We start from the raw sequence: 107,367 nt of genomic DNA on the forward strand, positions 1-107,367 counted from the left end.
TTCGGCAGCCACGGCGCGGGCACGCCCGCTGAACCACCGCGCTGCCAGGTCGCGAGCACCGCCCACAACAGCCCGGCGCCGACAACCAGCAGCGGCACCCCCGTGAAGCCGGTGGCGGTGGGTCCGCCCTGCAGCGGCGTGACCGGCACCTGCCGCACGAGCACCACGGCCGCCACCCCGAGCCCGGCGAGCGCGAGACCGCCGGCGACCTGTTTCGTCGGCCGCACGACGAGCGCGACCAACGTCGCCGCCAGCACCGCGACCCCGAGGGGCCACCCACCCGGCCCACCCGGCGTGAGTCCGGCCAGATCGGCACCCGACGCGGGCGCGGCCGGGCCACTCAGGCCGTGAAGGAGCAGCTCGGGGTGCTTGATCAGCACCGTCGGCCACGGCAGGAGCAGCACGAGCGGCAGGATCACCACGATCACGACCGAGGCCGCGCGCCGGGCGAGGCCTGTCGGGGCCGGCAGCACCACGAAGCCGAGCAGCAGGCCCACGAGCGCGAGGGCGTGGGCGAGCGGCGAGAACGCGCCGAGCACCGCGACGCCGAACGCCGAGAGCGCCGACACGTGCAGCCAGCGCGTGCCCGGGCGGGTGAGCAGCCGTGCGATGCCCGCGACGACGAGCGGCAGCACGACGTGGACCACCACCACGTCGAGGCGCCCCTGCGCGACCGACGCGGTGGCAGCGGGTAGCAGCGCGTACGTCGCCGCGACCACCGCGCGCACCCAGCGGCGCACAGGCAGCTTGCGCGTGGCCGCGTACGCGCTGAGGGCGGCCAGCGGGATGTCGCCGATGAGCAGGATCGCGACGAGCGCGGCCGGGCCGCCCAGCGGCGCGAAGATCGCGCCGAGGGTGCCGAGCACGGGCAGCGTCGCGGAGGCGGGCGCACCCGTGCCGCCCGCGATCGCGTGCCACGGCGCGAGGTAGGTGGACCAGACCTCGCCGAGACTCCCGACCGGCAGCAGGCCACCGCCGGAGAGGTCCAGGCCGAGGCGGCCGCGGTTGACCACGAACGCCAGCGCGGTGAGCAGCACGAGCAGCACCACGGGCGGGGCGAAGATCGTCGCGGCCAGCACGCGGCGGCGGTTCACCTCCACGAACACGAGCCCGGGTTCGCGCGCCGGCGCCGGACGCGGGGCGGGCGAGGGCTTCGGGCCTTCGTCGGTGATTTCCTCCGCCGTCCGCGCGTCTTCCTCCACTGGAGGTTGTTTCGTCGGACCGGCCTGCTCCGTCGGCACGGCGACGGCCACGACCGTGCCCGGCCGGCGCAGCCCCGAGCCGCGGGAACTCAAGCCCCGCAACGCTCCCGCGGGCAGCGCTTCCGGTCCGACGGGCCGGCGGTCGGCGGTGCCGAGGGCTTCCGGCGCGATCCAGGCGGGCTCCTCGGTGACCCCTTCGGGGACCGTGCCGAGCGCGACGTCGCTCTCCACGCCCCGGCGCACGAGCCCGACGACCCCGGCGCGCACGGCGTTGCGCAGCCGCGTGCCCCGGCCGACGAACAGCCCGCGCACGGTGCCGGGGCGGGGTGACTCCCGGCGTTTCGCCCGCGCCGCACGGAGTTTTCCGCGGCCGCGCGTGAGGTAGCCGAGCGCCGACAGTTCCGCGCCGGCTTCGGCCGGACGCCGCAGGACGAAGAAGACGAGCGCGCGCAGCAGCAGGAGCACCGGCAGCCGCACGAGCCCGAACCAGAACGAGAACGCCGAACAGTTCACCAGGAACACGCGCAGCCCGTGCGACCGGTTCACCGCCGCGAGCGAACGGCCGGCGGCGTCGGGGGTGCGGTGGCCGTTCGACAGCGCCCGCGCGTGACGGACGCGCGCCGCGGGCACCGAGAGCACCAGCGCGCCGGCCGCGTTGGCGCGCCAGCCGAAGTCGAGATCCTCGCGCAGCAAGGAGAAGTCCTCGTCGAAGCCCCCGAGGGTGTCCCAGAGTTCGCGCTGCACCAGCGATCCCGCGCTCGGCGCCGCGAGCACCTCACCCGGCTCGGCACCGGGCGCGGCCATCTGCTGGCGGTGCCCGGACGCGTCCGTGGACAGCCCCGCCTCCACGATCAGCCGCGGCTCGGCCCAGTCCAGCCCCAGCGCCCCGAGCACCTTCGCCGAGGGCGCCGCTTCGGCGGCCTTCAGCAGCTGCTCGAGGCAGTCGGGTTCCGGCGCGCAGTCGTCGTGCAGCAGCCACAGCCACGCACCCGGGTCGCCCCACCGCTCCACCGCGTGCGCCACCGCCGCCGCGATCGCCGCAGCGAACCCAGTTTCACTCGAAAGAGTGATGACGCCGGAGAGCACCGGCTGCGAATCGGGCCCTGCCGCGACACCTCCGGGCTCGGCCGCCTCGGCGAGCAGCTTCGCGGTGAGGTCCGTGGACCCCGTGTCGACCGCCAGCACGTGCCGGGGCCGCACTGTGCTGCGCCGCAAGGAAGAAAGCGCGAGCGGCAGCCACTCTTCGCCGTCGTGACAGACCACAATGGCCAGAACGGGCAACGTCCGCACAGCGGACGCAGCGACGGTGCGGGTCAACAACCACTCCAGGTCAGGCTGCGGGCGGGTGCGGCCACCCTACGGCTTCACCCGCACCCGCGGCGCCGGACCCACACGGGCCGCACCGCCGGTCACCGCTTCGCGCGAATCACTTCGCGCGAATCACACTGACGTCCTCGCCACACCACCGGATCCACGTCCACGCACTGGGATCCGCCCACCCACCGACCACATGGGACACGCCCGCACGACGGCACAACAACCGCCACACACACCCGGTCACGCCGTGACCGCCACAGAACCTTCGAGGGAAATACCGCAACCGCGCCTGGGACTGACTCGCTCTGCACCCCTGTACCCAACCCGCCCCAACCCCAAACCAGCCGCGCCCGCGTCTTGCGCACGCCGGCCACCAGCCACGAAAAACCCAGCCCTCACACCGGAAAGCGCCTGGTCGACACGGCACAACCACGCAGCCCCGACCCAGCGGCAACTACGGCAAGAGACCCGGTAGTGCCCCGGACACAACGCCTGAGGTTTCACCGGCAGCAGACATCAGCGCAGCGAGATGGGCCGCGCTTCCCGCAGGCCCACCTCCCCCATCACTGCACAGTCGCGCTCGAAAAAGGTGACCACGACTTGGGGGTCCGGGGCGTGCCCCGGACGGGTCTCGGGGTTGCACCCCCAGAAGCACCGGGATCAGCGAGTTGGCCCACTCTTCCAGCGAGCCCACCTCACCCGACATTTCACCGTCGCGACCTGAAAAGGTGACCACGACTGGGGGTCCGGGGGCTCGCCCCCGGGCGGGGTCTGGGGGTTGCACCCCCAGAAGACACCGGGATCAGCGAGATGGTCCGCGTTCTCGGCGGACACACCTCACCCATCGCGGATCCCCCTACACAGCTCGTTTCTTGAGCTTCCGCCGTTCGCGTTCCGACAGACCGCCCCAGATACCGAAGCGTTCGTCGTGCGCCAGGGCGTACTCGAGGCACTCGTCCTTGACCTCGCAGCCCAGGCAGATCCGCTTGGCTTCGCGGGTCGAGCCGCCTTTCTCGGGGAAGAACGCCTCTGGGTCGGTCTGCGCGCACAGGGCGCGCTCCTGCCAGTCTTGTTCCTCCTCGGTGGCATCGAAGAGGTCGGTCAGATCCCCCAGCTCCTGCTCAGGGTTCTCGCCCCAACCCACGACGTGCCCCCACTCCCTCTTTTCAGGCATCGAGTCTGTCCTCGAGCCTTCTGCTTCCAACCGCACGTCCGCCTCCTCGCTCCTACGCACTCCCCAGGCTGGCGGTGGTGAAACGACATCCGCTGTCCCCTCTCGACAGCGAATGACATCACTGTGATTACACCCGTGTAGTGCGGTCAGGTCAAGCGGAGTAGCGAGTTCGGGGGATACCTCGGGCCCATCGCGCAAGGGGACACGCCGAACACTTCACACCGGGCATACGGAAGACTGGTGGGGTGCAGAGATCAGCAGTGCGGCCCAGCCCGGTCTTCATCGGCATCCTCGCGGTCGCGGTCGTCGGCGGAATCCTGGCTGCGTACGGTGATTCCCTCGGACTCAACGGTAACCGGGACCCGCTCTACGTCACCGGTGTCGTACTCCTCGTCGCGGGTGGCTGGATCGCTTCGCTGACCTTGCACGAGTTCGGGCACGCCTTCGTCGCGTACCGCGGCGGCGACGCCGGGGTCGCCCAGAAGGGCTACCTCACCCTCGACGTGCGGCGCTACACCGACCCCGTCCTGTCGATCGTGCTGCCGCTGATCTTCCTCATCATCGGCGGCATCCCGCTGCCCGGTGGCGCGGTGTGGATCAACCGCGGCGCGCTGCGCAACCGCGCGACGTCGTCGTGGGTGTCGCTCGCCGGCCCGCTGTCGAACCTCGGGGTGGGCGCCGCGCTGTGCCTCGTGGCGGCGCTGATCCCGATGTCGCCCGGCCTCTTCTACGGCCTGTCCTACCTCGCGCTGTTGCAGGTGATGACGTTCCTGATCAACATCCTGCCCATCCCCGGCCTCGACGGCTGGGGCGCGATCGAGCCGTACCTCTCGCCGCAGGCGCGGGCGTTCGGCGCGCGGGTGCGACCGTGGGCGCCGCTGGTGCTGTTCGCTCTGTTCTTCGCGTTCCGCCCGCTGTCCGACGCACTCTGGTACGTCGCCGGCCTGATCTTCGACGCGTTCGGCGGCAGTGGTCTCGCCGCGGCCATCGGCCAGCAGGCCTTCCTCTTCTGGCGGTGACCCGAACCCGGGCTCAGGAGAACGAAGCCCAGTGCGAGTGGGTCATCAGCCACTCGTGCGCCCGCTTCCACGCCCGCTTGAGTCCCGAGCGCTCACCGAGGTAGTCGCCCGCCGCGCCCACCACCGGCACCATCCCGAGTGCCCGGTGGTAGAAGCGGCCGCGCGGGCGCTTCTCGAGTTCCTCCGTGATGCCCCACAGCGAACGCCCGAGCCGCCAGAGCGTCCCGGCGGCGGCTCTCACCGTCACCTTGCCGTGGGCGCGTTCGGATTCCGTGAGTTCTTCGGTGAGCCGCGCGGCCTCACTGTCCTCTGCGGACTCGTCCGCGGGCTTGCCGGCGGCGAGCGCCGCGTCGATCTCGCGCTCGAAGAGCACCGCCGCGATCAGCCGCACCCGGCTGCCGACGTCGGTCACGCCGTACTCCCCCGCGATCGCGCACAGCAGCAACCCCTGCGAAGCGGCGCCGAGCGTGTCCTGCACCGGCAGCCGGTCGGCGAGCGCGCCGCCGAGGCCGGGGATCGAGGTGAGCACCGACGTGAGCCGGCCGACGCGGTTGACCCACCAGCCGCAGCGCTCGTCGATGTCCATGCGGGCCCACGCGGCGGTGCCGGGCACCTTCACCGACGTGAGCGCGCCGAGCACCTTTTCCTTGAAGCCGTCGTCGGCTAACTCGTCGTCGCCGGCTTTGCGGGCGCGGCCCCGCAGCCCGAACGGGTCCGACTCGCGCAGTGCGTCGAGCATCGGCGCGCAGGCGCGGACGAACGGGCGCAGCACCGCCACCACGTGCCGGTCCGAAATGGCCTCAGCCACGGAGCTTTCCCTTCGCCGCCGCCGCGCGGCCCAGCCCGCCGCCGAGCACGAGCGCGCCGGGCAGCGCGCTCGCGCCGAGCAGCAGGAGCGCCCGCCAGTCCTGCACGAGCACGAGGTCGCCGCCCGGCCCGGTGAGCCCGATGGCGAACACCACGACCACCCACACCGCGAGCGGCACCCAGGACAGCCCCGGCCGCACGAGTTTCCCGGCCGTGAGCACCAGCCACGGCGTGGTGACCGCGCCGACGAGCGCCGTCAGCGGCAGCGGCACCTCCCCGAGGGTGCCGACGCGCAACGGCAGGAAGAAGACCTCGAGCAACGCCAGCAGCAGGGCGTCGAGGCTGAGCAGGCCCAGGATCAGGCGCTGTTCGGCACTCAGCGGGGCCGGCACGTCACAGCCCGCCGAACAGGTCGGTGTCCGCGCCGGCCGCGTCGCCGTGGGCGAGCACGAAGTACTCGGCGGGCGGGATCGGCTGCGCGATGTCGTTGGTGAGGGCGAAGTGCACGACCTCGCCGTCCGCGCTGTGCGCCACGGTCAGCTGAGTCTCGTGGGCACGCAGGGCCGCGACCTTCGCGTCGAGGTGGGCCGAGGTGTCGAGCACGGTGGTGACCTTCTCATCCGGGGTGCCGGGAAGCTCGTCGTCCTGGGGTACCCGGAAGGGTGAGCCGCCACTCGCCCGCAGTCGCGCGAGCCCCGCGTCGACCGCGGCCCGGGAGTGCACCACGTGGAAGACGCGCTCGACCGAGGCCGCGCGCGGGGCCGCGGCCATGGTGATGTCGTGGGCGCGGATGTGGTCGGGGTGACCGTAGCCGCCGAAGGAGTCGTAGGTGACCACGACCTGGGGCGCCAGCTCGTCGAGCAGTGCGGCCAGCTGCGCCGCCTGCTCATCGGGGCTGCCGCCGGCGAACGCGCGCGGGTGGTTCGCGGCCGCAGTGCCCGCCATGCCCGAATCGCGCCACCGGCCCATACCGCCGAGGTAGGAGTGCCGGGTCACGCCGAGCGCGGCGCACGCGGCCGCGAGCTCGCCCGAGCGGTACCCGCCGAGCTGGTCCGCGGCACCGGACGCCAGCAGCGCGAGCCGCGGCGGCACGATCTCGCCTTCCTCGCCGAGAGTGCACGTGACCACCGAAACCTCGGCGCCCTCGGCGGCGTAGCGGGCGATCGTGCCGCCGGTGGTGATGGTCTCGTCGTCGGGGTGCGCGTGGACGAGCAGGAGCTTTCGGATCACGGCACCAGGTTAATGAACTCCGTCCCCGGCTCCGGGACCCCGGCGTTCTCGTTCCCGGAACGTTCCGCGGCAGGGGTTCCGCCCTCCGCGCCCCGGCGTCCCGGAATGGACTGGACACCCGCTCCGGCCCGCAGTCCGGTAAACGATCGCGGGCGTTCACGAGATCAGGTTAATTCCTTGTCACTTCCGGTTTGTCACGGCTGTATGACTAGTCCATTCGCGGGGTCCACAAAGATGATGACGTCGGTTATTGTCCCCCGAGCCGAATGACCCACCACCCGTGGACGTCCCCGATCGGGGGCAGCGATGATCGAGATTTAGTTACCATGAGTAGTCGATCAACCGCAGAACCCGAGGTGGACATAGGCAAGACGAGATTGCTGTTCCATCACGATCTCACTGAGAGTGTCCGGATCGATAGTTTTGACGCCTGTCCACTGCCTAGGTTGCACGACTACGGTGAGCTAGCTCGATTACATCGAAGCTTGCGGTCAGGAAGAGGTCGCCTCGCAAACCCGCGACGGCGTCGAGCAAGGAGAATGAATGTTAGTGACGACTAGGTCGCGCGCCGCGAAGCTCGGTGCGTTCGTCGCGGGCGCGGCCCTTCTGCTCTCCGCTTGCGGGGGCGGCGGTGGCGGCAACAGCGCGGTGCAGACCGGGCAGGCCTTCGCCGGCTGCGACAAGGACCCGAACACCTGCAACTCGGTTGCCGCGGATCAGCTGCAGCAGGGCGGCGACGTCACGTACGCCATCGAGAAGAACATCCCCAACTGGAACGTGACCTCGGCCGAGGGCAACGTGTTCGAGACGGGCATGGTCACCAAGGGCATCCTGCCCTACACCTTCTACGCGACGCCGGACCTCAAGCCGGTCCTGAACAAGGACTTCGTGGAGTCGGCGGACATCACCAGCACCAACCCGCAGGTGGTCGTCTACAAGATCAACCCGAAGGCGTCCTGGGACGACGGCACCCCGGTGTCGGCCGACGACTTCATCTACAACTGGAAGGTCCAGAACGGCAAGGACTGCCCCGACTGCCAGGCCGCCACGACCTCGGGCTACGACCAGATCCAGTCGGTCGTCGGCTCGGACAACGGCAAGACGGTCACCGCGACCTTCTCCAAGCCGTTCACCGACTGGCGCCAGCTGTGGAGCTCCTCGGGCGCGATGTACCCCGCGCACCTGGCCGCCCAGCACGGTGACACCAAGACCCCGGCCGGCCTCGCCTCGTCGTACAAGTGGTTCGGCGACACCGTGCCGACCTGGACCGCCGGTCCGTTCAAGATCTCGAAGTTCGTGAACAACCAGTCGGTCACCGAGGTCCCGAACGACAAGTACTGGGGCGCCAAGCCGCACCTGTCGAGCGTGATCTTCCGCATCATCACCGACGCCACCCAGGAGCCGACGGCCCTGCAGAACAACGAGGTCCAGGTCATCTACCCGCAGCCGCAGGTCGACCTCGTGAACCAGGTCAAGAACATGCCGAACATCTCCTCCTACATCGGCCTCGGCCTGACCTGGGAGCACTTCGACTTCAACCTGAAGTCGCCGGGCCTCGACAACAAGGCGCTGCGCCAGGCGCTGTTCACGGCGATCAACCGCAAGGACATGATCGCGAAGACGGTCGGCCAGTTCACGAACAAGGTCGAGCCGCTGAACAACCACAACTTCATGCCGCAGCAGCAGGGCTTCAAGGACGTCGTGTCGTCGACCGGTCAGGGCACCGGTGACATCGACAAGGCGAAGAAGATCCTCACGGACGCCGGTTACAAGCTCAACGGCACGCAGCTGCAGGACCCGTCGGGCAAGAACGTCGGCCCGTACCGCATCCGCTACACCGTCGGCAACCAGATCCGCCAGGACGAGTGCGAGCTGTTCGCGGCGGCTGCCAAGCAGCTGGGCATCACCGTGAACGTGTCGCCGACCGACGACCTCGGTGACACCACCACCAAGGGCGACTACGACATCATCGTGTTCGCCTGGGTGTCCTCGCCGTTCCCGTTCGCGGGCGCCGTCCAGAACTGGGTCACCGGTCAGGGCAGCAACTACGGCAAGTACTCCAACCCGCAGGTCGACAGCCTGATCGCCCAGGCCAACACCGAGACCGACCAGGCCAAGGCCACGGACCTGCTGAACCAGGCCGACCAGATCATGTCCGACGACGCGTACGTGCTTCCGCTGTACCAGAAGCCGACCTTCATCGCTTCGTCCGACAAGATCGGGAACATCCGCAACAACTCCACGCTCGACGCCCCGGTCTACAACATGGCGGAGTGGGGCCTCCGCAAGTGATCACCACCCGGTAGATTCCGCGGGTAGATTCACGCAGGACAACCGGTGAGGGGCCGGCACATCGCCGGCCCCTCACCGCATGTCCGAACCGTCAAGTCCGCTTCATCCCGAACTCCAGATTTGCCTCTCTCGTCGCCCCGGCCCTGCCACCACAAGCGGCGGGTTCGCGGCAGAACCACCAGAGCAGGAAGACCTCCATGCTTGCCTTCGCACTGCGCCGGCTCTTCGTCTCGGTGCCGATCCTCATCGTGTCGACGTTCCTCGTCTTCGTGATGGTGTCGCTCTCGGCCAACCCGTTGAGCTACCTGATCCAGAGAAACCCGCCCCCGCCCCCGCAGACGATCGAGCTCGAGCGGATCCGCCTGCACCTCGACCAGCCGATCCTCGAGCGGTACTGGCACTGGATCACCGGGGTCCTCAGCGGTGACTTCGGCCCGTCGGTGCAGTCGAACCTGAACATCGGCCACGAGGTCTTCGTCCGCTTCGGCGTGACCCTGCGCCTGATCGTGCTGGCCATGATCGTGGCCCTGATCCTCGCTGTGGTCATCGGCGTGATCAGCGCGGCCCGCCAGTACTCGAAGTTCGACTACACCGCGACCTTCTTCGGCTTCCTGTTCCTGTCGATGCCGTCGTTCTGGTTCGCCATCGTGCTCAAGCAGATCGGCATCGGGATCAACACCTCCGTCGGCGACCAGGTCTTCTACACGATCGGCTCCTCGTCGGTGATCACACCCGACGGGTTCGGGGCACAGCTCGGCGACGTCGTCGGCCACCTGATCCTGCCGACCATCTCGCTCGCGCTCACGAGCTACGCGGCCTGGAGCCGCTTCCAGCGCGCGTCGATGCTCGAGGTCCTCAACAGCGACTACGTGCGGCTCGCCCGGGCCAAGGGCCTGCCGCGCTGGACCGTGACCCGCCGGCACGCGCTGCGCAACGCGCTCATTCCGCTCACGACCGTGACCGCGCTGGACATCGGCGCGATCCTCGGCGGTGCCGTGGTGACCGAGACCGTGTTCCAATGGCAGGGCGCAGGCACGTTCCTGCTGAACGCGATCCGGCAGAGCGACGTCTACGCCGTGGAGGCGTGGCTGCTCATCGCCGCCACGTTCATCATCCTGCTCAACCTCATCGCCGACCTGCTCTACGGCCTGCTCGACCCGAGGATCCGCTATGCGTGACGAATCGACGACCGAAGAACTGCCGACCGGGGCGGACTCCCGCCTCGACGTCGCGACGAAGCCCGACACCGCTCCCGAGCGCGAGTTCACGGTCAAGGAACGCAGCCAGGCACAGCTGGTCTTCAAGCGCTTCCTGCAGCACCGCCTGGCGATGATCAGCCTGATCGTGTTCATCCTGATCATCCTGTTCGCCTACGTCGGCCCGTTGGTCTGGAAGTTCACGCCGGCCGACATCACCCAGGACAACTCCGCGCCGCCGTCGGGCACGCACCCGTTCGGCACCGACGCGGTCGGTCACGACACGCTGGCCCAGGTGATGCGCGGGACCCAGATCTCGCTGCAGATCTCCGTGCTCATCGCGATCTTCGCGACGATCGTGGGCACCATCTGGGGCTCGATCGCCGGGTACTACCGCGGCTGGATCGACACGGTCCTGATGCGCATCTCCGACCTCGTGCTCACGCTGCCACTGCTCGCCGTCGCCGCCGTGCTGGCCCACCAGGTGGGTGGCACGTGGTGGCTGATCGCGGTGGTCATCGCCGGCCTGTACTGGGCCTACGTGTCCCGCGTCGCGCGCGGTGTCGTGCTCTCCTTGCGCGAGAAGGAGTTCGTGGAAGCCTCGAAGGCGCTCGGCGCGAGTGACGCGCGGATCATCTTCCGGCACCTGGTGCCCAACGCGCTCGGCGCGATCATCGTGAACCTGACGATCCTGGTGTCGATCGGCATCCTGCTCGAGACCGCGCTGTCGTTCATCGGGTTCGGCGTGCAGCCGCCCGACACGTCGCTGGGCCTGCTCGTGAGCAACGCGCAGACCGCGGTCGACACCCGCCCGTGGCTGTTCTACTTCCCGGGCGTGTTCATCATCCTGATCGCGCTGACGATCAACTTCATCGGGGACGGCCTGCGCGACGCGTTCGACCCCCAGCAGACGAAGGTGCGCGCATGACCGAGTACGACACCCGTGGTGGCGGCGACCCCGTCCTCGTGGTGGAGGACCTGAAGGTCCAGTTCCCAACCGACGACGGCGTGGTCAACGCCGTGCGCGGCGTGAGTTACCAACTGCAGCGCGGCGAGGTGCTCGGGATCGTCGGCGAGTCCGGCTCCGGCAAGTCCGTGACGTCGATGGCCGTGATGGGTCTCCTGCCGCGCACCGCCAAGATCTCCGGCTCGATCCGCTTCGGCGGGGTCGAGCTGCTGAAGGCCGGCGAGAAAGAGCTCAACAAGGTCCGCGGCAAGGGCATCGCGATGGTCTTCCAGGACCCGATGACCTCGCTGAACCCGGTGTACACCGTGGGCGACCAGATCGCCGAGGCGATCACCGCCCACCACGACGTGCGCAAGGACGTGGCCAGGAAGCAGGCGATCGACCTGCTCGACCTGGTGCGCATCCCGAACCCGAAGCAGCGCGCGGACGAGTACCCGCACCAGCTCTCCGGCGGTATGCGCCAGCGCGTGGTGATCGCGATCGCCATGGCGAACAACCCGGACGTGATCATCGCCGACGAGCCGACCACGGCCCTCGACGTGACCGTGCAGGCCCAGATCCTCGAAGCGCTGCAGGCGGCGCAGAAGGAAACGGGCGCGGCGATGGTGCTCATCACCCACGACCTCGGCGTGATCGCCGGCCAGGCCGACCGCGTGCACGTGATGTACGCCGGCAAGGTGGTGGAGTCCGGCACCGTCGACGAGATCTTCTACACGCCGCGGATGCCGTACACGCTGGGTCTGCTGGGCAGCCTGCCCCGCCTCGACGTGAAGACCGAACGCCTCACGCCGATCACCGGCTCGCCGCCCGCGACCACGAACATGCCGCCGGGCTGCCCGTTCAGCCCGCGGTGCCCGATCGCGCAGGACATCTGCAACGAGACCGAGCCGCCGCTGGTGCCCGGCCCCGGCATGCAGTTCGCCGCCTGCCACTTCACCGAGCAGGTGATCGGCCGTGACCCGGCCGAGCTGTTCAGCGCCACTTCGGCCGACACGGCTGCCGTCCCGGTCACCGTCGACGCCGCGACCGACACGGAGACGATCTGATGAGCGAGAACCGGACGCCCGTCCTCTCCGCGCAGAACCTGGTCAAGCACTTCCCCATCCGCGGCGGCGGCGTCATCCGCCGCACCACGGGGGCGGTCCAGGCCGTGTCGGGTGTGTCGTTCGACATCTACCCGCACGAGACGCTCGCGCTCGTCGGCGAGTCGGGCTGCGGCAAGTCGACCACGGCCCGCATCGCGCTGGCCCTGCAGCCGCTCACCGACGGCACGGTCACCTACGAAGGCCGCGACCTGGCCAAGATGTCGAAGCGCGAGCTGCAGCGCCTGCGCCGCGACATGCAGATCGTGTTCCAGGACCCGTACGCCTCGGTGGACCCGCGGCTGCCGGTGAACGAGATCATCGCCGAGCCCCTGCGCATCCACGGCCTCTACGACAACGGCGGCCGCCAGCAGGTCCGTGACCTGATGAAGACCGTGGGCCTGCGCCCGGAGCACGGCAACCGCTTCCCGCACGAGTTCTCCGGCGGTCAGCGCCAGCGCATCGGCATCGCCCGCGCGCTCGCGCTCAAGCCGAAGGTGCTGGTGCTCGACGAACCGGTGTCGGCGCTCGATGTGTCGATCCAGGCCGGTGTGCTCAACCTGCTGAAGGACCTGCAGGCGGAGCTCGGGCTGTCGTACCTGTTCGTGTCGCACGACCTTTCGGTGGTGCGCCACGTGTCCGACCGCATCGCGGTGATGTACCTCGGCAAGATCGTGGAGACCGCACCTTCCGAGGACCTCTTCAACAACCCGACGCACCCGTACACGCAGGCCCTCATCTCGGCCATCCCGGTGCCGGACCCGCGCAAGGAACGCACCCGCCAGCGCATCGTCATCACCGGCGACGTGCCCAGCCCGGCGAACCCGCCCTCGGGCTGCCGCTTCCGCACCCGCTGCCCGAAGTTCGCGAACGAACTCGACGACGCGGGCCGCAAGAAGTGCTCGACGGAAGAACCGCTGCTGGTCGACCACGGCCAGGGTCACCCGACGGCGTGCCACTTCGCCGAGAGCCTGCAGCTGATCTGAGTTCCACTCGACGACGAACGCCCCGGTGCCTTGGTTCGCACCGGGGCGTTTTTCGCTGGTGGCAAAGGAGACTCCCGCGTGATCACCGATCCGACACTCCTGCGCATCGGCGAGGCGGTGCTGCTCGGACAGGGCGGCGACCGGGCCGCCGCGCGCCGCTCGTTTCCGAAATCTGGGCCGAAATCGGTGGCGTGCAAGGAGATCCGCTGCACCGGTGCACACTCGCCCACGCCATGGCCGATGTGCAGGACGACGTACACGAAGAACTGCTCTGGGACGAGCGCGCCCTGGCGGCCGCTCAGTACCTGACCGACACCCGCATGGCGGAGGCCGGACTGACGCTGACGGTGGCCGGGTTGTCGCCCTCCCTGCACCTCAACCTGGCCGAGTGCCATCGCAAGCTGGGCGATCTCAGCCGCGCGCGCCACCACCTCCACGAGGCGGAGGCGACGATCGACGCTCTGGGCGACGACGAGTACGGAGAGCTGATCCGGCAGGGCCTGCGGCAGATCGCCGATCACCTGCGCTGATCCACCGGGCGCGAGGCCCTCAGCTCGTGCCGCGCGTCCAGTTCACCGCCGAGCCGAACGGGCCCAGCATCGGCGGCCCCGGCGTCAGCCCGGAGATTCCCTTGCCCACCGCCAGGGTCTCGGCTTCCTGGAACAACGGGATCACCACGTTGTTCGACCACAGCTCGGGTTCCAGGGTCTTCAGCGCGTCGGCCAGGGTGGTGGAGCCGGTGAGGGCCGAGTCGATCGAGGCTTGGAGGCTTTCGTCGCACAGGCCGGCGGAGTTGGCGGGTACCACGGGCTTCGTCTTGTCCGGGGTGGCCTGGTCGGGGGCGCAGCCAAAGGTGGACGCGAGCACCGTGGCCGGGTCGCCGCCGACCGGTTGGGGGACCACGGCGATGTCGACGCCGACGTTGCCCCCTGCGTCGGGCTGCTGCTGGCCGTCGAGCACGGGCATGGCGAGCAGCGACGCGAACAGGTCGCGTGGCTCGGGCTTGATGGTGTTGACCTGCACGCCGCCCGCGATGAGCTCGTCGGAGAGTTCCTTCGCGATCGACGCGTAGGGCTCTTCCTCCCCCGGCGAGGCGACGACCAACGACAACGTCTTGGTGCCCTTGCGCCAGACGCCGGCTTCCTTCGTGTAGCCGGCGGCCTTGAAGTAACCCTCGGCCTTCGTGAGGTCGGGCGCGGCGGGCGGACCGGCCGGGATCGTGGCCGCGTAGCCGGCGCCGGTGGGCGGGATGACCTGGGCGTCGGCCTTCAGCGCGGCCGCCGGACCGCCCATGGCGCCCGCCGCGATGAGCTTGCCGCGGTCCAGCAGGGCCGCCACGCCCTGGCGGACCTGGCGGTCGGAGAGCGCCGCGCTGACGGGCCGCAGCAGCACGGTGGCCACCGTGGGCCGGGGCAGGGTCGTGAGCTTCACGGCGGAGCCGAGCTCGTTGAGCAGCTGCAGGCCGTTGGCGTCGGTGCGGGTGATCGAGAACTGGTCGTTGCCGCTGCGCAGCGCGGCGGCGATGCCCGATGGGTCGGAGCGGCGCAGGACCAGGTTGTCGACGGCCGCGGGCTTGTCCCAGTAGCGGTCGTTGCGCTGCAACGTCACCTCGCCGCGGGCGGTGTCGATGGTCTTGATCGCGAACGGTCCCCCGACGGCCGGGAAGTTCGTGGCCAGCGCGGCCTGCCAGCCGCCCGGCAGGTCCTTGAGCAGGTGCTGCGGGAGCAGGTTGTCGAACAACGTCTGCCACGCCGGGTACGGCTTGCTGAAGGTGACCTCGACGCCCTTACCGCCGTCGCGCGACTCGATGTCGCTGATGAGCCGGTAGCCGGCGGGCTCGATCACGCCGGGCTGGGTCTTCATGGCGTCGGCGAGGTAGGTGAAGTCCTCGGTGGCGATCGGCGCGCCGTCGGACCACGAGGCCTCGGGGCGGATCTCGTACTTCACCGTGAACGGCACCTGCGACACGACCTCGGCCGAGGTCATGAGCGTCTTGTCGAGCGTGCGCTTGCCGTCGTCGGACTGGCGGAACACCGAGGGCAGCAGCAGCTGCGACAGCGCCGAGGTGACGGTGGACGAGTCGGCGAGCGTGTGCGGGTTGTAGCCGCCCACCACGTCGTCGATGCCCACCACGATCTGCGACGGCGCGGGCTGCGTGGTCGAGGTCGCCGGCGGCACCGACGTGACCACCGGGGGCGGCGGCGTGTTCGAGCACGCGGCGAGGAGCGCCCCCGCGAGCGCCAGCACCGGCGCCGCCTTGCGTCCCATCCGCACGCGTACCCTCCCGATTTCCCCACGGTCCGAGCCGACATGCTGCCACGCCGGAGCCCGCTCGGCACCGAGATTCCCACATCCGGCCGGACCGGCCGACACCGGAGTGGATACCGCCAACCGGAGGACGTCCGGGAACGCCGTCCGGTTCCCGCCGGTGAAGAACAGCGAAGGGCGCCGCTCCCCGATGAGGGGGACGGCGCCCTTCGAAGCGAAAGCGTCAGCCGTTCTCGCGGCTCTTGGCGCGCGAACGCTCCTTCGCCCGGGTGTTGATGTCCAGCGTGACCTTGCGCACCCGCACGACCTCCGGCGCGACCTCCACGCACTCGTCGACCGAGCAGAACTCCAGCGCCTCTTCCAGGCCCATCTTGCGCGGGCGGGCCAGCGTCTCCATCACGTCGGCGGAGGACTGACGCATGTTCGTCAGCTTCTTCTCCTTGGTGATGTTGATGTCGAGGTCCTCGAAGCGCGGGTTCTCGCCCACGACCATGCCCTCGTAAACCTCGGCGCCCGGCTCCACGAAGAAGGTGCCGCGGTCGGCCAGCTGGATCATCGCGTACGCGGTGACCGGGCCGGTCCGGTCGGCGACCAACGAGCCGCTGTGGCGGGTGCGGATCTCGCCCGCCCACGGGAAGTAGCCCTCGAACACGTGGTTCGCGATGCCGGTGCCGCGGGTCTCGGTGAGGAAGTCGGTGCGGAAGCTGATCAGGCCGCGCGACGGGAGCACGTACTCGAGCTTGATGCGCCCGGTGCCGTTGCCGCTCATGTCTTCCATGCGGCCCTTGCGCGCCGCGAGCAGCTGCGTGATCGCGCCGAGGTGCTCCTCGGGCGAGTCGATGTACAGGCGCTCGAACGGCTCGTGCAGCTTGCCGTCGATCGTGCGCAGCACCACCTGCGGCTTGCCGACGGTGAGCTCGAAGCCCTCGCGCCGCATCTGCTCGACGAGGATGGCCAGCGCCAGCTCGCCGCGGCCCTGGACCTCCCAGGTGTCGGGGCGCTCGGTCGGCAGCACGCGGATCGAGACGTTGCCGATCAGCTCCTGGTCGAGGCGGGCCTTCACCAGGCGCGCGGTGACCTTGTCGCCGCCGTTGCGGCCGGCCAGCGGCGAGGTGTTCACGCCGATGGTCATCGAGATCGCGGGCTCGTCGACGGTGATCCGGGGCAGCGCCACCGGGTTGTCCGAGTCGGCCAGCGTGTCGCCGATCGTGATGTCCGGGATACCCGCGATGGCGACCAGCTCGCCCGCGCTGGCCTCGAGAGCCGGCACGCGGGTGAGGGCCTCGGTCACGAGCAGCTCGGAGATGCGCACGTTCTGCGTGGTGCCGTCTTCGCGCATCCAGGCCACGGTCTGGCCCTTGCGCAGCTTGCCGGCGTGGATGCGGATCAGCGCGATGCGGCCGAGGAAGTTGGACGCGTCGAGGTTGGTGACCAGGGCCTGCAGCGGCGCGTCGAGGTCCGCGGCGGGCGGCGGCACGTGGCGCAGCAGGGTGTCGAACAGCGGGTCGAGGTTCTCGCTCTCGGGGATCTCGCCGTCGGCGGGCTGCTCCAGGCTCGCCTTGCCGGCGCGCGCGGAGGCGTAGACCACGGGCAGGTCGAGGATCGCGTCGTGGTCGGCGTCCTCGATGTCGCTGGCCAGCTCCAGGAGCAGGTCGTGGGTCTCCTCGACGACCTCGGAGATGCGGGCGTCCGGGCGGTCGGTCTTGTTCACGACCAGGATCACCGGCAGGCCGGCCTCGAGGGTCTTGCGCAGCACGAAGCGGGTCTGCGGGAGCGGGCCCTCGCTCGCGTCCACGAGCAGCACGACGCCGTCGACCATCGACAGGCCGCGCTCGACCTCACCGCCGAAGTCGGCGTGGCCCGGGGTGTCGATCACGTTGATCGTGACCTGGCCCTCGGGCGTCTGGCGGTGGATGGAGGTGTTCTTCGCGAGGATGGTGATGCCCTTTTCCCGCTCGAGTTCACCGGAGTCCATCACGCGGTCGACGATCTCGGCTCGCTCGGCGAAGGCACCGGACTGCCGGAGCATGGCGTCGACCAGGGTGGTCTTCCCGTGGTCGACGTGTGCGACGATGGCGACGTTGCGCAGGTCGGGCCGCGTCTTGCCGGACGCACGGCCGGGTTCGACTGCGGTGGCGCTGGCTGCGGGCACGCGAAGACTCCTGAACTTCAAAGGCGGGTGGGTGGCCGCGTCGCGGGCGGATCGATGGCCTCCACCAGAACGGCTTCGCCACCTCAACCGGCATCGTGACCGGCTTTGGCCACACGCGGACTTCATCAGGGTACCTGTAGCCGAAGTGTGAGGACCGCCACGCCCCACAATCGGTTAGGCTCACCTAACCTGAAGCATCGAGAATTGCCGTCGAGGACGTGGGAGCCCAACGTGGGCAAAAAGGACAAGAAGCAGCCGGACGACCCCCGCGCGGTCGTGCGCAAGCTGATGAAGGCCGGCAAGGTCAAGAAGAAGTGCTGCCGGTCGTCCTCGCGGTGCAAGAAGTGCCCCGTGCTCGCCTTGAAGAAGGCGAAAACGGACCTCTCCGCCGCGGCCTGAACCTGGAGCTCGACCCTCGGCCGGCGGCCACAGTTCCGCCAGGTTTCACCGGCCGTTTCCGGCCGGTGGCCCCGGTTTCCGCCCCGAACGCGGTCAGTGCGGCACGGCCTCGTTGACCAGCCGCAGCTCGGGCGCCGTCTTCGTCGGCGAGAACTCGATCACCTCGTACTGGGCGAGGTGCTGAGTCGCGAACGGGTCGGTCGCGAGGATGGCGTCGAGCTTCCCGCGGGCCATCGGCCGCGTGATGATCACACCGCCCGTGCGCGGCTTCTGGCGGCCGGAGGCGAGGAAGTGCCCGCGGTCGTACTGGGTCGCCAGCCACTCGGCGTGGTCGGGCAGCGCGAGGTCGATCTCCTCGATGGGCGCGGTGTAGGTGAGCAAGACGACAAACATGGTTCGACGGTAAACCGTGTTCTGCCCCACGGCACCCGCAAGTGTTCTAAGGTGTGCTCCATGTTCGCGCACAGCTCCCAGTGGTGGCCGCCCTCCGGCGGCCCCGAAGCTCTGCGCTGAAACCAGCGAAGGCCGCCCCGGTGGGCGGCCTTCTCGCTTGTCAGGCGGGTCTCCTCCCGGGGCACACACCCAGGAGAGGAACCCCCGTGGTCCAGTTATCCGGCATCACCCCGTCCGGCCACGTGCAGCTCGGCAACCACCTCGGCGCACTGCGGCGCTGGGCGGCCGAGGGGCAGCCCGACGACCTGTACTTCGTGTCCGACCTGCACGCCATGACCACGGCCCACAACCCCGCGAAGCTGCGCGCGCTGGCCACCGAGCAGCTCGCCGTGCTCGTGGCCACGGGCATCGCGCCGGAGCGGGTGTTCGTGCAGTCGGACATCGCGAAGGAGCTGGGCGCGCTGACGTGGGTGCTCGAGTCCACGTGCACCTACGGCGAGGCCGCCCGGATGATCCAGTTCAAGGAGAAGTCCAAGGGCCAGGCCGGGGTGCGGCTGAGCCTGCTCACCTACCCGGTGCTGATGGCGGCCGACATCCTGCTGCAGGGCGCGTCGAGGGTGCCCGTGGGCGAGGACCAGCGCCAGCACGTGGAGCTCACGCGGGTGCTCGCGCGGCGCTTCAACACCACCTACGGCGAGGTCTTCACCGTGCCGGAGGCGACACTGCCGCCCGCCGGCGCACGGGTGAAGGACCTGGCCGACCCGACGCGCAAGATGTCGAAGTCCGCTCACGACGCCGTCGGGGTGATCTTCGTGCTCGACGATCCGGACCAGGTGCGCCGCAAGATCCGCCGCGCGCGCACCGACGGCGGGTCCGTGCCCGCGTACGCCCCGGAAAGCCGGCCGGGCATCGCGAACCTGCTGGACATCCTCGCCGCCTGCACCGGCGGCGACCCGGCACAGCTGGCCGACGCGTACCCGTCCTACGGCGTGCTCAAGGACGCCGTCGCCGACGCCGTGATCGAGGAGCTGCGGCCGGTGCGGGAACGCACGCTGGCGCTGCTCGCCGACACCGCCGAGCTCGAACGCGTCCGCAAGGCCGGGGCCATCCGGGCCGCCGAGCGGGGCGAGCACCGGCTGACCTCGGCGCTGCGCCTCATCGGCGCCGGCTGAAGATCTCACGACGGCGGGTTTTCCTTGCCACGGCAGGGAAAACCCGCTCGTCAGCCGAGGAGCAGCGCCCGCAGCGCCGGGATGAGCCCACGGTCCGCCGGCAGCCAGTCGACTTCGTCGAGCTCGTCGGGCCCCACCCAGCGCAGCGCCGTGTGCTCGACCGCGCGTGGTTCGTCGCCCGGGGAGATGAGCGCGGCGGAGTACACGCGCAGCACCTTCCCGCCCGGCAGCGGCACCTCTTCGCCGACGCGACCGCCCACCGTGACGGCCACGTCGAGCTCTTCCTGACACTCGCGAGCCAGCGCGTACGAGTCGCTCTCGCCCTCTTCGACGCGTCCGCCCGGCAGTTCCCATTGTCCCGCGTGGTGCGGCGGCCACGCCCGCTGCTGCGTGAGCAACTTCCCGTCGCGCACCAGCGCCGCCCCGACGATGACCCCGTCCATCGGCCCAGTCTCCCGCACGGCGTTCACCCGCGCGCCGCGGCCCGATCCGCGCGCCACCTGACCTCGAAGCGCGCACCACCGTCCGGCGATTCCCCCACCCGCACGCGCCCGCCACGGCGGCGTACGGCCTCGGCAACCATCGCCAGGCCGAGGCCCGTTCCGCCCGATGAGCGCGCGCGGTCGTCGGCCACGCGGTAGAAGCGGTCGAACACCTTGGCCCGGTGCTCGGGCGCGATGCCGGGCCCGTCGTCGTCCACCACCACGCGCACGTCGGACCGCGAGGCGAGCACGGACACCACGATCTGGCCGGCGGCGTAGCGGCAGGCGTTGCGCAGGAGGTTGTCGAGCACCAGCTCGACCTCCGAGTGCGTCGCCATGGCCCAGGCCTGCGCGACGGCGGCGCTCACCCGCGTTTCGGGCGCACCGGCCGGCAGCCGGTGCACGGCCGCGCGGACCTGGCTGACCAGGTCGACCGGTTCGGTGGGCGGCACCTCGCCGGCGTCGGAGCGGGCCAGTGACAGCAGGCCGTCGAGCAGGGTCGAGAGGCGTTCGGCCTCGGCGAGGATGTCGGTGAGCGTCTCCTGCGCCAGCTCCGGGTTCGGGTTCGTCACGGCGACCTCGGCCTGCACGCGGATCGACGCGACGGGCGAGCGCAGCTCGTGGGCCGCGTCGCCGGTGAAGCGGCGAAGCCGGCTGCTCACCTCTTCCTGGCGGGCCAGCAGCGCGTTGAACTCCTCGGCGAGCGCGCGCAGTTCGTCGTTCGACGTCGGCAGCGGCAGCCGCGAGCCCGGCGGCAGCGAGCGCACCAGGCCGCGCATGCGCGCCACCGGCCGCAGCGCGAAGCGCACCACCAGCCAGGTCGCGAGGCCCGCCACGACCGCGCCGACCAGCGCGGTGAGCACCAGCCACAACCCGCCGGAGTGGACCGCCGCGGCGAACCCCACGAGACCGGCGCCTGCGACCACGAGCCGTTGACTGCCGTCCGGCGCGCTCACGACCTGGCCCCGCCACCGGTCGCCGTCGGTCTGCACGGCCACGCCCGCCTTGAGCTCCCCGATCGCGTCGGCGCTCAACGGCGGCCGCGGCAGACCGTCGACGGGTCCGCCGGAGATGTCGAGCACCCGCACGGAAACCGGGTCGGCCCCGGCCGGCGGCCGGCCCGTGGCGACCGACGCGGACGCGGGTCCGAGCGCGGCCGTGAGCTCGTGGTCCACCGAGTCGACGAGCAGCGGTTCGAGCCGGCGGGCGGCCAGTGTGGCGAGGCCGAGCAGGCAGACCAGCGTGATCGTGGTGGCCAGCACCGTGATGCGGACCTGCAGCGACCGGCCTCGCCACCACGACGGTGAGCCGATCACAACACCTCGTCCAGCTGTGTGTCGGACGCGAGGTAGCCGTGGCCGCGCACGGTCCGCAGCAGGGCGCCGGCGCCGACCGCGTCGAGCTTGCGCCGCACGTAACCCACGTAGACCTCCACGAGATTGCGCGTCACGGCCTGCTCCTCACCCCACACCGCGCGCAGCAGCTCGTCCTTCGTGACGACCGTGCCGGCGCGTCCCACGAGCACCTCCAGCAGCCCGAACTCGCGCGGCGACAACGGCACCTCGGCGCCGTCCCAGCGCACCTGCCGCAGCGCGCGGTCCACTTCGAGCGCGCCGAGCCGCAGCGTGCCGCGGGACGCCTCGGGCCCGGCGCGGCGCAGCACCGCGCGCACCTGCGCCACCAGCACGACGAAGGAGAACGGCTTCACGACGTACCCGTCGGCACCGAGGTCGAGGCCGTCGGCCTGGTCGATCTCACCGTCCTTGGCGGACACGAGCAGGACCGGCGTCGTCACGTTCTCCGCGCGCAGCTGTTGCAGCACGCGGTAACCCGAGAGGCCGGGCAGCATGATGTCGAGCAGCACCACGTCGAACGCGCCGGTGCGCGCGAGCCGCAGCCCGGACGGTCCGTCGGCCGCCGTGACCACGTCCATGTCCTCCGCGCGCAGGCCGCGTTGCAGCGCCTTGAGCACGCCCGGCTCGTCGTCGACCACCAGCACCCGAGGTTTCACGAGTCTCATCATGGCCGGTTTGCGCAGGTCGTGCGCGAGCTCTCAGCGCGATCTCAGCGGCGGGGGCCGAACATTCAGGGGTATCTCAGCGTCGAGGGGGAAACGTCGGCGCCGGGAGCCGAGCACACTGGGGCTCGGGAACACAGGGAGAGACGACATGGATCCGAAGAAGAAGGCCATCACCGCGGCCGTCGTCGGTACCGCGCTCGGCGTCGGGGGGCTCGTGGTGGTCGCGATGCCGGCTTCGGCCGGCGACGCGCCGAAGCTGCCGGCGATCAGCGCCGAGGACCTCGTGCAGTCGGTGATGACGGCCGACCCCGGCCCGTTCGACGGCACCGTCAGCGTGAGCAACGACCTCGGCCTGCCCGCGATGGGCGCCGTGGGTGGCGCGGTTCCGGGGATGAGCGCGCTGAACATCGACTCGGCGCACGTGTTCAGCGACGGCACCGGCAAGGCCAAGATCTCGCTGACCAACGGCGCCTCGCAGGAGACGATCGTCCGCGACGGCACCGCCGTGTGGGACTACCACTCCGGCAACAACTCCGTGACGAAGACGACCATCCCGGCCGACGTCGCCACGAAGCACGCCCCGGACGCCGGCGAGATGACCGACCCGGCCACGGCGACGAAGGAGCTGCTCGCGAAGGTGCGCGAGAACAGCACGGTGTCGGTTGACGGCACCGCCAACGTCGCCGACCGTCCCGCGTACGAGCTGGTCTTCACCCCGAAGCCGACCGAACGCACGCTGCTGCGCGAAATCCGCGTGGCCGTGGACTCGCAGACCCGCATGCCGCTGCGGCTTTCGGTGCTGAGCAACGGAACCACGGCGCCGGCGCTGCAGGTGGCGTTCGAGGACGTGAAGTTCGCGCCGCAGCCGGCCGACTTGTTCACCTTCACGCCGCCGCAGGGCGCCAAGGTCACGGAGAAGACTGCGAAGGTCGAAGACGAGACCAAGGCCAAGGCCAAGGCGGACGAGGCCAAGCAGGACGTGAAGCTCGTCGGTGACGGCTGGGACACCGTCATCACGGGCAAGGTGCCGGCCGACGCGCTGGCGGGCAAGAAGCCGGCGGGTGCTCCGGGCGCTTCCGAGGGTCGCGGTGCCGACCCGCAGCAGCTGCTGAGCCGCTTCGCCAAGCGCGTGAACGGCACCTGGGGCAGCGGCTACCTGGTCACCACCAAGGTCGGCGGCGCGGTGCTGACCGACGACGGGCGGTTCGCCGCCGGTGCGGTGCCGGAGCAGGTGCTCTACGAGGCGCTGGGTCAGAAGTGACCGACACGACCAGTGCGGTCGAGGCCGGGGCGGGCATCTCCCAGGAGGTGTCCGCCCCGGCGGTCCCGCTCGCCGCGCGCACGCGCGGGCTGCGCAAGGTCTACCGCGGCACGGTCGCGGTGGACCACGTCGACCTCGACGTGCCCGAGGGCGCGGTGCTCGGCATGCTCGGGCCCAACGGTTCCGGCAAGACGACCACGATCCGCATGCTGCTCGGGCTGGTGCGGCCCACCGAGGGTGAGGTCGAGCTGCTCGGGCGGCCGATGCCGGAAGGCGCGGCGCACGCGTTGCCCGACGTCGGCGCGCTCGTGGAAGGGCCGGGCTTCCACCCGTTCCTCTCCGGGCGGGACAACCTGCTGCGGTTCGCCGCCGCCGAGCCGCGGCTGGCGGCGGGGGCGATTCCGGCGGCCGTGGACGGGGCGCTCGAACGCGTGGGGCTGACGGTGGCCGCGCGCCGCCGGTACAAGGGTTACTCGCTCGGCATGAAGCAGCGCATGGGCCTGGCCGCGGCGCTGCTCGTCCCGCGCCGGATGGTGATCCTCGACGAGCCGACCAACGGCCTCGACCCCGCCGGCACGCGGGAGATCCGCCGGATCATCGCCGATCTGCACGCCGACGGCTGCACCGTGGTCGTTTCCTCGCACCTGCTCGCCGAGGTGGAGGCGACCTGCACGCACGTCGCCGTGCTGCAGTCGGGCACGGTCGTGGCGCAGGGTGAGCTGGCCGAGCTGCTGGAGTCGGGCAACGCGGCGCTGCTCGTGCGCACGCCCGACGCGGAACAAGCCGTGGAAGTGCTGCGGGAGAACCGGATCGGTGCCCGGCTGACGCCCGACGGCGTGCGCGCGGACCTCACGGCCACGCCCGCACCGCGGGTGCTGCAAGTGCTCGTGGGCGCGGGCGTCGAGGTGCACGAGGCCACCCGCGCGCGGACCGGCCTGGAGGACCTGTTCGCCCGGCTCACCGAAGGGGCCAACGGCTCCGAGACTCAGGGGGACGCATGACCACCGCCGACGTACTCACTCCCGCGGAGGCGGCATGACCACCGCCGACGTACTCACTCCCGCGGAGGCGGCATGACCACCGCCGACGTACTCACTCCCGCGGAGGCGGCATGACTACTGCGATGCTCGCGGCTCCCGTGAGCCGCACGGGCCACGACACGGTGCCGCTGCCGCGGCTCGTCGCGGCCGAGCTGCGCTGGATTTTCCGGCGCCCGCGCACGCTGGCCGTGCTCGCGCTGCTGGCGGTGATCCCGATCGTGATCGGCATCGGCCTCACGTTGGTGGACGAAAGCGGCCCCGACGGCGGGCCGGCCGACGGCGACGCGGCGCTGCTCGCGGGCGCGGTGAACAACGCGTTCGTGCTGCCGGTCGCCGCGCTCACGATGACGCTGGCGTTGCTGCTGCCGCTGGCCTCGGCCATGGCGGGCGCCGACGCGATCGCCGGCGAAGCCGCCCACGGCACGTTGCGGGGCTGGCTCGTCGCCCCCGTCAGCCGCGGCCGGCTGCTGGTGGTGAAGGCGTTCGGCGTTGCCACCGTGTGTGTGGTCGCCGTGCTGGCGATGTGCTTCACCGGTGTGGTGACGGGGCTGATCATCAACGGCACCGGCTCGATGTTCACGCTGTCGGGCACCACGCTTTCCCTCGGCGCGGCGCTGGGCCGGATCCTGCTGCTGGCCGGGTGGATCGTGCTGCAGCTGTGGGCCGTCGGCGCGATCGCGCTGGCCGTGTCGAGCTTCACCGAACACCCGATGCTCGTGGTGTCGTCGGTGCTGGCGGGCGACATCCTGTTCACGATCCTGGGGTTCCTGACCTCGCTCGACTGGCTGCACCCGTTCCTGCTCACGCGCAACTGGAGCATGGCGCCGGCGGAGATCCTGCAAGACCCGATCGACGGCTCGATGCTCACCGAAGGCGCCCTGCGCGCCGCCTGCTACATCGTGGTCGGCCTGTCCATCGCCTACGGACGGCTCGCCACGCGCGACGGCTGACGGGGGTTCAGCCGACGAAGGCGATCCCGTCCGGGTCGAGTGCGAGCCGGACGGGATCGCCGGCGCGCAGGTCCGCCGCCACGGGGGCGACGGCGTCCACTGTGGATTCCTCGAGCCGCACCACCAGCCTGAGGTGCTCGCGGCGGTGCACGGCCGCCGCGACTTCGCCTTTCACACCGGTTTCGGCCACCCGCAACGCATGCGGACGCAGGCCGAGCCGCACTGGACCGTCGGGGGTCTCGGCGAGCACGACCTCGCCGAGGTCCGTGCGCATGACCCCGCCGGCCGCCATGCCTTCGACGAACGACGTGACGCCGAGGAACTTCGCGACGTCGTCGTCGGCCGGGTGCCGCCACACCGACCGCACGGCGCCCTCCTGGCGGATCTCACCGGCGTCGAGCACGGCCACGCGGTCGGCGAGCGTGAACGCCTCTTCCTGGTCGTGGGTGACCAGCAGCGCGGTGATCTTGCTGCGCCGCAACAGGTCCGCGAGGTCGATGGCCAGCTGTTCCCGCAGCCCCGCGTCGAGGCCGGACAGCGGTTCGTCGAGCAGCAGCAGCCGCGGTTCGGGCGCGAGCGCTCGGGCCAGAGCCACGCGCTGGGCCTGCCCGCCCGAGAGCTCGGTCACGCGCCGGCGTTCGAAACCCTTGAGCCCCACCAGTTCCAGCAGCTGCTCGACGCGGGCAGCGTGCTGTGCTTTGGGGATCCCGTGCATCCGCAGGCCAAAGGCGATGTTCGCGGCGACGTCGCGGTGCGGGAAGAGCTGGCCGTCCTGGAAAACCAGCCCGAAGCCGCGCCGGTGCACGGGGACGTCGGCGAGGTCCGTGCCGTCCCAGCACACTTCGCCCGACGTCATCGGTTCCAGGCCGGTGATGGCGCGCAGCAGCGTCGACTTGCCGGAGCCGGACGGGCCGAGCAGGGCGAGCACCTCGCCGTCGGCGATGTCGAGGCGGGCTTCGCGCACCGCGGCGAACGAGCCGTAGTGCACCGTGAGGTCGCGGACGGTCAGCGCCATGTCAGAACTCCCCCACCGAGCCGTGCCCGCGAACCGAGCCGAACCGGTCGATCAGCGCGACGGCCGCGACCGTCACGATCATGAGCAGCGCGCACGCGGCGTACGCCATCTGGTTGTTGAGCTCGCCGGGACGCGAGATGAGCGTCGCGACGGCCACCGGCAGCGTCGGCGCGTCGGGGCGGGCGAGGAAGCTCGTGGCGCCGAACTCGCCGAGCGCCACCACGAACCCGAACCCGGCGGCCGCGACGAGTGAACGCGCGGTGAGCGGCAGGTCGATCTCGCGCCACACCCGGGCCGGGCTCGCGCCGAGCGTCGAGGCGGCCTGGCGCAGGCGCACGTCGACCGCGCGCAGCACCGGCAGGATCATGCGCACGACAAGCGGGATGATCACCAGCGCCTGGGCGAGCGGCACGAGCAGCGGCGACGTGCGCAGGTCGCCGGGCAGCGCGTCGAGCGTCACGAGGTACCCGAAGCCGACCGTGACGGCGGAGACGCCGAGCGGCAGCATGAGCGCGGCGTCCATCGTCTCGCCCATGCCGCGCGCGAGGCGGCCGGGCGCACGTCTGAGCGCGACGAGCACCACGCTGGCGAGCACGCCGACGGCCATCGCGAGCAGCGTGGCGTCGGTGGCGGCGGCCAGGGAGTTCTTCGCGGCGAGCCAGCCGGAGATCTGCAGGGCGTCGTTCTGCCCGGTGGAGTTGAGTGCGCGGAACCCGGCGAGGCTCCAACCGTCCGGAGTGGACACCGATTCGACCAGCAGCGCGACGATCGGCGTCATCAGCAGGGCGATCACGACGGCCGCCGCGCCGACCGTCCACCACTCACCTTTTCGCGGTCGCCGGGGCGTGGCCTGCTTGAGCTTCACGGCGTTCTCGCGTCGTTTCCGGGCGATGGCCCCCACCGCGAGGGCGGCCAGCACGGCGGCGAACTGGATGAGCGAGAGCGCGGCCGCGCCGGAGAGGTCGAGCAGGTCGACCGTACGCAGGTAGATCTCGGTCTCGAGCGTGCGGTAGCGGCCGCCGCCGAGGATGAGCACCACGCCGAAACTGGTGGCGCAGAAGAGGAACACGACCGCCGCGGCCGACGCGACGGCCGGGCCGAGCGCGGGCAGCGTCACCGTGCGGAACGCGCGCCACGGCGAGGCCCCCAGCGCCCGCGCGGCCTCCGTCGCCCGCGGGTCGAGGTGGCTCCACAGCCCCGCGACCGTGCGGGCGACCACGGCCACATTGAAAAACGCGTTGGCCAGCACCAGCGGCAGCACCCCGCCGTCGGGCCACAGCGCCCGGAACGCGAGCCCGACGACCACCGTCGGCAGCACGAACGGCACCAGCACCAGCGTGCGCGCGAGACCGACGCCCGGCAGCTTCACGCGCGCGAGCACGTACGCCACCGGCAGCCCCGCGACCAGGGCGACGACCGTCGCCGCGGCGGCGCTGACCAGCGTGAACGCGGCGAGCTGCCACGTCTGCGCTTCGGCCAGCACCGTGTCCACGCCGCCGGCCGAGAAGCCGCGGCCGAGGATCGCGACGACCGGCCAGGCGAAGAACACGACCAGGAACGCGACGGGCAGCAGGCCGAGCAGCGCCAGGCCGGCCGTCCTGAGCGTTCGGGCCGGCGCTACGCGCCCATGAGCGAGCGCCATTCACCGATCCACTTCTCACGACCGGCCTGGATCTGGTCGGCGGGCAGCGCTGCGGGGTTCTGCGGCAGCGGTGCGGCCGAGGCCCAGCCGGCGGGCAGGTCGACGCCCTCGCGGGCCGGGTAGACGTACATGTTGGCCGCGACCGTCGACTGGAACTGCTGCGACAGCAGGAAGTCGACCACCTTCTGCGCCTGGGGCACCTGCTTGGAGCCGGCGAGCACACCGGCGTACTCGATCTGGCGGAAACACGTGTCGAGCAGCGCCTTCGTGCGCGGTTTGCCGTCGTCCCCGATCTCGGCGGCGGGCGAGGACGCGTAGGACACCACGATCGGGCGTGGGCCCTTGCCCGAGGAGCCGGAGAAGTCCTTCGTGTAGGCCTCTTCCCAGCCGCTGTCGACCTTGACGCCGTTGGCCTTCAGCTTCGTCCAGTAGTCGTGCCAGCCGGACTCGCCGTACTTCGCGACGGTGCCCAGCAGGAACGCCAGCCCGGGCGACGCGGTGGCCGCGCTCTCGGCGACGGTGAGGTCCTTGTACTTCGGGTCGGCCAGGTCGTCGTACGACTTGGGCTCGGGCAGGTTGTGCGTGGCGAAGTAGCCGGTGTCGATGTTCACGCACACGTCGCCGACGTCGACCGCACTCAGGCGGTGCTGCGGGTCGACGGAGTACCGCTGCGGCCCGCGATCCGCTTCGGGGCTCGTGTAGGCCTGGAAGACGCCTTCGTTGAGCGCCCGCGAGGCGAACGTGTTGTCGACGCCGAACGCGACGTCGCCGATCGGGTTGGCCTTGGTGAGCACCAGCTTGTTGGTGAGCTCCCCCGCGTCACCGGACTTGAGGATCTTGAGCTTGATCCCGGACTGCCGCTGAAACGCGTCGAGCACGTCCTGCGGCGCGGCGAACGAGTCGTGCGTGACGAGCGTGACGGTCGGGGTCTGCGGGGCTTCGCCGCCCTCGCCGCTCGAGAGCGAGCACGCACTCGCCAGCACGGCGACCGTGGCCAGGCCCAGCACGGTGCGTGCGGTCCGCGGAATCATCTGCCCTCCCTTGCGCCGCGTGCGGGGAGAGCAGCCCTCCCTGCGCCGGCATGATCCGGATTCAGGTGCGAACGGTCGCGGGCTTTCGCCGCCCGCCTCTCAGCCCGGCGTACCGGACTCCCGTGGCAACCGTGCAGCGTAGCCCAAACGGGTTCACCATTGGTCACATGCCGCAACTCCTCAACGACTCCGAGATCTCCTCCGCCCTGACCACCGTGCCTTCGTGGCGCCACGTCGGCGACACGATCACCCGATCGATCGAGCTCGTGTCCTTCCCGGACGCCGTGGCGTTCGTCGTCCGCGTCGGCTACCTCGCCGAGGCCGCCGACCACCACCCGGACATAGACATCCGCTGGCGCACGGTGTCGCTCACGCTGTCCACCCACTCCGCCGGCGGCCTGACCACGAAGGACTTCGACCTGGCTGCGTCGATCGACGCCACACTGTGACCTGATCGACTCCCGGCGCACCAACCCGTGGGTGACGCGTCCCCTCTTCGTACGCTTCTCCGAGGAGGTTTCGTGACCCAGGCCATCGTCGTCGGCACCAGTGCGTTCACCCTGATGGTGGCCTCCGCGGGTGGCGTCCTCTGGCGCACTTTCCGCGGGCGACGTGATCTCGACCACAAGCAGTAACGCGCCCCTTGATCAGCGCGCTATCCCAGCGGAATCGTCGGCCCACACCCCCGCTAGGACACGCGATGAACAACTCGCCCACTGCTCTTTCCGCCACCCAGCGCGCCTGGATCACCATGTTCGTCACTGCGTTCACGCTGGCTGCGCTGGTGGTGCTCGGCCTGCTGGGCTGAGGCGTTCTTTCACCCGTCGAAACAGCGGAGGGCCTGGTGCCGACGTGTCGGCATGAAGCGTTTCGCCGTCGGGTGCTTGGCAGTGGTGGGGACGCTCACCGTCGACCGAGCGGGCTACGACTTGGTCAACTCGTCCGAGAAGAGCTTCAAGCTAGCCGCTCTCATGCTCACGGCCGCACTGCGCGGGAGGGACGTGGAGCCCGACCGCAAGGTCAACGAGCCGCCATCTCTTCCATACGCTGGAACGCCAGCTCGGCGATCCTCAGCAGACGCGCGTAGTACGGGCGCCCCGCTTCAGGGAACTCGGACATCGAATCCTGCAGTCTCGCCTCGCACTCCGCGAGCCAGTTCCACTGGCGATCCGCCAGCAACTCCCCGCGAGACACCCTCTGCGACAACAGGTAGATGTCGGCATCGATCATCACGGCGCACACCGAGCCGTAGTCCTCGCCGCGGACGCCGTCGGGAGCAGGGAACGGTGTGGCGATGTGCTCGGCGAGGGCGGTTTCCTGCTCACGGTCCACCAAACCAGTCTGGAGTTTCCGCGCCGGAAGAGGTTCAGACGTTGAACCTGAACTCCACCACGTCACCGTCCGCCATCAGATAATCCTTGCCCTCCATCCGCACCTTCCCCGCCGCCCGTGCGGCCGCCATCGAGCCCGCCTCCATCAAGTCGGAGTAGGACACGATCTCCGCCTTGATGAAGCCGCGCTCGAAGTCCGTGTGGATGACGCCCGCGGCCTGCGGGGCGGTGGCGCCCTGGGGGATGGTCCACGCGCGGGATTCCTTCGGACCCGCGGTGAGGTAGGTCTGCAGGCCGAGCGTGTGGAAGCCGGCGCGGGCCAGGGCGTTGAGGCCCGGCTCGGCCTGGCCCACGGACTCCAGCAGCTCGCGGACGGACTCCTCGTCGTCGAGTTCCAGGAGCTCGGCTTCGACCTTCGCGTCGAGGAAGACGGCGTCGGCGGGGGCGACGAGTTTCTCCAGTTCCTCGCGGCGCGCGGGGTCGGTCAGCACGGGCTCGTCGGCGTTGAAGACGTACAGGAACGGCTTCGTGGTGAGCAGGCTCAGCTCGCGCAGCGCCTCGAAGTCCACTTCCTTCTGCGCCTGGAACAGGGTGCGGCCGGCGTCGAGGATTTCCTTGGCGCGCTGCGCGTTCTCCAGCGCCGGGCGCGCCTCCTTCTTGGTGCGCGCCTCCTTCTCGAGGCGGGGCAGGGCCTTGTCGAGCGTCTGCAGGTCGGCGAGGATCAGCTCGGTGTTGATGGTCTCGATGTCGCTCGACGGGTCGATGCGGCCGTCGACGTGGACCACGTCGGGGTCGTCGAACACGCGGATGACCTGGCAGATCGCGTTGGCCTCGCGGATGTTCGCCAGGAACTTGTTGCCCAGCCCGGCACCCTCGGACGCGCCCTTCACGATGCCCGCGATGTCCACAAAGGACACAACTGCCGGCACGATCTTCTCGGAGCTGTAGAGCTCCGCCAGCTTGCCGAGCCGCTCGTCCGGCAGCGGGACGACGCCGACGTTGGGCTCGATCGTCGCGAACGGGTAGTTCGCGGCGAGCACGTCGTTGCGGGTCAGCGCGTTGAACAGGGTGGACTTGCCGACGTTGGGCAGGCCGACGATACCGAGGGTCAGACTCACGACCGTTGAGTCTACGTGCCCGCCGAACACCCCGGCCGACCCGGTAACGCCGTGTCGGATTCCCGCCAGCCAAGTCGCTGGCCTGCTGGCACGATCGACGTCATGGCCACCACGACCGCCCCCCTCTGGCGCGACACCGAGCGCTGCTACCGCGCCGTCACCGCCCGCGACCAGCGGTTCGACGGTCAGTTCATCATGGCCGTGCGCACCACCGGCATCTACTGCCGCCCGTCGTGCCCGGCGATCACGCCGAAAGCCGAGAACGTGCGGTTCTTCCCCACCTCGGCCGCCGCCCAGGCCGGCGGGTTCCGCGCGTGCCGGCGCTGCCTGCCCGACGCCGTGCCGGGCTCACCCGACTGGAACGTGCGCGCCGACCTGGCCGCGCGCGCCATGCGCCTGATCTCCGACGGTCTCGTCGAGCGCGAAGGCGTGCCCGGCCTGGCACGGCGGCTCGGCTACTCGGAACGCCAGCTCGGCCGCGTCCTCACCGCCGAGCTCGGCGCCGGCCCCCTCGCCCTCGCCCGCGCCCACCGCGCGCACTCCGCGCGGCTGCTCATCGAGCTGTCGGCGCTGCCGCTCACCGACGTCGCGTTCGCCGCCGGATTCTCCAGCATCCGGCAGTTCAACGAGACCATCCGCGAGGTCTTCGCGACGACGCCTTCGCAGCTTCGCGCCGCTTCCCTGCGCCGCGGACGGCGCACCGAACCCACCGGCTCGACGCGGCTGAGCCTGCGCCTGCCGTTCCGCGCGCCGTTCGACGCGCAGAGCGTGCTGCGCTACCACGCGGCACGCGCGCTGCCGGGCGTCGAGACGGTCGAGGAAACCGCCGAAGGCATCACCGGTTACGGCCGCACGCTGCGGCTTTCCCACGGCCCCGGCCTGGTCTGGCTCAGCCCGCGGGCCGACCACGTGCGCTGCGACCTGGCCCTGACGGACCTGCGCGATCTCGGCAGCGCCGTCTCGCGGGTCCGGCGGCTGCTCGACCTCGACGCCGATCCCGAGGCCGTCGCCCGGGTACTCGGCGCGGACCCGGCCCTCGCGCCGCTGGTCACGAAGGTGCCCGGCGTGCGGGTGCCCGGCGCGGTCGACGGGCCCGAGCTGGTCCTGCGCGCCGCACTCGGCCCCGACGCGGCTCGCGTTGCCGCACTCGGCCCGCGCGTGGCCGCCGGCGAGCCACCCATGGACTCACTGACGACGCTGTTCCCCACCCCCGAGACCGTGGCGGCGTCGGACGTGAAACCGCAGGTCAAGGCCGTCGCAACGGCGCTGGCCGACGGCAGTCTCGACCCCCACGTCGGCCGCGACCCCGCCGAGCTGCGAGCGGAGCTGCTGCCCTTCGGCATCGACGCCGACGACGTGCTGACGCGCGTGCTCGGCGCGCCTGACGTCCTGCTCACCACTGACCCCGCCGTGCGCCGCGCCGCCGCCGCGCTCGGCCTCGACCTGGCCGAAGCCGCCCCCGGCTGGCGGCCGTGGGGCTCCTACGCCACCCGTTACCTGCAGATCTTCGACCCCGAGGAGAACCTCTCGTGAGCACCGCATTCTGGTCCACTCTGGACACCGAGATCGGCCCCTTCACCGCCCTGGTGGCGACCGACGGCGCCGTGCTCGCCTCCGGCTGGACCGGCGACGTCGCCGAGCTGACGCCGCTCATCTCCCCGTCACTGGCCCCGCAGACGCTCACGCAGCGCCCCGAGCTGGGCCCCGTGACCACGGCCGTGCGCCGCTACCACGCGGGCGACCTGGACGCCGTCGACGACATCGAGGTGCGCCAGCGCTCCGGCGCCTTCCGCCAGCACGCGTGGGACATGCTGCGCAAGGTCCCGCCGGGCCACCCGGTGAGCTACGCCGAATACGCGACGCTGTCGGGCAACCCCACCGCCGTGCGCGCCGCCGCGTCGGCCTGCGCCCGCAACGCCGCCGCCCTGTTCGTGCCCTGCCACCGCATCGTCCGCACGGGCGGCGCAGTCGGCAACTTCCGCTGGGGCACGGCCGCGAAGCGCTGGCTGCTCAACCACGAAGCCTCCTGACCTGAGTGGGTCGGGGGTGGCCAGGCGGTCTCCCCGGGCACGGGCGCCGCGCCAGCGCGGAACCCGCCTGACCAGTGGCTTCGCTGCGCGGAGCACGGCGGCGGCCACCCGGACGATGAGCTGACGAGCGCACACCGGCCGCATCGCCGGCGCTCGATCGGCAATGTTCCCCACGCCGTACGCAGCTCGATCCGCCAGCCGTTGCGGGACTTGCCCACCCGCAGACGCGTCGGAATTCGCTGCCGCAGCTCGTCGACGTGCGACACGCCGAGCAACCCACGCCCGGGGCCTGCCGACGTCGCCGCGCGAGCGCACCGGCCGCGTCCGCCGATCACCCGTCGCGCAGCTCAGCCGTCCTCACCGGCTGCACCGCAGGCGCGCCGGCCGCCACGTTCCCTACGCCGTACGCAGCTCGATCCGCGAACCAGTTCGGGACTTGCGCACCCGCAGACGTGTCGGGATCCGCTGGCGCAGCTCTTCGACGTGCGACACCAGGCCGACGACCCGGCCACCCGCGCGCAGCTCGTCGAGGATGTTCATCACCACGTCGAGGGTTTCGGCATCGAGGGTGCCGAAACCCTCGTCGACGAACAGCGTGTCGAGGAGCGCGCCGCCGGTTTCGGAGGCGACGACGTCGGCCAGGCCGAGCGCCAGGGAGAGCGACGCGAGGAACGATTCGCCGCCGGACAGGGTTTTCGCGGGCCGGATGGCGCCGGAGTAGTCGTCGAGCACGTCGAGTCCGAGGCCGCCGCGGGTGCCGCGCGCGCCGGCCGCGTCGGAGTGCACGAAGGAGTAGCGGCCCTGGCTCATGGTGCGCAGCCGGGCGGTGGCCGCGAGCGCGACCTCTTCCAGCCGCGCCGCGAGCACGTACGACCGCAGCGACATCTTGCGCGCGTTCTGCCCCCGGCCATTGACCACTTCGGACAGTGCGCGCAGCTCGTCGTACTCCTTGCGGACGGGCTCGAACTCGGCGAGCGCCTTGCCCATCCGCGCGGCCAGCTTCTTCAGCTCGGTGTGCTGCGCCGCAACGGATTTCAGTGCCGCGAACGCCGTGTCCGCCCGCTCGCGCGCGGCCTTCGCCGTCTCGACCATCGGCGCGACCTCGACGACGTCGTCGGGCGAGATCCCGAACAACTCGGGCTGCGCCAGCAGCTCGCGCGCCCCCGCGGCCGTCGCCTCGGCTTCGGCGAGTCCCTGCTCGAGTTTCGTCACCTGCTCGTCGGAGCGGACGGCGCCGCGCATTTCCTCCAGCGTGGCAAAACCCTTGGCGTGCAGGGAGATCTCGACCAGCGCGTGTTGCTCGGCCAGCCGCGCCTCGGCGCCGGTGACGACCGTGCGCGCCTCTGCGACGGCATCGAGCGCGCCCGCCAGCGTGAGCAGGTGCCGCCGGCGCGTGGTGACGTCGGCGAACTCGCCCCGCCCGGCCAGCAGCCGCTTCGCGCGCTCTGCCAGCCGTTCGTCCAGCGCGCGGACCTCGGCGTGGGCCTCCGTGACGGCCTGGTCGGCCCGCCTCCGCTGCTCGGCCAGCTGCTCGGTTTCCTGCTCCAGCTTCACCACCTGCCGGGCGAGCTGGTCCCTCCGCGCAGCCCGCTCGGACAGCGCCGAAACCTCGGCTCGAGCCTGCATGAGGTCGGCCGCCACCGACTCGGCCGTGCGCTCACCCAGCCGCTCTCGCAACGCGTCGAGCCGCGCCTTCGCCTCCTCCAGCGCGGACACCACCCGTTGCCGCAAGGCACCGGCCTTCTGTTCGGCTTCCTCCGCGGCCCGTTCCTCGGCCGGGTCCACGGCTTCGGCCGCGTGCCGCGCGGGCGCAGGGTGCTCCGCCGACCCGCACACCGGGCACGCCGCGCCGTCGGCCAGGCTCGCGGCCAGCTCGGCAGCCATGCCCTCCAGCCGACGTTCGCGCAGGTCCAACCGGTGCTGCCGGGCCGACTGGTGCGCGTCCACGACCTCGGTCAGCTTCGCCTCACCGCGCCCGACCTTCGCGACGGCCTCGGGCAGCTCGGCGGCCGCCCGCGCGAAGGTCGTCAGCTCCTCGACGCGGGCCTTCGCCCCGTCTAGCTTCGCCGCCGCTTCGGCCGCCGACGCCGCTTCGTCGCGCACAGCCGTGAGCCGCTCGGGCAGCTCCGCCAGCCGCGTCTGCAGCTCGCCGACACGCTCGGCCGCGGCGCCGGCGGCGGCCTTGCGCTCCTCGCGCCGCTCGGTGTCCACGCGTTGCTGCTCGGCTTCCGCGACCAGCTCGGCGAGCGCGCCCGCTTCCTCGCGAAGGGAACCGGCGCGCTCCCGCAGGTCGGCCGACGCCAGGCCGACGGAGTCGAACCCCAGCTCCCCCAACGCCCGCGTGTGGTCGGCCTCGGCGACCTGCGCCTCGCCCAGCTCGGTGGTCCGCCGTTCGAGCAGCTCGACCTCGGGCACCACGGCCGACGCCCGCCGCGCGCCCGCGATCTCCTCGGTCCACTCCGCGCGCTCCCCCGCCGTCTCGGCAATCTGCGCGAGGCGCGTGTGCGCGGTGCGGACGCGGCGGATGCGGTCGGCGTCCTCCTCGGCTTCGCGCAGCGCGGTCTCGGCCTTGGTCGCGGCCGAACGTGCTTGTGCCGCTTCGGTTTCCGCCGCTTCGGCGCGGGCGGCGACCTCCGCGAGCACCGCCTCGACCCACTCGGCCTGATCTTCCTCGGGCGGCTCCTGCTGAGCTTCCTGCGCGTAGCGAGCGACGAGCTCCCGCAGCTCCTGCTGGCGTTTGTCCAGCGCTCGCCCACGTTCGGCTCGCAGGTCGGCGAACCACCGCTCGACGTCGGAGAACCGCTCGGTACCGAAAAGCCGCTCCAGCAGCTTCTCGCGCTCAGTGGTGTCGGAGCGCAGAAACCGCGCGAACTCACCCTGCGGCAACAGCACGACTTGGAAGAACTGCGCGGCTGTCATGCCGAGCAACCGCTCGACGGTGCGCGCGACCTCGTCGATGCGGATGATGCCGTCGGGTGGCAGCCCGGCGGGCGGTTCGCCGACCCAGGCCAGCGACACCTTGGCCTGCTGTGTGGTGAACCCGTCGCCGCGTTTCTTGGCGCGCTGGTACTCCGGGCTGCGCACGATCCGCAGCCGCTGGCGCTGCACGGTCAGCTCCAGCACGACCTCGGTGAGCTGCTCGGGCGCGGCGACGTCGCAGCGCAGCCGCTTCACGTCACCCCGCGCGCCCGGAACCACGCCGAACAGAGCGAACGCGATGGCGTCGAGCAGCGTGGTCTTGCCCGCGCCGGTGTCGCCGTGGAGGAGGAAAAGGCCGTCGGCTCCGAGCGCGTCGAAGTCGATCACCTCGCGGCCCGCGTACGGACCGAACGCCTCGACCTCCAGCAGGTGCAGCCTCACAGCTTCGCCACCGCCGCCCGGTTGGCCGCTTCGAGGGCGAGGAACACCAGCCGTTCCTCGGTTTCCGTGGGGAGCGCGCCGCGGCAGTCGTCGAGGAAGCTGCGGGCGATCTCGATGTCGGTGCGCCCGCGGACGGCGTCGGCGTACTTCAGGTCCGCGCCCGCGAGCCCGCCTTCGGGCTCCCAGTCGAGGTGCACGGCATACGGGAACCGCTCGCGCAGGCGGCGCATCGCGTCGACCGGGCGCACGCGGTCGGTGACGGTGACCGAGAGGAAAAACTCGCGCCATTCCTCGTGTTCCGGCGCCGCCAGGAGTTCGGCCAGCTCGCCGCGCAGGGTCGCGAGCGACCTCGGCACGGGCAGTTCGTGGCGGCGGACCTCGGCGAGCCCGGTGGCGTCGAGGTCGACGATCCAGACCGATTTCCGTTGGCGCGCCTCGGAAAACGAGTAGGCCAGCGGGCTGCCGGAGTAGCGGAGGTGCTCGGCGAGGGTCTGCGGGCCGTGCAGGTGACCGAGGGCGACGTAGTCGACGCCGTCGAACACGTCGCCCGGGACCTGCTCGACGCCGCCGACCGCGATCGTGCGCTCGGAATCACTCGCGGCGGCACCCGTGACGAACGCGTGGGCCAAGACCACGGAACGCGTTTTTCCGCGCGTGGCAAGGTCTTCGCGCACGCGGCGCATGGCTTCGGTGAGCACGCCGGTGTGGCCGCGTGCTTCGGGCACGCCGAGCGCGTGGCGCGACGGCTCGGGTTCGAGGTACGGGATGCCGTAGATCGCGACTTCGCCGTGCTCGTCGGGCAGCAGCACGGGTTCGGCGAGGCCGGCGACGGTGGCGCGCAGGTGCAGACCACCGGCCGCGGCGAAGTCGGCGAACGCGCCCAGCCGCGCCGCGGAGTCGTGGTTGCCGGGCGTGATCACGAGCTGCGCACCGGCCTGGCGGATGCGGCTCATGGCCCTGGTCGCGACTCGGACCGCTTCGGCCGAAGGGACCGCGCGGTCGTAGATGTCGCCGGCCACCACCACGACGTCGACGTGCTCGCTCGTGACGAGCTCGGCGAGGTGGGTGAGGACGGCCTCCTGCTCGGCGAGCAGATCGGCGCCGTGGAACGTGCGGCCGACGTGCCAATCGGAGGTGTGGAGGAGTCGCACGGGGACCACGTTAGGAGGGGATCACGACGAAATGGCGGAGACTCGCCGAGGAGCCACTCGAACGTGTGTACGAACTCTATCAGGGCCCAGGTGGACACGCCGACCGCCGAACCGGTGAACGCCCTGGTCAGCTACGCAGCGCGACCGAGCGAGCCGGTTTTTGTCGGTGCGGTCCGCCATGATGTGCGCGTTCGACCGGCTGCCCCCGGTCGGCGGTTCGGCTCACGGAAAGGAGACTCGGGTGGAGACGGTGATCACGACCGCGGCCGTCGTGCTCGCGCTGCTCCTGTGCTTCGCGGTGGCGCTGCTGTGGCGGCTCTACAAGGACGGCATGCGCCGGGCCGATGCGGCCGCGCGACTCGTGTCGGCCGAGCGGGCGAAGAACGACCAGCAGCAGCTGGCGTTGCGGCGCTACGAGGTGGCGTTCGCGTCGATCAGCGGCCGGGGTGAGCTCGGCGAGCAGGTACTGGTGGAGACCGCGCGCGCGTTGGGGTTGCGCGAAGAACTGCATTTCACGCTGCAGACCGACCTGGCCGGCGGCGGCAGCGTGAAGCCGGACATGGTGCTGCGCGTCGGCGGTGGCCGCACGGTGCCGGTCGACGCCAAGGCCAGCATGGCGATCTGGGCCGAGTCGGTGGAGACCGACGATCCCGAGGAACGGCTCGACGCGTTGCGCGCACACGTCCGGCAGATCCGCTCGCGCGCGGCCGACCTCGCGGGCAAGGGCTACCAGCGCTGGGCGGACGCGATCTACGGCACGATCATGTTCGTACCGTCCGACGCCGCCGTGGTCGCGGCGCTCGACACGGATCCGGAGCTGCTGCGCTGGCTCATCGACCGGCGGGTTTTCCTGTGCGGGCCCACGGGCTTCGGCGTACTGGCGTCGGCCGCGTTGTTCGCGGCGAGCGACCGCGCGCTGGTGGAGGACGTCGAGCAGGTCCGCGCGGGCGCCGCGGCGGCACACCGCGCGGCGGGCAACGCGGTCGAGGCACTGAACCTGTCGAGCACCCACCTGCAACGGTTCATCTCGGCTCGGCGACGGGAACTGGAGGCACTGGACAGCTTCCGCGCGACGGTGGCACCCCTGACGGACGCGTCGGGGAGCCCGTCGGCGTTGCCGGAGGTACGGAAGGGAGACGAATTGGCGGCAAGCTGAGGACGGCGTTCTCCAAGCCGACGGTGGCTCCTTCGACTTGCTTGACTCGATCGCCACGGCGTTGAGTGCGTGGGACTGCGGAGGGTTTGGTCGTTCGACAGGTTCACGTCCACACTCGGGCTGGGAGATGCCGGTGCCTTGGTCACTGGGTCCGGGGCGAGGATCTCGGGGACCTGCGGTTGGTGCGGGAGGGCGGTTCGGCCGGTGGCAGCCTGCACGATTGCCCGTGCCGAGTGCCCAGCCCGCACGAGTGGCCACAGTGCCGAGTGGCCACAGTGCCGAGTGGCCACAGTGCCGAGTGGCCACAGTGCCGAGTGGCCACAGCCGGTTCACCGGCGCGGCCGATCGAGGACCGGACCAGTTGAGCTCGATGGGCCGCGAGTGGGCGGCGGGAGCTCGCAGCCAGGAGTCGGCAGCCGGGAGCAAGTGACCTGGAGCCGACGGCCAGCAGTCGGTAGCCGGAATTCGGCGCCAGGGGTCCGGCGGCGCAGTCCGGCGACGCAGTCCGGCGGCGCTCGCGCACGGCTCGTCACGGTGCGTGGCAGGCCGGGCGCGGTTCGGGGCCGATGGGGCATTTGCCCTGCCCGTGATTCGGTTGTGTCGGTGTGAGGTTTCCGGGGAACGGGAACGTTCCGCTTCACCGGCCGGAGTGTCGCGCCCGCGGGGCACCCCGCGTCGGCGTGGCGGCCGGCCGGCCCAGACCACCGGGCCGAATCCGCAGGTCAGGTGACCAGACCACAAGCCGCGAGCGAGACGCTGGGCCACGGGCGGCGCGACACCACGTGTTCCGCCTGGCGGCAACTCGCGTCACGCTGCCGGGTGGCTGGTCAGGGCGGTCTTCGGCAGTGGCAGCAAGATCGTGACAAGTAACGGCTACGGTGTGCCTCGTGACCGCGATACGCGATCGCCAGAGCGATCCTGATGCCGAAGACGCCACCGTGCCCTGGGACGAGCGTCTCGCCATCGGCGAGAGGCGCGGCCTGCCCTGGTGGGCGGCTGTCCTCGTGGGCTTCGGCCTGGCCGTGCTCGGCGCCATCATCGACGAGAAGACCAAGGGCAGCCTCGACTTCGTGTTCAAGGCGGGCTACTTCGTGGGCGCGGTCGTCGCGGTGGGCGCGGTGCAGAGACGCGCTCTCTTCGGACCGATGGTGCAGCCGCCGCTGGTGCTGGCCGTCACGGTGCCCGGTGTGGTGCTCGTGACCGGCGGCTCCGGCTCGGGCAGCGACACCCTGTCGAAGCTGCTCAACATCGGCACGCCGCTGATCAACGGCTTTCCGACGATGGCGATCACCACCGGCGTCACGCTCCTGTTCGGCTTCTTCCGCATCTTCCGCGAGCGCGACCCCGACGCCGCCGTGAAGCTCAAGGACGGCAAGCCGCCCCGCGACCGCGACGACGTCGACGAGCCGCCGGCGCGGCGTCCCCGGCCGCCGGCCGCCGGTCGTCCCGGGCAGGCGCCGCCACCCGCGGGTGCCCGCCGTCGCGACCCGCGCGACCGGGACCCCCGCGATCGGGACCTCGACGGTCCGCCGCCGCGGCGCCCGCGGCCGCCGGCCGAACCCGGTGCGCGCCCACGGCGCGAGCCGGGTGATCCCGCCGCGCGCGGGGCCCGCAAACCGCCGCCCGAGGGGCGCCGCCCGCGTCCGCCCGAGGGTGACCCCCGGCGCCGTGACCCCCGTGACCCACGGGGCGACGCGCCACCGCCTCGCCGTCGTCCGCGCGCCGACGAACCGCCGCCCGGACGCCCGCGCCCGCCGCGGCGTGAACCGCCCCGCCGGCCCCGGCCGTGGGACGACGAGTCCTGACCCGGATTTTCCTTCCAGCACAACACGAAGAGGCCGCCGATCCCACTCCGGATCGGCGGCCTCTTCGTTTGTCGAGCCACCCTGGATGTCAAGCCACCGGGTTCGCCAACCCACCGGTTCATCACGCCACCCGGTTCGCCAGGCCGCTCTGGGCATCAAGCCGTGCCGGTCATCAACCCACGCCGGTCGTCAACCCAGGCTGTCGTCGAACCATCCGGTCCATCACGCCGCCCCGGAGCTAGAACGAAATTAAGCCGCGGCAGCCACCGAACCCGGCAACCACCGCGGCTTCACCCCAAGCCGACAAGCCGACAAGCCGGCAAGAGCAGGCCGGCGACCCCCGTCAGGACTCCGACTTGGCCGCCTTCCGAAGCTCCTTCGGCAGCGCGAACGCGATCTTCTCGTTGGCCGTCGTCACCTCGTCGACCTGGCCGTAGCCGCGCTCGGCGAGCCAGGCCAGCAGGTCCATGACCAGCACGTCCGGCACCGAGGCGCCCGACGTGACGCCCACCGTCGACACGCCGGAAAGCCACGCAGGATCGACCTCCGACGCGAAGTCGATCAGGTGCGAAGCCCGCGCGCCCGCCTTCAGCGCCACCTCGACCAGGCGCTTTGAGTTCGACGAGTTCTTCGAGCCCACCACCAGCACCAGGTCGCACTCCGGCGCCATGGCCTTCACGGCCACCTGGCGGTTGGTCGTGGCGTAGCAGATGTCATCGCTGGGCGGGTCGGCCAAGGTGGGGAAGCGTTCGCGCAGCTGATCGACGCGCTCCATCGTCTCGTCGACCGACAGGGTGGTCTGGGAGAGCCAGATCACCTTCGACGGGTCGCGCACCTCGACCTTCGCGGCGTCTTCGGCCGTGTCCACGAGCTGGACCTTGTCGGGAGCCTCGCCGGCGGTGCCTTCGACCTCTTCGTGGCCTTCGTGGCCGATCAGCAGGATGTCGTAGTCGTCCTTGGCGAAGCGGTTGACCTCCTTGTGCACCTTCGTCACCAACGGGCACGTGGCGTCGATGGTGCGCAGGCCGCGGTCGGCCGCCTCGGTGTGCACCGCGGGGGAAACGCCGTGGGCGGAGAACACGACCAGCGCGCCCTCGGGCACCTCCGACGTCTCGTCCACGAAGATCGCGCCGCGTTCGCGCAGCGTCTCGACCACGTGGCGGTTGTGCACGATCTCCTTGCGCACGTACACGGGCGCGCCGTAGAGCTCCAGCGCCTTCTCCACGGCGATCACCGCACGGTCCACGCCGGCGCAGTAGCCGCGCGGCTTCGCGAGCAAGACGCGTTTGGCTGCGCCGGACTGGGAGATCGTCGGGGTACCGGCGGGCTCGGTTCCGGGACTCGCAGAAGTCATGCCTCCAGGGTACGGGCTGTGCCGCAGCGCGTTCGAAGTCCTCTTTCGGATGACGTCGGCGGCCATCCGGGCTGTGCCGGGAGTCACGTCCTGTGCCCCAACCCACCCGTTCGGTTGGGCAGGATGGCCCCCATGCGGCACGCTAGACGGCATGAAGCCACTCCCGTTCCCCCTCCGGGTCGCCGCGGGCCTCGCCGTCACCACCGCCGAGCGGGTTCGTGAGCTCCCGAAGCAGATCACTGGCCTGCCCGTGACCGTCGCCAGCCAGGTCCTCCAGCTGTCCATGCGCGTGCAGCAGCACGTCACGGAGCTGGCCATCAAGGGCGACGACGCGCTCTCCGGCCTGCGCCCGGTCGAGGAGACACCGAGCTGGGCGACGTTCGACGAGGACGTCGAGCCCACGCGGCCCACGCTGGTGCCCGTCGACGACTTGCCCGAGCCCCGCGCCAACGGTCACCGGCCCGACCTCCTCCCGCTGAAGGACCAGGACGACGAGCCCGAAGACCCCTGGGCGCAGGAAGAACGCGCCCTGGCCGAGGACCACGCCGACGGCGAGAACGACAGCACCGCCGGCCCCGCGGGCCTGACCGGCTACGACGAGCTCACCCTGCCCCAGCTGCGTGCCCGCCTGCGCCGGCTGACCGTGCCGCAGCTCGAGGAAATCCTCGACTACGAGCGGGCCAACGCCGACCGCGCGTCGTTCACCGGCATGCTCGCGCGGCGCATCGGCAACGCGCGCAAGGCGGAAGAAGAACCCACGCAGCAGGGCGACGACGCGGAAGGCCAGTGAGCACCGACCCCTCGACCAGCGCCGAGAGCCCCTGGCCCGTCCGCACGGTCGCGCGCAAGATCGGCGACTGGATCCACCGCCTCGGCGCCGTGTGGGTGGAGGGCCAGGTCACCCAGATCAACGCGCGCCCCGGCACGCAGACCGCGTTCCTGACCCTGCGCGACCCGTCGGCCGACGTCTCGATGTCCGTGACCGCCCCGATGTGGCTGGTGCGCGAGCTCGCGACGCCGCTGCGCGAGGGCGATCGCGTGGTGGTGCACGCGAAGCCGTCGTTCTTCTTCGGCCGCGGCACGCTCAGCCTGCGCGCCGACGAGATCCGCGCCGTCGGCATCGGCGAGCTGCTCGCGCGCATCGAGCGGCTGCGCAAGCTGCTCGCGGCCGAAGGCCTGTTCTCCCCCGAGCGCAAACGGCCGATTCCCTTTCTGCCCCAGGGCATCGGCCTCATCACGGGCCGCGCCTCGGCCGCCGAGCGAGATGTGCTCGTGAACGCACAGGCCCGCTGGCCCCACGTGCTGTTCAAGGTCGTGAACACCGCCGTGCAAGGGCCGCAGGCCGTGCCGCAGATCCTCCGCGCCCTGTCCACACTGGACAAAGACGCGGAGGTGGACGTGATCGTGATCGCCCGCGGTGGCGGCAGCGTGGAGGACCTGCTGCCGTTCTCCGACGAGGCGCTGTGCCGGGCCGTCGCGGCGGCGGGCACGCCCGTGGTGAGCGCGATCGGGCACGAGCCCGACACCCCGCTGCTCGACCACGTCGCCGACCTGCGCTGTTCCACGCCGACGGACGCGAGCAAACGCATCGTGCCCGACGTGCGGGAGGAGTCCGCCCGCGTGCGCCAGATGCGCGACCGCGGCCGCCGCGCGCTGCACGGCTGGGTCGACACGCAGACGCGGCTGCTCACCCAGCTGCGCAGCCGCCCGTCGCTCGCCGATCCGCTGGGCCCGATCCAGCGCCGCCTCGACGACGTCGAGATGCACCGCGAACGCGGCCGCCGCGCCATGCTCGGCCTGCTCGCGAAAGACCAGGCCGAGGTCGCGAACGCACGCGGCCGGCTGACGGCGCTGGGCCCGGCTGCCACGATGGCCCGCGGTTACGCCGTCGTGCAATTCACCGACGGCTCAGGCAACCTCCAGGTGCTGCGCTCCGTCTCCCAGATCGAGGACGGCGCACGCCTGCGCGTGCGGGTCGCCGACGGGGCGGTCCACGCCGTCACGCAACCGCGCGACACGGAAGGAGACGGGCCGTGACCAAGGCACCGGCGTTCCTCCCGCTCACCGTGGACGCCGCCGCCCGCCTCGACGCCCGCGCCCTGCTGCACCAGGCGCTCACCACCGACCGCGCCGCCACCGAATGCTGGACGGCCCTGCTCGCCGGCTGCGGCTCCCCCGCCCGCCGCGGCCTCGGCCCCCAGCTGCGCCGCCTGTCGGAAGCAACGTCGGTCCACGTCGGCAACCGCTGGTGGTTCGCCGAGGGCGCCGACCACCGCCGCCGCGTCGCGTCCGCCCAGGAAACCCTCGAAGCCGCCATCGCCGATGGCGACGGCCAGGAGTTCGCCCTGGCCTTCGTGGGTTACGACCACGCCATGGCGACCGCGCTCGTCAGCCGCGCGCAGGCTCCGCGGACCACCCCGCCGACCCAGGCCGCGGCTCCCCGGCCGGCCCCCGCTCCGCCACGCCACCAGGGCGGCCGGCACCGCGTCGATCACCGGTCGTGACAACGCGCGGCCCGGCCGGCGCGGTAGTGTGCCCGGACAGCCAGTGCATCGGAACATCGGAGAACGTCGAGCGTGAGCGAAGCAGGCAGCGAAACCGCCGGACTCGGTTACGAGCAGGCGCGCGACCGGCTGGTCGAGGTGGTCAGGGAGCTCGAGGCCGGCGGGTTGAGCCTGGAGCAGTCGCTGGCGCTGTGGGAAAAGGGTGAAGAACTCGCCAAGGTCTGCGAGCGCCACCTCGAAGGCGCGCGTGAGCGGATCGAGGCCGCGCTGGCATCCGTGGAGAACACCGAGAACGCCGACGACGCACAGTGATGAGCACCATGCGCGACTGAATCGTTCAGGTGACGCGAAAATCTGAGACACTGTTCTCCCGCCGAATTCCGCGATCCGGGAGGCCCGCATGAGCACCGCCAGTGACCCACGTCGCGAAGCACCCGACCGCAACCTCGCCATGGAGCTGGTCCGCGTGACCGAGGCCGGGGCGATGGCCGCCGGTCGCTGGGTCGGGCGCGGCGACAAGATCGGGGGCGACGGAGCCGCCGTCGACGCGATGCGCCAGCTCGTTTCCACCGTGTCGATGCGCGGTGTGGTCGTGATCGGCGAGGGCGAGAAGGACGAAGCCCCCATGCTGTTCAACGGCGAGGAGGTGGGCAACGGCGACGGTCCCGACTGCGACGTCGCGGTCGACCCCGTCGACGGTACCACGCTCATGGCCAAGGGCATGCCCAACGCGCTGGCCGTGCTGGCCGTGGCCGAGCGCGGGGCGATGTTCGACCCGTCGGCCGTGTTCTACATGGAGAAGCTGGCCGTCGGTCCCGACGCCGCGGGCAAGGTGGACCTGGCCGCGCCGATCGCCGAGAACATCCGGCGCGTGGCGAAGGCCAAGAACTCCAGCGTCGGCGACGTGACGGTGTGCGTGCTCGACCGGCCGCGCCACGAGCAGATCATCAAGGAGATCCGCGAGGCCGGCGCCCGCATCCGCTTCATCTCCGACGGCGACGTGGCCGGCGCCATCGCCGCGGCGCGCCCGACGACCGGTGTCGACATGTTGATCGGCATCGGCGGCACGCCCGAGGGCATCATCGCCGCGTGCGCGATGAAGTGCCTCGGCGGTGAGCTGCAGGGCCGGCTGTGGCCGAAGGACGAACTGGAGCGCGAAAAGGCCCTGGCCGCGGGCCACGACCTCGACCGCGTGCTCACCAACGACGACCTCGTGCGCGGCGACAACATCTTCTTCTGCGCCACCGGCGTCACCGACGGCGACCTGCTGCGCGGCGTCCACTACCGCGCCGGCGGCGCCACCACGCAGTCGATCGTCATGCGGTCCAAGTCCGGCACCGTCAGAATGATCGACGGTTACCACCGGCTGGAGAAGCTGCGGGCCTACTCGTCCGTGAACTTCGACGGCAACCTCGACGTGCACGAGGACGACGACGTCGTCCCGCCCCTGCCCTGACCCCAAGGAGTTCGCCCGGTGCCCAAGCGGTTGTTCGCGCTGTTTCTCACGATCCTCACGGGAGCAGTGCTCACCGCCGGCAGCGCGACCGCCGGGCCCGCCATCGTCGGCGGGACCGGCGCGGACGAGCCCTACCCGTTCACGGTGTCGATGCACACCGAAGCGGGCACGCTCTTCTGCGCCGGCTCGCTGATCGCGCCCACGTGGGTGGTCACCGCCGCCCACTGCGTGTCCGGGAAGGACCCGGCGACGCTCACGTTCCGCTTGGGCACCAACGAAAGCGCCTCCGGCGGGGAAACGAGCAAGCCCGCCGAGATCGTGCTCAACCCGCACTTCAACTCCTCGACGCAGACCGGCGACATCGCACTCGTCCGGCTCAGCGCGCCCGCGAAGACGGCGCCGATCGCCGTCGGTGCGGCCGCCGCGCCGGGCACCCCGGCCCGCGTACTGGGCTGGGGCCAGACGTGCGCCGCGCCCGGCTGTGGTGACCCCGTGCCGACGCTGCAGCAGCTCGACACGCACCTCGTCGAGGGCAGCAAGTGCACCTCGTCGTTCGACGGCACGGCCGAGCTCTGCACCGACAACCCGTCCGGCAAGGCCGGCTCCTGCTACGGCGACTCCGGTGGCCCGGAACTCACCCGCGACGGCGACCACTGGACGCTCATCGGCGTGACCAGCCGCCCGGGCAACGGCTCGCCCACCTGCGCGACGGCGCCGTCGATCTACACCTCGGTGGTCGCGTACGAGCCCTGGATCGCGTCGAAGACCGGCTGAGTCATTCGGCGTTGCTGGAGTGGCCCGGGAACAGGTGGGCTTCCGGGTCGAGCGCCACCGCGATGTTGTTCACGGCCGTCGCCGCTTCGCCGAAGCCCGTGGCGATCAGTTTCACCTTGCCCGGGTAGTGGGCCACGTCGCCGGCCGCGTACACGCGCGGGCGGGCCGTCGCCATCGTCGAGTCGACCGTGACGGCGCGGTGGTCGATCTCCAGGCCCCAGCTCTCGATCGGCCCCAGGTCGGCCGTGAACCCCAGCGCGGCGACCACGGCGTTGGCCGGCAGCGCGAGGTCCTCGCCGCCCTTCACCGCCACCTCGACACCCTCCAGCGCACCGGTGGGCGACTCGACGAACCGCGTCACCTCGGCGTCGGTGATCAGCGGCACGCCCAGCTCACGCACCTGCCGCACGATCGACTCGGCCGCGCGGAACTTCGCCCGGCGGTGGACCAGCGTCACGCTCGCGGCCACCGGGTGCAGCGCCAGGCACCAGTCGAACGCCGAGTCGCCGCCGCCTACCACGACCACGTGCTGCCCCGCGTGGACCTGCAGCGACGGCACGAAGTGCACCATCCCGCGCCCGAGCCAGCCGTCGCCCGCGGGCAGCGGCCGGGGCGTGAACTCGCCGATGCCGGCCGTGATCAGCACGGCGCCGGCACGCAGCACGTCGCCGCCGTCCAGCGTCAGCTCCACGCCCTCGCCCACGGTCTCGAGCTTCTCCGCCTTGCGGCCGAGCAGGTACGTCGGCTCCCACGGCGCGGCCTGGTCGACCAGCCCCTGCACCAGGTCACGCCCGCGCACGGCCGCGAAGCCGCCGACGTCGTAGATCATCTTCTCGGGGTACATCGCGGTGACCTGGCCGCCCGGCTCGGGCAGGGAGTCGACGACGGCCATGGAGAGGCCGCGGAATCCCGCGTAGTAGGCGGCGAACAGCCCGGTGGGCCCGGCGCCGATGATCACGAGGTCGTAGTCCATTTGCTCGCTCCAGCCAGTGGTGGGTGGCGGTGATCGAGAACACAACCGATCCTAGACCGATCACGCCCAGGAATTACCTGATCGAGGTGGGCGACGCCACGACGCCGTCCGCGCCGATCAGGGCCAGAATCGAGGGTATGGCTGAACAGGAATACCGGATCGAACACGACACGATGGGTGAGGTCCGCGTCCCGGTCGACGCGCTCTACCGCGCGCAGACGCAGCGTGCCGTGGAGAACTTCCCCGTCTCCGGCCGCGGTCTCGAGCGCGCCCAGATCCGCGCGCTGGGCCTGTTGAAGGCCGCCGCCGCGCGCGTGAACGCCAAGCTGGGCGTGCTGGACGCCGACGTCGCCGAGGCGATCGCCACGGCCGCCGACGGTGTGGCCGAGGGCAAGTACGACGACCAGTTCCCGATCGACGTCTTCCAGACCGGCTCGGGCACGTCGTCGAACATGAACGCCAACGAGGTCATCGCGACGCTCGCCACGCGGGCGCTGGGCCGCGACGTACACCCGAACGACCACGTCAACGCGTCGCAGTCGTCCAACGACACGTTCCCGACGACCATCCACGTGGCCGCCACCGAAGCCGTGCTCACCGACGTGATCCCGGCCCTGGAGCACCTCGCCGGCGCGATCGAGACGCGCGCGCAGGAGTGGGCCGACGTCGTGAAGTCGGGCCGCACGCACCTGATGGACGCCGTGCCGATCACCTTGGGCCAGGAGGCCGGCGCGTGGGCCGCCCAGATCCGCTTCGGCATCGAGCGCCTGCAGTCGGGCGTGGGTCGCCTGGGCGAGCTGCCCATCGGCGGCACCGCCGTCGGCTCGGGCCTCAACGCGCCCGACGGATTCGGCGCGGCCGTCTCCGCCGAGCTGGCCCGGCTGACCGGCCTGCCCCTCACCGAGGCCCGCAACCACTTCGAGGCGCAGGCGACGCAGGACAGCGTGGTCGAGACGTCCGGTCAGCTGCGCACGATCGCCGTGTCGCTCAACAAGATCGCGAACGACCTGCGCTGGCTGGGTTCCGGCCCGCGCACCGGGCTGTCCGAGCTGGCGCTGCCGGACCTGCAGCCGGGCTCGTCGATCATGCCCGGCAAGGTCAACCCCGTCATCCCGGAGGCGACGCTGCAGGTCGTGGCGCAGGTCGTCGGCAACGACGCGGCCGTGGCCTTCGCGGGCGCGGCGGGCAACTTCCAGCTCAACGTGAACCTGCCGGTGATCGCCCGCAACGTGCTCGAGTCGGCCCGGCTGCTGGCCGCCGTCTCGCGGCTGCTGGCGGACAAGGTCTTCGACGGGATCACCGCGAACGTCGAGCGCACCCGCCAGTACGCGGAGGGTTCGCCGTCGATCGTGACCCCACTGAACAAGTACATCGGCTACGAGGCCGCGGCGGCTGTGGCGAAGCAGGCGCTGAAGGAGCTCAAGACCATTCGCGAGGTCGTGCTCGAGCGCGGTTTCGTCGCCGACGGCAAGCTGACCGAAGAGCAGCTCGACGAGGCCCTCGACGTGTTGCGCATGGCACGCGGCGGCAAGTAGGGATTTTCCGCCTGCGGCCCGCTTCCCGGCTCTCCGGGAAGCGGGCCGCTCGTCGTTTCACTACGCTCGGGGGGCGCGAACCGGTCACCGCACGTGGACGAACTGTACCTCTGCGCACAAATTCATTCCGGCAGTCGTTTCATTGTGCGCGAAACACCCGGCTGGTAGCGTCGTGCACCGCTCTTGATTCCCTTTCTGTGGCGTCATTTGATCAATTCGCCGCGAGGAGAGAGCAAGCAGTTGGGAGGCTGCGATGGCGACGTACCAATATCGATGCGCTCGGGACGGTGTCTTCGAGGTGCGCCTGCCGATGGGGACGGCCCCGCCGGGTTCGCAGTGTCCGGTCTGCGGTGACGACGCGGCCCGCAGCTACAGTGCGCCGCTGCTGTCACTGGCACCACGTGAGCTGGTCACAGCCATCGACCAGACGGAGAAAACTCGCGACGAGCCGGCCGTGGTGTCCGCGGTACCGCCCGCTCGCGGCCGGTCGCGCGGGCCGGTGACGACACCGAACCCCGCGCTGCGACGCCTGCCGAGACCGTAGGCGAACGCGGCCCAGCCTGCGCCCTGCCGGGCAATGGCCCGCCGGCTGGGCCGGCGAAGAAGAACTGCGGCTGATGCCCGGGAGTGCTCTGCGGAGCCGCCACGCTCCGCGGCGTCCAGGTGCGCAGCACTCGATGCCGGTCGCCCAGCAAGCCGACGGGAGATGCCATGCCGCAAGTCGTTTTCTCACTCGATTCCACAAAGAAATTCTCCGAACAAGAAATTGTCGGACACAACCGGTGGCACGGGGATATTCCCGCCCAGGTTCACGTCAAGCCGGGCGACTCGTTCCGCGTCGACTGCCGTGAATGGTTCGACGGCGCGATCCACAACGACGATTCCGCCGAAGACGTGCTGAACGCGCCGCTGCCCGCCGTGCACGTGCTCAGCGGGCCGATCGCGGTCGAGGGCGCACAGCCCGGCGACCTCCTCATCGTCGACATCCTCGACGTCGGCCCGATCCCGCAGGAGGACTCGGGACCGCTGGCCGGCCAGGGCTGGGGCTACACCGGCGTCTTCGCCACCAAGAACGGCGGTGGCTTCCTCACGGAGTGGTTCCCCGACGCGTACAAGGTGATCTGGGACTTCATGGGCGGCGTCGCCACCTCGCGGCACGTCCCCGGGGTCTCCTACACCGGCATCGTGCACCCCGGGCTGATGGGCACGGCGCCCTCCGCGGCGCTGCTCGCCAAGTGGAACAGCCGCGAACAGGCGCTGATCGACACCGACCCGAACCGGGTGCCGCCACTGGCCTTGCCCCCGCTGCCGGACTCCGCGATCCTCGGCAGCCTCACCGGCGCCGACTTCGACCGGGTCGCGGCCGAGGCCGCGCGCACCGCGCCGCCGCGGGAGAACGGCGGGAACCAGGACATCAAGAACTTCACCAAGGGAACCCGGGTCTTCTACCCGGTTTTCGTCGACGGCGCGAAACTCTCGATGGGCGACCTGCACTTCTCGCAGGGCGACGGCGAGATCACGTTCTGCGGCGCCATCGAGATGGGCGGGTTCATGGACCTGCACGTCGACCTGATCAAGGGCGGGATGGAGACCTACGGCGTCTCCGAGAACGCGATCTTCATGCCGGGCAACGTCGACCCGCAGTACAGCCAGTGGCTGGCGTTCTCCGGCACCTCGGTCACGCTCGACGGGGAGCAGCACTACCTGGACTCGCACCTGTCGTACCAGCGGGCCTGCCTGCACGCCATCGACTACCTGCAGAAGTTCGGCTACAGCGCGATCCAGGCGTACATGATCCTGGGCTCGGCGCCGATCGAGGGCAGGCTCTCCGGCGTGGTCGACATCCCGAACTCGTGCTCCACCGTCTACCTGCCCACCGCGATCTTCGACATCGACGTGCGTCCTTCGGCTTCGGGCCCGGCGCAGGTCGAACAGGGCATGAGCGTGCCGACGGCGAGCTTCTGACGCCCGGAGCGGGCCGGTGCCCCCGGGCGGGCGGCGGGTCCGCCTCCCGCCCGGGCCGGTCCGTCGAGAACTACCCATCCGCCGGAGGAGGCGGCTATGACCACAGCACCACCGGACCGCGGCCACCACGGGCCGTGGCGATGGATCAACGGCACCATGCCCGAGGTCGACGAACGAGCCCTGAAGGTGCCCGTGGTCGGGTTCGTCGAGTACTGCCTGCGCGGAATCGGGCAGGTCGTGTTCATGAACAGCCCGATCACCGGCGCGTTCATCCTGCTGGCCGCCTGGCTGCAGGAGCCGTGGCTCGGGTTCGGGGCCACGGTGGGGGTGGTGGCCTCGACGCTCGCCGCGCTGGCACTGGGGTTCGACCGCGACGCGATCCACGCTGGTCTCTACGGGTTCAACGGCGTCCTCGTCGGCCTCGGGCTCGCGCTGTTCCTCGCACCCGAGTGGGACGGGATCGTGATCCTGTGGATCATCCTCCTGAGCGCGGTGTCCTCGATCCTGATGGCCGCGCTGGCGGCAGCGTTCGGCGGCTCTTGGGGTGTGCCGCCGTTCACGCTGGCCTTCAACATCACCACTCTGCTGTTCCTGATCACCGCACTGCACATCACGCGCGGACGGCTCAGCGACGCGATCGCCCCGGCCACACCGGAGGTGAACGGGCCCGCTGTGCGCACAACCCTGCGGGCGAGCGCCGACGCCGCCGGCAACACCGACGTGGTGGCCGTGATCAACGCGATCTTCCGCGGCATCGGCCAGTTGTTCTTCTGCAACAGTCTGCTGGCCGGCGTGCTGATCATCGTCGGGATCGCGTTCTGCTCCCGGATCGCCGCGGTCTTCGCGCTGGTCGGCTCGGCCGTCGGGATGCTGACCGGGATGGCGCTGGGTGCCGACGGCGTGCTGATCTACAACGGGCTGTGGGGCTTCAACTCGTTCGACGCGGCGCTGGCGATCGCCGGTGTGTTCTACGTGCTGACCTGGCGCTCGGCGATCCTCGGGGTGCTGTGTGCGATCTTCACGGCCCTGCTCTTCGGTGCGATCGGATCGATTTTCGTCCCGTGGGGCCTGCCGGCGCTCACGCTGCCGTTCTGCTTCGGCACGCTCACGTTCGTGCTGCTGAAGGGCACGTCGAAGTACTTCGAATGGGTGCCGCCCGCGGAGGTCGTCACCCCGGAGGAACACGTCCGGCGCTCGCACCGCGAGCACGCCATGGCGGGCTCCGGTGATCCCCAGGCCGGACCCGGCAACCCCTGACTGCGTCGCTGAAGGCCTGCGGCTCGAAGTGACAGCGGCCGTTTCAGCGTCCTACCGCGGACAACCCGGGAGTGGTCCCGCCGCGAAGGGCAGCGTCGACGGCGCCTGAGGTCACCGCGCGGCCGTCACGTGGCCGGGCTCACGATGGCCAGGGACGACGTTTCCCCAGGTCAGGAGGCTACGACCGGAAACTGTCGGTGCCGCGGGTCATGATGGTCGGGTGTTGCTCACCGAGATCGTCACCGCGTCCGCCGAGCTGGCGGCCACCCGGTCGAGGAAGGCGAAGATCGCCACTCTCGCCGCGGTGCTCCGCGCCGCCGAGACCGCCGAGCTGCCGGCCGTGATCTCCTACCTCACGGGGCAGACGGCGCAGGATCGGCTGGGCGCGGGCTGGCGCACGCTCGCGGAGCTGGCCGTGCCGCCGGCCGTGGTGCCGACGGTCGAGGTGCGAGAGGTCGACGAGTCACTCACCGAGGTCGCGGCGGCCTCGGGCGCGGGGTCGGTGAAGCGGCGGGCCGAGGTGCTCACGGCGTTGTTCGCCCGGCTCACGCGCGGCGAGCAGGAGTTCCTCATCCGGCTGGTCACCGGGGAGCTGCGGCAGGGGGCGCTGGAGGGGGTGATGGTCGACGCCGTGGCGGCGGCGGCCGAGGTGCCCGTGGCCGACGTGCGGCGGGCGTTCATGTTGTCCGGCAAGCTTTCCGTCACGGGGCACGCGGCGATGACCGGTGGCGCGCAGCGGCTGGCCGAGTTCCGGCTCACGCTCGGGCGTCCGATCAAGCCGATGCTCGCGTCGCCCGCGGAGTCGCTCGACGAGGCGGTGGCGGAGCACGCGCACGCGATCGTCGAGTACAAAATGGACGGTGCGCGAATCCAGGTGCACCGCGTGGGCCGGGAAGTGCACGTCTACACACGCACGTTGCGGGAGATCACATCCAGCGTCGCGGAGCTGGTGGAGCTCGTGCGGGCGCTGCCGTGCGAATCGGTGGTGCTCGACGGTGAGACGCTCGCGTTGACCGACGACGGGCGACCGCGGCCGTTCCAGGAAACCATGAGCCGCTTCGGCAGCACCCGGGAGGAACAGGTGCGGGCGCTGCTGCTGCGGCCGTACTTCTTCGACTGCCTGCACCTCGACGGCGTGGACCTGCTCGACGCGCCGCTGTCGGAACGCAGTGCGGCACTGCGGGAAGTCGCGGGTGAGCACGTGATCCCGGGCCAGGTCGAGCCGGCGGATGCGGCGGCGGTACTCGACGCGGCGATGGCGGCCGGCCACGAGGGCGTGATGGTGAAGGACCTGGCTTCGCCGTATGCGGCGGGGCGCCGGGGCCGGGCGTGGCTCAAGGTGAAACCGGTCCACACCATCGATCTGGTGGTGCTCGCGGCGGAGTGGGGGCACGGGCGGCGCACGGGCACGCTGTCGAACCTGCACCTCGGCGCGCGCGACCCCGACGGCGGACCGCCGATCATGGTGGGCAAGACGTTCAAGGGCATGACCGACGAGCTGCTGGCGTGGCAGACGCGCACGTTCCAGGAGATCGAGACGCACCGCGACGGCTACACGGTGTACGTGCGCCCCGAAGTGGTCGTGGAGATCGAGCTCGACGGCGCCCAGATCAGCACGCGGTACCCGGGCGGGCTGGCACTGCGGTTCGCGCGCGTGGTGCGGTACCGGCCGGACAAGGAACCGGGTGACGCCGACACGATCGACACCGTTCGCGGCCTGTTGCGCGGAGACCGGGCCGAATGACATCCGGACAGACAGGGCCAATTCACCACGCACGCACCAAAAGGCCAGACGAAAGTCGATGTTGTGCCCTCGGGCGATGCATCAGAGTGAGCCGCACCGCATCGTTCGGGAGTGGGGAGACGACATGACTCTTCGGGTTCGGTCCGCCGTGCGCGGGTTCGGACGACCGCTGGCGCTGCTCGCGGGCGTCGCGCTGGCGGCCACCGCCGTAGCGGCCCCGGCGGGTGCTTCCGGCGCTGCAGCGAGCACACCGCCGGCGCCGTCGATGCACCGCTTCTCGGCGGCCGCGAAGTCGTTCATCGGAGCGCACACGGTGGCCGACCGCGTCGCGAAGCTCGAGGCGGCGACGTCCACGCTGCCCAGGGAAAGCTTCGCGTACAACGCGACGAAGCTGTGGAACCAGGGCATCACGGGTGCGGGCACCACCGTCACCACGCTCGTCTCGTACGGCGACGACCAGGTGAAGCAGGTCCTCGACGAATACTCGCAGCGCCACGGCTTGCCGCCGGCCGATGTCGAAGTGCTGCAACCGTCGGGCGCGGTCCCGGCGTGCACCGACCCCGGCGTCGACACGGCGACGTGCGAGAGCTGGGGCGGGGAGACCGACCTCGACGTCACGATGATGCACGCGATGGCCCCCGGCGCGAAGATCATCGTCGCCGCGACGCCGGTGGCCGAGACCAGGGCTTCACCGGGCTGCCCGAGATGATGAACGCCGTCGACTACCTCACGAAGCACAAGCTCACCGACGTGATCTCGATGAGCTTCGGCACCACGGAGGAGAACTTCCCGTCGTTCCAGTCCATAAAGACGCTCGACCCGGCGCTGGAGCGCGCGAGCAAGGCGGGCATCACGATGGTCGCCTCCTCGGGTGACGACGGGCCGACCGGCGGCTACCTCCAGGGCCCGGGCAACTGCCCGTACCGCGTCGCGAGCTGGCCGGCCAGCGACCCGCGCGTGACCACCCTCGGCGGCACGCAGCTGCACCTCGACTCGACCGGCGCCCGCACGAAGCCGGACGACCTGGTCAACGTGGCCGACAACGGCTTCGGCGAAGGTGCGGGCCTGTCGAAGACCTACGCGCGCCCGTCGTGGCAGGACGGCGTCAAGAAGATCACGGGCAGCAGGATGCGGTCGTTCCCGGACATCAGCATGGAAGGCGTGCAGGGCACTTCGCAGTCGGCGCCGCTGTTCGCCGGTGTGCTCGCCCTGGCGGTCCAGGCCAACCACGGCAAGCTGGGCCAGATCAACCCGGCGCTGTACACCAAGCTCGGCCCGAAGGGGGCGAAGGCGGGCATCGTCGACGTCGTCACCGGGGACAACAGCCAGGACGGCGTGGAGGGCTTCACCGCCGCGCCCGGCTTCGACATCGCCAGCGGCTGGGGCACGGTCGACGCGTCGGTGTTCGTCCCGGCGTTGGTGAAGGCCATCCACTGACGCATTCCTGATCAAGCACGGCGAAGGGCGCGGCCGGCGGGTCGCGCCCTTCGCCGTGCTTGCCACCGAGGCAAGTCAGCGGCTCCCGGCCAACCGCTCGAACACCTCCGACCTTGCCCGGTCCTCGGCCGCAGCGGACAACTCGGCAAGCAACGGGCGAAGCTTGGCTGCGCCAAGACCCGCTACCCGCCCTGGGTCGACGTCGGCGGTCAAGCCGAGCGTCACCCCGAGCTCGGCCACCGCCCGCTCAGCCGACACCTCGGGCCGAAGCTCCGCCAGCGCAGCGCGCGCCCCGTCGGCCGCGGGGCCGTACGCCCGCAGCACGAGCGGAAGAAACAGCGTGTGCAGAAGGCCGTAGCCGAGTCCGTGCCTCGTGGACACCAGGTCGCACACCTGGTGCACCACACCAGGCCGGCCCAGCTCGTGCAGCGCGTGGCCGGCCAGCGCGGCACCGGCCAGCGCGTCTTGGCAGGTCGAGAGATCACCAGCCCCGGCAGCGAGCGAGGCGAGGCAGCCCCACAGCAGAAGCAAGCCCTCCCGAGCCGACGCCAGCGCTTCCTCGCTCGCCGGATGGCACAGCACCTCCAGGCAGTTCGCGACGGCGACGATTCCACTGCTTGCCACGACCTCGCGCGGCAGCCCCGCGACGAGTTCCGGGTCGTAGAACACCGCCCGGGGCAGAACGCGGTCGGACGTTCCCGTTTCCTTGCCGCGGTCGGTGGTGACGAAGTAGCGCGACGTGCGCTCCGCACCCGAGAACGTGGTCGGGACCGCGATCAGCGGCAACCGCAACGCGAGCGAAACGATCTTGCCCAGCCCGATCGCCGAGCCGCCGCCGATGGCCAGCACCGCGTCGGCGTGCGTTTCCTGCGCCGAGGCGACGGCGAGGTTGGCCTGGTGGGCCGGCACGTGTGCGGGCACGTCCGACCACCGGCCGACGTAGCGGCCGCCGAGCAGACCCGGCAGTCGCGCGACTGCCCGGTCCGACGACCGGGAGGCTACCGCCACCACGCGACGGCAGCCCAGATCGCCGGCCACCGTCGGGAGTTCTCGCAGGGATCCGCTGCCCCACACCAGGTTCTGACCGAGCGCGGCGCCGTGGGACCGGCGGACGGGGTCAGCGGTCCGCGCCACCGTGGCCGTCCGGCGTGTACTGCAGCAGGTGCTGTCCGTAGACGTCCGAGCCGATCGCGGCCAGCGCCGCCGGCACCGGCTCGGGGTCCTGCAGGAAAGGCTGCGCGACGTCGCACGGGTGCTGCCACGTGGCGAACTCCAGCGCGATCTTGTTCACCGGGTCCTCGAAGTAGATCGAGTGACAGAAACCGTGGTCGAGTTCGCTGTTCACCTTGATCCCGTTCTCCTCGAGCACTGATTTCGCGTGCTGTAGTTCACCCTCGGAGGGAACCGTGATCGCGAGGTGGTTGCCTGCCCCGAGCAACGAGTTGTCCGCGGCGATCTCGGCGTCCTTGAACTCGAAGAACGCGATCGTGTCCTGCTCGCTGATGCGGAAGAAGTAGTGCCTGCTGCCGGCGAGGTTCCCCGGCACCGCACCGGGAAACGGGTCCGGGTCGGGCAGTTGCAGCGTCACGACAATGGGGAATCCCAGAATCCCGTTGTAGAATTTCACGGTTTCTTCCATGTCATTGGTCACGAAGGCCATGTGATGACACCCGGTCGTCCGAATACCCATGATGATCCCTCTCACTGTTTCCGGCGATGTGTCAATGACTTTACGCGCAATCTAGTTTCCACGTCAACGAGATTTTGCAAAGGCCCTGCAGGCTCGACGCGCGCACGCTCGGTTACGGTGGAGTCGTGACCGCGACGCACGGGGAACGCCCGGTGCCCCACCTCTCGGAGGACGAGCTTCTCGCCTGGCGCGGGCTGCTCGAACTGGAAGCACGTGTGCTCGGCGTGCTCGACACCGAACTGCGCGCGGACCACGACTTGTCGATCGCCGAGTTCGACACGCTCTACCAGCTGTGGCTCCAGCCCGGCGGCCGGTGCCGCATGAAGGACCTCGCGGAGAAGCTGCTCGTCAGCCGAGGCGGCGTAACCAAGCTGATCACCCGGCTCCACAGCCGCGGGTTGGTGGCCCGCGTGTCGCAGCCCGGTCAGCAAGCGGTCGACGCCCAGCTGACCGAGACCGGCGACGCGCTTCTCGCGAAGGCGATGAACACTCATTTCGACGGCGTCCGCCGCCTGGTGACCTCTCGACTGTCCGCCGCCGAGCTGCACACCCTCCGCACAGTCGCCGAACGCCTGCGCGAGCTGCCCACCTGAGCACACCCGACGGGGTGACACCGGACCGTTTCCACCGGGTCCGAGCAGGCGCGAACCGTAATCTCACCGCATGCCACCGACGCGACTGACCCGGATCTGGTTCGGGGTGACGGCCCTCGTGGCCCTGATCGGGCTCGTCACGCAGACCTTCGTCAGCGCCGGTACGCCGGGCCGGTACGCGTCGGCGGGCGGGCGGATCGCGCACATGTTCTCGTACTTCACCATCCAGTCGAACCTGCTGGTGCTGCTCACCGCGCTGGCCTTCGTGGCCGGGCTCCGGCTGACCGGGCTGCCGCGGGTGGTGTGGCTCGACGCGCTCGTCGGGATCAGCGTCACCGGGATCGTCGCCCACGTGGCGCTCGCCGGGCTGCTCGATCTCAGCGGCGCGGCGCTGTTCGCCGACGTCATGCTGCACACGGTGACGCCGATCGTCGCGGTGGTCGGGTTCCTCGTCGCCGCGCCGCGCGGGCTGCGGTGGAGCACCGTCGCCTGGTCGGCCCTCTGGCCCCTGGCGTGGCTCGCGTTCACGCTGATCCGCGGCGCGCAGGGTGGCTTCTACCCGTACCCGTTCGTCAACGCGGCCGAGCTCGGTTACGGCCGCGTCGCCGTGAACTGCGTGCTGATCGCCGTGTTGTTCGTGGCGCTGGCGAGTATCGCGAAGGTCCTCGACAGCTGGCTCACGCGCGCACCCGCCGAAACGCGTTCAGCGGATCGTTGACCCCGGTGTGCGCCAGCGCGCGCCACGCGCCGCGGCGCCGGTCGGCCGGTTTGCCCGCCGCGAGCCGGTGCAGCTGCTGCGTGTGCCACTGCACTTCCAGCAGGCTGTCGGCCAGGCGGATCCCGGTGCGCGGACACAGCCGTTCGGCCCGCACGTCCTCACCGGCGAGCAGCTGCCCCGGCAGCGCGGGGTCGACGGTCATCGGCCGGCCCAGCCCGATCACGTCGAGCGCGCCCGACCGCAGCGCCTCGGCCATGCCGTCGGCCGTGGTGAAACCACCGGTCACCATCAGCGCGACGTCGCTCACCTGCCGGGCTTTCGCCGCGTAATCCAGGAAATACGCCTCGCGCCGCGCGGTGCTCGCGCGGCCGGAGCCCATCATCGCGGCCTTTTCGTAGGTACCGCCGGAAATCTCGAGCAGGTCGAGGCCCGCGTCGCTCAGCGCGCTGACCACGCGCAGCGACTCGTCCTCGTCGAAACCGCCGCGCTGGAAGTCGGCGCTGTTGAGCTTCACCGACACGGGTACGGCGTCGCCGACCGCCTCCCGCACGCGGCGCACGAGCTCCAGCAGGAACCGGCTGCGGTCGCGGCCCCAGGCGTCGTCGCGGAGGTTGGTGAGCGGCGAGAGGAATTGCGAGATCAAGTACCCGTGCGCACCGTGCAGCTGCACTCCGGCGAAACCCGCGTCGACGAACGTGCGCGCCGCGAGCGCGAAGCGGTCCACGATCGTCTCGATCTCGTCGCCGGTGAGCGCCCGCGGCGCGGCGAAGGCCGTGCGCACGCCGCGGCTGCCGAACGGCACGGCCGACGGCGCCACCGGTTGGCGCGAAAGGAACCGCGGGCTCTGACGGCCGGGGTGGTTGAGCTGCACCCACAGCTGGGCGTCCGTGCCGTCGACACTGCGCGCCCACGGCGTGTACTTCGTAGCGTCGGGAACGGCCGGCAGCGCGACGTTGCGGGGTTCACCGAGGGCGGTGGGGTCGACCATCACGTTGCCGGTCACGAGCAGGCCCGCGCCGCCGTGGGCCCACGTGCGGTACAGCTCGGTGAGCTCGCGCGTCGGTGCGTTGCGGCGGTCCCCGAGCTGCTCGCTCAGCGCCGACTTCGCCAGCCGGTGCGGCAACACCGCGCCGCACCGCAGCTCGAGGGGTTCGGCCAGCAGTTCCCCGGTGGGTTTCATCGCGCTCCCGCCTTCGCAGCGAACTTACCGGCGGTAAGGCTACGCGAAAGTAGATAACGGTGCTATCTCGGCTGGACCGGCTCCTGGGCACTAGGGTCTGCAGACCATGACGGCGATAGTGCAGAACCTCGTCACCTCGGGCGTGTTCGAGCTCGACGGCGGCAGCTGGGACGTGGACAACAACGTGTGGATCGTCGGCGACGACACCGAGGTGATCGTGATCGACGCCGCCCACAACGCCGACGCGATCGCCGACGTGGTCGGGGACCGCGCGCTGCGGGCGATCGTCTGCACCCACGCCCACAACGACCACGTGAACGCCGCCCCCGCGCTCGCCGAGCGCACCGGGGCCCCGATCCTGCTGCACCCGGACGACCGCGTGGTCTGGGACCTCACGCACCCCGACCGCGCCCCGGACGGCGACCTCGCCGACGGCCAGACCATCGGCATCGCCGGCACCGACCTCACCGTGATCCACACGCCGGGCCACGCCCCGGGTGCCGTCTGCCTCCACGCCCCGGACCTGGGCGTGCTCTTCACCGGCGACACGCTGTTCCACGGCGGTCCCGGCGCCACCGGCCGGTCCTATTCGGACTACCCCACCATCGTCAGGTCCATCCGCGAACGCCTTTTCCCCCTCCCCGACGCCACCTCCGTGCGCACCGGCCACGGCGAGGGCACCACGATCGGCGAGGAGAAGAACGCGTCGAGCAGCTGGCCCGAAGGCTAGGGGCGCGGCGTCCGGCCGGCACCGCCGGGAATCAGCCGCCGATCAGCCGCGGGGACACGGGTTCGGCGCGCACGCGCGTCTTGGCCTCCGCGGCGAGTCCGCGGGCCCAGTCCTGCAGGCCGCCGACGTCGATCCCGTGCGGCGGCGTGGCCCGGAACGGCTCCAGGTTCGCCGCGCCGCGCTCCAGCAGCGCGACGGCGCCTCTGCCGTTGCCGCGCAGCGCGTGCGTCATGCCGACGGCCAGCTGCGCCAGACCGCGCCAGAGCTCGCGCTCGGGGCCGTCGGTGGCCTTCCAAGCGTCCTCGAACACCTCGTGGGCGTGGAACGGGCGGGCGTTGTCGAGCAGCTGCTGAGCCTCGGCGAGCGTCTCGGCGGGGGTGCGGACGATCCCCTCGGGCTGGCGGGCGACGCCGGACTCGCCGTAGGGCAGGGGGCGGCCGAGGCCGTCGCGCGGGCGGGCGTTGCGCGCTCGGCCCGATTCGTCGCGGTCACGGCGGTTCACAACGGCATTGTTCCACGGGTCACGCCGGGTTCGCGTCCCGCGCGCGAGCCACGTAGTCTGGGGACTCGTGCGCTTTCTCGACGGGCACGTGCCCCCTCACGACCTGACCTACGACGACGTGTTCCTGCTGCCGAACCGTTCGGACGTGGAGTCCCGCTTCGACGTCGACCTGTCCACCGTGGACGGTACCGGTGCGACGATTCCCGTGGTGGTGGCCAACATGACGGCCGTCGCTGGCCGGCGGATGGCCGAGACGGTGGCCCGCCGCGGCGGCTTGGTGGTGCTGCCCCAGGACGTGGACACCGAGGCGGTCGCCGAGATCGTCACCTGGGTGAAGAGCCGCCACACCGTCTGGGACACCCCGCTCGTGCTCACGGGCGGTGACGCCGTGGCCGACGCCCTCAACCTGGTTCACAAGCGCGCCCACGGCGCCGTCGTGATCGTGGACGGCGAAGGCCGCCCGGTCGGCGTCGTCGACGAAGCGGCGTGCGCCGGCGTCGACCGCTTCGCGCGGCTGGCGGAGATCGCGTTGCCCGCGACCGTCGCCGTGCCGCTGGACACGCCGCCGCGCGAGGTCTTCGACCTGCTGCACACCCACGGCGGCCGCCTCGCGCTCGGTCTCGACGCCGACGGCCGCCTCGCCGGCGTGCTGACCAGCGTCGGTGCGCTGCGCGCGGGCGTCTACACCCCTGCCACCGACGCCGGCGGCAACCTGCGCGTGGCCGCCGCCATCGGCGTGAACGGCGACGTGGCCGCCAAGGCGGAGGCCGTACTGGCCGCAGGCGTCGACACGCTTGTCGTGGACACCGCCCACGGGCACCAGGAGAAGATGATCTCCGCGCTGAAGGCCGTGCGCGCGGTGTCGCCCGCGGTGCCCGTGGTGGCCGGCAACGTCGTCACCGCCGAGGGCACCCGCGACCTCATCCACGCGGGCGCCGACGTCGTGAAGGTCGGTGTCGGCCCGGGCGCGATGTGCACCACCCGCATGATGACCGGCGTCGGCCGCCCCCAGTTCTCCGCCGTCGCCGATTGCGCAGCGGCCGCCCGCGAGCTCGGCAAGCACGTCTGGGCCGACGGCGGCGTGCGCCACCCGCGCGACGTCGCCCTGGCGCTGGCGGCAGGCGCCTCGGCCGCCATGGTGGGCTCCTGGTTCGCCGGCACCCACGAATCCCCGGGCGACCTGCGCTACGACGAGCAGGGCCGGCCGTACAAGGAGTCGTTCGGCATGGCGTCCAAGCGGGCCGTGGGCGCCCGCACGCGCACGGACAACGTCTTCGAGCGCGCGCGCAAGGCGCTGTTCGAGGAGGGGATCTCGACGTCGCGGATGGCGCTGGACCCGAACCGTCCGGGCGTGGAGGACCTGCTGGACTCGATCTGCTCGGGAGTGCGTTCGTCCTGCACGTACGCGGGCGCGCGGACGCTGGAGGAATTCCACGAGCGCGCGTTGCTGGGCGTGCAGTCGGCCGCGGGCTTCGCCGAGGGACGGCCGCTGCCTTCCGGTTGGTGAGCTGACGAAGAGGGCCCCTCCCGGCAGGCAGCCGAGAGGGGCCCTTTCACATCGGCTCGATCAGCCGTGGTCCTCCAGCATCTCCGTCACCAGAGCGGCGATCGGCGACCGCTCCGAGCGCGTCAGCGTGACGTGCGCGAACAGCGGGTGCCCCTTCAGCTTCTCGATCACCGCCGAAACGCCGTCGTGGCGGCCGACGCGGAGGTTGTCGCGCTGGGCGACGTCGTGGGTGAGGACCACGCGGGACGCCGTGCCGAGGCGCGAGAGCACCGTGAGCAGCACGTTGCGTTCCAGGGACTGGGCCTCGTCGACGATCACGAAGGAGTCGTGCAGCGAGCGGCCGCGGATGTGGGTCAGCGGGAGCACCTCGAGCATGCCGCGGTCGAAGACCTCGTCGAGCACATCCTGGCTGACCAGCGCGCCGAGGGTGTCGAACACGGCCTGCGCCCAGGGCTGCATCTTCTCGCTCTCGGACCCGGGCAGGTAGCCGAGGTCCTGGCCGCCCACCGCGTAGACCGGGCGGAACACCACGACCTTGCGGTGCTGGCGGCGTTCCATCACCGACTCGAGCCCGGCGCACAACGCGAGCGCCGACTTGCCGGTGCCCGCGCGCCCGCCCAGGGACACGATGCCGACGTCGGGGTCGAGCAGCAGGTCCAGCGCCACGCGCTGCTCGGCGGAGCGGCCGTGGAGGCCGAACGCCTCGCGGTCGCCGCGCACGAGGCGCACGCGCTTGTCGGCCGTGACGCGGCCCAGGGCGCTGGAGCTGCCCGCGAGCAGCCGCAGGCCGGTGTGGCACGGCAGCTCCCCCACCTCGGGCAGGCCGAACTCGACCGGGTCGACGGTGCCGCCCGAGAAGAGCGTGTCGATCAGCTCCTGCGGGGCGTCCACGTCGGCCATGCCCGTCCAGCCCGACGGCGTGACCTCGCCCGCGCGGTACTCGTCGGCGGCCAGACCCACGGCCCCCGCCTTGACCCGCAGCGGGATGTCCTTCGTCACCAGCGTGACCGACGGCCGTTCCACCGCGAGGTTGAGCGCGCACGCGAGGATGCGGTGGTCGTTGGAGTCGGTCCGGAAGCCCACGGGCAGCACCGACGGGTCGGTGTGGTTGAGCTCCACCTGCAGGGTGCCGCCCTCGTCGCCGATCGGGATCGGCGCGTCGAGCCGGCCGTGCTTGAGCCGCAGGTCGTCGAGCAACCTGAGCGACTCGCGGGCGAACCAGCCGAGCTCGGGGTGGTGGCGCTTCGCCTCCAGTTCACTGATGACGACCAGGGGCAGGACGACCGCGTGTTCGGCGAACCGGGTCACCGCCCACGGGTCGGAGAGCAGCACAGACGTGTCGAGCACGTACGTGGACTGCCCGGATTCGGGCGAGATCGAGGCTTTCTCCGGGCCAGAGGCACCGGTCGAAGAACGGCCAGAGGCCTTGCGGGGTGAACGCTGCGCAGTCACGACGGCATCTCCCTCGAGGGCGTGTGCACCCCACGCCCGCACTCGCTGGGCCGGGCACCTCCCCGGTTGGGTCCGCACTCCCCGACGCCGGCTGCGTCAGCGAGTACGGCCACGAGGGCCGGGTGCCGGCCCCCTCGTGCATCGTGTGGACGGCTGTGCCGTCCCCTCGATCAACGCCACGACCAGGGCCTCCCGCGAGGACCCGCACGGAACGCGTGCCCTCACTTCCGGAAGGTACCGACGGATCGCCGATCGTGCAGGCAGCCACACAGGTGATTCGCTCATTCGTCATCTCACCGTCGGTCGTCCGACATCGACATCCCGTCACTGTCACCCTGAGTAACGAGAGTAGCGATCGAGCGATCACGCGGTGGCATGATCATGGAAAAAAGATCACCGAACGCATTCGAGAGATCGGCGCAATGCCTTGTACCACGGGGCGGACCGGAATGCATTTCGCGTCCTGAAGACAGAACCGGACCGGGTGAACCGCGCGAATTCGGCTTCACACAATGGGCGTACCCGGCATTCATTTCGGGCTCGGTGAGGGTAATTTTCTCACTGCGGGACACACCACCGGATACTTCGGTGCCCCGGATCCCAGATATCTCTACCTTGGAGTGTGCGAAGTGCTGAAGAAGGCTGGAATCATCGCCGGTGCCGCCGCGGGTCTGATGATGATCGGTGGCACGGCGTTCGCCTCGCCGGCAGACCACGGCTACACCCCGGACCCGACGTTCGGCGACGCCTACGCGACCTTCATCGAGGGTGGCGGCGCCCTGGGCTACGGCGCGGCCTCCCTGGTCGCCGGTGCCTACACCGGCATCGCCACCACCCCGGCGCTGGTCCTCCACTCGCTGGAGCACCACGGCCACTGAACGTGGTAGCGAGGAAGGCCCCGAAGCTGCCGCTTCGGGGCCTTCCTTCATGTCCGGACCAAGTCAGGTGTGCACCTCTGACGTCCGAGGCACCTCAGGTCCCGAAGCGGCGGTGGCGCCACGCGTAGTCGCGAAGCGCGCGAAGGAAGTCCACGCGCCGGAATGCGGGCCAGTACGCTTCCGTGAACCAGAATTCCGAATGCGCCGACTGCCAGAGCAGAAATCCGGAAAGCCGCTGCTCTCCCGACGTTCGGATAATGAGGTCGGGATCCGGCTGGCCCGAGGTGTACAGGTGTTCCGAGATGTGGTCCACGTCGAGGATTTTCGCCAGCTCCCGGATCGACGTGCCCTCGTCGGCGTGCTGCAGCAGCAGCTTGCGCACGGCGTCGGCGATCTCCTGCCGCCCGCCGTAACCGACCGCGACGTTGACCTCCATGCCCGACCGGTCCTCCGTGCGCGCCGCGGCGGCCGTGAGCTTCTTCGCGACTTCGATCGGCAGCAGGTCCAGCGCTCCCATGATCCGCAGCCGCCAGGGCACCGAGGGCCCGGCGAGCTCGTCGGTGACGTCGGTGATGATCTTCAGGAGTGGCTCGAGCTCGTCGGGGTCGCGGTTGAGGTTGTCGGTCGAGAGCAGCCACATCGTGACCACCTCGACGTCGGCCTCGCGGCACCAGCTGAGGAAATCGGCGATCTTCTTCGCGCCCGCGCGGTGCCCGTCGGCCACGTCGGTGAACCCGGCCTCCCGCGCCCACCTGCGGTTTCCGTCCAGCATGATCGCGATGTGCCGCGGATGGCGACCCCGCGCCTGCTGGATCAGGCGGCGGCCGTAGACGCTGTAGACGACGTCGGACAGGAAAGACCGGAGGCTCACGTCAGCTGAGCGTACGCACCCCTGCGCGAGACGTGTGACGCGCCACGGGGGCTGGCGAAAAACCTACGCTCCCGTAGCCTGGGCCGGGTGAGCGTGACGACCGAACCCCCACCGTCCGGCCCGGCGCCAGTGGACACCCGCCCCCGCCTGCGGGGCCACATCCACTTCTGGTCCTTCTTCGGCGCCCTCGTCGGCGCCGCGACGCTCGTGACGCTCGCCGCGTCGACCGTGTCGCCCCTGGCCGCCCTCGCGACGTCCGTGTACGGCCTGACGGTGCTCGGCGTCTTCGGCGTGAGTGCGCTGTACCACCGCCGCCTGTGGAGCCCGCGCGCCTACAAGTGGATGAAGCGCGCCGACCACTCGATGATCTTCCTCTTCATCGCCGGCACGTACACCCCGTTCACCCTCCTGGCCATGTCGAAACCCACGGGCTACATCATCCTGGCCATCGTCTGGGGCGGCGCGATCCTGGGCGTGGCGATGAAGATGCTGTGGCCGAACGCGCCCCGCTGGCTCGGGGTGCCCATCTACGTGGCGCTCGGGTGGGTCGCCGTCTTCGTCATGCCGGAGCTGGCCCGCAACGGCGGCGTGGCCGCCCTGGTCCTCATCTGCGTGGGCGGGCTGTTCTACACGGTGGGCGCGGTGTTCTACGGGGTGAAGTGGCCGAACCACTGGCCGGAGACGTTCGGGTACCACGAGTTCTTCCACGCGTGCACGGTGTTGGCGGCGGTGTCGCACTACATCGCGATCTGGCTGGTTCTCTACGCGTAGCTCACCGCAGCAACAGCAACACCGCCGCTCCGACGGTCCCCCGGCTGACGAGCACCAGCAGCGCGTAGCGAAGCGTTGTGGCCCAACCGGCTCGGGCGGCGGTGAGCAGGGTCCCCCGTGTGGCTGTCAAGACCAGGACCTCCGGTGGATGCGAACTCCAGAACCCCCCGGGCGAAAGAAACGGTAGCGGCACAACGGAGGCCGGAGCGAGCCGCCGATCAGGTGTCCCCCAGCCGGCTCAGTCCCGCAGCATGGGTGCCGCCAAGAACTGTTCGGGGATCGCGAAAGCATCCACCAGCGTCTCCGCATGAGGGCGCAGCGCCGCGCACAACTCGTTCACCGCGGCGGTCACCGCCTTGGAGCGGGAGACGCTCAGCCGGCCGTGTTCCAGGAACCAGGCGCGGTCGGCCTCGATGGTCGACAAGGCGTACAGGTCGCAGATCCGCGAGAGCAGCTCAGAGGCCTCCGGGTCGGCACAACCCTCGACCGCGCGCGAAAACGCCGACAGCACCAGGCGTTCCACGTGCACGCGCCCCGCAGCGAGGACGTGGTCCTGCGCGGAGTTGAACACGCCGAACGGGTCGTCCGCGGCCTTGCGCAGGCGGTTGGCCACCCCCTCCAGCACGTGCTCCTCCCGGTCCTCGAACAGGCGCAGCTGCCACTCCCGGTCGAAGAGCACATCGGCGTCGTCGGATTCGGTCAGGCGCTCGACGAACACCCGCGCCGAAGTCCGTTCCAGCACCGCGCCCACGAGTTGCTCGGCAACGAACCGAGCAGTCGCAAGTGGACTCAAGTCCTCGAAGTGTTCCTTGTACTTCGTCAGCAATCCCTTGGCCACCAGCTGGAGCAGCACGGTGTTGTCGCCTTCGAAGGTGGTGAAGACGTCGGTGTCGGCCTTCAAGCCGGCCAGCAGGTTTTCCGACAGGTAGCCGGCGCCGCCGCAAGCTTCGCGGGCGGCTTGGATCGTGGCGGTGGCGTGCCAGGTGTTCGCGGCTTTCAGGCCGGCCGCGCGGGATTCCAGTTCGCGTTGTTCTTCTTCAGGAGCGTCGGGAGCGATGTCGTTCAAGGCGGCGACGAGTTCTTCTTGCGCGAAGTGCAGCGCGTACGTCTTCGCGAGCGCCGGCAGCAGCTTGCGCTGGTGGCCGAGGTAGTCGAGGATCACGACCTCCTTGCCGTCCGGGCGCTTGAACTGCCGGCGCTGCGAGCCGTAGCGGATGGCGAGCGCCAGGGCGCGTTTCGTGGCGCTGCCGGCACTGCCGCCGACACTCACGCGGCCGCGGATGAGCGTGCCGAGCATGGTGAAGAAGCGGCGGCCGTCGCTTTCGATGGGGCTGGAATAGGTGCCGTCGGGGGCGACGTCGCCGAAGCGGTTGAGCAGCGCCTCGCGCGGCACGCGGACGTGGTCGAAGGCCAGCCGCCCGTTGTCGACGCCGTTGAGGCCCGCCTTCCGGCCGCAGTCGGAGATCGTGACGCCGGGAATCGGGGCGCCGGAGGCGTCGCGGATGGGGACGAAAAACGCGTGCACACCACGGGAATCCCCGCCCGTCACGAGTTGGGCGAAGACGACGGCGGCGTGGCCGTCACGGGCCGCGTTGCCGATGTATTCCTTGGTGGCGCCCGCATCCGGGCTGTCGATCACGAACTCACCGGTCAAAGCGTCGTAAGTCGCCGTGGTGTGCACGTGCTGCACGTCGGAGCCGTGGCCGTGCTCGGTCATCGCGAAGCAGCCGAGCAGGTCGAGGTCCATGATGCGTCGCAGGTACTTCTCGTGGTGACGCTGCGTGCCCAGCAGCTGAACTGCGCCGCCGAACAGCCCCCACTGCACGCCGGCCTTCACCATCAGTGACAGGTCGCCGAACCCGAGCATCTCGAACGACACCACCGACCCGCCGATGTCGCTCTGCCCGCCGTACGCGCGGTCGAACCCCAACGCCGGCCGGTCGGTGGCGGCCAGCTTGCGCAGCTGGTCGAGCACCTGCGCGCGGTGCGCCTCGACGTCGAGCTCCACCGGGTCCTTGAAGTCCTCGGCCGACATCTGCGCACGCACGCCGACGCGCAGTTCGGCCCAGCGGCCGTCGAGGACGGCGGTGAGCACGTCCGGGTCCACCTTCGCGGGAACGGCAGGGATGTCCACGGCTCCTCCTCGGCTCGGGCTACTCACCGGTAAGCCTGCCCCCGCCACCGCGTCGTCGCAGGTCGAGGTGACAAAGACGACTCGATCGTTTGGCCGGATGCATTCGGGGGAAAGACCGCGCACGACAAGGGACTCCCGCGCCGAAGCACGAGAGTCCCCGCCGCGCCGAAGATCAGCTCAGGTCCGGCCCCTTCGACCGCAGATCGTCGACCTTCGTCATTGCGTCGCGCAATTCGGCCAGCCACGTGTCGGCGTGCTCGCCGACCAGCCGGACCGCCCACGCGAGCGCCTCCGAACGCGAGCGCGCGACGCCCGCCCCGACGAGCGTGTCGAGCACCAGCCGCTCGGGCTGGCGCAGCCGTGTCATCACGGGCGCGGACAGCGTCGTGAACAGCACCTTCGTGCCGCCCAGCTTCGCGCCCCACGCCACCTTGCGCTGGTACCGGTGCTCGGCCTGCCGCGCGATTTCGATGCGCTCGTCGCGCGTCTCCTCGCGGAAGCGGCTGATGCGCCCGTCCTCGGCGGACGCGCGGGCCGCGTCGTCGGCGTAGTCGCCGGTCAGCGCGGGCAGCTCGCCCACGATGACGATCTCCTCGCGGTCGACCGTGATCTCCGGGTCGCCCGTGAACCAGCCGTCCGGGAGGCGCCCGCCGAACCAGGCCGCCGCGTCGTCGGCCGTCGGCACCTCGGCCTGCTGCCAGCCGCCGCGGCCCTTCCACCCTCGTGCCATGTGTCCCACCACCTTGAAGTGCGTGTGCATGCTCGCCTCCGCGATTACATGATTACCTCGCTACTGAAGCTACGCCGAATACACGCTGAGCAGGGCGTTGTTCACCAGGGGCGGAACTTCAGAGCTGCGCGAGCAGGTCGTCGGCCGACGTCACCGGCCGGTCGCACACGTACCCACGGCAGACGTACGCCGCCGCGGCGCCGTCAACGAGCGGGCGGCCGGCCAGCAGCGGCACGCCGGGCGCGTCCGGAGCGCCACCGAGGACCACGCCACCGCCGTGGATCCGCCGTGCGGCCGCCGTGAGCAGAGCGCGGTCGTCCCCGACCACCGCCACCTGCACCGGCCCCGACTGCGCCGCCTCCGCCACCGACAGCCAGTGCCCGGCGAAGCGCGGCGCCCGATCGGCCAGCAGTCCTGCGCGTTGCAACGCCGCGTCCGCCGCGTCGCGGTAGCGGGCGGCCACCTCGTGCCCGGCCAGTGCCGAAGCCGTCAGCAACGCACCCGCAAGCGCCGAGGCACCCGACGGGCTCGCGTTGTCCGTGGGGTCGGAAGGACGCTGCACCAACGTTTCCGCGTCGTCCGCGGTGTCGTGGTACGCGCCGTCGGCGGTCGAAGCGAAGTGGTTGAGCGCCAGGTCCAGCAGCCGCGTCGCCTCCTCGAGCCAGCGCGGCTCGCCCGTGGCCTGGTGCAGGGCGAGCAGGCCGTCGGCCAGGCACGCGTAGTCCTCGAGCACGCCCGCGGGCACGCCGACCACGCCATCGCGCGAACTGCGCCGCAGCCGGCCGTCGACGAGGTGCGTGGCCAGCAGCAGCGACGCCGCATCCCGCGCCAGCTCGATCCACTGTGGACGCTCCAGCGCGACGCCCGCCTCGGCGAGCGCGGTGATGGCCAGCCCGTTCCACGCGGCCACCACCTTGTCGTCACGCGCGGGTTGCGGCCGCGAAGCTCGCGCGGCCAGCAGCGCTGCCCGGACGCGCTCGAACCGCGCGGAATCCTCCGGATCACCCGGCAGCTGCAGCGTCGACGAGCCCTTTTCGAACGTCCCGGACTCCGTCACCGAAAACACCGAAGCCGCCCAGGCACCGTCCTCGTCACCGAGCACTTCGCGCAGCTCGGCGGGCGTCCAGACGTACGTGAGGCCCTCGACTCCCTCGGTGTCCGCGTCGAGCGACGCCGCGAAACCGCCCTCGGCGGTCCGCAGGTCCGTCTCCAGGAACCGGACGATCCCCTCGGTCACCCACAACGCGAACGAAGACCCCCGCCGCGCGAGGTGCGCGTACACCCGCAGCAGCAAAGCGTTGTCGTACAGCATCTTCTCGAAGTGCGGCACGATCCACTGGGCGTCCACGGAGTACCGCGCGAAGCCACCGGCCAGCTGGTCGTGGATCCCGCCGCGCGCCATCGCGTCCGCGGTGGCAGAAGCGAGCGAGAACGCCTCGGCCGAACCGGTGCGCTCGTGGTGGCGCAGCAGGAACTCCAGCACCATCGACGGCGGGAACTTCGGCGCGCCCCCGAACCCGCCGTGCACGGGATCCACCTCGGCGGCGAGTTTCTCGACGGCGCCGGCCAGCACCCCGGCGTCGACCGCGGACGCCTGCAACGGCCCGCTCTGCTCGGTGAGGTGCCCGATGAGCCGCTGCGCGCCCTCGCGCAGGTCCTCCGGCCGCTCGGTCCACGCCTCGGATACGGCGACCAGCAGCTGCCCGAACGACGGCATGCCCGGCCGCGGCGTCGGCGGGTAGTAGGTGCCGCAGTGGAACGGCTCACCCTCGGGCGTGAGGAAACAGGTCATCGGCCAGCCGCCCTGGCCGGTCATGGCCTGGGTGGCGGACATGTAGACCGCGTCGATGTCCGGCCGCTCCTCGCGGTCGACCTTGATGTTCACGAAGTGCGCGTTCATCAGCGCCGCGGTGCCCTCGTCCTCGAAGGACTCGTGGGCCATCACGTGGCACCAGTGGCACGCGGCGTAGCCGACCGACAGCAGGATCGGCACGCCCCGCTCCCGCGCCTCGGCCAGCGCTTCGGGCCCCCACTCGCGCCAGTCGACGGGGTTCCCCGCGTGCTGCAGGAGGTAGGGGCTTGTCGCGTCCGCCAGTCGGTTCGCCATGTCACCAGGGTGGCACGGCGCCGTCGTCAGTCGGACTTGGCCCGGGCCGGGTCGGCGGGCTCGGCCGCCTTCTCCGGCGCAGCGTCCGAATCGGCCGCCGGATCCGATTTCTCCGCGACGACCTCCTCTTCGGGGTCGAAGCTCGCCGGCACCTTCTTCAGGTGCTTGCTCATCGACCGGATGAGGAACGCAACCGCGATCAGGAACAGGATCAGCACCAGCAGGCCGACGGGCGAAGACTTCCCGAAGTCCTCGCCCTGGCCGCCGTTGTCGCCGCTGTCGGGCTGCTGGGCCAGGAACAGGGCCGAGGCCGTCAGCGGGACGACCGCGACGGCCGGCACACCGAAACTCATGGACTCACCTTCTCCTTGATGCCGGCGAACAAATCGTCCTCCGGCAGCGTGCTGTCCACCAGGGAGCGGTTCAGCTCGTACTCCTCGGTCGGCCAGACCTCGCGCTGCATCTCGAGCGGCACCGCGAACCAGCGGCTGGTCGGGTCGATCTGCGTGGCGTGCGCCTTCAGCGCCTCGTCACGCACCTCGAAGTATTCACCGCACTCGATCCGGGTGGTCACCCGCTCCATGATGTCGGCCCGCTCCGGGTCCCAGTTCTTCAGCCACTCCTCGTACGGCGAAGGCAGGCCGGCCTTCCGGAGCGCTTCGTCGAACAGCGTCATCCTGGCCTTGGAGAAGCCGTGCACGTAGTAGAGCTTGAGCGGCTGCCACGGGTCGCCGGCGTCGGGGAAGCGGTCCTCTTCGCCCGCCGCGTCGAAGGCCGCCATCGACACCTGGTGGGTGCGGATGTGGTCGGGGTGGGGGTAGCCGCCGTTCTCGTCGTAGGTGATGAGCACGTGGGGCCGGAACTCGCGGATCACACGCACCAGGGCCTCGGTCGACTCCTCCAGCGGCACGACCGCGAAGGACCCCTCGGGCACCGGCGGCAGCGGATCGCCCTCGGGCAGCCCGGAGTCGACGAAACCGAGCCAGCGGTGCTGCACGCCCAGGATCTTCGCGGCGCGCGCCATCTCCTCGCGGCGGATCTCGGTCATGTTGGAGAGCACCTCGGGCCGGTCCATGGCGGGGTTGAGGATGCTGCCCGCCTCGCCACCCGTGCAGGTCACGACCATGACCTCGTGGCCCTCGGCCACGTACTTCGCCATCGTGGCGGCGCCCTTGCTCGACTCGTCGTCGGGGTGCGCGTGCACCGCCATGAGACGCAGGTTCGAGGCGCGGTCGGTCGTCATCAGCTCGTCAGCTCGCACCATGTTCCGAACGACCCTCTCGTGTCCCGTTATTCCGGCGTACCCCGCCCCGGCTCCACGTCACCGGAACGGCTCGCGGATACTCGAGGACAGGTGGTGCCCCCAGTCGGGCTCCACCCATTGTCCCCGCGGGTACGACAAGAACGACCGGAGGCCCGGACTTGCAGACCGGAGAGACCGCAACCGCCGAGGGAGACGCCCGTCCGGCGCCGCCCGCGGACCGGTACGGCTCGCCCGCCAAGGCCGGGTCGAAGCGCTGGAAGCGCTGGGTTTTCGGCGCGATCGCCGTGGTCGCGAGCTTCGCCGTGGCGTGGATCGCCTACGTCAACCTCGGCGAGACCTCGATCGACGCCGAGCGCGTGGCGTTCGAACCCCGGCCGGGCAACGCGATGGAGATCACCATCAACGTCACGCGTGACGACCCCGACAAAGCCGGGGTGTGCGTCGTGCGGGTGCAGGACAGGTCCGGCTCCGAGAGCGGCCGGAGAGAGGTGCTGGTTCCCGCCGGGGCCGGCCACAGCCGAGTGAGCACGGTGGTGAAGAGCATCGGGGAACCGGTGACGGCCGACGTGTATGGCTGCTCGTACTCCATACCACGTTATATGTCAACCCCATAGCGGCCAACGGGGTGAAATGCGCGGTGGGTGTCCGCGCGGCGAGGAATGGACCGGCGTCGCTGCACCCTGCCGTGATAAGCTGACACACCAGCACGGCCCGAGGCGGGCCGTGTTTTTCCTTTATCCCAGCCGTGCGGGCGCAGTGAGCCCGTGCGGAGGCCGGCTTGAACACCCAAGCCTGGCAGGCCCGACGAGGAGATGGTGACCGTGAGCGACAAGGTGACCTGGCTGACCCAGGATGCCTACGACAGGCTCAAGCACGAGCTCGACGAAATGATCGAGAATCGTCCGGTCATCGCTGCGCGCATCAACGACAGCCGCGAAGAGGGCGACCTCAAGGAGAACGGCGGCTACCACGCGGCGCGCGAAGAGCAGGGCCAGGCCGAGGCGCGCATCCGCCACCTGCAGGAACTGCTGCGGTCGGCGAAGGTCGGCGAGGCCCCCGAGGACGACGGCACCGCCGGCCCCGGCAAGGTCCTCACCGTGAAGTACGCGGGCGACGACGACGAGGAGAAGTTCCTCCTCGCCACCCGCGAAGAAGGGGCCGAGGGCGCGCTCGACGTGTACTCCCCCGAGTCGCCGCTGGGCAAGGCCCTGCTCGGCGCCAAGGAGGGCGAGTCGCGTGAGTACGAGCTGCCCAACGGCCGTACGCAGCAGGTCACGCTGGTCAAGGCAGTGCCCTACAGCGAGGCCTGACCGGTCTTCGCGTACCCGGCTCGCTTGAGCCGGGTACGCGACTAACGTGGTTTCCCCGGACGAGGGAGGCCACGATGAGCGAACCGCTGTGCCGCACGTGCGGCATGCAGTACCCCGAGCCCCGTGACGACTGCCCGATCTGCGAGGACGAACGCCAGTACGTCCCGCTCACCGGGCAGGCGTGGACCGATCTCGCGACGATGCGGTCCAGCGGCGAGTACCGCCCCCGCGTCGAAGAGCAGGGGCCGGGCGTGATCGGCATCGGTTCCGAACCCGGTTTCGCGATCGGGCAGCGGGCTCTGCTCGTCCAGGCCGAGTCCGGCAACTTCCTCTGGGACTGCGCCGCCTACCTCGACGACGAGCTGGTCCGGCAGGTCGACGACCTCGGCGGCATCACCGGCATCGCGATCAGCCACCCGCACTACTACACGACCATGGTCGAGTGGGCCCACGCCTTCGACGTGCCGATCTACCTGCACGAAAGCGACCAGGAGTGGATCGGGCGCCCCGATCCGTCGATCCGGCTCTGGTCGGGTACCACGCTCGACGTCGCCGACGACCTGCGGCTGATCAACCTCGGCGTGCACTTCACCGGCGGCACGGTGCTGCACTGGCCGGCCGGTGAGGAAGGCCGCGGGGCGCTGTTGTCGGGCGACATCGTGCAGGTGATCCCGGACCGCACCCACGTCGCGTTCATGTACAGCTACCCGAACCTCATCCCCGAACGGCCGAGTGTGGTGCGCCGCGCGGCGGAACTGCTGGAGCCGTACGTGTTCGACGCGATCTACGGCGCGTGGTGGGACCGGATCGTGCGCAGCGACGGGCACGAGGTGGTGCAGCGTTCGGCGAAGCGGTACCTGGCCCACGCGCTCGACGCGTTCTGACCGCGCGTTCTAGCCGCGCGCGGTGCGCTCCAGCAGCGGGCGCACGCGGGGTGGCACGGGCGTGGACAGCGCGATCGACGTCGAGGTGCGCAGCACGCCGTCCACGCCGACGACCTCGTCGATCACGCGTTGCAGGTCGTCGTTGTCCCGCGCGACCAGGCGGACGAACAGGTCGCCCTGGCCGGTGGTGGCGTGCACCTCGCACACCTCCTCGATGGCGGCGAGCGCCTCGGCGACACCGCCGCGCCGGCCCTGCGCGATCTCGAGCACGGCGAACGCGGTGAGCCCGTAGCCCATCGCGGCGAGGTCGAGCTCGGGCGGGAAGCCGCCCAGGATGCCGCGCTCGGTGAGCCGGTCCAGGCGCGCCTGCACGGTGCCACGCGCGACACCGAGGCGGCGCGCGCACTCCAGCACGCCCAGCCGTGGCGAGTCGGTGAGCAGCAGCAACAGCCGGGCGTCGAGCGAGTCGAGCACGGTTTCCTCCCTGCGCAGGTTGTCCATGTTGACCGCAGCTTACGGGTTCTTACTGAGCAGATTGTCCAGTGAATCTGGTAACCGTTGCTCACCTTGCCGCAGCGGACCCATGCTTTTCGGCATGACCCACACCATGGATCCGCAGGGCGCACTCGACGACGTCAGCTTCGACCAGCTCCGTCAGCTCGTGGGGCTCGTCGAACACGACGCCAGCAAAGACCCGTTCCCGGTCAAGGCACTCGACGCGGTGGTCTTCGTCGCCGGCAACGCGACACAGACCGCGTGGTTCTACCAGGTCGCATTCGGCATGCAGCTCGTCGCGTACTCCGGTCCGGAGACGGGGCACTTCGACCGCAAGGCGTTCGTGCTCAAGTCGGGCTCGGCGCGGTTCGTGATCACCGGCGGCGTGCGGCCGGACTCTCCGCTGCTCGACCACCACCGCCGCCACGGCGACGGCGTGATCGACCTCGCGCTGGAGACGACCGACGTCGACAAGTGCGTGGCGCACGCCCGCGCGCAGGGCGCGACGATTCTCGAAGAGCCCCACGACGTCACCGACGAACACGGCACCGTGCGGATGGCCGCGATCGCGACTTACGGCGAAACCCGCCACTCGCTGATCGACCGGTCGCGCTACGACGGCGTGTACCTGCCCGGGTTCGAACCGCGCGAGAGCACGGTGACCCGGCCGGAAGGGGCTGGGTCCAAGCCTCTGGCGCCGGCGGGCACGGGAAAACGGCTGTTCCAGGCCGTGGACCACTGCGTGGGCAACGTCGAGCTCGGCAAGATGGACTACTGGGTCGACTGGTACCACCGCGTGATGGGCTTCGTGAACATGGCGGAGTTCGTGGGCGACGACATCGCCACCGAGTACTCGGCGCTGATGAGCAAGGTGGTGTCCAACGGCAACCACCGCGTGAAGTTCCCGCTCAACGAACCGGCCGTGGCGAAGAAGAAGTCGCAGATCGACGAGTACCTCGAGTTCTACGAGGGCGCCGGCTGCCAGCACATCGCCTTGGCCACCAACGACATCATCGCCACGATCACGGCGATGCGGGCCGCGGGCGTCGAGTTCCTGGACACGCCGGACTCGTACTACGAGGACCCGGAGCTGCGCGCGCGGATCGGCGAGGTGCGGGTGTCGATCGAAACGTTGCAGGAGCACAAGGTTCTGGTCGACCGCGACGAGGACGGGTACCTGCTGCAGATCTTCACGAAGCCGATCGGTGACCGGCCGACGGTGTTCTACGAGCTCATCGAGCGGCACGGTTCGCTGGGCTTCGGGAAGGGGAACTTCAAGGCGCTGTTCGAGGCGATCGAGCGGGAGCAGGATCGCCGGGGCAACCTCTAGCGCCCATCGTCACGGCGCCGAATCGGTCACTGTCGGCGACGTTTGTGGCACGAGCGGCCCGTTCGCGACGAAACAGTCGCGTGCGGGCCGCTTGTCGCGTTTTGTGTCGGTGCGGGTACGTACAGTGGGTTTCAGGTGCCGGCGAGACCGGTTGACCCGAGTGGCAAACTGGGCCGATCGGATCAATTCGGGCGGCGCCGGAACCTCAGGCGGACCGGATCCGTCACTGTGGGGAAGTCGCTTCGAGAGGATGGGGGCCCGATGGCGGACGGCGTCGACGCCAGCCAGCGGATGGTGGACGGCTGGACGCGGCAGCTGCAGGAGACGGCTGCGCGCTACCAGGCGATGGCCGATCGCATGCAGGGCCAGACTGTCACCGAGCGAGCGAAGGACGGCTCGGTCACGGTGACCGTGGATGCCAAGGGGCTGCTGAAGAATCTGGTGATCGCGGAGTCCGCGGCCGGCAAGCGGATGGCCGAGGTCTCGGCGCAGGTGATGCAGCTCGTGCAGAAGGCGCAGGCGCGGATTCCCGAGCTGCTGCAGCAGGTTGCGTCGGAAACGCTGGGCGCCGGTGCCACGGGCGACAAGCTGGTGGAGGACGCGAAGAGCACGTTTCCCGCGCCGCCGCCGGAAGAGCCTCCGCCACCGGCGGCGCCGGTGCACCGCTTCGGGCCTGAGGACTCCGATCCGCAGCCTCCACCCGTTCCTTCGCGGCAGGCAGCGGCTCCGCGGCAGGCAGCGCCTCCGCCGCCACCGCCGCCGCGTCGTCGCCGGGCCGAGAACTCCGACGATGACGACGACTTCGGCGGCTCCATCCTGTCCTGATCCCGTTCCACCGCAGCCATCCTGGGGGATGAAAAACCTTGGCATCCAACGGATACGAGGTCGGTAGCGACCTCGAGGCACACGCGCGCCAGCTCGATGGAATCAGCGACGGGCTGCGCCAGGCCGTCGACGCGGCGCAGCAGGTCAGCATGCCGCAGGACGCCTACGGCATCCTCTGCCAGCCGTTCCGGGCGATGCTCGACCCGGTGGAGGAGTTCGGCGTCAACGCGTTGCAGAACACCGTCACGGCGATGGACGCGCAGGCGCAGAAGGTCCGCAACGCCGCGCAGGCGTACCAGACCTACGAAACCGGCACGACCGACGCCATCGCCGCCACGAAGGTGCCCGACTGATGGCCGAGGGAAATCCGCTCGTCGCGCAGGCGAAGCAGGACGGCGACGGCCCCGGGCCGCTCACGGCCGGCAACGGCGACTACGGCTACGCCACGGGCATCGGCGTCGCCGAGTCGGCGATGGACGCGTTCAACGGCATCAAGGACGGCGACTGGGTCTCGGGCGGCCTCGGGGTGCTGAGCCTCGCGGGTGAGATCGCCGGCGCGGCGATCGACCCGTTCGGTTATCTGATGTCGTCGGTGGCGTCGTTCCTGATGGAGCACGTGCAGCCGCTGAAGGACATGCTCGATTCGGTGGCGGGCAACCCGCCGGTGATCCAGTCCTATGCGGACACCTGGGGCAACGTCGCGAAAGCGTTGCAGGACCGGCAAGCCGATTACACCAACGCGGTCAAGACCGACACCGCCGAATGGACGGGCGACGCGGCCGACGCGTACCGCAAGGGTGCGGCGGAGTGCGCGGAGGCCCTCGGCGGGGCCGCGACGGTGGCGAGTGCGATCGGCACCGTCACGATGATCATGGGCCAGGTCGTGTCGTTCGTGCGGGAGACCGTGCGGCAGCTGATCGCCGACCTGGTCGGCAAGCTGATCTCGTGGGTGATGGAGGAGGTCTTCTCCCTCGGCTTCGGCACGCCGCTGGTGGTCGCCCAGGCGGTCACGGCGATCTCCAAGTGGGGCGAGAAGATCAGCGGCCTGCTGACGAAGCTGTGCGACACGATGCGGCGGGTGTCGCCGCTGCTGGGGAAGCTGGCCGACGTCTTCACGAAGATCATCAAGATCCTGGGCAAGCTGGCCGGCAAGGTCACGGGACTCGACGTGATCAGCACGAAGAACATCAAGGCCGGTGGGTTCGCGCACCACACGGGTGGCGGCGGTTCGGGTGGTGGTGGGCACCACGGCGGTTCCGACGGTGACGGGGACTCACCCGGTGGCGAGGGTTCCGACAGCCCGGATGGCTCGCAGTCCGGTGACTCCGACGCTGACAATGCCCACTCCGGCGATCCGGACTCCGGCAGTCCATCCTCCGACGACCCCGGCGGCTCGCACTCCGGAGAGGGCGACTCGGCTTCGTCGAGCCCGGATGGCGGTGCTCCCTCCACAAGGGACGGTTCTGCCGACGGCTCATCACGCCGCAGCACGGGCAACGGGACCCACAACGGCGACCCGGATGGGGCCGGCGGCGGCTCGGCGTCGGCGTCCGGCGGCGATTCGCCCTCCCCCGGCAGCTCCGCGCCACACAGCACGAGCGGACCGTCGGGTGGCGGGTCGCCGGGTCACGCCGGCTCCTCGGCGAACTCACCGAGCCACGCGGGCAGCTCTTCGCCGTCGGGTTCTTCGTCGTCCGGTGGCGGCAGTTCCGCGCCCTCGCACACGGGTGACGCGCCGAGTGCCCACACCGGTGACGCGCCGAGCACGTCCCACGCGGGCGGCTCGCCCTCCGGTGGCTCCGCGCCCCACCACGCCGGCGGAGCACCGGCCCATTCCGGCGGTGGCTCGTCCGGGAGCAGTTCACCGTCTCCACACTCGAGCTCGGGCGACAACTCGACGTCGGCATCGGGCTACGCGCCGCCGAAGGTCGACGAGCCCGCCGCGCCCGGCGCACCCGCTCCGCGCACCGGTGATGGCGCCGGGCCGGCGGGGTCCGGCACACCGAACCAACCTGTCGCGGGTGGCCTGCCTCCGCAGGGTGGTGGCGCGCCGGCGGGTTCGCCTTCGAGCGGCGTTCCCGGCACTACGCCGGGAACTCGGCCCGGCAGCGGTGGCGGTTGGACCGGCACGCCGGGCAGCCCGGGCGCGCGCACTCCGGAACCCTCAGGTCCGCGCACCGGGCCCGATCGCGGGCCCTCGTCTCGGCGGCCGGGTGAAGCTCCTGAGCCGTCGTCGCGGCGGCCCGACCCGGGTTCGCCGCGCCGTTCGAGTGACCCGGCCCCGCACTCGCCGCATAGCCCCGACGGCTCGCGGCGCCCAGGCGATCCCGCCACCGGCGGCCCGCGGCGGCCGAGTGACACCCCGGAGCCCGTCGCGCGCGGCGGCTCGCCGACGGCGACCCGCCCGGAAGTCGACAGTCCACACCGGACTCCCGACGGAAAGCCCGGCGACCGGACCTCGCACCACGGAGAGCCGGAAGACCGCGCGCCGCACCACGACGAGCCCGAGCACCACGACTCCACCGTCCAGGGGGACCACCACGACACTCCCGGCCACGACACACCCCAGGACATCGGTCCGCACCACCACGACGACGAGCCCCTGACCCCGGACGAGGTCAACCGGCACCACTCCGAGAGCACCCCCGCCGGCAGCTCGTACCACCGCGGCGACACGGAGCTGGGGGACCTGCCGCACCGCGTCCAGCCGGACCCGGACGGACGCTACACCGTCGATGTGCACGTGACGTCCGATGGCCACGCGCGTATCGGCGACCGGCGCTACACGCCGGAGGAGTTCGCCGACGTCCTGCGCCACAACGCGGACTACGACGGCCGGCCCCTCCGGCTGATCGGCTGCGACGCGGGTTCCAACGACTTCGCCAACCGGCTTTCGCGGGAGCTCGACACCGACGTCATGGCGCCGACCAAACCGGCGTGGACCGACTCGAACGGCCGGGTCTTCTCGTCGGACTACGAGATCGGCCCCGACGGCCGGATGCGGCCGCGGATCCCGCCGGACGGCGAGTGGAGCGTGCACCACCCGGACGGCACGTCACATCACGCGGGCCAGGACGGGTTCGCGCCGGATTCGCACCACCACGACCCGGGTGACATCGACGCCGACAGCGCCCACGCGCGGGGTGACGACGTCAACGGCGGTGTCCCGGAGGAGGAGTTCGCCCCGCCTCCGGCGACCCGCACGTACAACCCGGACTCGCCGGAGTTCGACCGGCGGTTCGTGAACTGGGACCGGCCCGACGACGCCGAGTTCACCGGGCCGCGCCACCGCGAAGGCCACCCGGACATCGACTCGCCGCGCGATCTCGACGACGTGCCCGCCCGCACCAGCAACGCCGATCCGGCGCCCGACGGGGTGCCGCAGCCGCTGCACGGTGAGCGTCCGCTGGCGGGCAACGCGGAGTACCACGTGACCTACGAAAACGGCTCGAGCACGCGGTTCTACACCGACGCCGACGGGCACGTCACGCACGTCGAGGCGACGCCCGGCACGTCGACGCCGAACCACAACCCGGACCTGCGCTACCCGCTGATCCCCGGCGCGCAGTACCGCGTGCCGAACTTCCACGACCCGGACAAGGCGTGGACGTTCCACATCGGCGACAACGGCAAGCCCGACGCGATGACGGGCGACCCGAGCTTCGACGGCCGCAACGACACCTACCGCGACACCAACTCCCAGAACCGTTCCGGCGGCGAGGGCAAGGAGGCGTTCGCCGACCACCCCGAATACGGTGACAAGTACGAGAAGGTGCGCTGGGCCGGCGGCCACCTCGCGGCCAACGAGATGGGCGGCCCGGGTGAGTACGTGAACATGCACCCGCAGATGGCGGCGTCCAACAGCGGCAACTACCGCGACGGCTGGATCCACGAGGCGTCGTGGCGCAACCAGGAGACGGAGCTCGGTAAGTTCGCCAACACCGAAGGGCAGGACATCCAGAACTACCAGGTCGCCATGCACGGCGACAGCAATGGTGTGCCGGAGAGCGTCACCATGCGCTGGCAGGAGGTCGTCTACAAGACCGACGCGAGCGGGCACGTGGTGCTGGAGAACGGAAAACCCGTCGAGATCTCACGCGTGACCAAGGAACGCGAGTTCCCGAACAACCCCGCGGACATCAACTTCGGAAAGAACAGGCAGTACAGTGACCGATCCCGTTCCCGCTGAGATCGCCGCCGCGCTGGCCGGTGCGGCGCCGCCCGGGTGGGCGGAGATCGCGCTCACGGTGTCGGCGACCGTGGTGGCCAACGACTTCGCCCTGCAGGTGAAGCTGAGCGACGGCACCCCCGGCTCGATGGAGCTGCCCGCGCCGGTGAAGGCCGCGTTCCGCGCGCTGCGCGACGACATGTACGAACCCGGCCGGGGCACGTGGTTCTCCGCGACTGTGGTGCTTCGCCCGGACGCCGAGCCGCAGTTCTCCTACCACCTCGACGAGGACCCGAACTGGTGGCCGCCGCTGCACCCCAGCGCGTTCACGCGCGACCTGGAGGCGTACCCGCGCGACGACGAGCACGTGCCGCCGTGGCTGCGGAAGCTGCTCGACGAGGGCGGCGAGCAGGAGCGCTCGCGGGCCCAGGAGTGACCGCGGGGCCCGTGCCATGATGGGCCCCGCCCGAAAAGTCCGAACGATTCAGGAGGACACCACCGATGCCGTTCAAGTGGCCGCAGCTGGACCCGACCCAGCAGAACGAGCTGCTGGGTGAGATCACCACGGCCGTGGTCGAGGCCGTGCCGGCGGGCTGGCAGCAGGTGATGATCGACTTCCGCATGGTGGGCCGCAACGTCGACGCCGCCGTCGGGGTGAAGGACCCCAGTGGCACGTTCCGGCCGTGGGACCCGCCGGTGGACGTGTGGAAGCTGTTCCAGCGCCTGCGCGGCGGCATGTACACCGAGGGCGAGGGCACGTGGTTCTCCGCGCGCTTCGGCATCGAGCCGCCGAGCCGCTTCACGATCCAGTACAACTGGCGCAACGAGCCGGACTTCGACCCGTACCCGCCCGCCGAGCAGTTCGCGATCGAGCAGGAGCGGTTCCCGCGCACCGAGGAGTTCATGCCGGACTGGTTCCGCGCGCGCCTCGCCGCCGCCGGCAACTGACCACGTCGGGGGAACCGCATGAGCCAACCGCCGGTGCCGCTGACCGCGGCCCAGCAGCAGGACCTCGTCCAGCGCATCGGGCGGGCGTGCGCCTCGGCCACCCCACCCGGCTGGCGCCGGCTGCGCGTCGAATACCGGGCCGCAGGCCGCCACGTCGAGGCCGACGTCTTCACCACGGCCCCGGACGGGCGCGACTACCCGGCCCGCCCCCACCCGGAGGCCGTCCGCCTCCTCGGCGTCCTGCGCACCGGCATGTACCGCCGCGGCCGCGGCACCTGGCTCTCCGCGACCCTCCTGTTCACGCCCCAGGCACCACCACATCTCGACTTCCGCCCGGACGTCGAGCCCCTCTGGCGCCGCCCACCCCCGCCGCTCGGTTTCCAGGACGAGCTGCGGTTCTTCCCGCGCTCGGAGGCGTTCATCCCGCCTTGGCTGCACACTCGAGCGGGCTTGCCACCGCTGCCGGCACCGTGGACACCGGACCTGCCGCCTCCTGCTGCCGCACCGCAACCCGGCCCCGCGGACGCGCCGGGATCAGCCGCGGCGGTAGCCCACGCCGAGCCCGCGACACCCGTCGACGGCGCCACCCCGCCGCGCGGCAACACCGCACCGCCGCAAAGCTCGACACCGCCCGTTTCGCCGGCACCCGACCCAGCCGCACCGCGCCAGGAGGCCGGGCCCGCCATACCGGCGAGTGGCGAAACAACCACGGCGGCAGACGGCGGTGCAGCGCCCGAGGCCGCGGTGCGAGACACCGTCCTGGCCGATGAAACCGATGCGGCGGGTGAGGCAGCCTCGTTCGAGGGTGCGGCCATCGCGCCCGTGGAGCGGGACACCACGGCCTCGGTCGCCGCGGTCGGCACAAGCGGCGCCGCATCGCCGCAAAACGCTGCTGCCTCAGTGCAAAGCGGCGCCGATCCCGCACCGCAAGACCCGACGACGGAGGCTGTCCCCGCGGCGGAAAGCGGCGCTATGCCTCCGGCTGTCGCGGATCCGCCCGCGGCCACGGCGGCCGAGATGCGGACCCCGCGCGTGTACGACGGGCTCGACGAATCCGGGCAGCCCGTGGTCGAGCGTGAGCCGTTGCCCGAAGGTGAGCGTGAGCGCGTGTTGGCGTACCTGGAGTCGGCGCCGGTGGTGCTGGCGTCGCGGAGTTTCGATGTCGACGCGTTCGATCCGGAGCGCACGGACGTGGTGCCGCTGACGTTCCGGACCGACGGGAGCTGGGTGTGGCCAGGGGCGGTCGCGTACTACCTGCGGGAGCACGCCCTGGCGCCGGACCCGGATCTGGTGAGGCACATCCGGGGCCGGCGCTTCGCGGTGCCCGAGGTCGGGGAGCCCGCGCGCGAGCTGGCGCTGGCGGCGGTCACCGGCGCGCAACCAGTCCACTGAGGACGGTCAGTCCACGATGGTGAACCCGGCGTCGGCGAGGGCGGCCTCGACCTCCCGGCAGTGTTCGGGGCCGCGGGTTTCCAGCGCGAGCGCGACGTCGACCTCGCCGAGGGCGAGGCTGCCGGAGATGCGGGAGTGCTCGACGTCGAGGACGTTGGCGCCGAGCTCCTTCACGCACGTGAGCACGGAGACGAGCGAGCCGGGCCGGTCGGGCACGCGCAGGTGGAGCTTCAGGTAGCGGCCGCCGGCCGTCATGCCGTGCTGGATGATCTGCTGGAGCAGGACCGGGTCCACGTTGCCGCCCGAGAGGATCGCCACCACCGGCGGCTCGAAGGCGCCCGGGTGCTGCATCAGCGCGGCCACGGTGGCGGCCCCGGCCGGTTCGACCACGAGCTTCCGGCGTTCCAGGCACAGCAGCACCGCGCGCGACAGCGACTCCTCGCTGACCGTGACGACGTCGTCGACCAGGGACGACACGTGGGCGTAGCTGACGGGCCCGGGCTCACCCACGGCGATCCCGTCGGCCATGGTGTGCAGCTCGCGCAGGCGCACGGGCGAGCCGGCCGCCAGCGAAGCCGGGTACGCGGCGGCGTCCTCGGCCTGCACGCCGACCACGCGGATGTCGGGCCGCAGCCCCTTCACGGCCGCCGCGACGCCGCCGACCAGACCACCGCCGCCGGTGGCGACGAGCACGGTCTTCGCGCCGGGCACCTGCTCGAGGATCTCCAGGCCGACCGTGCCCTGCCCCGCGATCACGTCGGCGTGGTCGAACGGGTGGATGAACACCGCCCCGGTCCGCTCGGAGAACGCGACGGCCTCCGCGAGCGTCTCTTCGAGGACGGCGCCGTGGAGGTGCACGTCGGCGCCGTAGCCGCGGGTGGCCGCGAGCTTCGGCAGGGGCGCGCGCAGCGGCATGAAGACCGTCGACGAGATCCCCAGCAGCGACGACGCCAGCGCCACCCCCTGCGCGTGGTTCCCGGCGCTCGCCGCGACGACCCCGCGGGCCCGTTCCTCCGGGGTGAGGCCGTGGATGCGGGTGTAGGCGCCGCGGATCTTGAACGAGCCGGTGCGCTGCAGGTTTTCACACTTGAGGTAGACCGGGCCGCCGTGTAGGCGCCGCAGGTCACGGGCGTGTTCCATGGGGGTCACCCTGGTGATGCCCTCGAGGAGCTTGCGCGCTTCCTCGATCCGCTCGATGCTGACCAGTTCCATGGTTCGGGATGATGCCACCGACGGATGGCCGGGGTACGACCGCCGCGGGACCGGTACGCTGATAACAGCAACCACACGTGATCAGGGAGTGTGACCATGGCCCGCGGGAAAAACGCGACGACCGCCCGCGGCACGCGCGCGATCCGTTCCGCCGGAGTCCTGCCCCTCGTCCTGGGCCTCGCCTCCGCCGCCGCCCTCACCGGCGCCGCCTACTTCACCGTCGACGCCGCCGGCTGCGGCGCCCACTCCCAGTACATCCGCCACGACAACCACGTCGAACTCGTCGGCGGCTGCATCGACGGCTCCGACCTCCCAGCCGCCCCGGCGGAACAGCAGGAGGCGGTCCACCACTCGCTGCACACGGCCGGGCCGCAGCCCAGCGCCTACCGACCCTGATCCGCTCCAGACCTGTCTTCCGAACCCCGCGTCTCTCTGTTCGGCGCGGGGTACTTGCGTTCCGGGGCCTGCTCCGGCTCCCTTACTCCCCGGTTCCGGCTTCGGCTGCGGCTGCGGCTCCGGCTCTGGCTCGCGGCGACGCCGGCTACAGCTCTGGCTCCGGCTCCCTTACTCCCCGGTTCCGGCTCCGGCTGCGGCTCTGGCTCCGGCTCTGGCTGCAGCTCCGGCTCCGACTCCGGTTCTGGCTGCAGCTCCGGCTCCGGCTCCGGCTCCGGCTCCGGCTCGCGGCGACGCCGGCTACGGGGCCGAGCCGGGCCCCGATGCCGTCCGCAGCCGGCGCCGGACCGGCTCATCCGGGCCAGTTGCCTCGGTGGTCGGCTCGCGGTGACGCACAGGCACCCGCCGTCCGGGATACGCGTGAGTTATCCACAGCGGATTCCGCCGATGCCGAGTTGTCCACAGATTTCTGAAACGCCGTTTTCGGGCGCGTGACCTCGGTAAACTGGAGCAGGGCAGTCCCCCCGAGGAGGGCGGGGGTTTGTCTGCCGGGCGAGGGCCTGCCCACCGAGTGAGGGTCTGCCCGCCGAGCGACGGCCGGGGCCGCAGCGCGAAGTTCAGCCACCACAAGAGCCTGCCCGCCGACCGAGGGCCCGCCCACCGTGCCGGGGCGTGCGCACCGACCAAAGCTCAGCCACCAACGAGGGGCCGCCCACCGTGCCGAGGCCTGCCTACCAAAGCAAAGCTCAGTCACCAACAAGGGCCCACCCACCAAGCGAGGACCTACCCACCAAGCGAGGACCTACCCATCGAGCGTGGGCCATCCACCGGGCGGAGCCTGCCGAAGCTCTCCGCCGGGCGTAGACCTGCGCACCAAGCGATGAGCTGTCTGCCGGGCGAACACCCGCCCACCGGGCGAGGGCCGACCAAGCGCGGCCCTGCCCACCGAGCAACGGTCCGGCCACCAGGCGATCTACCCCAAGAAGCGGTGAACTGTCCGCCGTGCGAAGGCCGCCCACCAAGCCACCGACAAGGGCCTGCCCACCGAGCACAGCTCAACCACCGACGAAGACCCGACCACCCACCCATGACCCACCCACCAAGCGTGGCGGCCATCCACCCAGCGAGTGCCTGCCCTGCAAGCGATGAGCTCTCCGCCGCGCGCGGATCTGCACACCAACCGGCGAGCCCTCCCGGCCAGACACCCACTCACCGGACGAGCGCCCCACCGAGCACAGCTCAACCACCGACGAAGACCCGACCACCCAGCCATGACCCACCCACCAAGCGTGGCGGCCGCCCACCCAGCGAGTGCCTGCCCTGCAAGCGATGAGCTCTCCGCCGCGCGCGGATCTGCACACCAACCGGCGAGCCCTCCCGGCCAGACACCCACTCACCGGACGAGCGCCCCACCGAGCACAGCTCAACCACCGACGAAGACCCGACCACCCAGCCATGACCCACCCACCAAGCGTGGCGGCCGCCCACCCAGCGAGTGCCTGCCCTGCAAGCGATGAGCTCTCCGCCGCGCGCGGATCTGCACACCAACCGGCGAGCCCTCCCGGCCAGGCACCCACTCACCGGACGAGCGCCCCACCGAGCGGGAACCCGCCCACCGGGCAAGGGCCCGACCACCGGGCGAGGATCTACCCCGCCAAGCGTCAACTGTCCGCCGTACGAAGGCCCGCCCACCAAACGAGAACCTGCCCCCGAGCAAGGACCCGCCCACCAAGCGGTGAACTGTCCGCCGAGCCAAACCCACAGCAAAACCCCCGCACCACAACAAAGTGACACGGGGGTTCCGCCAAGCCGGAGCTCAGCCCAGCGCCGCCGTGAGGTCGGCGGTCAGGTCGGTGCCGTGTTCGATGCCGACGGAGAGGCGGAGCAGGTCGGAGGGGACCTGGAGGGTGGAGCCGGCCGTGGAGGCGTGGGTCATGCGGCCCGGGTGTTCGATGAGGGACTCGATGCCGCCCAGGGACTCGGCCAGGATGAAGAGCTTGGTGCGCGCCGCGAGTGCCACGGCGGCCTGCTCGCCGTCGGCGTGGCGGAAGGACACCATGCCGCCGAAGCGGCGCATCTGCTTGGCCGCGACCTCGTGGCCCGGGTGCTCGGGCAGGCCCGGGTAGTAGACCTGCGAGACCTTCGGGTGGGCGGTGAGCGTCTGCACGATGAGCTCGGCGTTGTCGCTGTGCCGCTCCATGCGCAGGGCCAGCGTCTTCAGGCCGCGCAGCGTGAGCCACGCGTCGAAGGGGCCGGGGACGGCGCCGGCGGAGTTGCGCAGGAAGAAGAGCTGCTCGCGGACCTCGTCCTCGTTGGTGACCACGGCGCCGCCGACGACGTCGGAGTGGCCGCCGAGGTACTTGGTCGTGGAGTGGACCACGATGTCGGCGCCGAGGGCCAACGGCGTCTGCAGGTACGGCGTGGCGAAAGTGTTGTCGACGACCAGGCGCGCGCCCGCGTCGTGGGCCACCCCGGCCAGCGCGGCGATGTCGGCGACGCCGAGCAGCGGGTTGGTGGGCGTCTCGCACCAGATCAGCTTGGTCTCGGGCCGCAGGGCCGCGCGGACCTCGTCGACGTTCGCCAGGTTCGCGACGGTGTGCTCGATGCCCCAGAGGCTCAGCACCTTGTCGATCAGGCGGAACGTGCCGCCGTACGCGTCGTTGCCCAGCACCAGGTGATCGCCGGGACGCAGGGTCGTACGCAGCACCGCGTCGGAGGCCGCCATGCCGGACGCGAAAGCCAGGGCGTGCCGAGCACCCTCCAGCGAGGCCAGAGCCTGCTCCAGCGCGGTGCGCGTGGGGTTCGCCGTGCGCGAGTACTCGTAGTCACCCTCGCGGGTGCCGCCGACGCCGTCCTGCGCGTAGGTCGACGTCTGGTAAATGGGCACGATGACGGCGCCTGTCCGCGGATCGGGCTGCTGCCCGGCGTGGATGGCGCGTGTTTCGAAACCCAGCTCGGAGTAGTCGTCGACCATGGTTCCAGGGTACGGGCCGGGTCCGACAATCCCGCCAGGTGGGATGGAATTCACGCCGACCGGCCCCGGTAACCGCTGGTCCCGGCCGTGCGGCCCCACCCGGCGGCGATGTGCCGGGCGGGACCGGTGCCGTCACCAGCCCTGCGGGCCACCCTGCTGCGGGGAGTAACCGCCCGGGTACTGCTGCTGCGGCGCGCTGCCGATGCCGACCCAGAGCTGGGTTGGCTTCACGATCGCGAGCACGAGCGTCACGATCGGCGGGATGAGCCCGATGATGGCGCCTGCGATGCCCGCGCCCAGGTACCGGCCCGACGCGCCCAGATCCCCCAGCGCCCCGGCGCCGGCCGCATTGAGGATCAGCGACACGATGCTGAAGACGATCGCCACGCCGCAGCCGATGATCACGCACATCCGGCCCACGGGCTTGTGCGTGAGCAGCGCGATTCCGCCGTAGATCAGCAGCCCGGCCATCGCGAGGTCGACCATCAGCGTGATCACGAAGAGGACGGTGTCGCCGCGCAGCGCCGTCAGCCCGATGATCGAACCGACCACCCCGATCAGCGCGACGACCCCACCCAGGATCGCCAGCACCGCCGTGGTGATCGCGGTACCGCCGCCCGGCTTCTGCTGCATGGTGCCCGGGCCGCCCGGGTACGCGGGGAACGGCTGGCCGTACTGCTGCGGGTACTGGCCAGGCTGCCCGTACGGCTGCCCCGGCACCTGCTGTGGACCGGTGTACGGCTGGCCGTACTGCTGCTGCCCGTAGGGTTGCTGGCCCGGCACGGGCTGCGGACCGGAGTACGGCTGCTGGGGGTTCTGCCCGTACGGCTGCTGCGGACTCTGCCCCTGCCCAGGGTTCTGGGGATAGCTCACGAAAGTTCCTCGGGATTCCGGCCCCCACCGGCTGCGGGGAGATGTGCTCGTATCGTGCCAGGTCGGCGGCGGTTCCGGGGCGAAAATCACCACTGTCCGGGCGCGTGTGTCCGGTACCTGAGGTAGGAGAACGTGGGACGCAGCGCCGCCAGCACCAGCACGAGCGGCGCGAGCACCATCAGCACGGCCCGGTCGACGTCCGCGAACGCGTTCAGCCCGAAGACGACCTCGAAGTAGGCCGCGTAGCCGCCGTTGCCGAGCGTGGGCTCCAGCAGGATCGCGCCGAGGGCGATCAGCGCGCCGAGGATCAGCAGCACAGCACCCGCGGTGGAGCGGAAGATCGTGCCGAGCGCGCCGAAAAGCAGGAGCAGCCCGGCGCCCAGGTACGCCCCGAGGTCCACGAGTGTCCACACCGGAAGGTCGCCGAGGCTGAACCCCGAAGGGATGTCGATGAACGACGTCACCGGCACGTAGCCCGCCGCCCCCGCCGCCACGAGCCCCAGCAGAGCGGCCACCACCGCCGTGACCCCCGACGGGCGGCCCCGGTGCGCCGGCGGTTCCGCGTGCGCGGCACCGGGCCGCTGGCGCGCTGGAGATCCGTACGGGCCGCTCAACTCTGCTCCCCCTCAGGTCGAAGGCGAAAACGAACGGCTCACCCTAGCCCGTAAAAGGCGATCATGGACGAGAAATGGTGAAGCGATGAAGAATGGGTGCCCGTTTCGCCCAGGTTCGGTATTGAGTCAAGATCAGGGAAGTGGATGTTACTGAAAGACAGCATTTCTCAATTTTCCGCAAAGATCCGCTGTGTGGGTGACAGTCGGGGATCGGGCTTGCGGTGACGTCGGAAAAGTGCCTGACCCCGACGCTTCGGCTCGGCTTGCCCGCGCGGACCGCAATACCGAGCGGTATTCACCGAGTTCGGCTGCGGCGACGTGTTGTTCGGCAGTTCCCGGTGATCGCGGTGCGAGTTCGATCCGGCCGCAAACGGTGGCTATCCCCTGACGGGTTCTTGATGGCCCCGCCCTGACTGGTCACGCCGGCAACCGCCGATCTGGACTCCAACACCGAATCGTGGTCCAGGTTGGTCCCGGAACGCGACGACGCCGACCGTCGACGGCAAGGCCGGTCTGTCGCAGCGAACGGCATTCGGGTCGGGGCGGGAGGGCGTGGACGGCAAAGGGCCCCTTCGATGTCTGGCACCGAAGGGGCCCTTCACGAGTGACTCAGGCGGTCACCACTGGGGCGGCTGGCCGTAGCCCTGGGGCGGCGGCTGCTGCCCGGGCTGGCCGTAGCCCGGAGGCGGCTGCTGACCCGGCTGACCCGGCGGGGGGCCGTACCCGGGGGGCGGGCCGTAGCCCGGAGGGGGCTGCTGGCCGTAGCCGGGCTGGGGCTGGCCGGGCTGGGGGAAGCCGCCGCTGCCGGGCTGGTCGGCGGGCTGGCCGTAGCCGGGCTGAGGGGGCTGGCCGTAGCCGGACTGGGGCTGACCGGGTTGGGGGAAGCCGCCGCTGGCGGGGTTCTGTGCCGGGGGCTGGCCGAAGCCGGGCTGGCCGAACGGGGGCTGGCCCTGGTCGCCGAAGCCGGGCTGACCCGGCTGGCCGGGCTGACCGCCGAACCCGGGCTGGCCGAATCCGGGCTGCCCGAAGGGACCGGGTTGGCCGAAGCCACCCGGCTGGCCCGGGCCGCCGAAGCCGCCACCGGCGGAGCCGCCGCCGAGGCCGACGAACTGGGCGGTGGGCGGGATGAGGCCGAGCAGGCCGACGATGAAGATCAGGATGCCGAAGATGAGGGTCGGCATCCCGATGCTGTCGCCGCCGGCGCTGCCCCCCGTGGCCGCCTGGTTCGGGGTGGTGCCGGAGATGAGGAGGATGCCGAACAGCCCGACCAGCACGCCGCCCACGGCGACGACGATCGGCACGATCTTCTTGAGCCCACCGCCGAGGCGGCCGGCCAGGATCAGGCCCGCGCCGCCGGCGATGGAGATGATCGCGCCCACCAGGACCATGATCACGTAAAACCAGATGGCGCCCGGCGAGGCGATGCCCGACTGGCTCAGCAGGTCGTTGATCTTGTCGTCGCTGAGCGTCTGGCGGGCCTGGTCCAGGCTGGACGAGTAGTCGCTCGCGTCGCCCATGTACAGGAACGACCAGATCAGCGACAGCACACCCAGCAGCGCCACGACACCACCGGCGATGAAGCCGTACATGCTGTTGCCGCCACCGGACGCGGCGGGCGGGGCACCGAAGGCCGGCGGCGCTCCGAAACCACCCGGCTGAGGCTGGCCCGGCTGGCCGAAGCCACCCTGCGGCGGTGCGCCGAAGGCACCCTGGCCCCCGTCGAACCCACCCGGGGCACCGAAGCCCTGCGGCTGGCCCGGCTGACCTGGCTGCCCCGGCTGGCCGAAGCCACCGGGCGCGCTCGGCTGGCCCCCGAAGCCCTGCTGGCCGAACCCGCCGCCCATGGCGGAGGGGTTGTCGGCCGCGCTCGGCGGCGGGGCGTACGGGATGGCCGGCGGCTGCGAGCCGGGCGGGACGAGCTGCGTCGACTCGGCGCCGAAGTGGCTTTCGCCGGCCGAGCTCGCGTCACCGGGCCGCACGACCTGCGTGGGCTCGGGGGCTTCGCCGAACAGGCCACCCTCGCCCGAAGACGGCGAGGCCTGCGAGTACGGCTGGCCCGGCTGGACCACCTGGGTCGGCTCCGACGCGCCGAAAGGACTGTCCTGCTGAGGTGTGGGTCCGCTCGGTGGGCCCTGCGGCGGCTGCTCGCCGCCGTCCCCGGGCTGGCTCGGTGGCTGCGGAGCACTCATGTGGGTCTTGAACCCCCTTGACGAGGACGCGAAAAAGTTCTATCGCGCCCACGCTATCGGATAGCGGGTCAGGGCGCTTGGAACGCCCCGTCCCGCTTTGCCGATTTATCGATCCGACCAGAGACAGGCGGGAAACCGACCGGAGGTTGCCCCGTCCGGCAAGCGTTCCGCCGTGGCTGTGGTCGGATCGACAACCGACAGCGCAGCGTCGCCAGTTACCGCCCGGCCAGGAAGCCCAGCAGATCGTGCCTGGTGACGACGCCCGCGGGCTTGCCGTCGATCAGCACGAGCGCGCCGTCCGCACCTTTGAGAGCCTTCATCGCCGAGCTCACCTGCTCGCCGGCGCCGATCGTGGGCAGCGGCGGCGACATGTGCGTCTCGAGCCGGTCGGCGAGCTGTGCTTTCCCGGTGAACAGGGCGTCGAGCAGGTCGCGCTCGTTGACCGCACCCACGACCTCGGCGGCCATCACCGGCGGCTCCGCGCTGACCACGGGCATCTGGCTCACGCCGAACTCCGACAGGATCGCGACGGCCTCGGCCACAGTCTCGTTCGGGTGCGAGTGCACGAGGCTGGGCAGCGAGCCGCGCTTCTTGGTGAGCACGTCGCCGACCGTCGCGCCCGAGGAGTCGGGCGGGAGGAAGCCGTAGGACGACATCCAGTCGTCGTTGAAAACCTTGGTGAGGTAGCCGCGGCCGCCGTCGGGCAGCAGGACCACCACGACGTCGTCCTCGGTGAGGCCCTCGGCGAGCTTCAGCGCGGCGGCCACGGCCATGCCGCACGAGCCGCCGACCAGCAGGCCCTCTTCCAGCGCGAGCCGGCGGGTCGTGTCGAACGAGTGCGCGTCGGACACCGCGATGATGCGGTCGGCGACGTCGCGGTCGTAGGTCTCGGGCCAGAAGTCCTCGCCGACGCCCTCGACCAGGTACGGCCGGCCGGTGCCGCCGGAGTAGACGGAGCCCTCGGGGTCGGCGCCGACGACCTGCACGCGGCCGTCGCTCGCCTCCTTGAGGAAGCGGCCGGTGCCGGAGATCGTGCCGCCCGTGCCGACACCCGCGACGAAGTGCGTGATCTTCCCGTCGGTCTGCTTCCAGATCTCGGGGCCGGTGGAGAGGTAGTGGCTCTCCGGGTTGGCGGGGTTGGCGTACTGGTTGGGCTTCCACGCGCCGTCGATCTCGCGGACGAGGCGGTCGGAGACGTTGTAGTACGAGTCGGGGTGCTCGGGCGGCACGGCGGTCGGGCACACGACGACGCGGGCGCCGTACGCGCGCAGCACGTTGCGCTTGTCCTCGCTCACCTTGTCGGGGCAGACGAACACGCACTTGTAGCCGCGGCGCTGCGCGACCATCGCCAGGCCGACGCCGGTGTTGCCCGAGGTCGGCTCCACGATCGTGCCACCCGGCTTGAGCGCGCCCGACGCCTCGGCGGCCTCGATCATCCGCAGGGCGATGCGGTCCTTCACGCTGCCGCCCGGGTTCACGTACTCGACCTTCGCGAGCACCAGCGGCTTGAGCCCCTTGGTGAGGGAGTTCAGCTTGACCAGCGGGGTGTTCCCCACGAGGTCGACGATGTGCTCGGCGTACTCCACGACTGCGCTCCTGCCCTTCCGCCGCCGGATCTCGGCGGCGAGACCCAGCCTAAACGCCGGGCCTGCGCTGTCCACTCAGGCCACGGCCTCGTCGAGCACGAGGGCCGCCCAGTCACCCCATCCGTCGACGGGCTTCTCGATCCAGCCCGGCGGCCAGCTGCGTTCGACGTCGGTGCGGGTGGTCGCGCCGAGCAGACGCGCCATCACGCGGTCGCCGAAGAGCGACGGGCCTTCGAAGGCCGCGCCCGTGAACGTGTCGCCGGTCCCGCCGAACACCGCGCCCCGGAAGTCGGCGAGGCCGAGGAAGCGGGCCTGCGGGAACTCGGCCTTGCTCGTGAACTCGGTGCCGCGGAACTCGGCGAGGGAGTAGAACGCGGTGCCGTAGCAGGAGATCGAGCGGATCCGGCAGTGCGTGAGCGAGAGGCGGGCGAGCTTGGCGCCGGAGAAGTCGAGGTCGATGTCGGACCAGAACATGCCGTTGTCCTCGTTCTGGCCGGGTCGCAGGTGCAGGCACAGCACGCGCTGCGCGGCGGCGCGGACCTCGGTCTCCTGGCGGTTGTCGGCGCCTTCGTCCTCGGGGTCGTAGGGCATCCGCAGGTACGCGCACAGCACGTTGACGATCGTCTGGCGCTGCGGCGGGTGCCCCTGCGCGAGGCGTTCGAGTGCGTAGATGCCGGCGAAGCGGACGGGCGCCTTGTCGCTGCCGAGCTGGTCGGCGGCCTTGCTGTAGGCGTCGGTGAAGCGGCGCTGGGTCGCGTCGTGGTCCTTCTGTTCCAGGTCGAGCTCGGTCGACCGCTGCCGGCGCGCGGCCAGCAGCAGGGCGGCCGCGCCGCCGGTGCCGACGACGACGTTCGCGGCGGTGCGCAGCGCGTCGAGCCGGGCGGAGTCCTGCGGGCTGCCGCCACCGAGCGTGGTCAGCAGCAGCACGGCGGCCGCGGCGGCGACCACGATCAGACCGCCGCCCCACCAGAGGATGGTCCGCGTGCGCAGGGCGCGGCTCCGGTTCGTCACGGAGGAGATCCTGCCAGTGCCCGATAGTGGTCCGCGTCGCCTTCGGCTTTGCGGGAGGCGGGACACGCGGCACTATGGTGAGCAACCGCTTAGCTCGCGCCATCGACCCGAGGAAGTGTCACGACATGCCCGAAGCCGTCATCGTCTCCACCGCCCGCTCCCCGATCGGCCGCGCGGCCAAGGGTTCGCTGGTCAGCATGCGCCCGGACGACCTCACCGTGCAGATGATCCAGGCCGCGCTCGCCAAGGTGCCGCAGCTCGACCCCGCCGACATCGACGACCTGATGCTCGGCTGCGGCCTGCCCGGCGGCGAGTCCGGGTTCAACATGGGCCGCGCCGTGGCCGTCGAGCTCGGTTACGACCACCTGCCCGGCTGCACCATCACGCGGTACTGCTCCTCCAGCCTCCAGACCACCCGCATGGCGATGCACGCGATCAAGGCCGGCGAGGGTGACGTGTTCATCTCCGCGGGTGTCGAGACCGTGTCGCGCTTCGCGAAGGGCAGCTCGGACTCCTGGCCGGACACGCACAACCCGCTGTTCACCGAGGCCGAGTCGCGCACCAAGGCCACCGCGGAGTCGGGCACGGACACCTGGACCGACCCCCGGGGTGACGGGCTCGTGCCGGACGTCTACATCGCCATGGGCCAGACCGCCGAGAACCTCGCGCGTCTCAAGGGCATCACCCGCGTGGAGATGGACGAGTTCGGCGTGCGCTCGCAGAACCTCGCGGAGAAGGCCATCGCGGATGGCTTCTGGGCCAAGGACATCACCCCGGTCACCCTCCCCGACGGCACGGTCGTGTCCAAGGACGACGGCCCCCGCGCCGGTGTGACGCTCGAGGGCGTCTCCGGCCTGAAGCCCGTGTTCCGCCCGGACGGCCGCGTCACCGCCGGCAACTGCTGCCCCCTCAACGACGGCGCCGCCGCCGTGATCGTCATGTCCGACACCAAGGCGCGGGAGCTCGGCCTCACGCCACTGGCCCGCATCGTGTCGACGGGCGTCACGGGGCTTTCGCCGGAGATCATGGGCTACGGGCCGGTGGAGGCTTCGAAGCAAGCCCTGTCGCGGGCGGGTCTGTCCATTTCGGACATCGACCTGGTGGAGATCAACGAGGCTTTCGCGGCGCAGGTGATTCCTTCCTACCGCGACCTGGGCATCGACCTGGACCGGCTGAACGTGAACGGTGGGGCGATCGCGGTGGGGCACCCGTTCGGGATGACGGGGGCGCGGATCACGTCGACGTTGATCAATTCGCTGCAGCACCACGACAAGCAGTTCGGGCTGGAGACGATGTGCGTCGGTGGCGGGCAGGGGATGGCGATGGTGTTGGAGCGGCTTTCTTGAGGTAGGTGGGGATTGGGGCCGCTCGCGGGGATCGTGGGCGGCCCCCTTTCTTTGTGGGCGGACTTTTTGTGCGGTGGCGTGCGTTGCGCACTGGCGCTACGTGCCGAGACGGGCTTCTCGTCCGTTAGCTCGGAGCGGTGGGTCGGTCCTTCCTTGCGCGCGATTCGACGGCCGAGGCCATCCGCCGAGTTATCCACAGCCAGTCCAGCCGATCTCGAGTTGTCCACAGATTCGCCGTAGGCCGTTTGCCGGCGCCTGACCTCGGTAGACTGGAACTGGGCAGCCCCCAGCCGGAATTCCCATCCGGTCAGCGGCGGCTACCGGCCACACGCTGCGAAGGCTCGTGCCGATGCCCGCCAGGCACGGCCGAAGGGCGGGAAAATCGCGGCGTGTCCGCCATTGCGTGCGGTCGTGCAGCAGTGGCTCGGGCTGGAGTGGAGCTCGGAGCAGATCAGTCACAGCCTGCGGCGGGGGTTTCCCGACCGGCCGGAGATGCAGGTGTCCCACGAGACGATCTACCAGGCCCTCTATGTCCAAGGCCGTGGCGAGCTGCGCCGCGAGCTCACCTGGGCCTTGCGGACGGGCCACGCTCACCGCATGCCACACAAGCGTCCTGACCAGCGACAACCCCGGTTCACCGCGCCCATGGTGATCATCAGCGACCGGCCGGCCGAGGCCAAGGACAGGGCCGTTACCGGGCACTGGGAAGGAGACCTGATCATCGGCAAGGACCAGCAGTCTCAGATCGGCACCCTGGTCGAACGCGCGACCCGCTACGTTCTGCTCGTTCATCTGCCCGGCGACCGGACCGCCGAGACCGTTCGTGACGCCCTGGCCGCCACCATGGCCGGTTGCCGACGGAGTTGAAGCGATCACTGACCTGGGACCAAGGCTCGGAAATGGGGCTGCACCACCAGTTCTCCCCGGCGGTTGACCTGCCGGTCTACGTTTGCGATCCACACTCGCCCTGGCAGCGCCGTACGAACGAGACACCAACGGCCTGCTGCGCCAGTACTTTCTCCAAGGGACCGACCTGTCGGTCCACAGCGCCGAGCGTCTCGCTAACCTCCTCACACCAGCCAGAAGGCAGCCTGGAGTCTGGAGAGCCCAAGCAAAGCGCCCCCGGCAGGTCGCCGAGGGCGCTTGTGTTGTTCCGAGCGTGCCGCCGGACAGCGGCAGAGCGGGAAGCGTCGATGAAGGCAAAACCCGGCGCCACAACAGGATTCAGCTGAGATCCACGGTGAGGCGCAAGACGACCCGCCGAAGCCGACGTCTGGTAGAAGGGCTGCCCGCGTGGCGAAACGCGAGCAGCCTCCCCCGGCGAAACCCAGTCCCTCAGTGCAGCGGCGCCGCCGGTACCGGAGCAGCCGTGTCGGCCGAGCCGGATGGGGGTGGCGTCGGGAGGAAGCGGCGGTTCGGCAAGAACGCGGCGGGCACCAGGCACACGGCCAGGATCACCGTGGCGATCAGGAAGGGCGTCGCGAAGGCGCCGGCGGCCAGGGCCGCCGCGGCGGTGTGCGTGGCGGGGTTCAGGGTGGCCACGGTGGCCGCCAGTTGGCCCTGGCTGGTCGGGACGCCGAAGCGGGAGCCGAGCAGTGCCGCGAGGACGATGGACATCACCGCGGAGCCGATGGCGCCCGAGGTCTGCTGCAGGATGCTCGTGGTCGTGGAGGCCTTGGCCATGTCCTCGGAGCGCAGGGTCTGCAGGGCGGCCGACGTGATGGGCATCATCGTGCAGCCCATGCCCAGGCCCATCACGAACGCGGCCGAGAGCAGCAAGCCGTACGGCGTCGTGGACGTGACCTGAGTGAACGGGATCATGCCGACCACGATCAGCAGCAGGCCGGGCAGCACGATGCGGCGGGCGGCGATCTTGTCGGCCAGGCGGCCGGTGAACGGCATGGCGATCATCGCGCCGAAGCCCTGCGGGGCGAGCAGCAGGCCCGCGTGCAGGGCGGACTCGCCGCGGACCAGCGTGAAGTACGTGGGCAGCAACAGCATCGCGCCGAAGAAACCCATGCAGAACACCGAAAGCGTGATCATCGAGACCGAGAACGCCCGGTTCTTGAACAGGCCCAGGTCCATCAGCGGGTTCGCCACGCGCAGCGCGCGCAGCACGAAGCTCACCAGCAGCACGATGCCCGCCACGGCCGGCAGCCACACCTCGACGGCGGTGACCGTGCCCGTGGACGGGATGCGCGAGACGCCGAAGATCAGCGCCGCGAGGCCCGGCGACACCATCAGCAGGCCGGCGAAGTCGAAGCGGCCGGACTTGGTCGCCTGGTCCTTCGGCAGCAGGCGCAGCGCGAGCAGGAACGCGATCACTCCGATCGGCACGTTGATGTAGAAGATCCACCGCCAGCTCACGGAGTCGACCAGCCAGCCGCCGAGGATCGGGCCGCAGATCGGGCCCAGCAGCATCGGCACACCGAGCACGGACATCACGCGGCCGATGCGCTGCGGACCCGCCGTGCGCGTGAGGATCGTCATACCGGCGGGCATCAGCATGCCGCCGCCGAGCCCCTGCAGGACGCGGAAGATGATCAGCGATTCGACGTTCCACGCCAGCCCCGCGAGCATCGACCCGATGAGGAACGTGCCGATCGCCAGCAGGTACAAGCGCTTGGTGCCGAAGCGGTCCGACGCCCAGCCCGTGACCGGGATGACCGTGGCCAGCGCCAGCATGTAGCCCGTGGCGACCCACTGGATCGTGTCGAACGACGTGCCGAACTGGATCGTGAGCTTCTGCAGCGCCACGTTGACGACCGTGGTGTCGAGGATCGCCATGATGGCGCCCAGCACCACGACGGAGGCGATCTTGAGCACGCCGCGGTCGAGTTTGTCGTCGAGCCCGGCGGCGCCCGGCGCGGCCGGACTCGGTTGTGCGGACATGCGGTGGACCATCCCCATCGTCGAGAGCGAAAAAGCCCGCAAGCCCAGCGCGGTGAAGTCTGATCCGCGGGGTCCCCCTAGCGTGACGTCGTCGAGGTTAGAGGACGGCACCGACAAAAAGCCATCGATTTCGCCCGGAGCACAGCAGAGGCGACTTTTCGCGTTCTCGACCCGCTCGCGGAAAGTCCTCCACCTGCACTGATGCACCAGGAATTCGGCCCAGCGACCGCACTCTGCGTACGCGCTCCGTTGCACGAAGGCGCATTTCTATAGGCGTACAGAACGCGTACACAGAAAAGGCGCCCCGTAGTTACACGGAGCGCCTTCTCGGGAGTCCTGCGCGAACGTCAGTCGCGCAGGTAGGACAACAGCCGCAGGATCTCGAGGTACAGCCACACCAGCGTGGTCATGAGGCCGAAGGCCGCGAACCACGCCCACTTGGCGGGCATGCCCGACCGGATCATGCGGTCGGCCTGGTCGAAGTCGAGCAGGAAGCTGAACGCCGCGATGCCGATGACCACGAGGCTGAAGATGATCGCGATCGGGCCGCCGTCGCGCAGCGGGTTGAAGCCGAAGAACAACGCCGTGACGAGGTTGACCAGCATCAGGACCACGACACCGCCGACGGCGCCGACGATCCACTTGGTCAGCTTCGGCGTGACCTTCACGGCGCCGGTCTTGTAGACCACCAGCATCGCGATGAAGACACCCGCCGTACCGATCAGCGCCTGCAGCGCGATCCCCGGGTAGAGCAGCTCGAACAGCCCGCTGAGCGCACCGAGGAAAATACCCTCGGCGGCCGAGTAGGCCAGCGTGAGCGGTCCGCTCGCCTTCTGCCCGAAGATGATCACGAGCGACAGCACGAGCCCGACGATCAAGCCGCCGAACAGCGCACCGAGCAGCGCACCGTTCATGCCGGTGACGCGGCCGAGCGCGTCGGTGACGAGCTGGTTCTGGGCCCAGATGGTCGTGACGACGCCGAACACCAGCGCGGTGCCCAGCGAAAGACCGGTCTTGACGACGACGTCGTCGACCGTCATCGGACGGTCGGCCGACCCGGCGGCCACCTGGCCCGGGCCGTAGCCGGGCACGCCGCCCTGGCCCTGCGGCGTGCCGTAAGGCCGCTGATCGAAGCCGACATTCGGCCCGTACTGCCCTGAAGCGGCCGAACCGCGGGACAGGTTGCGGAACGCCGGGTTGCTACTGGAACGCACCTGATCCTCCTGGATCTGCTGGCACCTTGCATCGGGTTCAACGACCGCTCGGGCCTGGTGGTTCCCGTCGAGACCGTCGAGTAAAGACAACTTTACCCTTTTGTCCGATCAGGTGGCCCGGCCCGCGCCGGTGTACACCGTATGCGACCGAGATCACGACCGTTCACCGCAGGTCACCCGATGGCCCCTAGACAATCCGGGTGATCAACCGCGAACCTTCACTTCGCGTGTTCGGAATGTGACCGAAGGCGTGTCGGGGAGTTGTTCGATCGTGTGACCTGCGTCGACGCAGAGGCGTCACGGCAGAGCCTGTTGAAGGAGTCAACACACCATGGGGTGGTCTTCACGCCCGCGCGCTCGCCTGCGCGCGGCCGCCGGTCTGGTCGCCACGGCCGTGCTCGGCGCACTCTCCCTCACCGTCGTCGCCACGACACCGGCCGACGCCGCGAGCCAGCACGGCGTCGGGCAGTTCGTGCCGGGCCAACGGTTCGACAACAAGGACCACAGCCCGAACTGGCTCGGGTCCTACCTGGTCAACGGCAAGAAGGTGTTCTGCGTCAGCTTCCAGCTGAAGGCGCCTGACTCGGCCGAGAAGTACAAGCCCGGCGACAAGCTGCTCACCAAGTGGGGCGACGAGATCCCCGCCGACAAGGCGGCCGACATCTCCTACCTGTTGCTGCGCTACGCCGACACGGACGACGCCAACACCGCTGCCGCGCTCGCGCACCTGCTGCACTCGTGGACCTCGGCCCCGCGGCCCGGGCACGACGACCTCAACCAGGCGCTGCCGGCCGACAAGATCGGCTACGACATCGACATGCACCTGCAGGGCCTGAAGGACCTGCCGGGCAACGGCGAGGTCGCCTACGACGACGTCGCCAAGCTCACCGCCGACGCCGAGGCCAACCGCGGCCCGTGGACCGCGTCGGTCACCCCGCCCAAGGACGACCAGCACCTCGGCACCGCGGCGGCCTGGACGGTCACCGTGAAGAACGCCAAGGGCACCGGCGTGCCGGACGTCGCGGTCAAGCTCGACGCCGCCGACGCGACGATCTCGACCGGCGACGCCGGGAACGACACCGACGCCGCTCAGGCGTCCGACTCGGCCGGCGGCAGCGCCACCGTGCAGGGCGCGCAGACCGAGACCACGCTCAAGACCGGCGCCGACGGCACCGTCTCCGTGAAGCTCTTGCCGACCGGCGAGCAGCCGAAGCTCTCGGCCTCGCTGTCCGCGCCGGCCGACCGGCCGTACGTGCAGAACCCGGTGAACACCGGGATCCAGAACGTGGTGTCGACCGGCGGTGAGAAGACGCTGACCGCCGAGGGCGTCGTCGCCGTCGCGAAGCCGGCCAAGGTCCAGGTGACCAAGAAGGACGCGAAGACGGGCAAGGGCATCGGCGGCGCGACCCTGCGGATCACCGGCAAGGACAAGAAGACCGCCGCCACCGGGCAGGACGGCAAGCCGCTCAACGGCCCCGACGGACAGCCCGTGGTGGTCACCACCGCCGGCGACACCGGCGCGGTGACCGTCGACAACCTGTTGGCACCGCAGGACATCTGCGTCGTCGAGGTGAAGGCGCCGCCGGGGTACGAGAACGCGTTCGACCCCAAGAACCCGCCCTCGGTGTGCGGCTCGCTGAAGCCGGGCGACACACTGGCGCTCTCCATCGCCAACACACCGAACGAGGTGCCGCACGCGATCCCCGCGGGCGACCAGCCGGTGGCGCTGGCGAAGGGTGCCGTCGAGACGAGCTTCTCCACGCCGGGGCTGGCCGGCCTCGCGGCGCTCGTGCTCATCGGTTCGGGTCTGGTCGGGTTCGCCGCTCGGCGGGCGTCCCGGAGGTAAGTGAGAGCGGTACGGGTATGGCACGCAAGAGCCGGTTGATCACCGGTTTCGTCCTCGGCGCGGCGAGTGTTCTCGTGGTGGAGCTCGCCACCGTCGTGATCAGTGCACCCCCGATGGCGGTGGTGGCCGGCAGCGCGCAGCCGGCCGCCGCCGCCCTCGCGGGGTTGCGTCCGCCGTCGGTGGCACCGTCTTCTTCGGCTCCGCCGGTTTCTTCTTCGGCGCCGCCGCCCTCGTCCTCGGTCGCGCCGCCGCCCGCCGCGCCGGTCGAGCACAAGCAGCCGCCGCCCCAGCAGCCGGGCACGCTGCGGCTGCCCGACGGCGGGACGGCCGCGATGGTGCGCCAGGACCTCGGTCCGGGCAACACGCTGCCGGTGCCGTCGAACATCGGGCAAGCCGCCTGGTGGGGCGCGGCGCTCGACGCGGTCAGCGGAGCGAGCGTGTTCGCCGGGCACGTGAACTGGAAGGGCGCCACGGGCCCGTTCGCCGAGCTGTGGAACGAGCACATCGGCGGTGAAGTGACCATCGTGGACAGTGCCGGGAAGACGTCGAAGTACCGGATCTCGCAGCTGGTCACCGTGCACAAGGACGACCTGCCCGCCCGGGCCGACGACCTGTTCGGCCAGGCGGGGCCGCACCGCGTGGTGCTCGTGACGTGCGGCGGCCGGTGGGTCGGCGGGGCCGACGGGTACGAGGAGAACCGGGTCGTGATCGCGGATCCGGCCTGAGTTGCCTCTTTCTCCCGCACGCCGCGCATCGGCGTGCAGTCTTGCCGTGGCACGAGGGGACCGTTCGCACCGGTGAACGGCCGCGCGAACGGCAGATTCATACCACTGGGCAAGGCGTCGCCTCCGAAAAAATGCCGCTCCGACCTGTGGGACCCCCGTCGAGCGTCAAGTTACTAGCGAGTAACATCACTCCCGCACGCTGTGGTCAGCGTGGCTTCCATGCAGCAGAATGCGCACAGGTCCAGCGGTGAACGGCGGAGGGTGATGGCGATGGCGACGTTCTTGGTGACGGGTGCGACCGGGTTGATCGGCCGCCAGTTCACCCGGTTGCTGCTCATGCGGCCGGACGCGGACCGCGTCGCCCTCGTGGTGCGCGCGTCGTCGAGGGAAAAGCTCGCGAAGCTGGTCGACGGGTGGCCGCACGCGGAGCGTGTGACGCTCGTGACCGGTGACCTCGGCGAGCCGATGCTCGGCGTGTCCGACGAGGACCGCGACGCCCTGCGTGGTGTGGACCACGTGGTCCACCTGGCCGCCCTCTACGACCTCACCGCCGACGACGAGACCAGCATCAAGGCCAATGTGGACGGTACGCAGCACGTCGTCGACCTCGCCGCGGACCTGCGTGCCGGCGCGCTGCACCACGTGTCGTCGGTGGCCGTCGCCGGTGATCACGAGGGTCTGTTCACCGAGGACATGTTCGACGTCGGGCAGCGGCTGATCACGCCGTACCACCGCACGAAGTTCGAGGCCGAGAAGCTGGTGCGCGAGCAGCACGAGGTGCCGTGGCGCGTGTACCGGCCGGCCGTGGTGGTCGGGGACTCGACGACCGGCGAGATGGACAAGATCGACGGCCCGTACTACCTCTTCCCCGCCATCAGCAAGCTCGCCGGGCTGCCCGACGTGCCGATCGTCGGCCCGGACCTCGGCGACACCAACGTGGTGCCGGTCGACTACGTGGCCAAGGCGCTCCTGGAACTGGTGACCACGCCGGGCCTCGACGGCCGGGCCTTCCACCTCGTGAATCCCGAGCCGCAGCCGGTGGTGTCGGTGTACAACGCGTTCGCGCGGTCCGCGGGCGCGCCGACGATCACGGTGCAGCTGGGCGATGGCGTCTCGAAGGGGCTCATCGGGCTGGTGAAGCTCAGCGAGCACATCCCGGGCTTCACGATCGCGCGTGACGCCGTGCTGGAGCGGCTCGGCATCCCGCCGGTGCTGCTGGAGACGATGGCGTTCCCGTCGGTGTTCGCATCGACCGAGACGCGCAAGGCGCTGGCGGGCACGGGCGTGGAGGTGCCGCGGCTCGACGACTACGCGGCCACGCTGTGGCGCTACTGGCGCGAGCACCTCGACCCGTTCCGCGCCCGCAAACACGGCCCGCGCGGTGAGCTCGACGGGCGGCGCGTGATCATCACCGGTGCGTCCTCGGGCATCGGGCGCGCCACCGCGCTGAAGGTCGCGGCCGCGGGTGGCGTGCCGCTGCTCGTGGCACGGCGGCAGCACGAGCTGGAAGAGGTGCGCGACGAGATCATCGCGGCCGGCGGCACGGCTTCGGTGTACCCGGCGGACCTGACCGACGAGGACTCGGTGCACAAGGCCGTCGACGCGATGCTGGCCGAGCACGGCCGGATCGACATGCTCGTGAACAACGCGGGCCGCTCGATCCGCCGGTCGATCAAGCTGTCGTACGACCGCATGCACGACTACGAGCGTGCGATGGCGATCAACTACTTCGGCGCCGTGCGGCTGATCCTCGCGGTGCTGCCGCACATGTCGGAGCGGAAGTTCGGGCACATCGTCAACGTGTCGTCGATCGGTGTGCAGGGCATCGCGCCGCGGTTCTCCGCGTACGCCGCGTCGAAGGCCGCGCTCGACTACTTCTCGCGGATCGCCGCCACCGAGACGCACGGTGACGGGATCACGTTCACCACGATCCACATGCCGCTGGTGCGCACGCCGATGATCCGGCCGACGAAGATCTACGACGCGTTCCCCACGAAGTCGCCGGAGCAGGCGGCCGACATGGTGATGAAGGCGCTGATCGAGCGGCCCAAGCACATCGGCACGCCGGCGGGGCAGGCCATCGGGCTCACGTACACGCTCGCGCCGGGCCTCACCGACGCGATCGCGTACCAGGGTTTCCGGATCTTCCCCGACTCGACGGCGGCCGGCGGCTCCGGGAAGCTCAAGATCGGCCGTGGCGAGAAACACCTGTCGCGGGCGGCGATGGCGTTGGCCCGATTGTCGCGCGGGTTCCACTGGTAGTCACGGTGTGTTTCGAGAGTGAGGCCGTTCAGGGGACGATCACCAGGTAGGGCCCGACACGTGGCGGTGAATCACCACTCCTGACGCCGACGACACAATGTGCGCGGGTACGGTCGGGCCCATGGTTCCCGAGCGAGACAACGGCCTCCTGCCCCTGCGGCGCGAGTACACCCAAGCCTGGCACGGCTTCGACCGCAACGAGGTGCGCCAGTACCTCGATCACATCGAGGCGCAGCTGCGCCGGCTCCTCAGTGATCGCGACGCGGCCGCCGCGCAGGTCGCCACGCTCTCGCGCGAACTCGAGACCGCGCGCGGCGAGGTGACGAAGCTGCAGAACCGCGTCGAGGAACTGATGAAGCCGCCGGAGCGGCCCGAGGACCTGGACGAGCGCATGCAGCGCACGGTGCAGCTCGCCCAGGCGCGTGCGGACGAGATCACGAAGCGCGCGCAGGTGGCGGCCGAGAAGCACTGGGCTTCGTCCACCGAGGCGTCGACGAAGCTGCGCGAGCGCTATACGCGGCTGGTCTCGGAGCTCGACAAGCAGGCCGAGGCCCTGCACTCCGAGCACGAAGAGGCCCTCAAGGAGACGCGCGCCGAGGTCCAGCGGCTCACCGTCGAGGCGGCGCAACGCCGGGAACTCCTCGACAACGAAGCCGAGCGCAAACGCCGCAAGATCGAGCGCGACTTCGACTCGAAGATCACCGCCGAGCGCACCGCGCACGAAAAGCTGATCGCCGACCAGCGCACGGCCAGCAAGAACCAGGCCGAACGCCGCATCGCCGAAGCGACGGCCGAGGCGAAGCGCCGCGTCGACGAGGCCACCGCGGAAGCCAAGCGCCGCCTCGACGAAGCCACCACCCAGGCCGCCCAACGCACCACCGCGGCGACCCGCAAGGTCGAGCGGCTGGCGGAGATCCGTGAGCAGGCGCGGAAGAACCTGGCGATGGCGGATGAGGTGCTGAAGAGCAGTGAGAGTCTGCTGGCGACGTTGCCGGCGGAGTCGGTGATCCCGTCGGCTTCGAAGCTGGTGGGTGGGGATGATCCTGCTGCTTCGGGTTCGGGTTCGGCTGCTGCGTCGGCTTCGGCTTCGGCCAAGCCGGGCGCTGCTCCTGCTCCTGCCGTGGCGGCGGCCAAGCCTGCGCCCGCTCCGAAGCCGAAGCCGGCGGTCGTCTCGGTCGACTCTCCGACCACTCCGGCTCCCACGGTGAAGCCTGCTCCCGAGTCGGCTGCTTCTTCTGCGGCTGCCGCGAACGGCAACGGCAACGGCAACGGCAACGGCAACGGCAACGGCAACGGCAACGGAGCCAAGCCGGTCACCCAGGCAGCGGGCAAGCCCTCCGCCTGACCCCATTCACGACCGAAAGGCCGCTTTCCCCACTCGGGAAAGCGGCCTTTCGTCTTCTGTCAACCCCGGTCGGCAGTTGTCCACAGGCACGCCACCTATCCACAGGAACGGCCCGATTCTCTTGCTACCAGCGGGTTTTGTCGGGGTCGCCGATAGACTGGACGTGTGGACGCCCCCTAGGGCCTGCCCTCAAAGTGGGCGGTGCGACCTGCTTTGATCTTGGGTTGTGGTGCGTAGGCATGAGTTGACTGACGAGCAGTGGCAGGTGGTCGAGCCGTTGCTGCCGGTGTCGGGGGCGAAGGGCCGTCCGCGGGTGGATGATCGTCGGGTGATCAACGGGATGTTGTTCAAGGCCAAGA

The 107,367-nt window shown here is 70.7% G+C and carries 94 protein-coding genes, 2 pseudogenes and 1 riboswitch (1 of these 97 cut by a window edge); of the genes and pseudogenes, 54 read left to right on the forward strand and 42 right to left on the reverse strand.

The window, feature by feature from the left end; all coding sequences use genetic code 11:
- A protein-coding gene (locus ACWEOE_RS24235) for a glycosyltransferase (RefSeq protein ID WP_452012731.1) crosses the window boundary here: on the reverse strand, positions 1–2,519 show its 5' portion. 832 nt of this gene lie to the left of the window's left edge; only the first 2,519 of its 3,351 coding nucleotides appear in the window; its start codon is at positions 2,517–2,519; the stop codon falls past the left edge of the window.
- A gap of 856 nt (positions 2,520–3,375) precedes the next feature.
- Positions 3,376–3,693, reverse strand: a complete 318-nt coding sequence (locus ACWEOE_RS24240) for a WhiB family transcriptional regulator (protein ID WP_326838053.1) — start codon at positions 3,691–3,693, stop codon at positions 3,376–3,378.
- Between the two features lie 260 nt (positions 3,694–3,953).
- Between ACWEOE_RS24240 and ACWEOE_RS24245 the strand changes: the two genes are divergently transcribed.
- Positions 3,954–4,712 carry a site-2 protease family protein gene (locus ACWEOE_RS24245; protein WP_452012846.1) on the forward strand — a complete coding sequence of 253 codons (759 nt, stop codon included), beginning with the start codon at positions 3,954–3,956 and terminating at the stop codon, positions 4,710–4,712.
- Positions 4,713–4,725: 13 nt separating this feature from the next.
- Here the strand turns inward: ACWEOE_RS24245 and ACWEOE_RS24250 are convergent, their stop codons facing one another.
- The 3 genes from ACWEOE_RS24250 to mshB are packed head-to-tail and all read right to left on the reverse strand — an operon-like array spanning position 4,726 to position 6,749.
- On the reverse strand, positions 4,726–5,520 hold the full coding sequence (locus ACWEOE_RS24250) for a hypothetical protein (RefSeq protein ID WP_452012732.1): 795 nt from the start codon (positions 5,518–5,520) through the stop codon (positions 4,726–4,728).
- Positions 5,513–5,911, reverse strand: coding sequence for a hypothetical protein (locus ACWEOE_RS24255; RefSeq protein WP_452012734.1), 399 nt, complete (start codon positions 5,909–5,911; stop codon positions 5,513–5,515). The genes ACWEOE_RS24250 and ACWEOE_RS24255 overlap by 8 nt, the downstream gene beginning before the upstream one ends.
- Position 5,912: 1 nt before the next feature.
- Complete coding sequence (gene mshB, locus ACWEOE_RS24260) at positions 5,913–6,749, reverse strand: N-acetyl-1-D-myo-inositol-2-amino-2-deoxy-alpha-D-glucopyranoside deacetylase (protein WP_452012735.1); 837 nt, start codon at positions 6,747–6,749, stop codon at positions 5,913–5,915.
- A 543-nt stretch (positions 6,750–7,292) separates the two neighbouring features.
- Here mshB and ACWEOE_RS24265 point away from each other — a divergent pair.
- The 6 genes from ACWEOE_RS24265 (at position 7,293) to ACWEOE_RS24290 (ending at position 13,802) form a co-directional block, all read left to right on the forward strand.
- A complete protein-coding gene (locus ACWEOE_RS24265) occupies positions 7,293–9,041 on the forward strand; it encodes an ABC transporter family substrate-binding protein (protein ID WP_452012737.1) in 1,749 nt (582 codons plus the stop codon).
- Between the two features lie 197 nt (positions 9,042–9,238).
- The gene (locus ACWEOE_RS24270; RefSeq protein ID WP_452012738.1) at positions 9,239–10,219 is read left to right on the forward strand and encodes an ABC transporter permease; all 981 of its coding nucleotides are present in this window, start codon (positions 9,239–9,241) and stop codon (positions 10,217–10,219) included.
- Entirely contained in the window at positions 10,212–11,165 is a 954-nt protein-coding gene (locus ACWEOE_RS24275) for an ABC transporter permease (protein ID WP_452012739.1), read from the forward strand. The genes ACWEOE_RS24270 and ACWEOE_RS24275 overlap by 8 nt, the downstream gene beginning before the upstream one ends.
- Complete coding sequence (locus tag ACWEOE_RS24280; protein WP_452012740.1) at positions 11,162–12,250, forward strand: ABC transporter ATP-binding protein; 1,089 nt, start codon at positions 11,162–11,164, stop codon at positions 12,248–12,250. The genes ACWEOE_RS24275 and ACWEOE_RS24280 overlap by 4 nt, the downstream gene beginning before the upstream one ends.
- Positions 12,250–13,272, forward strand: a complete 1,023-nt coding sequence (locus ACWEOE_RS24285; RefSeq protein ID WP_452012741.1) for an ABC transporter ATP-binding protein — start codon at positions 12,250–12,252, stop codon at positions 13,270–13,272. The genes ACWEOE_RS24280 and ACWEOE_RS24285 overlap by 1 nt, the downstream gene beginning before the upstream one ends.
- A 233-nt stretch (positions 13,273–13,505) precedes the next feature.
- Complete coding sequence (locus ACWEOE_RS24290) at positions 13,506–13,802, forward strand: hypothetical protein (RefSeq protein ID WP_452012742.1); 297 nt, start codon at positions 13,506–13,508, stop codon at positions 13,800–13,802.
- A gap of 19 nt (positions 13,803–13,821) precedes the next feature.
- Here ACWEOE_RS24290 and ACWEOE_RS24295 read toward each other — a convergent pair whose 3' ends face one another.
- Both ACWEOE_RS24295 and typA read right to left on the reverse strand, forming a co-directional pair.
- Entirely contained in the window at positions 13,822–15,540 is a 1,719-nt protein-coding gene (locus ACWEOE_RS24295; RefSeq protein WP_452012744.1) for an ABC transporter family substrate-binding protein, read from the reverse strand.
- A 223-nt stretch (positions 15,541–15,763) separates the two neighbouring features.
- A complete protein-coding gene (gene typA / locus ACWEOE_RS24300; RefSeq protein ID WP_452012745.1) occupies positions 15,764–17,692 on the reverse strand; it encodes a translational GTPase TypA in 1,929 nt (642 codons plus the stop codon).
- Between the two features lie 231 nt (positions 17,693–17,923).
- Between typA and ACWEOE_RS24305 the strand changes: the two genes are divergently transcribed.
- A complete protein-coding gene (locus ACWEOE_RS24305; protein WP_452012746.1) occupies positions 17,924–18,091 on the forward strand; it encodes a hypothetical protein in 168 nt (55 codons plus the stop codon).
- Positions 18,092–18,184: 93 nt separating this feature from the next.
- Here the strand turns inward: ACWEOE_RS24305 and ACWEOE_RS24310 are convergent, their stop codons facing one another.
- A complete protein-coding gene (locus ACWEOE_RS24310; RefSeq protein ID WP_452012747.1) occupies positions 18,185–18,484 on the reverse strand; it encodes a YciI family protein in 300 nt (99 codons plus the stop codon).
- Between the two features lie 206 nt (positions 18,485–18,690).
- Between ACWEOE_RS24310 and trpS the strand changes: the two genes are divergently transcribed.
- Positions 18,691–19,656, forward strand: a complete 966-nt coding sequence (gene trpS, locus ACWEOE_RS24315) for a tryptophan--tRNA ligase (RefSeq protein ID WP_452012748.1) — start codon at positions 18,691–18,693, stop codon at positions 19,654–19,656.
- Positions 19,657–19,706: 50 nt separating this feature from the next.
- On the opposite strand, the gene ACWEOE_RS24320 is transcribed toward trpS, so the two are convergent.
- Genes ACWEOE_RS24320 through ACWEOE_RS24330 form a run of 3 tightly spaced genes read right to left on the reverse strand, consistent with a single transcriptional unit; the run spans position 19,707 to position 22,161 of the window.
- Positions 19,707–20,099 carry a (deoxy)nucleoside triphosphate pyrophosphohydrolase gene (locus ACWEOE_RS24320; RefSeq protein ID WP_452012749.1) on the reverse strand — a complete coding sequence of 131 codons (393 nt, stop codon included), beginning with the start codon at positions 20,097–20,099 and terminating at the stop codon, positions 19,707–19,709.
- 23 nt (positions 20,100–20,122) lie between these two features.
- Positions 20,123–21,454 carry an ATP-binding protein gene (locus ACWEOE_RS24325; protein WP_452012750.1) on the reverse strand — a complete coding sequence of 444 codons (1,332 nt, stop codon included), beginning with the start codon at positions 21,452–21,454 and terminating at the stop codon, positions 20,123–20,125.
- Positions 21,451–22,161 (reverse strand): response regulator transcription factor, encoded by a 711-nt coding sequence (locus ACWEOE_RS24330; protein ID WP_452012751.1) that lies wholly within the window; start codon positions 22,159–22,161, stop codon positions 21,451–21,453. Before ACWEOE_RS24330 ends, ACWEOE_RS24325 begins: the two co-directional genes overlap by 4 nt.
- Before the next feature lie 145 nt (positions 22,162–22,306).
- Between ACWEOE_RS24330 and ACWEOE_RS24335 the strand changes: the two genes are divergently transcribed.
- The 3 genes from ACWEOE_RS24335 (at position 22,307) to ACWEOE_RS24345 (ending at position 25,409) form a co-directional block, all read left to right on the forward strand.
- On the forward strand, positions 22,307–23,419 hold the full coding sequence (locus tag ACWEOE_RS24335) for a LolA family protein (protein ID WP_452012752.1): 1,113 nt from the start codon (positions 22,307–22,309) through the stop codon (positions 23,417–23,419).
- Positions 23,416–24,420: an ABC transporter ATP-binding protein gene (locus tag ACWEOE_RS24340; RefSeq protein WP_452012753.1), complete on the forward strand. Its 1,005-nt coding sequence runs from the start codon at positions 23,416–23,418 to the stop codon at positions 24,418–24,420. The genes ACWEOE_RS24335 and ACWEOE_RS24340 overlap by 4 nt, the downstream gene beginning before the upstream one ends.
- A 110-nt stretch (positions 24,421–24,530) precedes the next feature.
- Complete coding sequence (locus ACWEOE_RS24345; protein ID WP_452012754.1) at positions 24,531–25,409, forward strand: ABC transporter permease; 879 nt, start codon at positions 24,531–24,533, stop codon at positions 25,407–25,409.
- Between the two features lie 7 nt (positions 25,410–25,416).
- On the opposite strand, the gene ACWEOE_RS24350 is transcribed toward ACWEOE_RS24345, so the two are convergent.
- Genes ACWEOE_RS24350 through ACWEOE_RS24360 form a run of 3 tightly spaced genes read right to left on the reverse strand, consistent with a single transcriptional unit; the run spans position 25,417 to position 29,097 of the window.
- Complete coding sequence (locus tag ACWEOE_RS24350; protein WP_452012756.1) at positions 25,417–26,424, reverse strand: ABC transporter ATP-binding protein; 1,008 nt, start codon at positions 26,422–26,424, stop codon at positions 25,417–25,419.
- A 1-nt stretch (position 26,425) separates the two neighbouring features.
- On the reverse strand, positions 26,426–28,066 hold the full coding sequence (locus tag ACWEOE_RS24355; protein ID WP_452012758.1) for an ABC transporter permease: 1,641 nt from the start codon (positions 28,064–28,066) through the stop codon (positions 26,426–26,428).
- Positions 28,042–29,097: a thiamine ABC transporter substrate-binding protein gene (locus ACWEOE_RS24360; RefSeq protein WP_452012759.1), complete on the reverse strand. Its 1,056-nt coding sequence runs from the start codon at positions 29,095–29,097 to the stop codon at positions 28,042–28,044. The genes ACWEOE_RS24355 and ACWEOE_RS24360 overlap by 25 nt, the downstream gene beginning before the upstream one ends.
- Before the next feature lie 19 nt (positions 29,098–29,116).
- Positions 29,117–29,231: riboswitch (TPP riboswitch) on the reverse strand.
- 33 nt (positions 29,232–29,264) lie between these two features.
- Between ACWEOE_RS24360 and ACWEOE_RS24365 the strand changes: the two genes are divergently transcribed.
- Positions 29,265–29,546, forward strand: a complete 282-nt coding sequence (locus ACWEOE_RS24365; protein WP_452012760.1) for a 4a-hydroxytetrahydrobiopterin dehydratase — start codon at positions 29,265–29,267, stop codon at positions 29,544–29,546.
- A gap of 571 nt (positions 29,547–30,117) precedes the next feature.
- Here the strand turns inward: ACWEOE_RS24365 and ACWEOE_RS24370 are convergent.
- The gene (locus ACWEOE_RS24370) at positions 30,118–30,429 is read right to left on the reverse strand and encodes a hypothetical protein (protein ID WP_452012761.1); all 312 of its coding nucleotides are present in this window, start codon (positions 30,427–30,429) and stop codon (positions 30,118–30,120) included.
- A gap of 34 nt (positions 30,430–30,463) precedes the next feature.
- Positions 30,464–31,546, reverse strand: a complete 1,083-nt coding sequence (ychF, locus tag ACWEOE_RS24375; protein WP_452012762.1) for a redox-regulated ATPase YchF — start codon at positions 31,544–31,546, stop codon at positions 30,464–30,466.
- A 102-nt stretch (positions 31,547–31,648) separates the two neighbouring features.
- Here ychF and ACWEOE_RS24380 point away from each other — a divergent pair, with 102 nt between their 5' ends.
- Both ACWEOE_RS24380 and ACWEOE_RS24385 read left to right on the forward strand, forming a co-directional pair.
- Positions 31,649–33,079 carry a DNA-3-methyladenine glycosylase 2 family protein gene (locus ACWEOE_RS24380; RefSeq protein WP_452012763.1) on the forward strand — a complete coding sequence of 477 codons (1,431 nt, stop codon included), beginning with the start codon at positions 31,649–31,651 and terminating at the stop codon, positions 33,077–33,079.
- Complete coding sequence (locus ACWEOE_RS24385; protein ID WP_452012764.1) at positions 33,076–33,576, forward strand: methylated-DNA--[protein]-cysteine S-methyltransferase; 501 nt, start codon at positions 33,076–33,078, stop codon at positions 33,574–33,576. Before ACWEOE_RS24380 ends, ACWEOE_RS24385 begins: the two co-directional genes overlap by 4 nt.
- Positions 33,577–33,972: 396 nt before the next feature.
- On the opposite strand, the gene ACWEOE_RS24390 is transcribed toward ACWEOE_RS24385, so the two are convergent.
- Positions 33,973–36,936 (reverse strand): AAA family ATPase, encoded by a 2,964-nt coding sequence (locus ACWEOE_RS24390; protein ID WP_452012765.1) that lies wholly within the window; start codon positions 36,934–36,936, stop codon positions 33,973–33,975.
- Complete coding sequence (locus ACWEOE_RS24395) at positions 36,933–38,087, reverse strand: exonuclease SbcCD subunit D (protein ID WP_452012767.1); 1,155 nt, start codon at positions 38,085–38,087, stop codon at positions 36,933–36,935. The genes ACWEOE_RS24390 and ACWEOE_RS24395 overlap by 4 nt, the downstream gene beginning before the upstream one ends.
- Positions 38,088–38,328: 241 nt before the next feature.
- On the opposite strand from ACWEOE_RS24395, the gene rmuC reads away from it, so the two are divergent.
- Positions 38,329–39,243, forward strand: a complete 915-nt coding sequence (rmuC, locus tag ACWEOE_RS24400) for a DNA recombination protein RmuC (protein WP_452012768.1) — start codon at positions 38,329–38,331, stop codon at positions 39,241–39,243.
- A gap of 887 nt (positions 39,244–40,130) precedes the next feature.
- Positions 40,131–41,048, forward strand: a complete 918-nt coding sequence (locus tag ACWEOE_RS24405) for a DUF6542 domain-containing protein (RefSeq protein WP_452012769.1) — start codon at positions 40,131–40,133, stop codon at positions 41,046–41,048.
- Between the two features lie 343 nt (positions 41,049–41,391).
- Here the strand turns inward: ACWEOE_RS24405 and ACWEOE_RS24410 are convergent, their stop codons facing one another.
- Entirely contained in the window at positions 41,392–42,402 is a 1,011-nt protein-coding gene (locus ACWEOE_RS24410) for a 4-hydroxy-3-methylbut-2-enyl diphosphate reductase (RefSeq protein WP_452012770.1), read from the reverse strand.
- A 151-nt stretch (positions 42,403–42,553) separates the two neighbouring features.
- On the opposite strand from ACWEOE_RS24410, the gene ACWEOE_RS24415 reads away from it, so the two are divergent.
- The 6 genes from ACWEOE_RS24415 (at position 42,554) to ACWEOE_RS24440 (ending at position 47,136) form a co-directional block, all read left to right on the forward strand.
- A complete protein-coding gene (locus ACWEOE_RS24415) occupies positions 42,554–43,192 on the forward strand; it encodes a lipid droplet-associated protein (RefSeq protein WP_452012771.1) in 639 nt (212 codons plus the stop codon).
- Positions 43,189–44,439, forward strand: coding sequence for an exodeoxyribonuclease VII large subunit (gene xseA / locus ACWEOE_RS24420; RefSeq protein ID WP_452012772.1), 1,251 nt, complete (start codon positions 43,189–43,191; stop codon positions 44,437–44,439). The genes ACWEOE_RS24415 and xseA overlap by 4 nt, the downstream gene beginning before the upstream one ends.
- On the forward strand, positions 44,436–44,906 hold the full coding sequence (locus tag ACWEOE_RS24425) for a hypothetical protein (RefSeq protein WP_452012773.1): 471 nt from the start codon (positions 44,436–44,438) through the stop codon (positions 44,904–44,906). The genes xseA and ACWEOE_RS24425 overlap by 4 nt, the downstream gene beginning before the upstream one ends.
- Before the next feature lie 72 nt (positions 44,907–44,978).
- Entirely contained in the window at positions 44,979–45,218 is a 240-nt protein-coding gene (locus ACWEOE_RS24430; protein WP_452012774.1) for an exodeoxyribonuclease VII small subunit, read from the forward strand.
- An 88-nt stretch (positions 45,219–45,306) separates the two neighbouring features.
- Complete coding sequence (gene glpX, locus ACWEOE_RS24435; protein ID WP_452012775.1) at positions 45,307–46,362, forward strand: class II fructose-bisphosphatase; 1,056 nt, start codon at positions 45,307–45,309, stop codon at positions 46,360–46,362.
- A gap of 18 nt (positions 46,363–46,380) precedes the next feature.
- On the forward strand, positions 46,381–47,136 hold the full coding sequence (locus tag ACWEOE_RS24440; RefSeq protein WP_452012776.1) for a S1 family peptidase: 756 nt from the start codon (positions 46,381–46,383) through the stop codon (positions 47,134–47,136).
- Position 47,137: 1 nt separating this feature from the next.
- On the opposite strand, the gene ACWEOE_RS24445 is transcribed toward ACWEOE_RS24440, so the two are convergent.
- Positions 47,138–48,109: an NAD(P)/FAD-dependent oxidoreductase gene (locus ACWEOE_RS24445; protein ID WP_452012778.1), complete on the reverse strand. Its 972-nt coding sequence runs from the start codon at positions 48,107–48,109 to the stop codon at positions 47,138–47,140.
- 137 nt (positions 48,110–48,246) lie between these two features.
- Here ACWEOE_RS24445 and ACWEOE_RS24450 point away from each other — a divergent pair, with 137 nt between their 5' ends.
- The 7 genes from ACWEOE_RS24450 to ACWEOE_RS24480 all read left to right on the forward strand — a co-directional run bounded on the left by ACWEOE_RS24450 (position 48,247) and on the right by ACWEOE_RS24480 (position 56,047).
- Entirely contained in the window at positions 48,247–49,644 is a 1,398-nt protein-coding gene (locus tag ACWEOE_RS24450) for a class II fumarate hydratase (protein WP_452012780.1), read from the forward strand.
- A 253-nt stretch (positions 49,645–49,897) separates the two neighbouring features.
- Positions 49,898–50,188 (forward strand): FmdB family zinc ribbon protein, encoded by a 291-nt coding sequence (locus ACWEOE_RS24455; RefSeq protein WP_452012781.1) that lies wholly within the window; start codon positions 49,898–49,900, stop codon positions 50,186–50,188.
- A gap of 167 nt (positions 50,189–50,355) precedes the next feature.
- Positions 50,356–51,609 carry a formamidase gene (gene fmdA, locus ACWEOE_RS24460; RefSeq protein WP_452012783.1) on the forward strand — a complete coding sequence of 418 codons (1,254 nt, stop codon included), beginning with the start codon at positions 50,356–50,358 and terminating at the stop codon, positions 51,607–51,609.
- Positions 51,610–51,705: 96 nt separating this feature from the next.
- Positions 51,706–52,866: an urea transporter gene (locus ACWEOE_RS24465; protein WP_452012784.1), complete on the forward strand. Its 1,161-nt coding sequence runs from the start codon at positions 51,706–51,708 to the stop codon at positions 52,864–52,866.
- A 220-nt stretch (positions 52,867–53,086) separates the two neighbouring features.
- Complete coding sequence (locus ACWEOE_RS24470; RefSeq protein WP_452012786.1) at positions 53,087–54,610, forward strand: ATP-dependent DNA ligase; 1,524 nt, start codon at positions 53,087–53,089, stop codon at positions 54,608–54,610.
- A 124-nt stretch (positions 54,611–54,734) separates the two neighbouring features.
- Entirely contained in the window at positions 54,735–55,319 is a 585-nt protein-coding gene (locus tag ACWEOE_RS24475) for a hypothetical protein (protein WP_452012787.1), read from the forward strand.
- On the forward strand, positions 55,316–56,047 hold the full coding sequence (locus ACWEOE_RS24480; protein ID WP_452012788.1) for a S8 family serine peptidase: 732 nt from the start codon (positions 55,316–55,318) through the stop codon (positions 56,045–56,047). The genes ACWEOE_RS24475 and ACWEOE_RS24480 overlap by 4 nt, the downstream gene beginning before the upstream one ends.
- 75 nt (positions 56,048–56,122) lie before the next feature.
- Here the strand turns inward: ACWEOE_RS24480 and ACWEOE_RS24485 are convergent, their stop codons facing one another.
- Positions 56,123–57,181 carry an iron-containing alcohol dehydrogenase gene (locus ACWEOE_RS24485; protein ID WP_452012789.1) on the reverse strand — a complete coding sequence of 353 codons (1,059 nt, stop codon included), beginning with the start codon at positions 57,179–57,181 and terminating at the stop codon, positions 56,123–56,125.
- Positions 57,165–57,737, reverse strand: a complete 573-nt coding sequence (locus ACWEOE_RS24490; protein ID WP_452012791.1) for a VOC family protein — start codon at positions 57,735–57,737, stop codon at positions 57,165–57,167. The genes ACWEOE_RS24485 and ACWEOE_RS24490 overlap by 17 nt, the downstream gene beginning before the upstream one ends.
- A gap of 125 nt (positions 57,738–57,862) precedes the next feature.
- Between ACWEOE_RS24490 and ACWEOE_RS24495 the strand changes: the two genes are divergently transcribed.
- Together ACWEOE_RS24495 and ACWEOE_RS24500 are read left to right on the forward strand one after the other, a co-directional pair.
- Positions 57,863–58,330: a MarR family winged helix-turn-helix transcriptional regulator gene (locus ACWEOE_RS24495; RefSeq protein WP_452012792.1), complete on the forward strand. Its 468-nt coding sequence runs from the start codon at positions 57,863–57,865 to the stop codon at positions 58,328–58,330.
- Positions 58,331–58,400: 70 nt separating this feature from the next.
- Positions 58,401–59,048, forward strand: a complete 648-nt coding sequence (locus ACWEOE_RS24500) for a Pr6Pr family membrane protein (RefSeq protein ID WP_452012794.1) — start codon at positions 58,401–58,403, stop codon at positions 59,046–59,048.
- Here the strand turns inward: ACWEOE_RS24500 and ACWEOE_RS24505 are convergent.
- On the reverse strand, positions 59,008–60,228 hold the full coding sequence (locus ACWEOE_RS24505; RefSeq protein ID WP_452012795.1) for an NADH:flavin oxidoreductase/NADH oxidase family protein: 1,221 nt from the start codon (positions 60,226–60,228) through the stop codon (positions 59,008–59,010). The genes ACWEOE_RS24500 and ACWEOE_RS24505 overlap by 41 nt on opposite strands.
- Before the next feature lie 106 nt (positions 60,229–60,334).
- On the opposite strand from ACWEOE_RS24505, the gene ACWEOE_RS24510 reads away from it, so the two are divergent.
- Positions 60,335–60,958 (forward strand): MBL fold metallo-hydrolase, encoded by a 624-nt coding sequence (locus ACWEOE_RS24510; protein WP_452012797.1) that lies wholly within the window; start codon positions 60,335–60,337, stop codon positions 60,956–60,958.
- Positions 60,959–60,989: 31 nt separating this feature from the next.
- On the opposite strand, the gene ACWEOE_RS24515 is transcribed toward ACWEOE_RS24510, so the two are convergent.
- Positions 60,990–61,460 (reverse strand): DUF309 domain-containing protein, encoded by a 471-nt coding sequence (locus ACWEOE_RS24515; protein ID WP_452012798.1) that lies wholly within the window; start codon positions 61,458–61,460, stop codon positions 60,990–60,992.
- A 67-nt stretch (positions 61,461–61,527) separates the two neighbouring features.
- Between ACWEOE_RS24515 and guaB1 the strand changes: the two genes are divergently transcribed.
- Positions 61,528–62,967 (forward strand): GMP reductase, encoded by a 1,440-nt coding sequence (guaB1, locus tag ACWEOE_RS24520; protein ID WP_452012799.1) that lies wholly within the window; start codon positions 61,528–61,530, stop codon positions 62,965–62,967.
- 60 nt (positions 62,968–63,027) lie between these two features.
- Here the strand turns inward: guaB1 and ACWEOE_RS24525 are convergent, their stop codons facing one another.
- Complete coding sequence (locus tag ACWEOE_RS24525; RefSeq protein ID WP_452012848.1) at positions 63,028–64,314, reverse strand: PhoH family protein; 1,287 nt, start codon at positions 64,312–64,314, stop codon at positions 63,028–63,030.
- Positions 64,315–65,048: 734 nt separating this feature from the next.
- Here ACWEOE_RS24525 and ACWEOE_RS24530 point away from each other — a divergent pair.
- A complete protein-coding gene (locus tag ACWEOE_RS24530) occupies positions 65,049–65,297 on the forward strand; it encodes a hypothetical protein (RefSeq protein WP_452012800.1) in 249 nt (82 codons plus the stop codon).
- A 94-nt stretch (positions 65,298–65,391) separates the two neighbouring features.
- Here ACWEOE_RS24530 and ACWEOE_RS24535 read toward each other — a convergent pair whose 3' ends face one another.
- Complete coding sequence (locus ACWEOE_RS24535; protein WP_452012801.1) at positions 65,392–66,168, reverse strand: isoprenyl transferase; 777 nt, start codon at positions 66,166–66,168, stop codon at positions 65,392–65,394.
- A 129-nt stretch (positions 66,169–66,297) separates the two neighbouring features.
- On the opposite strand from ACWEOE_RS24535, the gene trhA reads away from it, so the two are divergent.
- Positions 66,298–66,939 (forward strand): PAQR family membrane homeostasis protein TrhA, encoded by a 642-nt coding sequence (gene trhA, locus ACWEOE_RS24540; protein WP_452012850.1) that lies wholly within the window; start codon positions 66,298–66,300, stop codon positions 66,937–66,939.
- A 1-nt stretch (position 66,940) separates the two neighbouring features.
- Here trhA and ACWEOE_RS24545 read toward each other — a convergent pair whose 3' ends face one another.
- From ACWEOE_RS24545 to mca, 6 genes are all read right to left on the reverse strand, one after another.
- The gene (locus ACWEOE_RS24545; protein WP_452012802.1) at positions 66,941–67,069 is read right to left on the reverse strand and encodes a hypothetical protein; all 129 of its coding nucleotides are present in this window, start codon (positions 67,067–67,069) and stop codon (positions 66,941–66,943) included.
- A gap of 108 nt (positions 67,070–67,177) precedes the next feature.
- Positions 67,178–69,073, reverse strand: a complete 1,896-nt coding sequence (locus ACWEOE_RS24550; RefSeq protein ID WP_452012803.1) for an acyl-CoA dehydrogenase family protein — start codon at positions 69,071–69,073, stop codon at positions 67,178–67,180.
- Between the two features lie 172 nt (positions 69,074–69,245).
- Positions 69,246–69,803, reverse strand: a complete 558-nt coding sequence (locus ACWEOE_RS24555) for a hypothetical protein (protein WP_452012805.1) — start codon at positions 69,801–69,803, stop codon at positions 69,246–69,248.
- 118 nt (positions 69,804–69,921) lie between these two features.
- Complete coding sequence (locus ACWEOE_RS24560; RefSeq protein WP_452012807.1) at positions 69,922–71,910, reverse strand: thioredoxin domain-containing protein; 1,989 nt, start codon at positions 71,908–71,910, stop codon at positions 69,922–69,924.
- 26 nt (positions 71,911–71,936) lie between these two features.
- The gene (locus ACWEOE_RS24565) at positions 71,937–72,263 is read right to left on the reverse strand and encodes a hypothetical protein (RefSeq protein WP_452012808.1); all 327 of its coding nucleotides are present in this window, start codon (positions 72,261–72,263) and stop codon (positions 71,937–71,939) included.
- Entirely contained in the window at positions 72,260–73,174 is a 915-nt protein-coding gene (mca, locus tag ACWEOE_RS24570) for a mycothiol conjugate amidase Mca (RefSeq protein ID WP_452012810.1), read from the reverse strand. Before mca ends, ACWEOE_RS24565 begins: the two co-directional genes overlap by 4 nt.
- A 158-nt stretch (positions 73,175–73,332) precedes the next feature.
- Between mca and ACWEOE_RS24575 the strand changes: the two genes are divergently transcribed.
- The 3 genes from ACWEOE_RS24575 to ACWEOE_RS24585 all read left to right on the forward strand — a co-directional run bounded on the left by ACWEOE_RS24575 (position 73,333) and on the right by ACWEOE_RS24585 (position 75,368).
- Complete coding sequence (locus ACWEOE_RS24575; protein WP_452012811.1) at positions 73,333–73,788, forward strand: DUF4307 domain-containing protein; 456 nt, start codon at positions 73,333–73,335, stop codon at positions 73,786–73,788.
- Between the two features lie 198 nt (positions 73,789–73,986).
- On the forward strand, positions 73,987–74,484 hold the full coding sequence (gene greA, locus ACWEOE_RS24580) for a transcription elongation factor GreA (protein ID WP_360594206.1): 498 nt from the start codon (positions 73,987–73,989) through the stop codon (positions 74,482–74,484).
- 74 nt (positions 74,485–74,558) lie between these two features.
- On the forward strand, positions 74,559–75,368 hold the full coding sequence (locus tag ACWEOE_RS24585; RefSeq protein WP_452012812.1) for an MBL fold metallo-hydrolase: 810 nt from the start codon (positions 74,559–74,561) through the stop codon (positions 75,366–75,368).
- Positions 75,369–75,377: 9 nt separating this feature from the next.
- Here ACWEOE_RS24585 and ACWEOE_RS24590 read toward each other — a convergent pair whose 3' ends face one another.
- Positions 75,378–75,869: an Lrp/AsnC family transcriptional regulator gene (locus ACWEOE_RS24590; protein WP_452012813.1), complete on the reverse strand. Its 492-nt coding sequence runs from the start codon at positions 75,867–75,869 to the stop codon at positions 75,378–75,380.
- Positions 75,870–75,963: 94 nt separating this feature from the next.
- Between ACWEOE_RS24590 and hppD the strand changes: the two genes are divergently transcribed.
- The 7 genes and pseudogenes from hppD to ACWEOE_RS24625 all read left to right on the forward strand — a co-directional run.
- Positions 75,964–77,193 carry a 4-hydroxyphenylpyruvate dioxygenase gene (hppD, locus tag ACWEOE_RS24595; protein WP_452012815.1) on the forward strand — a complete coding sequence of 410 codons (1,230 nt, stop codon included), beginning with the start codon at positions 75,964–75,966 and terminating at the stop codon, positions 77,191–77,193.
- Between the two features lie 261 nt (positions 77,194–77,454).
- Positions 77,455–78,018: a YbaB/EbfC family nucleoid-associated protein gene (locus tag ACWEOE_RS24600; RefSeq protein WP_452012816.1), complete on the forward strand. Its 564-nt coding sequence runs from the start codon at positions 77,455–77,457 to the stop codon at positions 78,016–78,018.
- A 38-nt stretch (positions 78,019–78,056) separates the two neighbouring features.
- Positions 78,057–78,371 carry a type VII secretion target gene (locus ACWEOE_RS24605; RefSeq protein WP_452012817.1) on the forward strand — a complete coding sequence of 105 codons (315 nt, stop codon included), beginning with the start codon at positions 78,057–78,059 and terminating at the stop codon, positions 78,369–78,371.
- Positions 78,371–82,207, forward strand: a complete 3,837-nt coding sequence (locus tag ACWEOE_RS24610; protein WP_452012819.1) for a hypothetical protein — start codon at positions 78,371–78,373, stop codon at positions 82,205–82,207. Before ACWEOE_RS24605 ends, ACWEOE_RS24610 begins: the two co-directional genes overlap by 1 nt.
- On the forward strand, positions 82,185–82,622 hold the full coding sequence (locus tag ACWEOE_RS24615) for a hypothetical protein (RefSeq protein ID WP_452012820.1): 438 nt from the start codon (positions 82,185–82,187) through the stop codon (positions 82,620–82,622). The genes ACWEOE_RS24610 and ACWEOE_RS24615 overlap by 23 nt, the downstream gene beginning before the upstream one ends.
- Before the next feature lie 65 nt (positions 82,623–82,687).
- Positions 82,688–83,134, forward strand: coding sequence for a hypothetical protein (locus ACWEOE_RS24620; RefSeq protein ID WP_452012822.1), 447 nt, complete (start codon positions 82,688–82,690; stop codon positions 83,132–83,134).
- A gap of 975 nt (positions 83,135–84,109) precedes the next feature.
- Positions 84,110–84,526, forward strand: a pseudogene (locus tag ACWEOE_RS24625) (ferredoxin); the annotation flags it as partial.
- Between the two features lie 6 nt (positions 84,527–84,532).
- Here the strand turns inward: ACWEOE_RS24625 and ilvA are convergent.
- Positions 84,533–85,738: a threonine ammonia-lyase gene (ilvA, locus tag ACWEOE_RS24630; RefSeq protein WP_452012823.1), complete on the reverse strand. Its 1,206-nt coding sequence runs from the start codon at positions 85,736–85,738 to the stop codon at positions 84,533–84,535.
- Positions 85,739–85,834: 96 nt separating this feature from the next.
- Between ilvA and ACWEOE_RS24635 the strand changes: the two genes are divergently transcribed.
- Complete coding sequence (locus ACWEOE_RS24635) at positions 85,835–86,134, forward strand: hypothetical protein (protein WP_452012825.1); 300 nt, start codon at positions 85,835–85,837, stop codon at positions 86,132–86,134.
- Positions 86,135–87,947: 1,813 nt separating this feature from the next.
- On the opposite strand, the gene ACWEOE_RS24640 is transcribed toward ACWEOE_RS24635, so the two are convergent.
- The 6 genes from ACWEOE_RS24640 to ACWEOE_RS24665 all read right to left on the reverse strand — a co-directional run bounded on the left by ACWEOE_RS24640 (position 87,948) and on the right by ACWEOE_RS24665 (position 95,378).
- The gene (locus ACWEOE_RS24640; protein WP_452012826.1) at positions 87,948–89,105 is read right to left on the reverse strand and encodes a cystathionine gamma-synthase; all 1,158 of its coding nucleotides are present in this window, start codon (positions 89,103–89,105) and stop codon (positions 87,948–87,950) included.
- Positions 89,106–89,237: 132 nt separating this feature from the next.
- Positions 89,238–89,978, reverse strand: a complete 741-nt coding sequence (locus tag ACWEOE_RS24645) for a hypothetical protein (RefSeq protein WP_452012828.1) — start codon at positions 89,976–89,978, stop codon at positions 89,238–89,240.
- 86 nt (positions 89,979–90,064) lie between these two features.
- Positions 90,065–90,592 (reverse strand): hypothetical protein, encoded by a 528-nt coding sequence (locus ACWEOE_RS24650; protein ID WP_452012830.1) that lies wholly within the window; start codon positions 90,590–90,592, stop codon positions 90,065–90,067.
- Positions 90,593–91,209: 617 nt separating this feature from the next.
- A complete protein-coding gene (locus ACWEOE_RS24655) occupies positions 91,210–92,781 on the reverse strand; it encodes a hypothetical protein (protein WP_452012831.1) in 1,572 nt (523 codons plus the stop codon).
- 215 nt (positions 92,782–92,996) lie between these two features.
- On the reverse strand, positions 92,997–94,367 hold the full coding sequence (locus tag ACWEOE_RS24660; protein WP_452012832.1) for a cystathionine beta-synthase: 1,371 nt from the start codon (positions 94,365–94,367) through the stop codon (positions 92,997–92,999).
- Positions 94,368–94,442: 75 nt separating this feature from the next.
- Positions 94,443–95,378 carry a pentapeptide repeat-containing protein gene (locus tag ACWEOE_RS24665; protein WP_452012833.1) on the reverse strand — a complete coding sequence of 312 codons (936 nt, stop codon included), beginning with the start codon at positions 95,376–95,378 and terminating at the stop codon, positions 94,443–94,445.
- A 125-nt stretch (positions 95,379–95,503) separates the two neighbouring features.
- Between ACWEOE_RS24665 and ACWEOE_RS24670 the strand changes: the two genes are divergently transcribed.
- Positions 95,504–96,724, forward strand: a complete 1,221-nt coding sequence (locus ACWEOE_RS24670) for an acetyl-CoA C-acetyltransferase (protein WP_452012834.1) — start codon at positions 95,504–95,506, stop codon at positions 96,722–96,724.
- 294 nt (positions 96,725–97,018) lie between these two features.
- A pseudogene (locus ACWEOE_RS24675) lies at positions 97,019–97,865 on the forward strand (IS30 family transposase); the annotation flags it as partial.
- Positions 97,866–98,059: 194 nt separating this feature from the next.
- On the opposite strand, the gene ACWEOE_RS24680 reads toward ACWEOE_RS24675, so the two are convergent.
- Both ACWEOE_RS24680 and ACWEOE_RS24685 read right to left on the reverse strand, forming a co-directional pair.
- Positions 98,060–99,616, reverse strand: coding sequence for a DHA2 family efflux MFS transporter permease subunit (locus tag ACWEOE_RS24680; RefSeq protein WP_452012835.1), 1,557 nt, complete (start codon positions 99,614–99,616; stop codon positions 98,060–98,062).
- A 347-nt stretch (positions 99,617–99,963) separates the two neighbouring features.
- Positions 99,964–100,830 carry a Bax inhibitor-1/YccA family protein gene (locus tag ACWEOE_RS24685; protein WP_452012836.1) on the reverse strand — a complete coding sequence of 289 codons (867 nt, stop codon included), beginning with the start codon at positions 100,828–100,830 and terminating at the stop codon, positions 99,964–99,966.
- Between the two features lie 331 nt (positions 100,831–101,161).
- Between ACWEOE_RS24685 and ACWEOE_RS24690 the strand changes: the two genes are divergently transcribed.
- The 5 genes from ACWEOE_RS24690 to ACWEOE_RS24710 all read left to right on the forward strand — a co-directional run.
- The gene (locus ACWEOE_RS24690; RefSeq protein WP_452012837.1) at positions 101,162–102,676 is read left to right on the forward strand and encodes an MSCRAMM family protein; all 1,515 of its coding nucleotides are present in this window, start codon (positions 101,162–101,164) and stop codon (positions 102,674–102,676) included.
- A gap of 17 nt (positions 102,677–102,693) precedes the next feature.
- Positions 102,694–103,401: a class F sortase gene (locus ACWEOE_RS24695; protein WP_452012838.1), complete on the forward strand. Its 708-nt coding sequence runs from the start codon at positions 102,694–102,696 to the stop codon at positions 103,399–103,401.
- Positions 103,402–103,671: 270 nt separating this feature from the next.
- The gene (locus ACWEOE_RS24700; protein WP_452012839.1) at positions 103,672–105,663 is read left to right on the forward strand and encodes an SDR family oxidoreductase; all 1,992 of its coding nucleotides are present in this window, start codon (positions 103,672–103,674) and stop codon (positions 105,661–105,663) included.
- 121 nt (positions 105,664–105,784) lie between these two features.
- Positions 105,785–107,008 (forward strand): cell division protein DivIVA, encoded by a 1,224-nt coding sequence (locus ACWEOE_RS24705; protein WP_452012841.1) that lies wholly within the window; start codon positions 105,785–105,787, stop codon positions 107,006–107,008.
- A gap of 226 nt (positions 107,009–107,234) precedes the next feature.
- The coding region (locus ACWEOE_RS24710; RefSeq protein WP_452012852.1) for a transposase at positions 107,235–107,367 on the forward strand (133 nt) is incomplete at its 3' end.

This window comes from Amycolatopsis sp. NPDC004368 (assembly GCF_053602515.1).

Coding starts and splice junctions, on each gene's coding strand:
- ACWEOE_RS24635 (WP_452012825.1), top strand. CDS start 85,835: ATGGCCCGCGGGAAAAACGCGACGACCGCCCGCGGCACGCGCGCGATC.
- ACWEOE_RS24695 (WP_452012838.1), top strand. CDS start 102,694: ATGGCACGCAAGAGCCGGTTGATCACCGGTTTCGTCCTCGGCGCGGCG.
- ACWEOE_RS24510 (WP_452012797.1), top strand. CDS start 60,335: ATGACGGCGATAGTGCAGAACCTCGTCACCTCGGGCGTGTTCGAGCTC.
- ACWEOE_RS24640 (WP_452012826.1), bottom strand. CDS start 89,105: ATGGTCGACGACTACTCCGAGCTGGGTTTCGAAACACGCGCCATCCAC.
- ACWEOE_RS24480 (WP_452012788.1), top strand. CDS start 55,316: ATGATGAACGCCGTCGACTACCTCACGAAGCACAAGCTCACCGACGTG.
- ACWEOE_RS24275 (WP_452012739.1), top strand. CDS start 10,212: ATGCGTGACGAATCGACGACCGAAGAACTGCCGACCGGGGCGGACTCC.
- ACWEOE_RS24600 (WP_452012816.1), top strand. CDS start 77,455: ATGGCGGACGGCGTCGACGCCAGCCAGCGGATGGTGGACGGCTGGACG.
- ACWEOE_RS24700 (WP_452012839.1), top strand. CDS start 103,672: ATGGCGACGTTCTTGGTGACGGGTGCGACCGGGTTGATCGGCCGCCAG.
- ACWEOE_RS24345 (WP_452012754.1), top strand. CDS start 24,531: ATGACTACTGCGATGCTCGCGGCTCCCGTGAGCCGCACGGGCCACGAC.
- ACWEOE_RS24335 (WP_452012752.1), top strand. CDS start 22,307: ATGGATCCGAAGAAGAAGGCCATCACCGCGGCCGTCGTCGGTACCGCG.
- fmdA (WP_452012783.1), top strand. CDS start 50,356: ATGCCGCAAGTCGTTTTCTCACTCGATTCCACAAAGAAATTCTCCGAA.
- ACWEOE_RS24560 (WP_452012807.1), bottom strand. CDS start 71,910: ATGGCGAACCGACTGGCGGACGCGACAAGCCCCTACCTCCTGCAGCAC.
- ACWEOE_RS24270 (WP_452012738.1), top strand. CDS start 9,239: ATGCTTGCCTTCGCACTGCGCCGGCTCTTCGTCTCGGTGCCGATCCTC.
- ACWEOE_RS24290 (WP_452012742.1), top strand. CDS start 13,506: ATGGCCGATGTGCAGGACGACGTACACGAAGAACTGCTCTGGGACGAG.
- ACWEOE_RS24670 (WP_452012834.1), top strand. CDS start 95,504: ATGCCCGAAGCCGTCATCGTCTCCACCGCCCGCTCCCCGATCGGCCGC.
- glpX (WP_452012775.1), top strand. CDS start 45,307: ATGAGCACCGCCAGTGACCCACGTCGCGAAGCACCCGACCGCAACCTC.
- ACWEOE_RS24705 (WP_452012841.1), top strand. CDS start 105,785: ATGGTTCCCGAGCGAGACAACGGCCTCCTGCCCCTGCGGCGCGAGTAC.
- ACWEOE_RS24320 (WP_452012749.1), bottom strand. CDS start 20,099: ATGGACGGGGTCATCGTCGGGGCGGCGCTGGTGCGCGACGGGAAGTTG.
- hppD (WP_452012815.1), top strand. CDS start 75,964: ATGACCCACACCATGGATCCGCAGGGCGCACTCGACGACGTCAGCTTC.
- ACWEOE_RS24680 (WP_452012835.1), bottom strand. CDS start 99,616: ATGTCCGCACAACCGAGTCCGGCCGCGCCGGGCGCCGCCGGGCTCGAC.
- ACWEOE_RS24445 (WP_452012778.1), bottom strand. CDS start 48,109: ATGGACTACGACCTCGTGATCATCGGCGCCGGGCCCACCGGGCTGTTC.
- ACWEOE_RS24585 (WP_452012812.1), top strand. CDS start 74,559: ATGAGCGAACCGCTGTGCCGCACGTGCGGCATGCAGTACCCCGAGCCC.
- ACWEOE_RS24265 (WP_452012737.1), top strand. CDS start 7,293: ATGTTAGTGACGACTAGGTCGCGCGCCGCGAAGCTCGGTGCGTTCGTC.
- ACWEOE_RS24330 (WP_452012751.1), bottom strand. CDS start 22,161: ATGATGAGACTCGTGAAACCTCGGGTGCTGGTGGTCGACGACGAGCCG.
- ACWEOE_RS24350 (WP_452012756.1), bottom strand. CDS start 26,424: ATGGCGCTGACCGTCCGCGACCTCACGGTGCACTACGGCTCGTTCGCC.
- ACWEOE_RS24690 (WP_452012837.1), top strand. CDS start 101,162: ATGGGGTGGTCTTCACGCCCGCGCGCTCGCCTGCGCGCGGCCGCCGGT.
- ACWEOE_RS24365 (WP_452012760.1), top strand. CDS start 29,265: ATGCCGCAACTCCTCAACGACTCCGAGATCTCCTCCGCCCTGACCACC.
- ACWEOE_RS24360 (WP_452012759.1), bottom strand. CDS start 29,097: ATGATTCCGCGGACCGCACGCACCGTGCTGGGCCTGGCCACGGTCGCC.
- ACWEOE_RS24500 (WP_452012794.1), top strand. CDS start 58,401: ATGCCACCGACGCGACTGACCCGGATCTGGTTCGGGGTGACGGCCCTC.
- ilvA (WP_452012823.1), bottom strand. CDS start 85,738: ATGGAACTGGTCAGCATCGAGCGGATCGAGGAAGCGCGCAAGCTCCTC.
- ACWEOE_RS24490 (WP_452012791.1), bottom strand. CDS start 57,737: ATGGGTATTCGGACGACCGGGTGTCATCACATGGCCTTCGTGACCAAT.
- ACWEOE_RS24280 (WP_452012740.1), top strand. CDS start 11,162: ATGACCGAGTACGACACCCGTGGTGGCGGCGACCCCGTCCTCGTGGTG.
- ACWEOE_RS24475 (WP_452012787.1), top strand. CDS start 54,735: ATGACTCTTCGGGTTCGGTCCGCCGTGCGCGGGTTCGGACGACCGCTG.
- ACWEOE_RS24465 (WP_452012784.1), top strand. CDS start 51,706: ATGACCACAGCACCACCGGACCGCGGCCACCACGGGCCGTGGCGATGG.
- ACWEOE_RS24455 (WP_452012781.1), top strand. CDS start 49,898: ATGGCGACGTACCAATATCGATGCGCTCGGGACGGTGTCTTCGAGGTG.
- ACWEOE_RS24555 (WP_452012805.1), bottom strand. CDS start 69,803: ATGGCACGAGGGTGGAAGGGCCGCGGCGGCTGGCAGCAGGCCGAGGTG.
- ACWEOE_RS24295 (WP_452012744.1), bottom strand. CDS start 15,540: ATGGGACGCAAGGCGGCGCCGGTGCTGGCGCTCGCGGGGGCGCTCCTC.
- ACWEOE_RS24355 (WP_452012758.1), bottom strand. CDS start 28,066: ATGGCGCTCGCTCATGGGCGCGTAGCGCCGGCCCGAACGCTCAGGACG.
- ACWEOE_RS24240 (WP_326838053.1), bottom strand. CDS start 3,693: ATGCCTGAAAAGAGGGAGTGGGGGCACGTCGTGGGTTGGGGCGAGAAC.
- ACWEOE_RS24410 (WP_452012770.1), bottom strand. CDS start 42,402: ATGACTTCTGCGAGTCCCGGAACCGAGCCCGCCGGTACCCCGACGATC.
- ACWEOE_RS24590 (WP_452012813.1), bottom strand. CDS start 75,869: ATGGACAACCTGCGCAGGGAGGAAACCGTGCTCGACTCGCTCGACGCC.
- mca (WP_452012810.1), bottom strand. CDS start 73,174: ATGGTGCGAGCTGACGAGCTGATGACGACCGACCGCGCCTCGAACCTG.
- greA (WP_360594206.1), top strand. CDS start 73,987: ATGGTGACCGTGAGCGACAAGGTGACCTGGCTGACCCAGGATGCCTAC.
- ACWEOE_RS24310 (WP_452012747.1), bottom strand. CDS start 18,484: ATGTTTGTCGTCTTGCTCACCTACACCGCGCCCATCGAGGAGATCGAC.
- ACWEOE_RS24610 (WP_452012819.1), top strand. CDS start 78,371: ATGGCCGAGGGAAATCCGCTCGTCGCGCAGGCGAAGCAGGACGGCGAC.
- ACWEOE_RS24450 (WP_452012780.1), top strand. CDS start 48,247: ATGGCTGAACAGGAATACCGGATCGAACACGACACGATGGGTGAGGTC.
- ACWEOE_RS24380 (WP_452012763.1), top strand. CDS start 31,649: ATGGCCACCACGACCGCCCCCCTCTGGCGCGACACCGAGCGCTGCTAC.
- ACWEOE_RS24655 (WP_452012831.1), bottom strand. CDS start 92,781: ATGAGTGCTCCGCAGCCACCGAGCCAGCCCGGGGACGGCGGCGAGCAG.
- ACWEOE_RS24415 (WP_452012771.1), top strand. CDS start 42,554: ATGAAGCCACTCCCGTTCCCCCTCCGGGTCGCCGCGGGCCTCGCCGTC.
- ACWEOE_RS24565 (WP_452012808.1), bottom strand. CDS start 72,263: ATGAGTTTCGGTGTGCCGGCCGTCGCGGTCGTCCCGCTGACGGCCTCG.
- ACWEOE_RS24285 (WP_452012741.1), top strand. CDS start 12,250: ATGAGCGAGAACCGGACGCCCGTCCTCTCCGCGCAGAACCTGGTCAAG.
- ACWEOE_RS24620 (WP_452012822.1), top strand. CDS start 82,688: ATGCCGTTCAAGTGGCCGCAGCTGGACCCGACCCAGCAGAACGAGCTG.
- ACWEOE_RS24505 (WP_452012795.1), bottom strand. CDS start 60,228: ATGAAACCCACCGGGGAACTGCTGGCCGAACCCCTCGAGCTGCGGTGC.